92 protein-coding genes, 2 tRNA genes and 1 pseudogene (2 of these 95 cut by a window edge) are annotated in these 115,343 nt (G+C 66.6%); 39 read left to right on the top strand and 56 right to left on the bottom strand.

Going from position 1 to position 115,343, the window contains the following annotated elements; all coding sequences use genetic code 11:
* The 3 genes from parC to AC07XB_RS08685 form a co-directional block, all read right to left on the bottom strand.
* Positions 1 to 656: the 5' end (the start) of a DNA topoisomerase IV subunit A gene (gene parC / locus AC07XB_RS08695; RefSeq protein ID WP_043348134.1), read on the bottom strand. It extends 1,696 nt beyond the left edge of the window; 656 of the gene's 2,352 nt are visible here — the first part of the coding sequence; its start codon is at positions 654 to 656; the stop codon falls past the left edge of the window.
* A gap of 92 nt (positions 657 to 748) precedes the next feature.
* Positions 749 to 1,543: a lytic transglycosylase domain-containing protein gene (locus AC07XB_RS08690; protein ID WP_492376092.1), complete on the bottom strand. Its 795-nt coding sequence runs from the start codon at positions 1,541 to 1,543 to the stop codon at positions 749 to 751.
* 48 nt (positions 1,544 to 1,591) lie between these two features.
* Positions 1,592 to 3,583 carry a DNA topoisomerase IV subunit B gene (locus AC07XB_RS08685; RefSeq protein ID WP_492376091.1) on the bottom strand — a complete coding sequence of 664 codons (1,992 nt, stop codon included), beginning with the start codon at positions 3,581 to 3,583 and terminating at the stop codon, positions 1,592 to 1,594.
* A 305-nt stretch (positions 3,584 to 3,888) separates the two neighbouring features.
* Between AC07XB_RS08685 and AC07XB_RS08680 the strand changes: the two genes are divergently transcribed.
* Both AC07XB_RS08680 and AC07XB_RS08675 read left to right on the top strand, forming a co-directional pair.
* Complete coding sequence (locus AC07XB_RS08680; protein WP_492376090.1) at positions 3,889 to 5,121, top strand: MFS transporter; 1,233 nt, start codon at positions 3,889 to 3,891, stop codon at positions 5,119 to 5,121.
* Entirely contained in the window at positions 5,118 to 5,264 is a 147-nt protein-coding gene (locus AC07XB_RS08675) for a hypothetical protein (RefSeq protein ID WP_492831082.1), read from the top strand. Before AC07XB_RS08680 ends, AC07XB_RS08675 begins: the two co-directional genes overlap by 4 nt.
* 164 nt (positions 5,265 to 5,428) lie before the next feature.
* Here AC07XB_RS08675 and AC07XB_RS08670 read toward each other — a convergent pair whose 3' ends face one another.
* Positions 5,429 to 7,351 (bottom strand): ATP-binding cassette domain-containing protein, encoded by a 1,923-nt coding sequence (locus tag AC07XB_RS08670; protein WP_492376088.1) that lies wholly within the window; start codon positions 7,349 to 7,351, stop codon positions 5,429 to 5,431.
* A 533-nt stretch (positions 7,352 to 7,884) separates the two neighbouring features.
* Between AC07XB_RS08670 and AC07XB_RS08665 the strand changes: the two genes are divergently transcribed.
* Positions 7,885 to 8,811, top strand: a complete 927-nt coding sequence (locus tag AC07XB_RS08665; protein ID WP_492831081.1) for an amino acid ABC transporter substrate-binding protein — start codon at positions 7,885 to 7,887, stop codon at positions 8,809 to 8,811.
* Between the two features lie 94 nt (positions 8,812 to 8,905).
* Positions 8,906 to 10,096 (top strand): benzoate/H(+) symporter BenE family transporter, encoded by a 1,191-nt coding sequence (locus AC07XB_RS08660; protein ID WP_492813766.1) that lies wholly within the window; start codon positions 8,906 to 8,908, stop codon positions 10,094 to 10,096.
* A gap of 10 nt (positions 10,097 to 10,106) precedes the next feature.
* Here the strand turns inward: AC07XB_RS08660 and AC07XB_RS08655 are convergent, their stop codons facing one another.
* Positions 10,107 to 10,601: a hypothetical protein gene (locus AC07XB_RS08655; protein WP_492376086.1), complete on the bottom strand. Its 495-nt coding sequence runs from the start codon at positions 10,599 to 10,601 to the stop codon at positions 10,107 to 10,109.
* Positions 10,602 to 10,890: 289 nt separating this feature from the next.
* Here AC07XB_RS08655 and AC07XB_RS08650 point away from each other — a divergent pair, with 289 nt between their 5' ends.
* Positions 10,891 to 11,223, top strand: coding sequence for a DMT family transporter (locus AC07XB_RS08650; protein ID WP_441635072.1), 333 nt, complete (start codon positions 10,891 to 10,893; stop codon positions 11,221 to 11,223).
* Positions 11,224 to 11,299: 76 nt separating this feature from the next.
* Here AC07XB_RS08650 and AC07XB_RS08645 read toward each other — a convergent pair.
* Positions 11,300 to 11,374: transfer RNA gene (locus AC07XB_RS08645), tRNA-Arg, on the bottom strand.
* A 106-nt stretch (positions 11,375 to 11,480) separates the two neighbouring features.
* Positions 11,481 to 11,876: a YXWGXW repeat-containing protein gene (locus tag AC07XB_RS08640; protein WP_492376095.1), complete on the bottom strand. Its 396-nt coding sequence runs from the start codon at positions 11,874 to 11,876 to the stop codon at positions 11,481 to 11,483.
* A gap of 1,022 nt (positions 11,877 to 12,898) precedes the next feature.
* Between AC07XB_RS08640 and AC07XB_RS08635 the strand changes: the two genes are divergently transcribed.
* The gene (locus AC07XB_RS08635) at positions 12,899 to 14,854 is read left to right on the top strand and encodes a DEAD/DEAH box helicase (protein ID WP_492376085.1); all 1,956 of its coding nucleotides are present in this window, start codon (positions 12,899 to 12,901) and stop codon (positions 14,852 to 14,854) included.
* A 136-nt stretch (positions 14,855 to 14,990) separates the two neighbouring features.
* On the opposite strand, the gene AC07XB_RS08630 is transcribed toward AC07XB_RS08635, so the two are convergent.
* Positions 14,991 to 16,250: an SUMF1/EgtB/PvdO family nonheme iron enzyme gene (locus AC07XB_RS08630; RefSeq protein ID WP_492831080.1), complete on the bottom strand. Its 1,260-nt coding sequence runs from the start codon at positions 16,248 to 16,250 to the stop codon at positions 14,991 to 14,993.
* A 150-nt stretch (positions 16,251 to 16,400) separates the two neighbouring features.
* Positions 16,401 to 17,501 (bottom strand): L-histidine N(alpha)-methyltransferase, encoded by a 1,101-nt coding sequence (gene egtD, locus AC07XB_RS08625; RefSeq protein WP_492376083.1) that lies wholly within the window; start codon positions 17,499 to 17,501, stop codon positions 16,401 to 16,403.
* Between the two features lie 551 nt (positions 17,502 to 18,052).
* On the opposite strand from egtD, the gene AC07XB_RS08620 reads away from it, so the two are divergent.
* The 3 genes from AC07XB_RS08620 (at position 18,053) to AC07XB_RS08610 (ending at position 20,230) form a co-directional block, all read left to right on the top strand.
* Complete coding sequence (locus AC07XB_RS08620) at positions 18,053 to 18,751, top strand: TerC family protein (RefSeq protein ID WP_183036309.1); 699 nt, start codon at positions 18,053 to 18,055, stop codon at positions 18,749 to 18,751.
* A 187-nt stretch (positions 18,752 to 18,938) separates the two neighbouring features.
* Complete coding sequence (locus AC07XB_RS08615) at positions 18,939 to 19,733, top strand: thymidylate synthase (protein ID WP_492831079.1); 795 nt, start codon at positions 18,939 to 18,941, stop codon at positions 19,731 to 19,733.
* Positions 19,730 to 20,230, top strand: a complete 501-nt coding sequence (locus AC07XB_RS08610; RefSeq protein ID WP_492376081.1) for a dihydrofolate reductase — start codon at positions 19,730 to 19,732, stop codon at positions 20,228 to 20,230. The genes AC07XB_RS08615 and AC07XB_RS08610 overlap by 4 nt, the downstream gene beginning before the upstream one ends.
* 90 nt (positions 20,231 to 20,320) lie before the next feature.
* On the opposite strand, the gene pmbA is transcribed toward AC07XB_RS08610, so the two are convergent.
* Positions 20,321 to 21,691: a metalloprotease PmbA gene (pmbA, locus tag AC07XB_RS08605; RefSeq protein ID WP_477132472.1), complete on the bottom strand. Its 1,371-nt coding sequence runs from the start codon at positions 21,689 to 21,691 to the stop codon at positions 20,321 to 20,323.
* A 57-nt stretch (positions 21,692 to 21,748) separates the two neighbouring features.
* On the opposite strand from pmbA, the gene yjgA reads away from it, so the two are divergent.
* Positions 21,749 to 22,366, top strand: a complete 618-nt coding sequence (gene yjgA / locus AC07XB_RS08600; RefSeq protein ID WP_492813739.1) for a ribosome biogenesis factor YjgA — start codon at positions 21,749 to 21,751, stop codon at positions 22,364 to 22,366.
* A 51-nt stretch (positions 22,367 to 22,417) separates the two neighbouring features.
* Positions 22,418 to 23,071 (top strand): molybdopterin adenylyltransferase, encoded by a 654-nt coding sequence (gene mog, locus AC07XB_RS08595; protein ID WP_492375433.1) that lies wholly within the window; start codon positions 22,418 to 22,420, stop codon positions 23,069 to 23,071.
* Between the two features lie 19 nt (positions 23,072 to 23,090).
* On the opposite strand, the gene AC07XB_RS08590 is transcribed toward mog, so the two are convergent.
* A complete protein-coding gene (locus AC07XB_RS08590) occupies positions 23,091 to 23,972 on the bottom strand; it encodes an AEC family transporter (RefSeq protein ID WP_043348188.1) in 882 nt (293 codons plus the stop codon).
* A 67-nt stretch (positions 23,973 to 24,039) separates the two neighbouring features.
* Positions 24,040 to 24,696, bottom strand: coding sequence for an oligoribonuclease (gene orn, locus AC07XB_RS08585; RefSeq protein WP_492813742.1), 657 nt, complete (start codon positions 24,694 to 24,696; stop codon positions 24,040 to 24,042).
* A gap of 195 nt (positions 24,697 to 24,891) precedes the next feature.
* On the opposite strand from orn, the gene AC07XB_RS08580 reads away from it, so the two are divergent.
* The 3 genes from AC07XB_RS08580 to AC07XB_RS08570 are packed head-to-tail and all read left to right on the top strand — an operon-like array spanning position 24,892 to position 27,527.
* Positions 24,892 to 26,139 (top strand): M48 family metallopeptidase, encoded by a 1,248-nt coding sequence (locus AC07XB_RS08580; protein ID WP_492375435.1) that lies wholly within the window; start codon positions 24,892 to 24,894, stop codon positions 26,137 to 26,139.
* Positions 26,136 to 27,164, top strand: a complete 1,029-nt coding sequence (gene rsgA / locus AC07XB_RS08575; protein WP_043348197.1) for a ribosome small subunit-dependent GTPase A — start codon at positions 26,136 to 26,138, stop codon at positions 27,162 to 27,164. Before AC07XB_RS08580 ends, rsgA begins: the two co-directional genes overlap by 4 nt.
* A gap of 54 nt (positions 27,165 to 27,218) precedes the next feature.
* Positions 27,219 to 27,527: a putative signal transducing protein gene (locus tag AC07XB_RS08570; RefSeq protein WP_150990815.1), complete on the top strand. Its 309-nt coding sequence runs from the start codon at positions 27,219 to 27,221 to the stop codon at positions 27,525 to 27,527.
* A gap of 66 nt (positions 27,528 to 27,593) precedes the next feature.
* On the opposite strand, the gene AC07XB_RS08565 is transcribed toward AC07XB_RS08570, so the two are convergent.
* Both AC07XB_RS08565 and AC07XB_RS08560 read right to left on the bottom strand, forming a co-directional pair.
* Entirely contained in the window at positions 27,594 to 28,586 is a 993-nt protein-coding gene (locus AC07XB_RS08565; RefSeq protein ID WP_253931787.1) for a CobD/CbiB family protein, read from the bottom strand.
* 164 nt (positions 28,587 to 28,750) lie between these two features.
* A complete protein-coding gene (locus AC07XB_RS08560; RefSeq protein WP_492375436.1) occupies positions 28,751 to 29,449 on the bottom strand; it encodes a pirin family protein in 699 nt (232 codons plus the stop codon).
* A 150-nt stretch (positions 29,450 to 29,599) separates the two neighbouring features.
* Here AC07XB_RS08560 and AC07XB_RS08555 point away from each other — a divergent pair, with 150 nt between their 5' ends.
* Together AC07XB_RS08555 and gluQRS are read left to right on the top strand one after the other, a co-directional pair.
* Positions 29,600 to 30,523 (top strand): LysR family transcriptional regulator, encoded by a 924-nt coding sequence (locus tag AC07XB_RS08555; RefSeq protein WP_309403664.1) that lies wholly within the window; start codon positions 29,600 to 29,602, stop codon positions 30,521 to 30,523.
* Between the two features lie 49 nt (positions 30,524 to 30,572).
* Positions 30,573 to 31,505 (top strand): tRNA glutamyl-Q(34) synthetase GluQRS, encoded by a 933-nt coding sequence (gene gluQRS, locus AC07XB_RS08550; RefSeq protein ID WP_492813748.1) that lies wholly within the window; start codon positions 30,573 to 30,575, stop codon positions 31,503 to 31,505.
* A 97-nt stretch (positions 31,506 to 31,602) separates the two neighbouring features.
* Here gluQRS and AC07XB_RS08545 read toward each other — a convergent pair whose 3' ends face one another.
* Positions 31,603 to 33,093: a DEAD/DEAH box helicase gene (locus tag AC07XB_RS08545; protein ID WP_492831078.1), complete on the bottom strand. Its 1,491-nt coding sequence runs from the start codon at positions 33,091 to 33,093 to the stop codon at positions 31,603 to 31,605.
* A 482-nt stretch (positions 33,094 to 33,575) separates the two neighbouring features.
* On the opposite strand from AC07XB_RS08545, the gene AC07XB_RS08540 reads away from it, so the two are divergent.
* The 4 genes and pseudogenes from AC07XB_RS08540 (at position 33,576) to AC07XB_RS08525 (ending at position 36,843) form a co-directional block, all read left to right on the top strand.
* Positions 33,576 to 34,280, top strand: coding sequence for a PspA/IM30 family protein (locus AC07XB_RS08540; RefSeq protein WP_494752791.1), 705 nt, complete (start codon positions 33,576 to 33,578; stop codon positions 34,278 to 34,280).
* A gap of 63 nt (positions 34,281 to 34,343) precedes the next feature.
* Positions 34,344 to 34,657: pseudogene (locus tag AC07XB_RS08535) on the top strand (hypothetical protein); the annotation flags it as partial.
* A complete protein-coding gene (locus tag AC07XB_RS08530; protein WP_493688071.1) occupies positions 34,634 to 35,002 on the top strand; it encodes an OB-fold-containig protein in 369 nt (122 codons plus the stop codon). The pseudogene AC07XB_RS08535 and the gene AC07XB_RS08530, both read left to right, overlap by 24 nt.
* A 65-nt stretch (positions 35,003 to 35,067) precedes the next feature.
* Entirely contained in the window at positions 35,068 to 36,843 is a 1,776-nt protein-coding gene (locus AC07XB_RS08525; RefSeq protein WP_492827650.1) for a flotillin family protein, read from the top strand.
* Between the two features lie 149 nt (positions 36,844 to 36,992).
* On the opposite strand, the gene AC07XB_RS08520 is transcribed toward AC07XB_RS08525, so the two are convergent.
* A complete protein-coding gene (locus tag AC07XB_RS08520; protein ID WP_492375442.1) occupies positions 36,993 to 37,970 on the bottom strand; it encodes a Bug family tripartite tricarboxylate transporter substrate binding protein in 978 nt (325 codons plus the stop codon).
* 107 nt (positions 37,971 to 38,077) lie between these two features.
* Between AC07XB_RS08520 and AC07XB_RS08515 the strand changes: the two genes are divergently transcribed.
* Positions 38,078 to 39,040: a LysR family transcriptional regulator gene (locus AC07XB_RS08515; RefSeq protein ID WP_492375443.1), complete on the top strand. Its 963-nt coding sequence runs from the start codon at positions 38,078 to 38,080 to the stop codon at positions 39,038 to 39,040.
* Positions 39,041 to 39,149: 109 nt separating this feature from the next.
* On the opposite strand, the gene AC07XB_RS08510 is transcribed toward AC07XB_RS08515, so the two are convergent.
* Positions 39,150 to 40,148: a Bug family tripartite tricarboxylate transporter substrate binding protein gene (locus AC07XB_RS08510; protein ID WP_492827652.1), complete on the bottom strand. Its 999-nt coding sequence runs from the start codon at positions 40,146 to 40,148 to the stop codon at positions 39,150 to 39,152.
* Positions 40,149 to 40,322: 174 nt separating this feature from the next.
* Positions 40,323 to 41,969, bottom strand: a complete 1,647-nt coding sequence (locus AC07XB_RS08505) for an acyl CoA:acetate/3-ketoacid CoA transferase (protein WP_492813760.1) — start codon at positions 41,967 to 41,969, stop codon at positions 40,323 to 40,325.
* 196 nt (positions 41,970 to 42,165) lie between these two features.
* On the opposite strand from AC07XB_RS08505, the gene AC07XB_RS08500 reads away from it, so the two are divergent.
* Positions 42,166 to 42,960: an IclR family transcriptional regulator domain-containing protein gene (locus AC07XB_RS08500; RefSeq protein ID WP_492375446.1), complete on the top strand. Its 795-nt coding sequence runs from the start codon at positions 42,166 to 42,168 to the stop codon at positions 42,958 to 42,960.
* A 107-nt stretch (positions 42,961 to 43,067) separates the two neighbouring features.
* Positions 43,068 to 43,610, top strand: coding sequence for a GNAT family N-acetyltransferase (locus AC07XB_RS08495; RefSeq protein ID WP_492375447.1), 543 nt, complete (start codon positions 43,068 to 43,070; stop codon positions 43,608 to 43,610).
* Positions 43,611 to 43,617: 7 nt separating this feature from the next.
* On the opposite strand, the gene AC07XB_RS08490 is transcribed toward AC07XB_RS08495, so the two are convergent.
* The 15 genes from AC07XB_RS08490 to AC07XB_RS08420 form a co-directional block, all read right to left on the bottom strand.
* Positions 43,618 to 44,040 carry a hypothetical protein gene (locus AC07XB_RS08490; protein WP_492827654.1) on the bottom strand — a complete coding sequence of 141 codons (423 nt, stop codon included), beginning with the start codon at positions 44,038 to 44,040 and terminating at the stop codon, positions 43,618 to 43,620.
* 91 nt (positions 44,041 to 44,131) lie between these two features.
* The gene (locus tag AC07XB_RS08485) at positions 44,132 to 57,736 is read right to left on the bottom strand and encodes a filamentous hemagglutinin family protein (protein WP_494752790.1); all 13,605 of its coding nucleotides are present in this window, start codon (positions 57,734 to 57,736) and stop codon (positions 44,132 to 44,134) included.
* A 1,016-nt stretch (positions 57,737 to 58,752) separates the two neighbouring features.
* Entirely contained in the window at positions 58,753 to 59,745 is a 993-nt protein-coding gene (locus AC07XB_RS08480) for a FecR family protein (protein WP_492374021.1), read from the bottom strand.
* 90 nt (positions 59,746 to 59,835) lie between these two features.
* On the bottom strand, positions 59,836 to 60,351 hold the full coding sequence (locus AC07XB_RS08475; RefSeq protein WP_150984208.1) for an RNA polymerase sigma factor: 516 nt from the start codon (positions 60,349 to 60,351) through the stop codon (positions 59,836 to 59,838).
* A complete protein-coding gene (locus AC07XB_RS08470; RefSeq protein ID WP_492374020.1) occupies positions 60,352 to 61,068 on the bottom strand; it encodes an STN domain-containing protein in 717 nt (238 codons plus the stop codon).
* A gap of 133 nt (positions 61,069 to 61,201) precedes the next feature.
* Positions 61,202 to 62,623 (bottom strand): trypsin-like peptidase domain-containing protein, encoded by a 1,422-nt coding sequence (locus AC07XB_RS08465; RefSeq protein WP_492374019.1) that lies wholly within the window; start codon positions 62,621 to 62,623, stop codon positions 61,202 to 61,204.
* Complete coding sequence (locus AC07XB_RS08460) at positions 62,604 to 63,080, bottom strand: YbaB/EbfC family DNA-binding protein (protein ID WP_492814267.1); 477 nt, start codon at positions 63,078 to 63,080, stop codon at positions 62,604 to 62,606. Before AC07XB_RS08460 ends, AC07XB_RS08465 begins: the two co-directional genes overlap by 20 nt.
* Before the next feature lie 35 nt (positions 63,081 to 63,115).
* On the bottom strand, positions 63,116 to 63,625 hold the full coding sequence (locus AC07XB_RS08455) for a YbjN domain-containing protein (RefSeq protein WP_492827656.1): 510 nt from the start codon (positions 63,623 to 63,625) through the stop codon (positions 63,116 to 63,118).
* A gap of 112 nt (positions 63,626 to 63,737) precedes the next feature.
* A complete protein-coding gene (locus AC07XB_RS08450; RefSeq protein ID WP_492827658.1) occupies positions 63,738 to 64,874 on the bottom strand; it encodes a peptidylprolyl isomerase in 1,137 nt (378 codons plus the stop codon).
* The gene (locus AC07XB_RS08445) at positions 64,871 to 65,665 is read right to left on the bottom strand and encodes a hypothetical protein (RefSeq protein WP_492827660.1); all 795 of its coding nucleotides are present in this window, start codon (positions 65,663 to 65,665) and stop codon (positions 64,871 to 64,873) included. The genes AC07XB_RS08450 and AC07XB_RS08445 overlap by 4 nt, the downstream gene beginning before the upstream one ends.
* Positions 65,666 to 65,675: 10 nt before the next feature.
* The gene (locus tag AC07XB_RS08440; protein ID WP_492827662.1) at positions 65,676 to 67,442 is read right to left on the bottom strand and encodes a putative porin; all 1,767 of its coding nucleotides are present in this window, start codon (positions 67,440 to 67,442) and stop codon (positions 65,676 to 65,678) included.
* A gap of 74 nt (positions 67,443 to 67,516) precedes the next feature.
* Positions 67,517 to 68,227: an energy transducer TonB family protein gene (locus tag AC07XB_RS08435; RefSeq protein WP_492827664.1), complete on the bottom strand. Its 711-nt coding sequence runs from the start codon at positions 68,225 to 68,227 to the stop codon at positions 67,517 to 67,519.
* Between the two features lie 10 nt (positions 68,228 to 68,237).
* On the bottom strand, positions 68,238 to 68,648 hold the full coding sequence (locus AC07XB_RS08430; protein ID WP_006158977.1) for an ExbD/TolR family protein: 411 nt from the start codon (positions 68,646 to 68,648) through the stop codon (positions 68,238 to 68,240).
* A 15-nt stretch (positions 68,649 to 68,663) separates the two neighbouring features.
* A complete protein-coding gene (locus AC07XB_RS08425; RefSeq protein WP_492827666.1) occupies positions 68,664 to 70,454 on the bottom strand; it encodes a DUF2341 domain-containing protein in 1,791 nt (596 codons plus the stop codon).
* A 67-nt stretch (positions 70,455 to 70,521) separates the two neighbouring features.
* Entirely contained in the window at positions 70,522 to 72,159 is a 1,638-nt protein-coding gene (locus AC07XB_RS08420; RefSeq protein WP_492374011.1) for a ShlB/FhaC/HecB family hemolysin secretion/activation protein, read from the bottom strand.
* 326 nt (positions 72,160 to 72,485) lie between these two features.
* Between AC07XB_RS08420 and AC07XB_RS08415 the strand changes: the two genes are divergently transcribed.
* The gene (locus AC07XB_RS08415; RefSeq protein ID WP_492827668.1) at positions 72,486 to 72,818 is read left to right on the top strand and encodes a hypothetical protein; all 333 of its coding nucleotides are present in this window, start codon (positions 72,486 to 72,488) and stop codon (positions 72,816 to 72,818) included.
* A 53-nt stretch (positions 72,819 to 72,871) separates the two neighbouring features.
* The gene (locus AC07XB_RS08410) at positions 72,872 to 73,339 is read left to right on the top strand and encodes a hypothetical protein (RefSeq protein WP_492374009.1); all 468 of its coding nucleotides are present in this window, start codon (positions 72,872 to 72,874) and stop codon (positions 73,337 to 73,339) included.
* An 82-nt stretch (positions 73,340 to 73,421) separates the two neighbouring features.
* On the opposite strand, the gene AC07XB_RS08405 is transcribed toward AC07XB_RS08410, so the two are convergent.
* Positions 73,422 to 73,949 (bottom strand): DUF3455 domain-containing protein, encoded by a 528-nt coding sequence (locus AC07XB_RS08405; RefSeq protein WP_492374008.1) that lies wholly within the window; start codon positions 73,947 to 73,949, stop codon positions 73,422 to 73,424.
* A 287-nt stretch (positions 73,950 to 74,236) separates the two neighbouring features.
* Between AC07XB_RS08405 and AC07XB_RS08400 the strand changes: the two genes are divergently transcribed.
* A complete protein-coding gene (locus AC07XB_RS08400; protein ID WP_492374007.1) occupies positions 74,237 to 74,599 on the top strand; it encodes a hypothetical protein in 363 nt (120 codons plus the stop codon).
* 73 nt (positions 74,600 to 74,672) lie between these two features.
* Here AC07XB_RS08400 and AC07XB_RS08395 read toward each other — a convergent pair.
* The 6 genes from AC07XB_RS08395 to AC07XB_RS08370 all read right to left on the bottom strand — a co-directional run bounded on the left by AC07XB_RS08395 (position 74,673) and on the right by AC07XB_RS08370 (position 81,770).
* Positions 74,673 to 74,751 (bottom strand) — tRNA-Ile (locus tag AC07XB_RS08395).
* A 27-nt stretch (positions 74,752 to 74,778) separates the two neighbouring features.
* Positions 74,779 to 77,055 carry an RNA polymerase sigma factor RpoD gene (gene rpoD / locus AC07XB_RS08390; protein WP_492827670.1) on the bottom strand — a complete coding sequence of 759 codons (2,277 nt, stop codon included), beginning with the start codon at positions 77,053 to 77,055 and terminating at the stop codon, positions 74,779 to 74,781.
* A gap of 486 nt (positions 77,056 to 77,541) precedes the next feature.
* Positions 77,542 to 79,356, bottom strand: coding sequence for a DNA primase (gene dnaG, locus AC07XB_RS08385; protein WP_150984193.1), 1,815 nt, complete (start codon positions 79,354 to 79,356; stop codon positions 77,542 to 77,544).
* A 226-nt stretch (positions 79,357 to 79,582) separates the two neighbouring features.
* Positions 79,583 to 80,032: a GatB/YqeY domain-containing protein gene (locus tag AC07XB_RS08380; RefSeq protein ID WP_492374005.1), complete on the bottom strand. Its 450-nt coding sequence runs from the start codon at positions 80,030 to 80,032 to the stop codon at positions 79,583 to 79,585.
* Positions 80,033 to 80,172: 140 nt separating this feature from the next.
* Entirely contained in the window at positions 80,173 to 80,385 is a 213-nt protein-coding gene (gene rpsU / locus AC07XB_RS08375) for a 30S ribosomal protein S21 (protein WP_043348281.1), read from the bottom strand.
* A 110-nt stretch (positions 80,386 to 80,495) separates the two neighbouring features.
* Positions 80,496 to 81,770, bottom strand: a complete 1,275-nt coding sequence (locus AC07XB_RS08370; protein ID WP_492827672.1) for a BaiN/RdsA family NAD(P)/FAD-dependent oxidoreductase — start codon at positions 81,768 to 81,770, stop codon at positions 80,496 to 80,498.
* Between the two features lie 183 nt (positions 81,771 to 81,953).
* On the opposite strand from AC07XB_RS08370, the gene tsaD reads away from it, so the two are divergent.
* The gene (tsaD, locus tag AC07XB_RS08365; RefSeq protein ID WP_492374003.1) at positions 81,954 to 82,994 is read left to right on the top strand and encodes a tRNA (adenosine(37)-N6)-threonylcarbamoyltransferase complex transferase subunit TsaD; all 1,041 of its coding nucleotides are present in this window, start codon (positions 81,954 to 81,956) and stop codon (positions 82,992 to 82,994) included.
* Positions 82,995 to 83,061: 67 nt separating this feature from the next.
* On the opposite strand, the gene folE2 is transcribed toward tsaD, so the two are convergent.
* The 4 genes from folE2 to AC07XB_RS08345 all read right to left on the bottom strand — a co-directional run bounded on the left by folE2 (position 83,062) and on the right by AC07XB_RS08345 (position 87,291).
* A complete protein-coding gene (gene folE2 / locus AC07XB_RS08360) occupies positions 83,062 to 83,865 on the bottom strand; it encodes a GTP cyclohydrolase FolE2 (RefSeq protein WP_150984189.1) in 804 nt (267 codons plus the stop codon).
* Positions 83,866 to 84,113: 248 nt separating this feature from the next.
* Positions 84,114 to 86,024: a 1-deoxy-D-xylulose-5-phosphate synthase gene (gene dxs / locus AC07XB_RS08355; protein ID WP_492374002.1), complete on the bottom strand. Its 1,911-nt coding sequence runs from the start codon at positions 86,022 to 86,024 to the stop codon at positions 84,114 to 84,116.
* Positions 86,025 to 86,083: 59 nt separating this feature from the next.
* Complete coding sequence (locus AC07XB_RS08350; protein ID WP_492827675.1) at positions 86,084 to 87,004, bottom strand: polyprenyl synthetase family protein; 921 nt, start codon at positions 87,002 to 87,004, stop codon at positions 86,084 to 86,086.
* Entirely contained in the window at positions 87,001 to 87,291 is a 291-nt protein-coding gene (locus AC07XB_RS08345; RefSeq protein WP_492814292.1) for an exodeoxyribonuclease VII small subunit, read from the bottom strand. The genes AC07XB_RS08350 and AC07XB_RS08345 overlap by 4 nt, the downstream gene beginning before the upstream one ends.
* 359 nt (positions 87,292 to 87,650) lie before the next feature.
* On the opposite strand from AC07XB_RS08345, the gene AC07XB_RS08340 reads away from it, so the two are divergent.
* From AC07XB_RS08340 to AC07XB_RS08330, 3 genes are all read left to right on the top strand, one after another.
* Positions 87,651 to 88,754, top strand: a complete 1,104-nt coding sequence (locus AC07XB_RS08340) for an aromatic ring-hydroxylating oxygenase subunit alpha (RefSeq protein WP_174428233.1) — start codon at positions 87,651 to 87,653, stop codon at positions 88,752 to 88,754.
* 255 nt (positions 88,755 to 89,009) lie between these two features.
* Positions 89,010 to 89,930, top strand: a complete 921-nt coding sequence (locus AC07XB_RS08335; RefSeq protein WP_492827677.1) for a DMT family transporter — start codon at positions 89,010 to 89,012, stop codon at positions 89,928 to 89,930.
* Positions 89,931 to 90,020: 90 nt separating this feature from the next.
* Positions 90,021 to 90,878, top strand: coding sequence for a sulfurtransferase (locus AC07XB_RS08330; protein WP_492373999.1), 858 nt, complete (start codon positions 90,021 to 90,023; stop codon positions 90,876 to 90,878).
* A gap of 30 nt (positions 90,879 to 90,908) precedes the next feature.
* Here the strand turns inward: AC07XB_RS08330 and AC07XB_RS08325 are convergent, their stop codons facing one another.
* The 4 genes from AC07XB_RS08325 to polA form a co-directional block, all read right to left on the bottom strand.
* Entirely contained in the window at positions 90,909 to 91,742 is an 834-nt protein-coding gene (locus tag AC07XB_RS08325) for a ZIP family metal transporter (RefSeq protein WP_492827826.1), read from the bottom strand.
* 193 nt (positions 91,743 to 91,935) lie between these two features.
* The gene (locus AC07XB_RS08320) at positions 91,936 to 92,808 is read right to left on the bottom strand and encodes a dienelactone hydrolase family protein (protein ID WP_492373998.1); all 873 of its coding nucleotides are present in this window, start codon (positions 92,806 to 92,808) and stop codon (positions 91,936 to 91,938) included.
* 159 nt (positions 92,809 to 92,967) lie between these two features.
* Positions 92,968 to 94,296: an NAD(P)/FAD-dependent oxidoreductase gene (locus AC07XB_RS08315; RefSeq protein WP_492373997.1), complete on the bottom strand. Its 1,329-nt coding sequence runs from the start codon at positions 94,294 to 94,296 to the stop codon at positions 92,968 to 92,970.
* 199 nt (positions 94,297 to 94,495) lie between these two features.
* The gene (gene polA, locus AC07XB_RS08310) at positions 94,496 to 97,309 is read right to left on the bottom strand and encodes a DNA polymerase I (protein ID WP_492373996.1); all 2,814 of its coding nucleotides are present in this window, start codon (positions 97,307 to 97,309) and stop codon (positions 94,496 to 94,498) included.
* A gap of 4 nt (positions 97,310 to 97,313) precedes the next feature.
* On the opposite strand from polA, the gene AC07XB_RS08305 reads away from it, so the two are divergent.
* From AC07XB_RS08305 to AC07XB_RS08290, 4 genes are all read left to right on the top strand, one after another.
* Complete coding sequence (locus AC07XB_RS08305) at positions 97,314 to 98,252, top strand: LOG family protein (protein WP_254615357.1); 939 nt, start codon at positions 97,314 to 97,316, stop codon at positions 98,250 to 98,252.
* Positions 98,253 to 98,458: 206 nt separating this feature from the next.
* Positions 98,459 to 98,893, top strand: a complete 435-nt coding sequence (locus AC07XB_RS08300; protein WP_492373995.1) for a hypothetical protein — start codon at positions 98,459 to 98,461, stop codon at positions 98,891 to 98,893.
* A gap of 197 nt (positions 98,894 to 99,090) precedes the next feature.
* Complete coding sequence (locus AC07XB_RS08295; RefSeq protein ID WP_492827679.1) at positions 99,091 to 100,074, top strand: homoserine kinase; 984 nt, start codon at positions 99,091 to 99,093, stop codon at positions 100,072 to 100,074.
* A 5-nt stretch (positions 100,075 to 100,079) separates the two neighbouring features.
* A complete protein-coding gene (locus AC07XB_RS08290) occupies positions 100,080 to 100,880 on the top strand; it encodes a BPSS1780 family membrane protein (RefSeq protein WP_006159000.1) in 801 nt (266 codons plus the stop codon).
* A 45-nt stretch (positions 100,881 to 100,925) separates the two neighbouring features.
* Here AC07XB_RS08290 and AC07XB_RS08285 read toward each other — a convergent pair whose 3' ends face one another.
* Complete coding sequence (locus tag AC07XB_RS08285; RefSeq protein WP_492827680.1) at positions 100,926 to 101,726, bottom strand: amidohydrolase family protein; 801 nt, start codon at positions 101,724 to 101,726, stop codon at positions 100,926 to 100,928.
* A gap of 127 nt (positions 101,727 to 101,853) precedes the next feature.
* On the opposite strand from AC07XB_RS08285, the gene AC07XB_RS08280 reads away from it, so the two are divergent.
* The gene (locus tag AC07XB_RS08280; RefSeq protein WP_492373993.1) at positions 101,854 to 102,621 is read left to right on the top strand and encodes a GntR family transcriptional regulator; all 768 of its coding nucleotides are present in this window, start codon (positions 101,854 to 101,856) and stop codon (positions 102,619 to 102,621) included.
* Positions 102,622 to 102,690: 69 nt separating this feature from the next.
* On the top strand, positions 102,691 to 103,668 hold the full coding sequence (locus AC07XB_RS08275) for a tripartite tricarboxylate transporter substrate binding protein (protein ID WP_492373992.1): 978 nt from the start codon (positions 102,691 to 102,693) through the stop codon (positions 103,666 to 103,668).
* Positions 103,669 to 103,701: 33 nt separating this feature from the next.
* On the opposite strand, the gene AC07XB_RS08270 is transcribed toward AC07XB_RS08275, so the two are convergent.
* Positions 103,702 to 106,068: a UvrD-helicase domain-containing protein gene (locus AC07XB_RS08270; protein ID WP_492373991.1), complete on the bottom strand. Its 2,367-nt coding sequence runs from the start codon at positions 106,066 to 106,068 to the stop codon at positions 103,702 to 103,704.
* 322 nt (positions 106,069 to 106,390) lie between these two features.
* On the opposite strand from AC07XB_RS08270, the gene AC07XB_RS08265 reads away from it, so the two are divergent.
* A complete protein-coding gene (locus AC07XB_RS08265; protein ID WP_492814305.1) occupies positions 106,391 to 109,258 on the top strand; it encodes a valine--tRNA ligase in 2,868 nt (955 codons plus the stop codon).
* A 52-nt stretch (positions 109,259 to 109,310) separates the two neighbouring features.
* Positions 109,311 to 110,189 (top strand): UTP--glucose-1-phosphate uridylyltransferase GalU, encoded by an 879-nt coding sequence (galU, locus tag AC07XB_RS08260; RefSeq protein WP_459371554.1) that lies wholly within the window; start codon positions 109,311 to 109,313, stop codon positions 110,187 to 110,189.
* 89 nt (positions 110,190 to 110,278) lie between these two features.
* Here the strand turns inward: galU and AC07XB_RS08255 are convergent, their stop codons facing one another.
* The 6 genes from AC07XB_RS08255 to AC07XB_RS08230 form a co-directional block, all read right to left on the bottom strand.
* Positions 110,279 to 110,506, bottom strand: a complete 228-nt coding sequence (locus tag AC07XB_RS08255) for a sulfurtransferase TusA family protein (protein WP_043348346.1) — start codon at positions 110,504 to 110,506, stop codon at positions 110,279 to 110,281.
* Between the two features lie 110 nt (positions 110,507 to 110,616).
* Positions 110,617 to 111,204, bottom strand: a complete 588-nt coding sequence (locus AC07XB_RS08250) for an NUDIX hydrolase (protein ID WP_043348348.1) — start codon at positions 111,202 to 111,204, stop codon at positions 110,617 to 110,619.
* Between the two features lie 55 nt (positions 111,205 to 111,259).
* Positions 111,260 to 112,291, bottom strand: coding sequence for a threonine aldolase family protein (locus AC07XB_RS08245; protein ID WP_492376618.1), 1,032 nt, complete (start codon positions 112,289 to 112,291; stop codon positions 111,260 to 111,262).
* A gap of 110 nt (positions 112,292 to 112,401) precedes the next feature.
* On the bottom strand, positions 112,402 to 112,590 hold the full coding sequence (locus AC07XB_RS08240; protein WP_043348354.1) for a 4-oxalocrotonate tautomerase: 189 nt from the start codon (positions 112,588 to 112,590) through the stop codon (positions 112,402 to 112,404).
* Between the two features lie 96 nt (positions 112,591 to 112,686).
* On the bottom strand, positions 112,687 to 113,460 hold the full coding sequence (locus AC07XB_RS08235) for a class II aldolase/adducin family protein (protein WP_492827682.1): 774 nt from the start codon (positions 113,458 to 113,460) through the stop codon (positions 112,687 to 112,689).
* 131 nt (positions 113,461 to 113,591) lie between these two features.
* Positions 113,592 to 114,803, bottom strand: a complete 1,212-nt coding sequence (locus AC07XB_RS08230) for a YbfB/YjiJ family MFS transporter (protein ID WP_492814309.1) — start codon at positions 114,801 to 114,803, stop codon at positions 113,592 to 113,594.
* Positions 114,804 to 114,925: 122 nt separating this feature from the next.
* On the opposite strand from AC07XB_RS08230, the gene AC07XB_RS08225 reads away from it, so the two are divergent.
* Positions 114,926 to 115,343: the 5' end (the start) of a LysR family transcriptional regulator gene (locus tag AC07XB_RS08225; RefSeq protein ID WP_492376620.1), read on the top strand. The gene runs 461 nt beyond the window's last position; 418 of the gene's 879 nt are visible here — the first part of the coding sequence; it begins with the start codon at positions 114,926 to 114,928; the stop codon falls past the right edge of the window.

Raw genomic sequence — 115,343 nt, 5'->3', positions numbered from 1 at the left:
GCCAGCAGCTCGGCCAGCGTGATGTTGGGGTTGCGGATCATCGCCACCGTGGCTGCCGCCACTTCGCGCAGGTTGTGCGGCGGCACCTCGGTGGCCATGCCCACGGCAATGCCCGATGCGCCGTTGAGCAGCACAAAGGGCAGGCGCGCCGGCATCAGCCTGGGCTCTTCCATCGAGCCGTCGTAGTTGGGGATGAAGTCCACCGTGCCCTGGTCGATCTCGTCGAGCAGCAGGCGCGCGATCGGCGTGAGCCGGGCTTCGGTGTAGCGCATGGCCGCTGCGCCGTCGCCGTCGCGCGAGCCGAAGTTGCCCTGGCCGTCGATCAGCGGGTAGCGCAGCGAGAAGTCCTGCGCCAGGCGCACCAGCGCGTCATAGGCGGACTGGTCGCCGTGCGGGTGGAATTTACCCAGCACATCGCCCACCACGCGCGCCGACTTGACCGGCTTGGCGTCGGAGCGCAGCCCCATCTCGTGCATGGCGTACAGGATGCGGCGCTGCACCGGCTTCTGGCCATCGGCCACTTCCGGCAGCGCGCGGCCTTTGACCACGCTGATGGCGTAGTCGAGATAGGCGCGCTCGGCATAGTGCGCCAGGGTCAGCGAGTCCGCTCCGTTGTCGGGCGAACCTGGGTCAAGCGGAATGTCTTGTTGTTCCATGGATTGGCAAGAAGACGGCGCACCGCATCGTTGGCCGGTGCGCCGGTTGCATGTTGTTCGTTATGCGGTTCGTCTTAGGGTTCGGTATGGGATCAGGGCATGTTGCGGCGGCCGCCGATCACCATCTTGACGCGATTGACTCCCGCCCCGCCCAACCCCGCGGGCGCGCCGCCCGGACGGTAGAAGCGATAGAACTGCAGCACCGTGCTGACATATTGCTGGGTCTCGGGGAAAGGCGGAATCTTGTTGTTGTAGCGTTGCACCGCGCCCTCGCCCGCGTTGTACGCGGCCAGCACCAGCTCGAGGTCGTTGGGGAACAGCTCCATCAGCCAGCGCAGGTAGCGCACGCCGGCCGAGATATTGGTGCGCGGGTCGGCCAGTTTCTGCTCGACCGTGCGCCGGGCATCGGCGCTCACGCCAAAGCGCGCGCCGGTGTCGGGAATCACCTGCATCAGCCCGATCGCGCCCTTGGGCGAGACCGCGCCTGCGTTGAAGCCGGACTCTACCGCCATCACTGCCTTGACCAGCGCCGGGTCGACATTCTGCGCCGCCGCGATCTGGCGGATCATGGGCTCGACCGTGGCGATATTGGGATGGTTGACGACATAGCGGTAAAGCTTGTGCGTCTCCAGGTCGATCTGGCTGCCGGCACCGGCTCCGGCGCGGTACGGCAGCGGGCTCTTGAGCTCGCCACCATTCTTCATGAACAGCGTGTAGCGCTCGTCCAGCTTCTCGTCCGAGAAATGCGCCACGCCGTCGTCGTCGATATAGCCATACAGCGCAGCGTGGGCCGCTGGCATGAAGCCCAGGCCGGCCAAGCCGGCCAGCAGCATGCCGGCGGCAATCCATTGCCGCGCGCGGTTGCTGCCAGGTCTGGTCTTAGCCATCGGGACTCCTTGCGTCATGCGGGTATCGAACGGTTCGATTCGTGCCGCCTAGATATCGGCGATCACCTCGTTGCCGCGCTCCTCGAGCCAGGTGCGCCGCTGCGCGGCCTCGCCCTTGCCCATCAGCATATTCATCACGCCCACGGTCTGCGGCAGGTCGAAATGGCCGAGCGCCACCGGCAACAGGCGGCGCGTGTCGGGATTCATGGTGGTTTCCCACAGCTGCTCGGCATTCATCTCGCCCAGGCCCTTGAAGCGCGAGATCTGCCAGCCGCCTTCCTTGATGCCATCCTTCATCAGCTTGTCCTGGATGGCCACCAGCTCACCGTCGTCCAGCGCATAGAGCTTCTGGGCCGGCTTCTTGCCGCGCGCGGGCGCATCCACCCGGAAAAGCGGCGGGCGGGCCACGCACACGTTGCCGTTGTCGATCAGCCTGGGGAAATGCTTGAAGAACAAGGTCAGTAATAGCACCTGGATGTGCGCACCGTCCACGTCAGCGTCGGACAAGATACAGATCTTTCCGTAGCGCAGGTTGGACAGGTCAGGCTCATCGTTGGGGCCGTGCGGGTCCACGCCGATTGCCACCGCGATGTCGTGCACTTCGTTATTGGCGAACAGGCGGTCGCGCTCGGTCTCCCAGGTGTTGAGCACCTTGCCGCGCAGCGGCAGGATGGCCTGGAACTCCTTGTCGCGCCCCATCTTGGCCGAGCCGCCGGCGGAGTCGCCCTCGACCAGGAAGAGTTCATTGCGGGTGACGTCGGTGGATTCGCAGTCGGTCAGCTTGCCCGGCAGCACGGCTACGCCGGAACCCTTCTTCTTTTCCACCTTCTGCGCCGCGCGCGTGCGCGCCTGCGCCTGGCGGATCACCAGCTCGGCGAGCTTCTTGCCGTACTCGACGTGATGGTTGAGCCACAGCTCCAGCGCGGGACGGCTGAAGGTGGACACCAGCTTCACCGCGTCGCGGCTGTTCAGGCGCTCCTTGATCTGGCCCTGGAACTGCGGGTCCAGCACCTTGGCGGACAGCACGAACGAGGCACGGGCGAACACGTCCTCGCTCATCAGCTTCACGCCCTTGGGCTGCAGCGCGTGCATCTCGATAAAGCTCTTGACTGCCTGGAACAGGCCTTCGCGCAGGCCGGACTCGTGCGTGCCGCCAGCCGGCGTGGGAATCAGGTTGACATAGGACTCGCGCACCGGCGCGCCATCTTCGGTCCACGCCACCACCCAGGAAGCGCCCTCGCCCTCGGCGAAGCCATCTTCCGCCGCGTTGGCGTCCGGGTCGGCGAAGTGCTCGCCTTCGAACATCGGCACCACCAGCTCGGCGCCGCTGCCCTGCGCCAGCGCTTCCACCAGGTAGCCCTTGAGGCCCTGCTCGTACTGCCAAGTCTGGCGCTCGCCGTTTTTCTCTTGCAGCAGCGTGACCTTGACGCCGGGCAACAGCACCGCCTTGCTGCGCAGCAGCCGCTGCAGCTCGGCCATCGGGATCGCGGCCGAATCGAAGTACTTCGCATCGGGCCAGACCTGCACCCGCGTGCCGCCCTTCTTCTCGCCGCGCTCGAGCTTGCGCGTGGCCAGCGGCACGGTGACATCGCCGCCGGAGAAGGTCAGCGTGGAGCAGTTGCCGTCACGCCATACGGTCACGTCGAGGCGGGTCGACAGCGCATTGGTAACGGAGACGCCCACACCGTGCAGGCCACCCGAGAAGGCATAGGCACCGCCCTTGCCCTTGTCGAACTTGCCGCCCGCGTGCAGGCGCGTGAACACGATTTCCACCACCGGGACCTGCTCTTCGGGATGGATGCCGACCGGGATGCCGCGGCCATCGTCCTCGACGCTGATGCTGCCGTCGCGATGCAGGGTGACCATGATCTCGGAGCCGTGGCCGCCCAGGGCCTCGTCGGAGGCATTGTCGATCACCTCCTGCACGATGTGCAGGGGATTGTCGGTACGGGTGTACATGCCGGGTCGTTGCTTGACCGGCTCCAGGCCCTTCAGGACCCGGATGGAGGATTCGCTGTACTGACTGATTTTGCTCGCCATGGAGTCGCTTGCTTAGTGGGATTCTCGGCCAGCCTTGGCGGGGGCGCGGTTGCCGCACGCCAGCCAGGGGGGCCGGGCAGCCTGCATTGTAATGGAAGCGGGTAGCCGTCTTGATGCCAATCGTCACCAGCAATTGCCGTGCGCGATTCGGCACATCCGGTGTCGCGGGCGGCATCGGAGTGACGCCCGACGTCCTCCCGGGATGCGGGGTACACTCGCTCGCACCGGCGTGGCCAAGGCGGTTCCGGACCGCGCCGACAAAACTAAAACAGCACTACGCACACCGAGCCAGGATGCAGGACGCCATGCAGAACACGATTCAACACACACCAAGAAAACCACTCTCCCTCACAACCGTATTGATTTGCGGTGGCCTGCTCGTCACCTTGTCGATGGGCATCCGGCACGGCTTCGGCCTGTTCAACCTGCCGATCACGCAGACCCACGGCTGGAGCCGCGAGACCTTTGCCTTCGCGCTGGCGCTGCAAAACCTGATGTGGGGCGTGACCCAGCCGTTCACGGGCGCGCTGGCCGACAAGTTCGGCGGCTTGCGCATCATGCTGGTCGGCATTGCGCTATACGTGGCGGGCCTGGTCGTGATGGCCATGGCCACCTCCGGCACCGCCTTCGCCTCTGGCGCCGGCATCCTGATCGGCATTGCGCAGTCCGGCACCACCTACAGCGTGGTGTACGGCGTGATTGGCCGCGTGGCCAGCCCCGAGAAGCGCGTGTGGGCCATGGGCATCGCGGCGGCCGCGGGCTCGTTCGGGCAGTTCCTGATGATCCCGGTGGAGCAGACGCTGATCTCGACTGCCGGCTGGCAGAACGCGTTGTTCATCCTGGCGGTGCTGGCTTGCCTGATGCTGCCGCTGGCCTTCAGCCTGCGCGAGCCGCCGGGCGCGACGCACGCGCCCGGCTTCCAGCAGACCATCGGCCAGGCCGTGCGCGAAGCGTTCGGCAACCGCAACTTCCAGTTGCTCACGCTGGGCTACTTCGTCTGCGGCTTCCAGGTGGTGTTCATCGGCGTGCATCTGGCGCCCTATCTCAAGGACCGGGGCCTGACCGACCCGAAGATCGCGACCGTGGCGCTGGCGCTGATCGGGCTGTTCAATGTGTTCGGGACCTATAGCGCGGGCGCGCTGGGGCAGCGCGTGCCCAAGCGCTTCCTGCTTTCACTGATCTACATCACCCGGTCCGTGGTGATTGCCGGCTACCTGCTGCTGCCGCTCACGGCTACCAGCACCTGGGTGTTCGCCGCGATGATGGGTTTCCTGTGGCTGTCCACGGTGCCGCTGACCAACGGCATCATCGCGCAGGTGTTTGGCGTGCAGTACCTGTCGATGCTGTCGGGCGTGGTGTTTTTCTCGCACCAGATCGGCAGCTTCCTAGGTGCGTGGCTGGGTGGCTTCCTGTATGACCGGACCGGCACCTACAGCACGGTCTGGATGATCGCGATCGGGCTGGGCGTAGTGGCCGCCCTGGTCAACCTGCCGATCCGCGAGCATGCGATCGCGCGGCCGCAAGGGGCCGCGGCATGATCACGGCACGCCCCGCCGGCCTTGCGCTTCGGGCAGCAGGCTTCGCGGCGCTGGCCGGGGTGCTGACGCTGGCCTTCATGGCCTACCTGCGGCCGGCTTTCATGGTGGATCTGACGAACATGGTGCTCGCCTGGTGCGGGTGAAGGGACGCGAGGACTAACAATCGCCCGTTGTTCCTCCCCCCGCGTGCTGGAAAAAACCGTAGCTCCGCTTCTAGTGGCTCCTAGCTAAGCCACCCCACTGCCCGGCCCTCTCCCCCTGAGGGGAGAGGGAGAGACAGCCGTCGTCATGGCAAGCGGTGCTGGCCTTACGGCGCCTCGGCCTTGGTCTTGGCTTCCAGCACTTCCCAGCGCTCCAGCGCCTCCAGCAGTTCCAGGTCGATCTCATCGTGGCGGGCCGCCAGCTGCGCGGCCTTGCCCGCGTCGCTCACATACAGCGAGCCGTCCGCCAGCTGTGCGCCAACAGCCTTTTGCTCGCTTTCCAGCGAAGCGATACGCTCCGGCAGCGTGTCCAGCTCGCGCTGTTCCTTGTACGACAGCTTGACCAGGCGGTTGGCCGCGCGGGCTTCGCGCGGCTTCGTGCTTTCCGCGGCGGCCTTGCCCTCGCCACCGCGCGCGTCCTGCATGGCCGCGCTGCGCGCCGACTGGACCTGCCAGTCGGAGTAGCCGCCCACGTACTCGCGCCAGCGCCCGTCGCCTTCGGCGGCGATGGTGGAGGTCACCACGTTGTCCAGGAAGGCCCGGTCGTGGGACACCAGGAACACAGTGCCGCTGTAGTCCTGCAGCAGTTCTTCAAGCAGTTCCAGCGTGTCGATGTCGAGGTCGTTGGTCGGCTCGTCCAGCACCAGCACATTGGCCGGGCGCGCGAACAGGCGCGCCAGCAGCAGGCGGTTGCGCTCGCCGCCGGACAGCGACTTGACCGGCGAGCGCGCGCGTTCCGGCGCGAACAGGAAATCGCTGAGGTAGCTCATGACGTGCTTGCGCTGGCCGTTGATCTCGACCCAGTCGCTGCCAGGGCTGATGGTATCGGCCAGCGAGCGCTCCAGGTCCAGCTGCGTGCGCATCTGGTCGAAATACGCCACCTGCATGTTGCTGCCGTTCTTGACCGTACCGGCATCCGGCGCCAGCTCGCCCAGGATCAGGCGCAGCAGCGTGGTCTTGCCCGCGCCGTTGGCGCCGATCAGGCCGACCTTGTCGCCGCGCATGATGGTGCCGGTGAAGTCGCGCACCACCATCTTGTTGCCAAAGGCTTTGCTGACATCCGTCAACTCGGAAACGATCTTGCCGGAGCGCTCGCCTTGCGACACTTCCAGCTTGACGTTGCCCTGCACGTCGCGGCGCGCCGCGCGGTCCGTTCGCATCGTCTCCAGGCGCTGGATACGCGCCACGCTACGCGTGCGGCGCGCTTCCACGCCCTTGCGGATCCAGACTTCTTCCTGCGCCAGCAGCTTGTCGAACTTGGCCTGCTCGACCTGCTCGGCGGCCAGCAGCTCGGCCTTGCGCGCCTGATAGGCGGCGAAGTTGCCAGGAAAGGAAATCAGCCGGCCACGGTCGAGTTCGATGATGCGGGTGGCCACGCGGTCCAGGAAGGCGCGATCGTGGGTGATCAGCAGCACGCTGCCACGGAAGGCCAGCAGCAGGTCTTCCAGCCAGCGGATCGCTTCCACGTCCAGGTGGTTGGTCGGTTCGTCCAGCAGCAGGATGTCGGGCTCGGCCACCAGGGCCTGCGCCAGCGCCACGCGCTTTTGCATGCCGCCAGATAGCGCATCCACGCGCACATCGGCGCTCAGGCTGAGTTGCGCCAGCGTGGTCTCGACCCGCGTGCGCAAACCCCAGGCACCGGCGGCGTCGACTTCCGACTGCAGGCGGTGCAGCTCGGCCAGCGAATCCTCGTCGTGGTTGTCGTCCAGCCCCGCCAGTGCTGCCTCGTAGGCGACCAGCAGGTCGTGGATCTTGCCCAGGCCCTGGGACACGGCGTCGAACACGGTCACACCCGCCTCGAACTGCGGCTCTTGCGGCACATACGCCGAGGTCACGCCGCTCTGGCGCGCGATCAGGCCATCGTCCGGCGCGGACAGGCCGGCCACGATCTTGAGCAGCGACGACTTGCCGGTGCCGTTGCGGCCAATCAGGCCGACGCGCTCGCCGGCTTCCAGCGAGAAGTCGGCATGGTCGAGCAAGGCCACATGCCCGAAGGCAAGCTGGGCGTCGGAAATCGAAAACAGGGCCATGGGAGCAATACGAAAGGAGACAGCGAAAAGGAGGCAGTTCAAGCGGCTTGAACCTGCGGCCGCGCGCCGGCGTCGGACAGCAACCGGGCGGCGGGGTGCCAGGTAGCCGGCATTGTAGACCACCGGCGCCCGCCCTCGCCGGAGGCGGCGCAAACCCCTGGCCTGCGGCCGCCACAAAAAAAGAAGGGCCCGCGCTCGCGCGGGCCCAAGAGTCTCTCCTCGGTGCCCTGCTCGCAAGGCACGGAAAGGAGCATAGCAAGCGCCCCGGGCTGCCTCTAGTCGTACAAGTCCGTAAGGGAAAGCCCCGTCAACGCCCCCTGCGGCGCGGCTCTTGCACGTCTGCCACGCGCCTGTTGCGCGCCGCGCAACACCCCCCGGCGTGACGATTGCCGGACCGCTTTCCCCCATGGAACAATGGCCGGCGGCCGGCAGGCCGCAGCACAACGGCAGCAATACAAGAACCGGTCCGAACCGGTGAGAGGCGACCCAACGCCAATTCCGCTTGATGCCTTTTTCTTTGTACGGGGAACTCCATGATCCATCCGCGTGCGCAGCGCTTGCCGCTGCTGCTTGTGCTATCGACCCTGCTTTCGCTTTCACTCGCCGTTGTCGCCATGCCCGCCGCCGCGCAGTCCGGCAGCACGCCAGTGCTGCAGCGCATCGAACAGACCGGCGTGCTGCGCATCGCCCACCGCGAGAGCTCGGTGCCGTTCTCCTTCGTGGCCGACGGCAAGCCCTACGGCTATGCCATCGACCTGTGCCTGCGGGTGGCCGACGCCCTGCGCGGCGCGCTCCGGCTCCCAGGCCTCAAAGTGGAATTCGTTCCTGTCACGCCGGCCAGCCGCATCGCCGCCATCGTCGACGGCAAGGCCGATCTCGAATGCGGCTCCACCACCAACAACCGCGAGCGGCGCGCGCAGGTTGCTTTCACCATTCCACACTACATCGCCGGCAGCCGCATGCTGGTCAAGACCGACTCCGGCATCCGCAAGCTGGGCGACCTGCGCGGCAAGACGGTCGTCTCCACGGTGGGCACCACGTCGCTCGCGGTGGTGCGCCAGATCAACGGCTCCGGCGCCATGCAGATCCACGTGGTGGAAGCCAAGGACCACGCCGAGGCGTTCGCCATGGTCGAGCAAGGCAAGGCCGACGCCTTCGTGATGGACGACGTGCTGCTCTACGGCCTGCGCGCCAATGCGCGCGACCCGGCCCGCTACACCGTCACCAACGAGCTGCTGACGATCGAGCCCTACGCCATCATGCTGTCGAAACAGGACGCCGAGTTCAAGCGGCTGGTGGACAAGATCCTGGTCGCCTCCATCTATTCGCTCGATACCCAGAAGCTCTACAAGAAATGGTTCCAGTCGCCGATCCCGCCGCAAGGGGTCAACCTCGACATCCCGATGAGCTACCTGCTGCGCGATTCCTTCAAGTTCCCCAGCGACAAGGTCGCCGACTGAGCGCGCGTCCGCAACGGCGCAACTCGTGCGAAGATGGCGGCCCAGCCGCTTTTTCCGCACGCTTTGCGTCGGGTGCCGCACCATGTCCCGCCCCATGTCCATCACGCCCCTGAAGCTGACCGATCTCTCTGTCTCCGCCCTGGTCGCCGGGCTGATCGCCATGCTGACCGGCTACACCAGTTCGCTGGTGCTGATGATCCAGGCCGGCCAGGCCGCCCACTTGTCGGACGCGCAAGTCGCTTCGTGGATCTGGGCGTTGTCCATCGGCATGGGCGTGACCACCATCGGGCTGTCCCTGTTGACGCGGGCGCCCATCGTCGTTGCCTGGTCCACCCCTGGCGCCGCCCTGCTGATCGCCAGCCTTCCCGGCGTTCCCTACGCGCAAGCCATCGGCGCCTTCGTCATGGCGGCGGTGCTGATGACCGCCGCCGGCATGACCGGCTGGTTCGACAAACTGATGCGCGCGCTGCCGGCCAGCATTGCCTCAGCGCTGCTCGCCGGCATCCTGTTCCGCATCAGCGTCGACGTGTTCGTGCAAGCCCAGCATCAGACCCTGCTGCTGCTGGTGATGTTCGCGCTGTACCTGCTGGGCAAGCGCTTCTGGCCGCGCTACGCGGTGCCGGGCGTGCTGCTGGCGGGCGTGGCGCTGGCCGGCGCGCTTGGCCAGCTGCATTTCGAATCGTTCCATTTCGCGCTGGCCAAGCCGGTGTGGACCACGCCGGCGTTCTCGCTGCGAGCCTTCGTCAGCATCGCGGTACCGTTGTTCATCGTGGCGCTGGCGTCACAGAATATTCCCGGGCTGGCGGTGCTGCGCGCCGACGGCTATCACGTACAGGCCTCGCCGCTGATCACCGTCACTGGTGTCGCCTCCGCCCTGCTCGCCCCGTTCGGCTCGCACGGCATCAACCTGGCGGCCATTACCGCGGCCATCTGCACCGGCGCGCAAGCGGATCCCGACCGCAACCGGCGCTATACAGCAGCGGTGGTTTGTGGCATCGGCTATCTGGTTGCGGGCGCGCTGGCAGCCAGCATCGCCGCGCTGTTCGCGGCGTTCCCCAAAGCGCTGGTCGTTGCGGTGGCCGCGTTTGCCTTGCTCGGCTCCATCGCCAGCGGCCTGACCACGGCCATGCAAACGCCGGCCGAGCGCGAATCCGCCCTGCTGACATTCATGATCACCGCCTCAGGCATGACGCTGGCCGGCGTGGGGTCGGCCTTCTGGGGTGTGGTGGGCGGCATGCTGGCGCTGATCGTCTTGCGACCGCGTACTGCCGCCAAGGCTGGGTAAGCGCGAGCGCTTACAGCAGCAGGAAAGCAATGTCCGCGGCGCCGATCCCGGAGACCGGTGTGCCCTTGCGCCGCTGGAACAGGATGTGCTGCAGCACCCGGTCGCGGTGCTCGGCAAACGTGGCGGGATCAAAGCGCAGCGCGGTGAGCGCATAGTGCTCGGAGAGCAGCTTGTAGACCCGGTGGCGCACCATCAGCATCTCGCTCTCGGCGCGCAGGCGGCTAATCTCTCCAGCGTTACCCTCCTCCAGCTGCCGCATGCCGACCACCACGCGCGCATGCATGCCACGGTAGCGATCCAGCTCGCCGTGCGCCTTGCACAACTCCTCGCGCAGCGCCCTCACTTCCTGCTGGAGCTTCAGGTTGTGCTGCACGCCTCGCTGTATGCGCGACGCCTCTTCCAGTGCCACATCCGCTGCGGCAATCGTGTTCTGCCAGAGCCCCTGACCCGTCGTCTGGCCATCCACCTGCGGCCACACGGTCTGAACCTCATCCTCGCCTTTCATGACGCTCCCCTGCAAACCTGACTCACCCGCCGCTGGCTTTATCACGACTGCCAGCTGGTCGGGGCTACCGCGACCACCCCACGACACGACTCCGGACTGCCGGCGCCTGGACGGCGCGCTTCTACCTCGATTGAAGATGGCATCCCCGCAAGGAACAACCACCCGAAAGGAGGGATCACCAGCCCGCAAAGCGGCCTCGAGCATGCTTTGCACTGTACACCCGGAAAGGCCCGCCGGGCAGCTATGGGAAAATGTGGCCCCAGCGACAGCCAACGTGAAGAACCCATCCATGAATGCCTATGTACTACTGGCCCTCGCCATCGCGGCCGAAGTCATTGCCACCAGCAGCCTCAAGGCCGCCGAGAATTTCACGCGCCTATGGCCAAGCGTGCTGGTCGTGGCCGGCTATGTCAGCGCCTTCTTCCTGCTGATGCAGGTCATGAAGACCGTGCCCGTGGGCATCGCCTACGCGATCTGGTGCGGCGCGGGGATCGTGCTCGTGACGCTGATTGCCAGCGTGCTGTACCGGCAAGTGCCGGATCTGGCGGCCTGGGTGGGGATCGGGCTGATTATTGCGGGAGTGGCGGTGATTCAGCTGTTTTCGAAGATGGGGACGCATTGAGACGCATGCGCCGCGCGGCGGCAAGCCTCTGCATTTCAACCGGGGGAGCTTTGATGGACCGCTGAGACCTGTGGGGTGGTCCCGCCGGCAGGAATCGAACCTGCATTTCACGCTTAGGAGGCGCGTGTTCTATCCATTGAACTACGGCGAGACGATAGACACTCCCGGATCGGTGAGTGCGCCTTGGCGGCGCGGATCCCGGAGCAGGCCGGAGTATATCAAAATCCTCACCGCCCAAGAAACGCGCCACTCCCTATTCAGCACTCGCCTTTCTTGGCGTGCCCCGGGGGACAGTGATAGCCCTTGTCTTTCTTGCCATACCCACCGTCGCCGCGTCCGTCCCAGCGCTCGGGCATCAACACCCAGCCACCGCTGGCCTGCACCCAGCGCGGCGCCTCGTAGACGTAGCCGGCGCGCTCGCGCTCCCATTTGCCCTTTTTCCATTTGTGCTTGTGGCCGCGATCGTCCCAATCCCAGTAGCCGGGGGCCCAGACGTAGCCGGGACGCGCAACCGGGACGGCTTCATAGACGGGGGCGGGCGGCGGAACACCAATCGCCACATTGATTGACACCTGGGCCAGCGCCGCCGGCGCCACGCCCAACCCACCCGCAAAGCCCGCTACTGCTGCCGCACACAACAGAATCTTTCGCATATTGTTCTCTCGCTTGCCTGTGTTGTTCAGGAGCGAGAATAGCCTGACCCGGAACTTCTGGCTGTTAGCAAAGGTATCCATGGATGACTTTTGTCGCGCGAAGGAAACGCAGCGGCGTGGCGAGGCGAGGCGAGGCGCGGTTAGCAGAACCGCCAGCCCCACAAACGAGAAGCCCGCCAGGAAACTGGCGGGCTGGTTGCGGACGGTCCGGACCTTCCAGGTCAACGCCGGCGCTATCGCGGCAACAGTCGTTGCAAGCAGCGTTTCCCATGATTCCGCCCATGACGCGGACGTCCCTCCGGACCACCCGGAGAGTCGAAGGAAAGCTGGCACTGACGCCGACTGCCGCGATATCAGCGGCTAGCAGCACTTAAAGCAAAGCGCCGAGGAAGGTCAGCGGGTATTCCAGGTCCGCCACCTTGCCGGGCAACCGTGTGCCCGACGGCTTCAGTATAGGCAGGCAGCCTACGGATGCAACTTTGAATGCGGCAGGGGTAAATGCCTCGAAAAGTGCGCGATAGCACGCAAAATCTCGTGCTTCAGCCGCATATCGGCCTCAGAAAGGAATTCCTATCGCAGTGCAACAAACTTACTTTTGTTTCTGCTATAATTCGCGCCGTGAGTTCGCACTGTGAGTTGTGCAACACGCCAGCCGGGTTCTTCCGGCAGGCGATACCGCCCCCGCTCTCAAGCTCTGCTCCCCGGTCCCGCCGACTGGCCTGCTTTATGTTGCCGCGCTGTTTGCTGCATCAAGGCCAAGTGGTGATACCCGACAGAACGCATTTCTCACCGACGTCGCCTCGTCTCCGATCCTGTTGAATAGCTCTATAGAGCTGTTTGCCTGCCAGGGACTGCCGCCCGGCCTTGTGCCCGGTGTCACCCTGCCTGCCGCCGTACTGCCAGCTGTGTCTGTCGTAACGGCCTCACCGATTGGCGCCGAAGCCTTTTTAAGACTTTGCACTGCGCCCGCCCCTGTTCGCTAGTTCGGCATGGGGTGCCATGCATTTAAAGAAAATTACGACATGACCCAGCACGACATTCGTGCGGAGCAAGATTTTGCCTCCGCCGCCGACGCATCGATCGAAGCCGCAGCCATCGCCACCCCCGCTATCCAGGAACCGAGCCCGCTCGACAAGCTCGACGCCATCCTCAGCCCGGAAGCCGCCGTGGCGGCGCCTGCCGCTGTTGCCATCGATGCCGAAAACGGCTTCGCCAAGCTCGGCCTCGAAGAAGCCATTCTTCGCGCCCTGGTTGAACTGAACTACACCACCCCGACCCCGGTGCAGGCACAAGCGATCCCCGCCTTCCTGGCTGGCCGCGACCTGCTGGTGTCGAGCCAGACCGGCTCGGGCAAGACCGGCGCCTTTATCCTGCCGGCGATCCAGCGCATCAGCGAGAAGGCTTCGCCGAATCGCCCGCGTTCGGACGATCCGGTCAAGCGCATGAAGGGCAAGCGCCCCCGTCCGTCGCCGGCGCAACCCGCGCTGCTGGTGCTGACCCCGACCCGCGAACTGGCCCTGCAGGTTACCGAAGCCACCGCCAAGTACGGCCGCCACCTGCGCCGCATCGTCTGCGCCAGCATCCTGGGCGGCATGCCTTACCCGAAGCAGCTCGCCGCGCTGTCCAAGATGCCTGACATCCTGGTCGCTACCCCGGGCCGCCTGCTGGACCACGTTGAAGCCGGCCGTATCGACCTGTCGCAGCTGGACATGCTGGTGTTCGACGAGGCCGACCGCATGCTCGACATGGGCTTCGCCGACGACATCGACGCCATCGTTGCCGCTACCCCGGCCACCCGCCAGACGCTGATGTTCTCGGCCACGCTGGACGGCCGCATCGCCCAGCTGGCTTCGCGTCAGCTGCGCGATCCGCAACGCATCGAAATCGCCGCGACCCGCGCCGACCAAAGCAATATCGAACAGCGCCTGCACTTCACCGACGACATGTCGCACAAGGAAAAGCTGCTGGACCACCTGCTGCGCGACACCACGCTCAAGCAAGCCATCGTCTTCACCGCGACCAAGCGCGATGCCGATTCGCTGGCCGAGCGCCTGTCGGACACCGGCTTCGCAGCCGGCGCGCTGCACGGCGACATGACCCAGGGCGCGCGTAACCGCACCCTGACCTCGCTGCGCCGCGGCAACCTGCGCATCCTGGTGGCAACCGACGTGGCCGCACGCGGCATCGATGTGCCCGACATCACCCACGTGGTCAACTTCGACCTGCCCAAGCAAGCGGAAGACTACGTCCACCGTATCGGCCGTACCGGCCGTGCTGGCCGCTCGGGCGTCGCCATCAACCTGGTGAACCACGGCGACATGTTCCAGTGGAAGCGCATCGAGCGCTTCACCAACAACCGTGTCGACGCATCGGTGATCGAAGGCCTGGAGCCGCGTCGCTCGCCGAAGCCGCGTTCGGGCTTCGCCGGCAAGCCGGGTGGTGACCGCGGTGGCTACCGTGGCAACAGCAATGGCGGCGGCTATCGCGGTGGTGAAAACCGCAGCTTTGGCGACCGCAAGTTCGGCGGCGGCGAAAGCCGCGGCTTCGGCAGCCGTGACGGCGCCCCGCGTCCCGCAGGCGATCGCCCGTTCGGCGACCGTGACGGCAACCGTGGCTTCGGCGACCGTAGCGGCCTGGGCAACCCCAATGGCAACAGCACCGGCTATCGTGGCCAGGGCGGCCAGGGCGCAGCCGGCGGCCAGCGCAGCTTCAACAACGAAGGCGGCGGCTACCGTGGCGGCGACAATCGTGGCTTCGGCAATCGTGACGGCGCGGCTCCCCGCAGCTTCGGCGACGGCAATCGTGGCGGCTTTGGCGGCGGTGCAGCCGGCAATGGCGGCAACGGTGGCTACCGTGGCGGCGAAGGCCGCAGCTTCGGCAACCGCGATGGCAACCGTGATGGCGCCCCCCGCAGCTTCGGCGGCGGTCAGCGCAACGGCAACGGCAACACCGGCGGTCGCTCGCGTTTCGAGCGTTAATTCGCCAGGCTGAACAGGTTCACCGCTTAGGCGGTGATCTCTCGCAAAGCCAAAGAAAAAGGCACCTTCGGGTGCCTTTTTCTTTGGCTTTGGCCGCCTCAACCAACGGCGCTCGCCACGGGCAACCAGCGCCCCGCTACATCGAACAACTGCGAAAACCGACGAACGCGAAATCGTCCTCGGGCAGCAGTGCCATGCGCGCGCGCGCATGACGCTGGCGCGCCGGGCTGGCGAAAGACGTGCTCCGTACCGCCTGGTGGCTGGCAAAGCAGTACACGTATTCCATATCGGTGGGGTCCGCCTCGAATCCCGCGTAGGGCTCGTACGGCGTCGCCGTCCACTCGCGCACCATGCCCCAGCGCAGGCCGCCCCGATCCTGGACCGCCGCCAGTTCCCATTCCGTTTCCGTGGGCAGGCGCCGGCCTGCCCAGGCGCACCAGGCTTGCGCCTCGAACAGGCTGACGTGACGTACCGCCTCGTCAGGGTTCAACGTGCGCAGACTGCCGAAGCGCAAGGCCATCCAGGCCCGCGACTCAGAATGGCGGGCCCAGTAGCGTGGCGCCGAGCGATCCTGCATCATCAGCCACTGGCGCCCCGCCGCCGACCACCACGACGCGCGCTCGTAGCCGCCGTCCTCTACGAAATCGAGGAACTGCGCATTGCTGACCGGCGCGGCATCCATCTCGAAAGCTGGCACATAGGTAGGCTGCGGCGGCAACTCGTCGGGCAGCGCGAAACCATCCGGCGTGTTCCAGCCCTGGATGAAACGCCCGCCGGGAAACTGCAAGGTACCGCCGTGCGGCACCGATACCGACGGCAGGACGACCGCAGGCTCCACCGGGGCAACGCCCAGCGCCTGCAGCAGAGCGGCGATGGCCTCGCCCTGGCGGTCCTCGTGAAACAGCGCGCGGCACCAGGCATAGAGCGTGTTATCGCCATCGTCGGGTTGCGCCGCCAGCCGGCGCAGGACGGCATCGAGCACGTCGGCGGCGTAGCGCTTGACCACGGCCACGTCGGGCAGCGTGACCTCCCAGCGGGCATCGGGATCGATGCGATCGGGATCGAACCACTCGTCGGCGCCGGGCAGCAGCGACGGCACACTGGCCACCTGCAGCCAGGCGCCATCGCGCTCGAGCGTGCGCACGTCGCGCAGGCACCACCATTCGGCGTGCCAGGCCACATGCCCGAGCGTCCACAACGGCGGGTCGGCAAAATCCTGGCGAGGCACCTCCCAGCCACGCCGGGTCTGGCCAAAAGCGGCCAGCCAGGCCAGGGTGCGGTTGCGCGCTTCCACCAGCGCCTGCGCCAGGCCTTCGCGCGGCAGCCGCCGGGCATCGGCCCAGACGGCCTTGCCGCCGTTGAAATGAAGGTCGGGAAGCATGGAAAAGCCGCTCATCGAACACCCTGCCGGAGAATGGGATTGGCACCCGGTTGCGTGATCCGGCGAGCCGCGTGCGCCATGCGCCGCACCTTTCGCCGGATAGATGCGGGCATTATGACACCAGGCCCAGCCGCCCCCTCGCGGTGGGCCCCGTAGCCTCAGACTTCAGACCCGGGCGTGGAACACCGCGAACCATCCGCGCGGATCGCTCCACCAGACCGGATCGTCGAAGCCCGCAGCCTCGAGCAAGGCAGCGAAGTCGTCAGGGCGGTATTTATACGAATCCTCCGTATGAATCTGCTCGCCCGCGCGGAAGCCGCGGCTACCCTCCGCCCAGTGCACGGTGACCTCGCGCTCAGCTTGCAGGTGCATCTGGATGCGCGACCCCTCGCGGTCGAAGCTGGCCACATGACGCCAGTCCTCAAGCTGAAAGTCGCTGCCCACGATGCGATTCAGGTTGCGCAGCACATTGCGATTGAAGGCGGCGGTCACACCCAGCGGGTCATCATAGGCGGCCACCAGCGCCTGCTCGTCCTTGAGCAGGTCCACGCCAATCAGCACGCCATCCCCCCTGCCCGCCGCGGCCCGCAGCCGCTGCAGCAAGGCCTGCGCCTGAGCTGGTGCGAAATTGCCAATGCTGGATCCTGGATAAAAAAACAGGCGGCGCCCGTGCCTGACCTCGGGCGGCAGATCGAGCGGCACGCACAGGTCGGCGCCCAGGCCAAGCATGGGAATCTGCGGATGCTGCTGCTGCAGGCAGAACAGCGTGCCGCGCAGGAACTCCACCGAGATATCCAGCGCCACGTATTGCGCCGGCTGCAGGCTGCCGAAGAGCCGGGCCGCTTTCTGGCAGTTACCCGCGCCAAGGTCGATCAGCACGCAGCCACTGCCGGCGCGCGCGGCCATGGCGGGAGCAAATGCAGAAAAGACCGCGGCCTCGGTGCGCGTGGGGTAGTACTCGGGCAGGTCGGTAATGGCCTCGAACAGGCGCGAGCCGAGCACGTCGTAGAAGAACTTGGGGCTGATGCTGGCGGCGCCGGCCAGCAGGCCGCGCGTGATCTCGCCGCGTAGCGCGCCACTGTCCTCGTGGTACTGCTGGATGAAATCCAGCCGGGGCACCGGGTTCGGCTGCGCATGGCCGTTGCCGACGACGACGCTGCTGGCGGGGGGGCCGTTGGGTTTCAGGGCCGAGGTGCCGTTGTGATTGGCTTGGGTGTGATTGAGGCGTACGTTCAGTGGATTCAGCGGGGTCGGGACTGCCGGCATGACGTTTCCTTGATGGTCGATGGGCACTGCATAAAACCCCCAGGGGCCCGCACGTCACGGCATGCGCGGGAGTTGCAAGGGATCCGCCTCCGGTGACGTCTGGGGCGCATCAGCCGATGCAAGTCTTCTCAGGATAGCTGGCGAGCGCGGAGTGTGCTTACCGCATTGCACAAAATCCTCAGTGCAGTGAAAACCAGAAAGTGCGCCTTGTTCAACAACAGTTTGCCGCCGCAATGCCGCCACAGCGCCCCCACAAAAAATACGCAGCATCGTTTATAATCCGCCTCAGCGTATCTGCTTCGGGCTCGCCCGGATTGGATCGCCCCTCAAAGGGGAGTAGCTCCGGGGCCATGCCCTTAGCACAATCGTCATTCCGGGACTGACAGTCTCCGGTTGTGCTGACCGCGCCAAGTACCATCAGCGGTCGAGCAAGACCTTTGCAACCTGGTTTCATGGTTTGCAAAGGCGCCCCAAGCTCCCACACATCATGTCTCCAGGCCAAACCGGTGCGTACGCACGGCTCTTAGCTATTCGTTGTTCGAGGAGATTTCATGGAATGGTTTACCGATTTGTTCACGATGCAGTTCCTGACGGCACTGCTATCCATCGTCGTCATTGACCTTGTGCTGGCCGGCGACAATGCGATCGTGATCGCCCTGGCGGCGCGCAACCTGCCGCCCCACCTGCAGAAGAAGGCCATCATCTGGGGGACTGTCGGCGCGGTCGTGGTCCGTTCGGCCATGACGGTCGGCGTGGTGTGGCTGCTCAAGATCCCTGGCCTGCTGCTGATCGGCGGCGCGGCCCTGGTGTGGATCGCCTACAAGCTGCTGTCCGATGACGGCAATGGCGACGAGCATGGCGCGGGCGCAACCACCCTGGTGGGCGCGATGAAGACGATCATCATCGCCGATGCTGTGATGGGCGTGGACAACGTGCTGGCTGTGGCTGGCGCGGCGCACGGCAGCTTCCTGCTGGTGGTGCTGGGCCTGCTCATCAGCATCCCCATCGTGGTGTGGGGCTCGAGCCTGGTGCTCAAGCTGATGTCGCGCTTCCCCTCGATCATCTTCGTGGGTGCCGGCGTGCTGGCCTTCACGGCAGTCAAGATGATCGTCAGCGAGCCGCTGGTGAAGGAGTTCTTCAACAGCAACGCACTGGCCTACTACGGCTTGTTCGTGGTGGTCGTCGGCGGCGTGCTGGGCGGCGGCTACCTGGTGCAAAAGCGCCGGGCTCCGGCTACTGCCGCGCAGTAATGCGCGACGGCGCCAGCGCCGCCGAGCTAGCTGGAACCTGAAAACGGGTCGCCACGGGTCGCCGAAAGGCGGCCCGTTTTGCTTTGCGATAAAATGCTAACCCTTTAGCAATTTGCTATTCGGTTAGCAGATTGCCTGCCATACGCGCACACCGCTGTCGCGTCACTTTTCCCCAACACCCGCGCCGATGAAACAGTACCTCGACTTCATGCGCCATGTGCAAGAGCATGGCACCGAAAAGGCCGACCGCACCGGCACCGGCACGCGCTCGGTGTTTGGCTACCAGATGCGCTTCGACCTGCGCGAAGGCTTCCCGGTGGTGACCACCAAGAAGCTGCACATGAAGTCGATCATTCACGAACTGCTGTGGTTCCTGAAGGGCTCGACCAACATCCAGTACCTGAAGGACAACGGCGTCAGCATCTGGGACGAATGGGCCGACGCAAACGGCGAGCTCGGGCCGGTCTATGGCTCGCAGTGGCGCGCGTGGCCCACGCCGGACGGCCGCCACATCGACCAGATCACCGACCTGATGGCGCAGATCCGCAGCAATCCCGATTCGCGCCGGCTGATCGTATCGGCCTGGAACGTGGGCGAGATCGTGCAGATGAAGCTGCCGCCCTGCCATGCATTCTTCCAGTTCTACGTGGCCGACGGCCGCCTGTCCTGCCAGCTGTACCAGCGCAGCGCCGATATCTTCCTTGGCGTGCCGTTCAATATCGCCAGCTATGCGCTGCTGACGCACATGATCGCGCAGCAGACCGGGCTGGAGGTAGGCGACTTCATCTGGACCGGCGGCGACTGCCACATTTACAGCAACCATGCCGAGCAGGTGGCAACCCAGCTCGCGCGCGCACCGATGGCGTTGCCGCAACTGAAGATCCTGCGCAAGCCCGACAGCATCTTCGACTACAAATACGAGGACTTCGAACTGGTGGGCTACGAATCGCATCCGGCCATCAAGGCACCGGTGGCCGTATGACGTTGCTGACCCTGATCGTGGCGAAAGCCCGCAACGGCGTGATCGGCCGCGACAACACCCTGCCCTGGCGCCTGCCCGAGGACCTGGCGCACTTCAAGCGCACCACCATGGGCGCGCCCATCGTGATGGGCCGCAAGACGTGGGAGTCGATCGGCCGGCCGCTGCCGGGCCGGCGCAATATCGTGGTGAGCCGCAACCGCGACCTGCGCATCGAGGGCTGCGACGTGGCGAACTCGCTGGAAGAAGCGCAGCGGCTATGCGTGGGCGCCCCGCAGATCTTCCTGATCGGCGGCGCGCAGCTGTATGCCGAGGCCCTGCCCAGCGCTGACCGGCTGGTGGTGACGGAAATCGATGCGGATGTGGAGGGCGACGCGGTGTTTCCGGCCATCGACCCGCAGCAGTGGGTCGCGACGCAGCGCGAGCGGCATCATTCGGAGGCGAACGGTTTCGACTACGCGTTCGTGACGTACGAGCGCCCGCCGTCGGGCGAGGAATAACGGCCGCCTCAAACGGAAAGTTTCAAGCGTCGCTGACGTCGCTGACGTTTTACGCGCGCGGCGGCCTGTCTTCAGGCCGCCGCTGTCGTTTTAGTTGCCGCCGGCAATGGTCATCTGCTCGATCAGGACCGAGCCGGTTTCCTTGGTGCCGCGCACCAGCGCATCGGCGCCAATGGCCACGATCTGCTGGAACATCTCCTTCATGTTGCCGGCGATGGTGATCTCTTCCACCGGGTACTGGATCACGCCGTTCTCGACCCAATAGCCTGACGCGCCGCGCGAGTAATCGCCCGTCACGTAGTTCACGCCCTGCCCCATCAGCTCGGTCACCAGCAGGCCCGTGCCCAGCTTGCGCAGCATGCCGGCGAAGTCGTCTGCCGGCGTGGTCAGCTTGCTGGAGAGCGTCAGGTTGTGCGAGCCGCCGGCGTTGCCGGTGGTCGTCATGCCCAGCTTGCGCGCCGAGTACGTGGAGAGGAAATAGCCTTCCACCACGCCGCCGCGCACCACATCGCGCGCGTGGGTCTTCACGCCTTCTTCGTCAAAGGGTGCGCTGCCCATGGCGCCCGGCAGGTGGGGCTGCTCGTGGATATGAATATGCGGCGCGAACACCGCCTTGCCCAATGTGTCGTAGAGGAAGGTCGACTTGCGGTACAGCGCGCCGCCGGACACGGCCTGCACGAAGGCGCCGAGCAGGCCGGCGGCCAGAGGTGCCTCGAACAGCACCGGGCAGCGGCGCGTCGACAACTGGCGCGCATTCAGGCGGGCCAGCGAGCGTTCGGCGGCATAGCGGCCGATGTCCTCGGGCGCGGCCAGCGCGCCGGGCGCGCGCTTGGACGAGTACCAGTCGTCGCGCTGCATGCCGCTGCCGGTGCCGGCGATCGGCGCGCAGGAAATAAAGTGGCGGGAATACGGGTAGCCGCCCGTGAAGCCGCGCGAAGTGGCCAGCACGAACTGCGAATGCTGGGCCGAGACGCTGGCGCCGTCGCTATTGCGAATGCGCGGCGAGACCGCGAAGGCGGCCGCCTCGGCGCGCCGCGCGAGCTCGATGGCTTGCTCAGCGTCGATATTCCAGGGGTGGAACAGGTCGAGATCCTGCGGGTTGCGCTCGAGCAGCGCTTCTTCAGCCAGGCCGGCGCAATCGTCTTCCGCGGTGAAGCGAGCGATGTTGTAAGCCGCCTCGGCCGTGGCGCGCAGGGCCGCCGGCGAGAAATCCGAAGTGCTGGCGTTGCCGCGCCGCTGGCCGATCATGACCGTGACGCCCACTACCTTGTCGCGGTTTTGCTCGATGGTTTCCACCTGGCCCTTGCGCACCGACACCGACAGGCCGCTGCCCTCGGAGATCTCAGTAGCCGCGTCGGTGGCGCCCAGCTCGCGTGCCACCCGCAGCACATCGGCGGCCATCTCGCTGAGCTGGGCCTGGGTATAAGTGAAGTGGGTGGTCTGGTCTGCGGATTGATCCATTGTGGGCGCGGTCATCAAAAGTCCAAACAAGAATCATAGCAAGATAAAATGCCAACCATGACGCGAAACACCCGCCCCTCCCCCCGGAACGCCTCCGGCTTCCCCGACCCGTTCACCCCTGAGCCGGCCGACGACGACGACATGCTCAAGAGCAAGTCGCAGAAAAAGCGCGACATGCTCGCCCTGCAAGACCTGGGCGTGGAACTTGAGGCGCTGCCCAAGGACCGCCTGGCGCGCGTGCCCATGCCTGAAGCGCTGGCCGACGCCATCCGCGACGCGCGGCGCATCACCAACCACGAAGGCAAGCGCCGCCAGATGCAGTATGTCGGCAAGGTCATGCGCAGGCTGGACGATGACGAAGTGGCCGCCATCCAGCGCGTGCTGGAAGGCTTCAAGGGCACCAGCAAGGCCGAGACGGCTAAGCTGCACCTGGTCGAGCGCTGGCGCGAGCTGCTGCTGGCGGACGACGCCGCGCTGACGAAATTCCTGGCCGAGCACCCGGCCAGCGACGTCCAGGCACTGCGCAACATCATCCGCAACGCGCGCAAAGAGCACGAGATGAACAAGCCGCCGCGCTACTTCCGCGAGCTGTTCCAGGCCGTCAAGACCGCGCTGGAAAGCAAGCAGGCCGCAGCCACCGGCGAGCAGGAACCCGAGCCGGAAGCCGGCGAATAACCGGCATATAGCCGACATCCAAAACGCAGCAACCAAGGAAATGGGGACAAGATGACGCAAACCACAACGCCCGCGCTGGTCCATCCCGTTGCCCGCAGGCACCCGGACGAACTGCTGGTTGGCTTTGTCTCGATCTCCGACCGTGCCTCGACCGGCACCTACCAGGACGAGGGCATCCCGGCGCTGCGCGACTGGTTCGGGCGCGCCCTGAGCTCGCCCTGGCAGGCCGTGGAGCGGCTAATCCCTGACGAGCAGGCGCTGATCTCGCGCACGCTCATCGAGCTGGTCGACGTGGCCGGCTGCGATCTGGTGCTGACCACCGGCGGCACCGGCCCGGCCCGCCGCGACGTCACCCCCGAGGCCACGCTGGCGGTAGGCACCAAGGAAATGCCTGGCTTTGGCGAGCAGATGCGCCAGGTCAGCCTGCACTTCGTGCCCACGGCCATCCTCTCGCGGCAGGTGGCGGTGATTCGCGAAACCGCCAGCCGCGCCGCCCTCATCATCAATCTGCCGGGCCAGCCGCGCGCCATCCGTGAAACCTTGGAAGGACTGCGTGGCGAGGATGGCAAATCCATCGTGCAAGGCATCTTTGCCGCCGTGCCCTACTGCGTCGACCTGATCGGCGGGCCTTACATCGACACTGACGAAGCCGTGGCCAAGGTGTGGCGCCCCAAGCACGCGATCCGCGCCAAACCCGCCGCGTGAACCTCAGGGGGCAGCCACGCTATCGCAGCCCCAGATACAGTCCCACCGGCACGAACACCACGGCAGCCACATTGCCCAGCAGCACGATCGACGCCACCTGGTCCGGCTCCTGCCGGAAATGATCGGCCACCAGGAAGTTGAGCACGGCCGGCGGCAGCGACGCGAACACGAACAGCAGCCCGCGCTGGAGCTGGGTCAGCGGCACCACCTGCGCCAGCAGCAAGGCGCAGGCGATGCCGGTCAGCGGACAGACCACGGCGCCGATCGCGCCCATGCCCCAGTTGCGCAGGCTCACGTCCTTCATGCGCACGCCGAGCGCGAACAACATCAGGGGCACAGTGGCGTCGCCCAGCAGCTTGATCGACTGGAACACCGGCTCCGGCAGCGAGAACCATGGCCGCGCCAGCGACAATCCCACCCCCGCCACCGTTGCCAGCACCATCGGATTGCGCGCGATCTGCGTGATCGACGCGTGCCGGTTGACGATCTTCATGCCGATGGTGAAGTGCATCAGGTTGGACGCGGCGAACAGCGCCACCGCGGGCGCCAGCCCGACCGGCCCGAACGCGAACACCGATAGCGGCAAGCCCATGTTGCCGCAATTGTTGAACATCATCGGCGGCACGAAGGTGCGCGGATCCGCCCCCAGCAGCCGCGCGCCAAGCCACGCCAGCAACCCCGAGCCCAGCACCACGGCAACCGCGCAACCCAGCAGCACAAGCTGGTCGGCCAGCACGAATTCCTTGCTGACAAAAGCCGACACCACCAGCAGCGGCGCGATCACATCGAGCGTGGCGCGGTTGATCCCGGACATGTCGGGATGCGCGCGGCGCCCGTAGAGCCAGCCGACCAGGATGATCAGGATGACCGGCGTGATGATCGAGACGATGCGCGCAAGCATGGGCGGGCTGCCGTTAAGCCAAAGCGCCCCGCAGGGCGCCTTGGCAGTGACATGGGAGGAGAAAAAATCAGGCGGCCGGGGTATCCGGCGTCGCGCTCGCCTCGGCTGCGGTTGCGGGTGCTGCCGCTGCCGCCGGTGCCGACTGGCGGATGAAGTGGGTGCGGTAGTAGCGCAGCTCTTCCACGGACTCCAGGATATCGGCCAGCGCGGTGTGCAGCTGGCGCTTGATGAAGCCCTTGTGGATGGCCGGCTCCCAGCGCTTGCACAGCTCCTTGAGCGTGGAGACGTCGAGATTGCGATAGTGGAAGAACGCCTCCAGCTTGGGCATGTAGCGTGCCATGAAGCGGCGGTCCTGGCAGATCGAGTTGCCGCACATGGGCGACTTGCCGGCAGGCACCCAGCGCTTGAGGAAGGCCAGCAGCTCGACCTCGGCCTGGGCTTCGGTCAGGGTCGAGGCCTTGACCTTGTCGATCAGGCCCGAGCGGCCGTGGGTGCCCTTGTTCCAGTTGTCCATGCCATCGAGCACGGCGTCTTCCTGATGGATCACCAGCACCGGGCCTTCGGCCAGGATGTTGAGTTCGGAGTCCGTCACGACGATGGCGATCTCGATGATGCGGTCCGTGTCGGGCATCAGGCCGGTCATCTCCATGTCCAGCCAGATCAGGTTGTTTTCGCTCTTGACGGATTTGACGCCGCTGGGGACGTGGGTATTTTGGCTGGTCATCTGGACTGCAATCGAAAGAGAAGCAAAAGGGGGCGCGCCCGCGCTCCGGATCAGGAACACGGGGCAGCGGGCACGAACAACTTATAATTCTCGCATATCCGCCGCCGCCGCCGGTTCCAACGCGCTCGGAAACCCGCTTCGGCGGTCCGGCCGCCACCGCGTACGCCAAGGCTTCACACGACAAGGCTCTGCCCGATGTTCACGTTTCTGTTCCTAGCCGCCCTGATGCTGATGGTGCTGACCAAGCTCTGGCTGGCCGCCCGCCAGGTGCGCCATGTGGCGCAACACCGTCATGCGGTGCCTGCCCGCTTTGCCGACACCATTACGCTGTCGTCCCACCAGAAGGCGGCCGACTACACCATCGCCCGCACCCGGCTGTCGATGCTGGAAGTGCTGGCTGGCGCAGCGCTGCTGATCGTGCTGACCATGCTGGGCGGGCTGCAGTGGATCAACCAGTTCTGGATCGACACCTTCGGCCCGGGCTACGCCTACAGCGTGGCGCTGATCGCCAGCGTGGCCGTGATCGGGGGCCTGGTCGACCTGCCCTTCTCGCTCTACGGGCAGTTCGGCATCGAGCAGCGCTTTGGCTTTAACCGCATGGGCTGGAAGCTCTACCTGGCCGATATGCTCAAGATGACCGCCATTGGCTGCGTGCTAGGCCTGCCCTTGCTGCTCGCCGTGCTGTGGCTGATGGCACATATGGGCGAGTACTGGTGGGCCTGGACCTGGCTGACGTGGATCGCCTTCACCATCTTTGTGCAGATGATTGCCCCGTCGGTGATCATGCCGCTGTTCAACCGCTTCGAGCCGCTGGCCAATGCCTCGCTGGAAGCCCGCATCACGCGCCTGCTGCAGAAATGCGGCTTCCGCAGCCGCGGCCTGTTCGTGATGGACGGCAGCAAGCGCAGCGCGCACGGCAATGCCTACTTCACCGGGTTCGGCGCGGCCAAGCGCATCGTTTTCTTCGACACGCTGATGGAGCGCCTTGCCGATGACGAGATCGAAGCGGTGCTGGCGCATGAGCTTGGCCACTTCAAGCGGCGCCACATCCTCAAGGGCATGCTGGTCAGCTTTGCGCTGAGCCTGGTCTTCCTCGCCGCGCTGGGCTGGCTTTCCAGCCGCACGTGGTTCTACACCGGGCTGGGCGTGCTGCCCAACCTCGGCACCACCAATCACGCCCTTGCCCTCGTGCTGTTCTTCCTGACCTTGCCGGTATTCACCTTCCTGCTCGGCCCCCTGGCCAGCCAGACCTCGCGCCGCCATGAATTCGAGGCGGATGCGTTTGCGGCCGGCCAGACCGATGCCGGCCACCTGGTCTCTGCCCTCGTCAAGCTCTACAAGGACAATGCCTCTACCTTGACCCCCGACCCGATCTACAGCGCCTTCTACTACTCGCACCCACCGGCAGCACAGCGGATCGACCGCCTGCTGGCGCACGCATGAGCCGCGCCGCCAGCCGGGGAGGCCCGCAGCGCGCCCCAAGCCCTGCCAAAGCCAATGCCAATGGCGCCGCCGCCGAGGAGGCGCTGATCGTCGCCGCGCACGGGCGCCACTATGTGATCGAGCTGGACGACGGCAGCCGCCTGCACGGCTTCCCGCGCGGCAAGCGCAGCGAATGCGCGGTCGGCGACCGCGTCACCATCGAGCGCGCCGCGTCCGACCAGTGCGTGATCACCGGCTTCAAGCCGCGCAAAAACCTGCTGCATCGCTCGGACCAGTTCAAGTCCAAGCTGCTGGCCGCCAATATCGACCAGGTCGTGATCGTGCTGGCGACCGAGCCGGGCTTCTCGGAAGACCTGCTGGGCCGCGCGCTGGTGTCCGCCGAAGCACTGGGCATCCGCCCGCTGATCATCCTCAACAAGATCGACCTGACCGAGCGGCTGGAAGAAGCGCGCGGCCGCCTGGCGCTGTACCGCGGGCTTGGCTACGAGACGCTGTTCCTGTCGGTGCACGGATCGCCGGACGATACGCTGGCGCAGTTGCGCCCGCAGCTGGCGCACCGCGCCAGCATCCTGATCGGCCAGTCGGGCATGGGCAAGTCCTCCCTGCTGAACCTGCTGATCCCGGGCGTGGAAGCACAAACCCGGGAAATCTCCGCCAAGCTGGATTCGGGCAAGCACACCACCACCTTCACCCGCCTCTACCACCTGCCCGCCAGCGTGGATGGCGAGGCCGATGGCGTGGATAGCGCGGATGGCGCAGATCCTCAAGCGCGCCAGCGTGGCTGCCTGATCGATTCGCCGGGTTTCCAGGAGTTCGGCCTGCACCACCTGAGCGAAGGCATGCTGGAGCGCGCGTTCCCTGAATTCCGCCCACGCCTGACCGAGTGCCGCTTCTACAATTGCCACCACATCAACGAACCCGGCTGCGGTGTGCTGGCGTCGATGAAGGCCGGCGAGATCTCCGGCCGGCGCCACCAGCTCTACACGCAGCTGCTGCACGAATCCCGCCAGCAAAAGCCGTGGTAAGGTAATCGGGCGCGCCGCCTGCAGGCAAACGGGCATGCAGCGCACCCGATCCCGATGAAACTACTGCTATCGACCCCTTCCCTCGTCCATGCCGCGCACTGCCAGAACGTGCTGGAAGCCGCCGGCATCCGCGCCGACCTGCGCAATACGTGGCTGGCTGGCGCCATGGGCGACATCCCGTTTCGCGAAAGCGCGCCCCAGGTCTGGCTGATCGACGATGAACGGGAGGCCGAGGCCTGGGAGGTATTGCACGCCGCCGCCAATCCGGCGCCGGGGCCGCGGTGGGCCTGCGTGTCCTGCGGGGAATGGCACGATGCGCAGTTCGGCTCGTGCTGGCAATGCGGCGCGCCGCGGCAACCCTGAAAGTGAAACGCCCGCGGCAAGCGCGGGCGTCGATGGTCAACGGTCAACGGATACAGCGGGGTTGGCTCAGCCCACCCAGAGCGCCAGCGACAACATCGCCAGCAGCAGCATCCACAGCACGACGGCACGCCACACCAGGCCGATGGCCGATTGCAGCGTACGCACGTTGGGCTCCACCCCGAATTCCGGCGCGACCGCCTCGGGCTCGCTATCGTCTTCCATGCCCGGTGCATAGTCCACCGCCGGGCCGGCCAGGCTGGTGCGCAGCACCACGGCAGTACTCTCTTCGGCCAGAGGCACCCCCAGGCGCACGCCAAGCGCGCCGCCGCCGCTGGCAAGCAGGATGCCGTTGACGGCATCGTTCCACTTGCGCGCATGGTTGCGCCACGCATAGACCGCATCCTCGAAATTGCCAACGATGGCAAAGCCGACCGAGGTCAGCCGCGAGGGAATCCAGTCCAGCAGGTAGAAGGCACGCGCGGCAAAGCGGCCCAGCGCGGGGCTGCGCTCCGTGGAGGGGATATTCCAGTGGCGCGCGAGGTACTCGGCGATGCGGTACAAGACCACGCCGCCCGGGCCGATCGGCACCAGGAACCAGAAGAACACCCCGAACACATGCCGGTGCACTGCCACGATGGCGGCTTCCAGGGTATGCCGCACGATTTCCGTGACCGGCATTTCGATGGTTTCGAGACCGGTCCACTGGTGCAGCAGCGCGCGGGCGCGCGGCAGGTCATCGCGGTTGAGCGCCTCGTGGATATCGGTGAAGAAGTGACTGAACTGCCGGAAACCCAGGGTGAGGTAGAGCAGCAGGACATTCCACGCCAGCGTGAGCGCCACGCTGATGGAGGCCAGCAGGTAGTGCACCACCATGGCGGTCAGCGTGAGCGGCAGCACCACCGTGAACCAGGCCAGCGCGGTATCGCGCGGGCGCCCGGTGTCAAAGGCATGCTCGGCGCGCTCGGCAAGAACGCGCACGATGTCGTAGATCGGATTGTTGCGGCCCAGGGCGCGGAACTGCTCGGCGATCAGCGCGAGGAGAACGGATACAAATGTCATCTCTGGTCTGGGTGTCGATGGCCAGGGCGCATCAGGCGGCGCGTGTGCCGGGCTGATCGCTTATCTTATCTATAGCGAGACGATAGCATACGGCAAACCCGCCCAGACAAAGCGCCGCTGCCCGCCGGCAAAGCGGGCGGGCTGCGGGCTGCCGAAGCAACGCCTCAGGGCAGGTCAAACACCAGCACTTCGGCACCATCGCCGTGCGCCAGGGTCACGGCCTCGGCGCCTTCGAGCTGTGCGGCATCGCCCGCTTCCAGCGCCTTGCCATTGACGGTGACGCGGCCACGCGCCACATGCACATAGGCCTTGCGCTTGGGCGCCAGCGCCAGCGTGGCGGACTCGTCTGCGTCAAACAAGCCGGCATACAGGCGCATGTCCTGATGGATCACCACCGAGCCCTCGGCACCGTCGCGGCTGCCCACCAGGCGCAGCCGGCCGCGCTTGTCGGCCGCCGGAAAGTGCTTCTCCTCGTAGCCGGGCTCAAGGTCGGACTTCTCCGGCAGGATCCAGATCTGCAGGAAGTGCGTGGTGTCGTGTGCGGCGTGGTTGTACTCCGAGTGCCGCACGCCGGTGCCCGCGCTCATGCGCTGCACGTCGCCGGGGCGGATCACGCTGCCGTTGCCCATGCTGTCCTTGTGGGCCAGCTCGCCTTCCAGCACATAGCTGATGATTTCCATGTCGCGGTGGCCATGGGTGCCGAAACCCATGCCCGGCGCTACACGGTCTTCGTTGATGACGCGCAGCGGCCCGAACTGCACGTGCTTGGGATCGTAGTAGTCCGCGAAGGAAAACGTATGGTATGACTTGAGCCAGCCATGATCGGCATAACCACGTTCACCCGCCTTTCTGATTTCAATCATTTTGACGGCCCTCCTTCAGGCCACATCGGCGCAGGAGCTGGGTTTATCCTAGTCCTGGCCTTGCGCAACGTTTCGATGCTAGGCAGTTTAGGGTGGCAGGCGTATATTTGGCGGACCGATCTTAGAAGCATTCATTCAGAAATTCTGAACATGGCACTCTCTCTCGAATCCCTGGAAGTTCTTGACGCCATCGAGCGCAAGGGCAGCTTTGCCGCCGCCGCGCACGAGATGGGCAAAGTGCCCTCCGCGCTCACCTATGTGGTGCGCAAGCTGGAGGAAGACCTGGACGTGCTGCTATTCGACCGACGCCGCCACCGCGCCGAGCTCACGCCCGCCGGGCGCGCCTTGCTGGACGAAGGCCGCCACCTGCTGCACGCCGCCGACGACCTGGCCCGCCGCGTCAAGCGGCTGGCCACCGGCTGGGAAGCCACCCTGACCATCGTGGTCGACGACCTGATCAATTTCCGCGCCCTGCTGCCGGTCATCCAGGACTTCTATGCCGAGAACGATGCCACCCGGCTGCGCTTTGCCAAGGAAGTGCTGGGCGGCGCGTGGGATGCACTGGTCAGCAGCCGCGCCGACCTGGTGATCGGCGGCGCCTACGATGCGCCGAGCACCCAGGGCTTCCAGGTGCGCCCGCTGGGTTCCATGCCCTTTGTCTTCGCGGTGGCCGCGCATCATCCGCTGGCGACCGAGCCCGGCCCGCTGACCACCCTGCAGATTGCCAAGCACCGCATCGTGGCCGTGGGCGATACCTCGCGCAACCTGCCCGCCCGCACCCATGGCGTGCTCGCCGGGCAGGACGTGCTGGTGGTGCCCACCATGCGCGACAAGCTCGAAGCCCAGATCCGCGGCCTGGGCTGCGGCTGGCTGCCGGCGCCCATGGCGCAGCCCTTTATCGAAAGCGGCGTGCTGCAGGCACGCGAGACCCTGGAGGTACGCGCCCCCGGCAATTTCAAGGTAGCCTGGCGCACCAGCACGCGCGGCAAGGCGCTGCAATGGTGGGCCAACAAGCTGGACGACCCGCGCCTGGCGCAAGCCCTGCTCCAGCAGCAGCCGGGCCAGCCTGACTAAGCACCAGACCCATCGCCGGACCCATCACCGCCTAACACCTGCTTTCGTCATGCCTACCCGCCCTAGCCCGGCGCCCAGCTACCGGGGCCGCTTTGCGCCCTCCCCCACCGGCCCGTTGCACATGGGCTCGCTGGTCACCGCGCTGGCCAGCTGGCTCGACGCACGCGCCCATCTAGGCAGCTGGCTGGTGCGCATCGAGGACATCGACTATCCGCGCTGCGTGCGCGGCGCGGACCAGCAGATCCTGCGCGCCCTGGCGCGGCTCGGCCTGCATCCGGACGAGCCGCCGCAATGGCAGAGCCGGCGCGAAGCGCTGTACGCCGAAGCGCTGCGCCAGCTCGATGCCGACCATCGGACTTATCCCTGTGGATGCTCGCGCAAGGAAATCGCCGACTCGCTGCTGCATGCGCGTGAGCGCCACCAGACACTCGGGTATCCCGGCACCTGCCGCGACGGCCTGCATGGCAAGCTGCCCCGCGCCTGGCGGGTGCGGGTGCCAGACGGCGACGCTGCGCTGATCTGCTTCGAGGACCGCTGGCAAGGCCGGCAATGCCAGGACCTCGCGACCGAGCTCGGCGACTTCGTGCTGCGCCGCGCCGATGGCTTGTGGGCTTACCAGCTAGCGGTAGTGGTCGACGATGGCCACCAGGGCATCACGCATATCGTGCGCGGCGCCGACCTGCTCGACTCCACGCCGCGGCAGATCCACCTGCAGCATCTGCTGGGGCTGCCCACGCCGTCGTACCTGCACGTGCCGGTGGTGACCAACGCGCTGGGCGAGAAGCTCAGCAAGCAAAGCGGCGCGCAGGCCATCGACGACCTCGATCCGCTGGCGGCACTGCGCACGGCCGGCGCGCACCTGGGACTGGCGAGCGCGGCGCAATCGGTGGAGAGCTGGCTGAGCGATGCCACTGCCGGCTGGGCGGCCTTGCTGGAACGCCTGCCCGCCCAGGCGCACGGCGAAGCGACGACGCCCCCCTGAATGGCATGAGGCCCAAAACAAGACAGGCGCCCGAAGGCGCCTGTCTTGCTGGCTGCGGCGGCAGCGATCCGCTACGCGCGGTGCCGCTCCGTGGCGCTCAGGACTTGCGCGGCACGCCGCCCAGCAGCGCCGCCAGCTGCCGCTTGGGCGCCGGACGGCCGCGGCCAAAGGCGGCGGCATTGTTGTCCGTCACGTCGGGCTGCGCGGCAATCGCCGCGGCGCTCGGCTCGTAGGGACGCGAGAAGAAGGAATCGTCGGAGGGGCGGAACGTGTTGCGCGAGCTGGCCGGATCGTTGCGGCGCGCACGCGGCTCCTCGCCGTCGCCATTGGCGCGCGGGCGGCGCATTTCGGTGCGGGCACGGCGGCGGTCATTCTCGTCTGCGCGGGCGCCGGCGCCGGTGGGGTCGAACCCCACCAGCGCGGTACGCGGCAGGCTGCGCTTGAGCAGCTTCTCGATATCAACCAGCAGGCGCTCATCGGCCGGCACGTAGATCGACAGGGCATCGCCACTGGCGCCGGCACGGCCGGTACGGCCGATGCGGTGGATGTAGTCTTCGGCGCTGAACGGCAGGTCGAAGTTGATCACGCAGGGCATGTCGGGAATGTCGAGGCCGCGCGCCGCCACGTCGGTGGCGACCAGCGCATCGATATTGCCTTGCTTGAAGCCATCCAGCGTCTGCATGCGCTCGGTCTGGGTCTTGTCGCCGTGGATGGCGGCGGCGTTGATGCCTTCGCGCTCCAGGTGGCGCGCCAGGCGCGAGCAGCCGATCTTGCTGTTGACGAAGACGATGCACTGGCGCGACAGGCCTTCGGCAGCGCGCGTCTTCAGCAGGTGCACCACGGCGGCCTGCTTGTGGCCGTCTTCGACCTGGAACACGGTCTGGCGCACGTTCTCGTTGGCCGAGTTGCTGCGCGCCACTTCGATGGTGACCGGCTGGCGCAGGTAGCTGGCGGCCAGCCGCTTGATTTCGTTCGAGAAGGTGGCCGAGAACAGCAGCGTCTGGCGCTGTGCCGGCAGCAGGTTGATGATGCGCTGCAGGTCGGGCAGGAAACCCATGTCGAGCATGCGGTCGGCCTCGTCCAGCACCAGCATCTGCACTTGCGACAGGTTCACCGATTTTTGCTGCACGTGGTCGAGCAGCCGGCCCGGGGTTGCCACCAGGATTTCCACGCCGCGGCGCAGGGCCTCGGTCTGCGGGTTCATGTCCACGCCGCCGAACACCACCGTGCTGCGCAGGTCCGTGAAGCGCGCGTAGCGGGCCACGTTGTCGTAGACCTGGTCGGCCAGTTCGCGGGTGGGGGTGAGCATCAGGGCGCGCACCGGATGGCGGGCCGGCGAGGCGCTGGCGCTGGCCAGCGGCAAGAGGCGCTGGATGATCGGCAGCGCAAAGCCGGCGGTCTTGCCGGTGCCGGTCTGGGCCGCGCCCATCACGTCCTTGCCCAGCAGCACCACGGGAATCGCCTGCTCCTGGATGGGAGTGGGCTTGGTGTAGCCCTGCTCGGACAGCGCACGCTGGATGCGCGCATCCAGCCCGAAGCTGTCGAAGGTGATCTCGGGGGTGGTCTGGTCAGTGGTCGTAGTCGTCATGGTTTCCGTGTCTTGCAGGAGGCGAACCCGGCGCCAACGGACACGCGTCTTGAACCGAGCGGGGGAGATCTGCGCATGGATTTAGGGGCCGGCCGCGTGGGGCGCGCTGTGTTGCCGCACGCCACTGCAAGCCGTCGTCTGTCCGTGCCTCTGCGGGCAATTCCGCCGCGCGATCAATAGCTCATGTAAATCAAAGACTTAGATTGTAGCATTAGCGGCCCATTTAAGGGTAGTGCGGGTGTGGCGGCTACGCCAGTTTCGGCGCCGCGGATTTCAACTTTATGTCACCGGGCGCGTGCTCGCCGTGTTGCGGTCAAGTCGCGGCCGGCCTACGAGTCCGCCGAACTGGACGCCGGCGCCCCGTAAATGTTAAAAATAACAAAAACGATTAATAGCGCACGAAAAACCACCTAATATCCCAATTTTTCGTGTTGCCATCGCCGCCTGGGCGGCGTCTTATCGATTTGCCGAGGAAACACACCATGACGACAGAAGGCCTGGGTAACCGTGTGAAACGACTGCTGACCGCCAATGTGCACGCACTGGTCAGCTCGCTGGAGGCGCGCGCGCCGCAAGCCGTGCTCGAGCAGTACCTGCGCGAGTTTGACGAGGTGATCGCGCAGGCGCGGGTCGGGCTGGGCCAGCACGAGGCCGCCAAGCATCAGGCCGCCAAGGCCATCGCGCGGCTCAACAACGAGATCGAGCGGCTCGACGAACAAGTCACGGTGGCGCTCCACCACGGCGACGACGCCGCGGCGCGCGCGGGCACCGAGCGCCAGATCGACCTCGAGGACCAGCTCGGCACGCTCAACGGCAGCCTGCAGGAAGCCGTTGAAAAATCCGAGGCGGCCGAAGCCGACCTGCTTGGCCTGCGCGCCAAGCGCGCCGAGATGGAGCAGGCGCTGGCCGGCATGGTGGCCGCGCGCGCAGCCGCCGAGCGCGCGGGCGCGGGCGCGGGCGCCGGCGTTGGCGCCGCGCCAGGCACCAGCGCCGGCGCGCGTGCCGAACAACTCGAGCAAGGCTTCAACCGCGCCATGACCGGCGCCACCGGCGTGGCCGGGCTCGGCGCCGGCAGCTCCAGCGCCGATGCCTCCTTGCTCAAGCGGCTGGAGACACTGCACAAGGAACAGCGCATCAACGAGCGCCTCGAGCGCCTGAAGGCCGCACGCGGCGCGGCGCGCTCCTGAGCGCCGCACACCAAACACCGGCTCCGCCGATCCCGACCGCTTCAGCACAATAAGAAAGCCGAAATGAATCAGCTGTTATTGCCGGGCAATGCCCCGTTCGTGGTGGCGATTGGCTTGATGGTAGTCATCGGCGTGCTGGAGGCGCTGGCCCTGCTGCTTGGCCTCGCCCTGTCGCAGCAGGCCGACAGCTTCCTGGTCACGCATTTCGCGCTGGACCACACCGACGCCAGCGCGGCCGATGCTAGCGCCATCGGCCAGTTTCTCGGCTGGCTGCACGTGGCCGCGTGCCGCTGCTGATGCTGATTGTGCTGTTCCTGATGGGCTTTGCCATCGTCGGCCTGATCCTCCAATGGGTGATCGCTGCCGTGGCCGGCCACCTGCTGCCCGTGCCGCTCGCGGTGGTGCTCGCCACGCTGGGCGCCCTGCCCTTCGTGCGCGCCACCGGCGGCGTGGTGGGTCGCTATTTTCCGCAGGATGAATCCTCCGCCATCTCCGAACTCGACTTCGTCGGGCGCGTTGCCCAGGTCACGCTTGGCGAGGCCTCGGCCGGCAATCCGGCGCAAGCGCGCCTGGTGGATGAGTATGGCCAGGCCCACTACCTGCGCGTCGAGCCGGACGAGCCTGGCCAGCGTTTTCCGCGCGGCGAAACCGTACTGATCGTCGCGCGCACCTCCGGCACCTTGTATCGCGCCATCGTCAACCCGCGGCCCGATCTGCTGTAGGCCACACGCGGACGCAAGCCGTCCGCGGTATTTTTTCCAAGTTCCAAGGGAGCATCAGAACCAATATGGATTCCATCATCTTCTGGGGTGTCATCGGCCTGGCCGGCGTACTCGGCCTGTGCATCATCGGCTTGATCTTCTCGCGCCTGTACACGCGCGCATCGGCCGAGCGCGCCTTCGTGCGTACCGGGCTGGGCGGGCAAAAGGTGATCATGAGCGGCGGCGCCATCGTGCTGCCGGTGTTCCATGAAATCATCCCGATCAACATGAACACGCTCAAGCTGGAGGTCAGCCGTGCCTCACGCGACAGCCTGATCACCAAGGACCGCATGCGCGTGGATGTGGTGGTGGCGTTCTTCGTGCGCGTCAAACCCACCGTGGAAGGCGTGTCCACCGCCGCGCAAACGCTGGGCCAGCGCACGCTGGCGCCGGAGAGCCTGCGCGCGCTGGTGGACGACAAGTTCGTCGACGCGCTGCGCTCCACCGCGGCGCAGATGAGCATGCAGGACCTGCAGGATGCGCGCGAGCAGTTCGTGCAGGGCGTGCAGAACACCGTGGCCGAAGACCTGACCAAGAACGGGCTGGAACTGGAGAGCGTGTCGCTCACCAACTTCAACCAGACCTCGAAGGAGTTCTTCGACCCCAACAACGCCTTCGATGCCGAGGGCCTGACCAAGCTCACGCAGGAAACCGAGCGCCGCCGCAAGGAACGCAACGAAGTCGAGCAGGACACCGAGGTCTCCGTGCGCGAGAAGAACCGCGACGCGCTGGCCAAGAAGCTGGAGATCGAGCAGCAGGAATCGTTCATGAAGCTCGAGCAGGAACAGCAGGTGAAGACCCGCACCGCCGAGCAGAACGCGCGCATCGCGTCCTACGAGGCCGAGCGCAAGCAGGAGGCCGAGCAAAGCCGCATCACCGCCGAGCGCCAGGTGCAGGAGTCCGAGATCCAGCGCGAGCAGGCCGTGCGCACGCGCAAGGTGGAAGCCGAGCGCGACGTGCGGGTCAAGGAAATCGAGCAGCAGCGCGTCACCCAGATGGCGGCCATCGAGCAGGCCAAGGTGACGGAAATCGCCGAACAGGAAAAGGCCATCGTGATCGCCGCCAAATCGGAAGCGCAATCGCAGGCGCAGGGGCGCGCCAACGAGGCGCTGGCTGAAGCGGTCAAGGCCGAGCAGATGGTGGAGACCACACGGCGCACCGCTGAAGCCGACCGGGCCAAGCAGGTGGCCCTGATCGAGGCCGCGCAGGAGGCCGAGACCCAGGCGGTGCACGTCACCACGCAGGCGCGCGCCGAGCGCGAGGCAGCGCAGATGCAGGCCACCGCCATCGTCGAACTGGCCGAGGCCGCACGCAAGAAGGGCCTGGCCGAAGCCGAGGCGCAGCGCGCGCTCAACGACGCCATCAACGCGCTGTCGTCGGACCAGACCAGCCTGAAGTTCAAGCTGGCGCTGCTGCAGGCGCTGCCGGGCGTGATCCAGCAGAGCGTGGAGCCGATGAAGGCGATCGATGGCATCAAGATCATCCAGGTCGACGGCCTCAACCGCGGCGGCGCGGCGCCAGCCGGCGGCGCAGGCAACGGTGGCGGCAATGGAAATGGCAACGGCAATCTCGCGGAGCAGGCGATGTCCGCCGCGCTGTCCTACCGCGCACATGCGCCGCTGATCGATTCGTTGCTCAAGGAAGTGGGCTTGGCCGGCGGCTCGCTGCAGGGCCTGGTTCCCAGCCTCGCGGCCGCGCAAGCGGCATCGCACACGGACGACGCGCAGGTCTTGCCGCTGAAGCACGCCAGCCATGCCGCCAACGCGCCGGAGATCGAACCGGGAAGCAACGCCAGCAACTGACGGCTGGCCGACCGGCGAATAGGCTAATGGGCTAATGGGCTAATGGGCTAATGGACTAATGGGCTAATGGGCTAAGAGGTTAAGAGGCTTACCGGCCAAGCGAGAGGCCGCATGCATTCACTGCATGCGGCCCTTTTTTCCATTGCGGCTTAATCCAGTTTCGCGCCCGACTCCGCCACCAGCGTCTTCCACACCGGCCATTCCCGCGCAAAGATGGCTTGCGACTGGGCAGGCGTGCTGCCCACCGGGCGCAGGCCCAGCGCGGCGAAACGCGCCTGCATGTCCGGCGCCTGGATCAGCGCGCGCACCTCTTCATCCAGCTTCGCCACCACCGGCGCGGGCGTGCCGACCGGCGCCAGCAACCCAATCCAGCCCAACACCTTGAACGCGTTGTCGTCCATGCCCGCCTCGGCGAAGGTCGGCAGGTCCGGCAGCACCGGGCTGCGCTGCGTGCCCGTCACCGCGATGGCCTTGAGCTTGCCGCTCTGGATGTAAGGCTTGGCCGACAGCACGCTGGCCACGGCCCACTGCACCTGGCCGCCAAGCAGGTCCTGCAGCATGGGGGCCTCGCCCTTGTACGGCACGTGCACCATATCGCCATGCGTGACCTTGCTGAAATACGCGCCGGCGAGGTGCGGATACGAGCCGACACCCCAGGAGGCATAGCTGACCTTTCCCTTGTGAGCGCGGCCGTAGTCGGCCAACTCCTTGACTGACTTGACCGGCAGCGATGGCGTGGTGACCAGCACCAGCGGCGCATCGGCGATCACGTTGACCAGCGTCAGGTCCTTGCGCGGATCGTAGGGCAGCCGGTTGTAGAGGAACTGGTTGGTCAGCACGGACTGCGTGATCGTGACCAGCAGCGTGTAGCCGTCCGGCGCCGCCTTGGCCACCGCGTCCGTGCCGATGATGCCGGAGGCGCCGGCCTTGTTGTCCACGATGATGGGCTGGCCGAGCTTCTTGCTCAGCTTCTCGCCCAGCGCGCGCGCCACGATATCGCTGCCGCCGCCGGCTGCATAGGGCACCACCACGCGCACCGGCTTGGCCGGGTAAGCATCAGCCATGGCGTGGGAAGTCATCAGGGAAGTGCCGCCAAGGGCAAGCGCAAGCAAAGCGCGTCGAACCATGCCTAGTCTCCAGAAATCTTCTTTTATTGGTCGGGACATGCTTACCGACTTGAGAAAATACGTCCAATGCAATATTTTTCAGTTTTCCATGCATAAAAAACAAAATCATGGGCCTGCGCCGCCTGCATCATTTCGTCACCCTGATCGAGCAAGGCAGCTTTGCCCGCGCCGCCACCGCGCTGCACCTGTCGCAACCGGCGCTCTCGCGCAGCATCCAAGGCCTGGAAGACGAGTTCGGCAGCCAGCTGCTGGACCGCAGCTACGGCAAGGCGCGCCCCACGGCCTCCGGCAGCATCGTGCTGGAGCGGGCGCGCCGCATGCTGCGCGAAGGCCGCGAGCTGCGGCGCGACCTGGAACTGCTGCGCGACGTGGAGATGGGCGAAGTGAGCGTAGGCTTTGGCCCGTTTGCCGCGGCCATCCTGATGGAGCCCGTGCTGACGGCGCTGCTGGCGCGCTATCCCAAGCTGCGAATCGACATCGAGATCGCGGACACGCCTTCGATGGTGCAAAAGCTCAAGGCCGAGCAGCTGGATTTTTTTGTGGGCGAGAGCCAGAGCCTGAAGGATGAAGCGCAGTTGCGGATCGACCGCCTGCGCTCGCTGGAGACCAGCTTCTTCGTGCGCAGCGGCCATGCGCTGGCCGCGCGCGGGGCGGCCGCGCTGACCGGCCTGCTGGCGTTTCCCGTGGCCGGCCCGCGCATCCCGGCGCGGGTGGCGGACTTCTTTCGCGAGCGCATCCGCGCGGAGGCTGGCGAGGGCGCGCGCGAGTTGCTCACGGTGACCTGCGACGACATGCACACGCTGCGCACGCTGATCCTCAACACCGACGCCATCGGCCTGGTGCCCAGGGCCATGATGACCGCGGAGCAAGCCAGCGGCGCGCTCGTGGCCCTGCAGGTCACGCCGCCAATCGATCTCAAGGCCGCGTATGGGCTGGTCTCGCTCGCCGGGCGCTCGCTGTCGCCGGCGGCGCAGGCGCTGGTCGGCCTGGTTCACCAGATCCTGCCGGGGCCGCCCGCGATGCACGACAAGCTGCCTCTGCCCGGCCTGTCCGACTTGCCCGCCTCGTAGCCGCCCAAAGCGGAGCAAAAAAGAATAAGGGCCGGACACCCCGTGTGTCCGGCCCTTCTCCACTACCGATCCAATCCTGGCCGGCAACGTTCGATGGCACCCGCCAGACTCAGTCGCTCTTGATGCCGTTGTCCTGGATCACCTTGCCCCACTTCTTGTAGTCGTTGCGCATGCGCGATGCCAGTTGTTCCGGCGGCTGGTAGGCAGCGACCGTGCCCGCGCCGAGCATCTTTTCCTGCACCACGGGATCGGCCAGCGCCGCCTTCAGCTCGGCCGACAACCTGGCGATCACATCCTTGGGCGTGCCGGCGGGGGCCAGCAGGCCGCCCCAGGCGGTGGCCTCGAAACCGGGGAATCCCTGCTCCGCCACCGTCTTCACATCGGGCGTGAAGCTCACGCGCTTGGCCGAGCCCACGGCGATGGGACGCAGCTTGCCGGCCTTGATGTGCGGCAGCGCCGCGATCATGTCGGAGAACATCATCGGCACCTGGCCGGCCAGCAGATCGGAGATCGCCGGCGCGCTGCCTTTGTAGGGCACGTGCTGCACGTCGAAATGCCCAGTGCTCTTGAGTAGTTCGGTGGACAGATGGCCAAAGCTGCCATTGCCGGCGCTGGTGTAGTTGAGCGCGCCAGGCTTGGCCTTGGCGCGGGCGATGTATTGCTGCAGGTCGGTCACGTCGGGCATGGCCTGCGGGTTGACCACCATGACAATGGGCAGGTCGTAGGCGGAACCGATCGGCGTGAAATCCTTGAAGATGTCGTAGCCCTTGCGGCTGATCAGGTGCGGCGCCAGCAGCGTGGGCGTGGCCAGCACCATCAGCGTGTAGCCATCCGGCGCGCTCTTGGCGACGGCTTCCGCGCCGATCGTGCCGGAAGCGCCTGGCCGGTTGTCCACCACCACCGTCTGCTTGAGCGATTCGCCCATCTTCTGGCCGATGATGCGCGCGGCGGTATCGGTCGGGCCGCCCGGCGGGAACGGCACCACCAGGCGGATTGGCTTGGACGGATAGGCTTGCGCGAAGGCCTGCGGCGCGCACAGCGGCAGCGAAACGCCCAGGATGGCCGCACCCAGGCGGCGCGAGAAAATACGACGGCTTGTCTTCTGCATGATGAGTATGAAACGTAATCCAGCAATGACGCGTGCCGGCTTGACAGCCCGCGCGCGCGTCGGCGATCCAGCAACACTAACGGGAAAGACAGGACAAAGCTTCGATGGCCTCCTCCATGACCGGTCATGGCCGGTCGTTTGTTATCGGGCGGCGGCGCGGCGCGCCTCAGAGCTTCAGAGCTTCAATGGACCTGAGCGGAACAATCGCGCATCCATGGTGCGCAGGTCGGGCGCCACGGTGACCGCGGTGGCGCACTGGTCCAGCACATCGCGCTGCAGGTCGATGCCCGGCGCGATCTCGATCAGGGTCAGGTGCTCCGCGCCGATGGCGTCGGGGCGCATCTCAAAGACCGCACGCTCGGTGATGTAGAGCACGGGGATGCCGAGCGAAGCCACATAAGGGCCGTTGAAACTCAGGTGCGAGACCTGCGGCACGATCTTTTTCACGCGGCCTTCGCGCGCGATGCGCAGGGCGCCGTTCTCGGCGCGCACCTCCAGGCCACCGGCGGTGAGCGTGCCGACGAAGACCACGGCCTTGGCGCTCTGCGTGATGTTGATAAAGCCGCCGACGCCGGCGATCAGCGCTTCAGCGCCTTCGCCAAACTTGCTGACGTTGACGTTGCCGTGCCCGTCCAGCTCGGCCAGCCCGAGGATGGCGAGATCGATGCCGCCGCCCTCATAGAAATCGAACTGCGCCGGCTGGTCGACGATCGCTTCCGGATAGGCGGATGCGCCAAAGCTGAGGCCATCCGCGGGCGTGCCGCCGATCGGGCCGGCTTCCACCGTGAGCGTGAAGCCGTCAACGCCGGCCTCCACCGCCAGCATGCCGACGGCGGCGGGCATGCCAACCCCGAGGTTGACCACGCGCGGCTGCCTGCGCGCCAGCTCCAGCACCGCGCGCCGCTGCACGATGGTGCGGGCATCAAGCACCGGGGGCACTGCCGGCACCGCTGGCGCCGGTGCGCTGGTGACGTTGACAGTGCCGGCAGCTTCTCCTTGCCACGGCGTCACGTAGGCCGGATTGAACTGCTCCGCGAACGTCATCTGGTGATGCGCCGGGTTCTCGCTCACCACCACGTAGTCGACCAGGATGCCGGGCACGTGGATGGCCTGCAGGTTGTCGTGGTGATCCACCAGCGACTCCACCTGCGCGATCACGATACCGCCGGAGTTGTGCGCCGCCTGCGCCATCGCCAGCAGTTCGTGGTGAAAGGCCTCGCGGTGCGTGCTCAGGTTGCCGCGCGTATCGGCGGCGGTGCAGCGGATCAGCGCGCAGTGGATCGGGAAGCTCGGATAGAACAGGTATTCGTCACCGCGAAAATCGACCGCCTCGACCCAGTTCGCGCGGCCCTCGGCAATTGCCGCCTGCGCGCTGCGGTTGATGGCGCCACCGTGGTAGCGGCTGTCCTGCGCGGTGCGCGGATCCACGAACGTGTGCAGGCCGATCTTGGTCAGCACGCCGGGCTTGCCGCCGGCGATGGCACGGTACAGGTGGGTCAGCACGCCCTGCGGCAGGTTGTAGCCCTCGCACGCCTCGGCCATGGCAAGCGAGGCCAGGCGCGTGGCGGAGCGCCAGTGCCCGCCCACGATGCGCCCGGTCATGCCCGCGTTGCCGAAGTGGTTCACGCCGCGCGCGCCGCGGTCGCCCTGCCCCGCCGAATACACCAGCGTCAGGTCGCGCGGCATGCCGGCGTCCAGGAAACGGCGCTCGAGTGCGTCCGTTACCGCCTCGGCATGGCCGGCGCCCACGAAACCGGCGCTGGCCACGGTCCACCGGGATTGCACGAGCGCAGCCGCCTGCTGCGCGCTGATGACCTTCATGGCTGTCTCCATCGTGTTCTTCTCGGCGCGGCGTGCGGCGTGCTGCCTGCACGCATTGCGCCGGACCGCACTCCGCGCTGCACACCACATATTCCGCGAACATTTGTTCGCAAAACACCTATCATACGTAGTCATGCCGACATCGCGCAAGTGCGTTCAGCGCACTAAAATCACCCTGTTTCCGTCTCCTCACGCTATGAACAGCCCCGACACGCCCCTGGCCAACCCGCAGAAAAAGGAAGAACTGCTCGATTCGCTGACCAATGGCCTGGCGCTGCTGCGCCTGTTCGCCTCCGGCGCGGGGAGCCTCACCATGCAGGACGTGGCGGAACAGCTCGACGTGACCCGCGCCGCGGCGCGGCGGCTGCTGCTGACCCTGCAACACAATGGCTATGTCGCGCAGGACGGCCGGGACTTTTCCATCACCCCGCGCGTGATGGACCTGGGCTACGCGTACTTTGCATCGATGAACCTGCCGCAACTGGCCGCGCCCTACCTCAAGGCGCTCTCCGAGCAGACGGGGGAAACCTGCTCGCTGGGCGTGCTGGACGGTGAATCGGTGGCGCTGGTGGCGCGCGAAGAGCCACCGCAGATCCTGCGCGTCGACATGGGCGTGGGGCGGCGCATGCCGGCCTACGCCCACTCGCTCGGCCGCGTGCTGCTGGCCGGGCTGGACGACAAGGCGCTCGAGGCTTACCTTGCCACCGCGCAGCTACGCAAGCTCACCCCGTTCACGGTCAGCTCGCGCACGGCACTGGCGCGCACGCTCAAGCAAGTGCGCGGCGACGGCTACTGCACGCTGATCAGCGAACTGGTGGACGGCTTCGCCGGCATCTCGGTGCCGGTGCGCGCCGAGTCCGGCAAGGTGGTGGCGGGACTGGGCCTGAGCATGGTGCTGGGCAGCCGTGGCGCGGCGCACCTGGAGCAGCACTACCTGCCGGCGCTCAAGCACGCCGCGGGTGAGCTTGAGGCGCTGCTGCGCCGGCGTTGAGGGCATCGGCGCCCGGGCGGCGCATCAGCAATGCACAACCAGGGCGGGACGCCTAGAATGGGAAACGGGTCAAGGCCGGCACGCACCGCACTTGAAAGCATCACCGCATGACTATCAGACCGCTCGACTGGGCGCGTGACGGCGCCGGCATCCTCAAGCTCGACACCACCTACGAGACCGATCGCATCTACGCGGTCAAAAGCGGCCCGCTGGGCATCTGGCTCGTGGAGCAGGTGCTGGGCCAGCCCGTGCTCAACCACTACGACCCGTCCGGCTTCGAGCAGGATTGCGCCAAGGCCGACCACGCGCTGGTGTTCGAGAGCGCAAGCGGCGACATCGGCGGCTTTGCCGCCGTCAGGCTCGAAGCCTGGAACCGGTCCGCGCTGCTGAGCGCCATCATCGTCGCGCCCGCGTTCCGCGGCACCGGCATCGGCCGCGTGCTGCTGGGGGAAATCAACCGCCTGCTGCTAGCAACGCCGGCCCGCTGCCTGCGCGCCGAAACGCAAAACACCAACTACCCGGCCATCGGCTTTTACCGCGCGCTGGGATTCTCGCTGTGCGGGCTGGACTGGGACCTCTATGACCCTGACACCGCCGGCACCGAGACCGCGCTGATCTTCACGCGGCCGGTGGTGCGCAAGTCTGGCTAGCCATCCGCTAGCCGGCTCCCTCCTGCGCATGGCAAAAGCCGATCCATGCATGCAGCACGCCAGCATGCGCGAAGGAGCCAACGCCGAACAGCACGGCAATCGCCGCGCTCCACGGCGCCGTCGCCACCACGGGCGCGGCCGCGTCGACCGTGCCCGCCATCGGCGCCACCATCTCCGGCAGCACGCCCGTGCCCCAGCCCAGGACCAGGAACATGGCGCAGCCCGCCGACATGCCGGCGCACGAATACCGCAGCGCCAGTGCCACGCGTCCGGTGAAGGCGGCATGCCGGTGCAGGTGGTTGATGCGCAGGATCGCCACGGCATTGGCTGCCGCCACGATCCCCATCAGCGACGGCCAGAAGAACGGATGATCGCTGCGCGCGTCCCGCATCAGCAGCACGCCGATGGTGAGGAAGGTAGGCGCAGCCAAGGTCGCCACGCTCCATGACAACACTTGCCACGCCCACCACGGGTGGCGCCATTGCAGCCGGCGCGCGCGCGGGAACGCCCCCGCCAGGCGCTCAGCGCTGGAGATTGCGGCGCTCCGTGGCGCTCAGCTGGCTGAGCTGCGACTCGCTCAGCTCCATCTGGCCCAGCACCTGCACCACCCCGTTGGGGTCGTAGCTGGCCGGCGCCACCTTGACGCCTTCCCTCGCCTTGGGCGCTGCCTCATCCGCATCCGTGCCAAAGCCGAGCACGCGCACCGTGAAGATCGACGGCAAGCCCTGGCGCGCCGCCGTGCGCTCGCGCTGCAGCGCGTCCTGCGCCGCGCCCACCGCCTGCGAAGCCGCCGCGCTGGCGTTGGTCAGCGCGCCAACGTTCACCGCGGCCAGCACGGGGATGCCGGTGGCCTTGCCCTGCACCTGGATGTTCTCGGCGTTGACCACGTGCAGCGCGCCAATGTTGATGTTGCCAGACACGCGGATGCCGGCTTCGCCCGCGTCGATGGTGCCCAGCGGCGCGATCAGGTCGATGTCGCCCGGCGGTACCTCGGGAACCGGGTTGAGCGTGGCGATGCCCGCGCCGGTGTTCGGCGTGGTGGGCGACAGCGTGACCAGGCCGATGCCGTCGTACACACGCCGCTGCGGCGTGTAGACCACGGTGGACTTGGAGCCGCGCCCGGCGTTGATGTCGCCCTGCGCCGACCACGCCAGGATGTTGCCGCCAAAGGTGGTGAAAATGCGGCTCTGCCCCAGCAGGATGCTGTCCCTGGCGTAGATCTGGACCTCGCCGGCGCCCTGCGTCAGCACGCCCGAGCCCTCGCCCGGGACGAAACCGCCATCCACGCCGACCAGCGTGCGCCCGCCTGGCGTCATGATGTCGATGTCGCCGCCGAAGTCCGTATGGATGCCGGCGTCCAGCAGGTCGTACACACCCACGTTGTATGGGTTGCCGGCCGCCTTGTACTCGTCGCGCCGCAGGTAGGTGACGCCCTTGAGCGGCCGCTTGGTGGCTTGCGCCCCGGAGACCGGGGCGTAGTAGTTGGCGCTGCTGAACATGGTCAGGTCGCCCTCGTAGGCAAGCGCGTTGCCCTGCGCGTCATGCGTGGGGAACAGCGTGGCGATGGCCTCGCGGCCGCGCAGGTAGCTGCCTTCGCGCGGGCCACCCGCCTGGTTGTACTCGCGCCCGGCGGCCTTGAGCTCGGCGTAGTACACGTTGCGCAGGTAGGCCCGCTGCTGCTCGGCCGGCAACGCGGCGAAGAACTGCCGCGCGTCCATGCTGGCCGCGTCGAAGTGCAGGCCCAGGCCGTTATGCCCGCCAAAGCGGCCACTCAGCCAGTTGACCACGTGCAGCTGGCCGGCCAGCCCGTACTCGCGCCGCAGGTCGCGGTTGGGGGCGGCCGCGCCGGCCGCCAAGGCTTGCTGGCGCGTGCTGTCAAGCTCCGCCTGCTTGCTTTGCAGGTAGGCCGGCGCGCCGGCCTCGTCGCCCGCGTAGCCGAACTGGGCGCGCAGCCAGTCAGCCAGCTTCAGCTCGCCGCTGTAGATGGCCACCACCTTGCCCGGCTGGTCGGCAAGCGCGCGGCCCGCGTCTGCCTGGTTGGCGGGATCCAGGTAGCGCCTGGCGAAGGCGTTGAAGTCCAGCCCGTTGCGGCCCACACCCGCCGCCACCGCAATGCTGGCGCCGCTGCCGCGGTCGCCCGGGGTCACGTTGGCCACCGGCCCGATGCTCTTGAGCTCGGCCCGGTCGGCCATGTACAGGTCGCGCCCGGCGGTGACTTCCAGCAGGCCGGGACCGGCCACGTAGAAGTTGCTCATGCGGATATCGCGGCCCGCGGAGACCACGGACACATCGTCCGCGTTGTTATGCACGATCAGGTTGCCACGCGCGCTGGCATTCAGGACCGGGACGGGCTTCTCGGCAAAGGTGCCGTCGCCGCGGCGAGGAGGAAGGTACCAGCCGTGGCCATCGGCGGGCACGTCTTCGGCCTCGCCCAGCGCTGTGCCCGCGTTGACAAGGTCGCGCCCCGCGCGGATCGCCACCGGTCCGCTGCCTTCATACCAGTTACCGAACGTGAGGGCCGAACCGACGCCATTGGCACGGGAAATGATCGACCCCGTGCGCAGGCCGACGATATCGCCATCGACCGCATAGAAGCGCGCCGGCTGGCTGCCGGGGACCGCGTAGCCCGAGGCCGTGGGTGGCGTGAAACTGAACAACGGGTAGGCCTGGTATGTAACTGCGCCGCCGTTGTTCGCCAGGAACACGCTGGCTGCCAGCCCGTCCGGGCTGATATTGCTCAGCTTCAGCGTGCCGTAGATGATCTTCACCGTGCTGCCGCTGAAAGCGGCGTTGAACGGATTTGGCAGGGCAGTGGGATCGGCGCCCGACTGCGTGATCCCGTAGCCCCCGGCGTAGATCGAGTCGGCGGCCAGCAGCTCCAGCTGGCCCGCGCCCATGCGGGCGTATTGCGGCCCCACCGGCGACGGGGCCAGCATCAGCGTGGTGCTGGACTGGACCGGCCGGTTCGTTCCATCGATGGCGCCGGTGCTGGAATTGCCGTAGTAGAGACTGCCGCTGGCCGCCACCGCGCGCAGCACCGACGGCATCATGAAACGCCCGTCGGTCGCCGTATGGTTGCCGGAATAGCCATTGTCCGCCGCCGCGGTGGACGGCGTCAGATTACCGCCCGCGCTGAACAGGTCGATGGCGGTGCCCGGCGTCCACAGCGAGAACCAGGTCCAGCCGTCGCCGGTGTAGCTGGCGCCGTTGGCCCGGAACGGCGTGCCGTTGTTGACCAGCGCCACACGCCCCGGGTCGCCCACGCCGCCGAGCACCAGGTCGCCGCGCGCGTCGATGCGCACGCCGGCATCGCCGGGTACCAGCACCGGCCCGCCGCCGGCGATGGAGGACGTGGCCTTGTACACGTCGTAGGCACGCGATTCGGCGGGATCCGCGCGGTCGAAACGCAGCTCGATGCCGCCCACCGAACCGGCCTCCATGCGCAACGCCCCGCGCAGGTTGACGAAGGTGCTGTTGATATCGCTATATACCCCCGAGTAGCGGGTGGCCGGCGTGACGTCACCTGTCTGCGAGGAGAAGGCGCGCACTTCCGCCACGGGGTTGAGCCCTCCGCCGATGCGGATGTCGAGGTCGCCGCCGCCGGTCAGGGTGAGCTGCTTGCCATCGGCCGAAACGCGGCCCGTGCTGGCCACCGCCAGGTTCAAGCCCTGGCTGCGGGACACAAAGCTGCCGGATGCGGTCATGCGCGACGACAGCATGCCGGCGTCGCCGCCGGCCTCCAGCACCAGGTTGCCGCCGCCCAGCGTGCCGATGCCGGTGAACCCGACCAGGAACGGCGCGCTCGCGAACAAGTCGTAGCCTTCCGTCGGGCCGGCCACATAGCTGCCGAAGTTGACCCACCAGGCGGTGGGCACGCCTTCGCTGCCTGTCACGGCGCTGCCGGTGCCCTGGCGCCACAGCCAGTTGCCAACGGCGGTGGAGCCGACGTGGGCGCGTAGGGCGCCGATCGCGTCGGTCCGGGACTGGTTGCCTCTGACGCCGATCAGGTCACCCTTCACGTCGCCCTGGGCGCGTACCAGCACATTGCCGCCGTGCTCCGGGTACCAGGCGCGGTACAGGCTCTGGCTGCCGCCATCGATATACGGCGCAAACGTCGTGCCATCCGGGCCCAGCAGCGTGCCGTCGAAGGCAGTGGCGCGTGGCAGGTTGTACGCCGCGCCCACGCCGGCGGACTGCGTACCGGCGGTGTAGACGCCGAACGGCGAGGTCATGGTGAAGTCACCGCCCGAGATCAGGTCCAGGTCACCGGTGCCGGTGCGCAGCACGCTGAAGAGCTGCTGCCGGGCTGGCTGCAGCTGCGTCCTGTACACCGGGGGCGTGCCGTCCTTGACCTTGACGACCAGCAAGCCATACCCCAGGTCGTTGAGGTTCTTGACCTCTTGCTCGCCGCCCCATTGGTCCAGGTCGATCGGCGTGCCGGGCTCGATGCCGATAACTTCCAGCGAATCCCCCGCCCACACGTATTCGCCCGGCAAGCCGGTGCCCGGCAACAAGACGTTCGTCGAGACCAGGCCGTAGTGGGTGTCGGCCAGCAGCATGGACGTCTGCTTGCCGTGCGTCTGCAAGGCGCGCGTGTCCGCGGCCTGCGTGTCGGCGCCACTCACCAGCCGCACCGACCACGATTGCGAGCCCTCGGGCAGCATCGGCGCCAGCGCCCAGTTGCGGCCCTGGTTGCCGCTGGCGTCCCCTGGGCGCAGCGACACCATGACCGCGTCGTCCGGCAGCTTGACCACCGTTTCGCTCGGGATCACCGCGCCCTTGCGCAAGGCAAGTGCGTTCGCCAGGTAGACCCCTGGCGCGGTCTCCACGCTCGTGCCGGTCTGCGGCAGCGGCACGCCGGCAGGCCAGGTCATGGCCGCTACGCTGGCTCCGCCGGCAAGCCGGTTGCCGGCATCGAGCTGCATGCCGCTGGCCAGCGTCAGCGGCTGCGACAGCACCGTACCCGCCGCTTGCACGACATTGCCTTGCGCATCGCGCACCGCGCCGCCCAGTATCGTACCGGCTGGCAGCACCAGGTCCGCCGCCAGCGTGGCGCGCGCGGGCAGCACCGTGCCGGGACGCAGGCTCACCGCCTTGATCGGCAGGTCGTAGTTGAGCGTGCGGCCGGACAGGAAGAAGGTGTCTTCCGCCAGCGTGACCAGCTGGCCCTGCGGGATGACGACATCGCCGCCCCAGGGCACCCTGCCCTTGACCAGCACCCAGCCCTGATCGTCGGGGGTGACCGGCAGCGCCGAGGCGTCGAAGCCATCGGTCAGGCTGCCGTAGACATTCAGGTTGCCGCCCGCGCGCAGCACCAGCGCGCCGGCTTCGCCGGAGCCATAGACGCCGGTCTGCTGCGTGCGCGGGTTGACGCTGGCATAGCGGTAGCGCGACAGATCGATGTCGCCGTCGATGTGCAGGTCGCCATCCGGCGTGGCGCTGACGATCTCCACGCCCGGGCGCAGGTGGAAAGCATCCGCATAGGCGCGCAGGCCGGCGAGCTTGCGGTTCATCAGGTCGCCGTTGGCCAGTGCATTGCCCATGAACACCAGGCTATCTGCGTGCTTGGCGTCCAGGTAGGCCTGGTTGATGACCTGGTAGGGACGGCCGTCGGCCATCGGATCGGTGCCCCAGGCCGCGTCCTTGTAAGACCAGAAGCCGTTGACCGCGATGGAGCGCGCGCCGTCGATGCGCAGCGCGCCGCTGGCGTCGATATCGATATCGTTGCCGGTGGCGCCGCCCAGGCGCGGGGCATTGAGCTCGACCGTGCCGAGCGACTGTGCACCTGCGCCGGTGCCGGCGCGCAGGTCCATGCGCGCGCCGCGCTCCAGCGTGAGCCGGCCCGTGCCGGCGTTGATCTCGATGGTGGCGCGGTTGGGCGCTTCGATGACCTGGCCGTAGCTGTCCACGCGCAGCACCGTGCCGTGCGCGTCGAGCAGTGCGCCGCCGCCGATGGTGACGCCGTTGCGCGCGGCCAGGCGGATGCTGCCGACCTGCTCGCCGCTGGCGTCGATGGCGCCGGTCACGGTGAGCTTGCCGCCGTCCACCGACACGCTGACCTCGCGTGCCTTGAGCTCGTCGCCGATGGCCAGGTCGCCCTGCTTGAGCTGGAAGCTGCGGATGCCGGATAGCTTGCCGTCGTTGAGGCGCTGGTTCAGTCCCGTGAAATCGGCGATATGCTGCGCGCGGATGTCCGCGCCGCCGGCAGCAAACGGCACCAGTGTGCCGCCGGCATCGTAGTGGCCGCTGCTGCCGCCCAGCACGCTGCCGCGCAGGTCGATGGTGCCCGCGCCCGCGCCCAGCGCGAGCACGGTGAGCTTGCCCGCGCGGTTCTCCTTGGCGGAAACGTCGATCAGCGCGCCTGCCGCCTGGCGCACGTCGCCGGCGCGGCTTTCCAGCACCACGTCGCCGCCCCAGCTGTACTTGCTGACGTCATAGAAATCGAGCTTGCGCCCGGCCAGGTCGAGCCGCGCGCCGTCGCGCAACACCACGTCGCGCTCGGCGGACACGGTGAGCTTGCCACTGGGCAGCACTACCGTGCTATCCAGCGCCACGCTGTTGCCGTTGAGCGAAATCTCCGCGCCCAGGGCCTCGGCCAGGGCCTTGCCGGACAAGGCCGGCGTGGCGGCACCGGCAGGCGCGGTCAAGCGGATGTCACCGCCGGCGGTGATCTTGTTGACCGAGCCCGCCTGGCCGGTCAGCAGCGGCGTGTTGAGATTCAGGTTGCCGCCGCTGTAGGCATAGCCCTTGGTGGCGTCGTCCCAGGCGCCTTGCGACTGGTAGACCGCGAGCGAGCCCTTCTGGTTGGCGGTGATGCGCTCGCTGGCGTTTAGGTCGACCTGAGCGAAGCCCAGCACCATCCGGTCCATGGCGTGGATGGTATCGGGGCGGCTGTTGGGGCCATAGCCGAACTCGATCTGCTTCGCGTCGACCTGCAGGCGGCCGCTGCCCGTGCCGGCGCCGCCGGTTGCCACCAGCCCCGGCGCATTGGTCGCGCCGTTCCACACCAGGATGTCGGTGTGGATGCGGGCCAGCGCATCGGCACTGCCATAGCCCTGGATGGCCGGCGTGCCCAGCACCAGGCGCGCGAGCGAGGACTTGCCGGTGGCCGGGTCGATGGTGGACAGCTCCACCGAATCATAGAAACGCAGCGCGTCGCGCGCGGTCAGCGCCAGGTTCTCCAGCGCCGGCGCGCCGGTGCTGGTGTCGCCCTTCAGGAGCCGGTCCAGCACCTCCTGGTTCAGCGTCAGGCCTGGCGGCAGCGCATTGCGCGCGGCTAGGTCCGCCAGCGTCGCCTGGTTGCCCGCGTTGATTGCGCCGACCGACAACACCAGGTTGCGGGTGCCATAGCGTGCCGCGTCGCGCAGGTTGAAGCTCTGGTCGGTCGAGGCAGCGATGGTGCCTTCGGAATACAGCGGCGTGGTGCCGTGGCAGACAGCCCCCGGGCTGCAGGCCCCGATGTCGATGCGGCCCGCGCCCCGGAGGGGATCCGCGCTGTAGCCGGGAGCCAGCATGTCCAGCCAGCCGTTGGAGACCGCCAGCACGCTGCTGGAGCCCGGGTCGTAGACATAGCCGTTGGTGGAATCCCAGGCCGCCTTGCCCTGCCCCAGCGTATTGATGCCGCCGCCCTGCTCCACGAAGATGCCGCCCGATTTGGTACTGGTCACCAGGTACACCTCGGCGGCCTTCAGCACCGCGCCTTCGCGCAGGAAGATGCTCCACGCCCCGCTATCGAACGTGGCGATGTTGGCGCGTTGCCTGCTGCCGGTGTAGTCGACATAGCGCACTGACGGCAGCCCGCCGATGCCGATGCGCGAGGCGCCGATGGCATTGATATCCGCCGCGTACAGCGAGGTGCCGCTAAAACCCGGCGTCGGCGCCGCGCCGGCGGCCAGGATTTCGTAGCTGGTTTCGCCCATCATCAGCGCACTGCCGCCAAAGCCGCCTGCGGCGGGCGCATACAAGGTGCGCCCCGCAAAGTGCAGGACAGGTTCATCGCCAGGGGCGCGCGGCGCACTCGGCGCGAAGGACAAGCGCAGTGTCTTGGCGTCCCGCTCCAGCTGGACGCGTGGCACGCCCTCGCGTGCGGCCTGGGCCAGCGCGAAATCCGCGTAGCTCATCTCGTTGTATTGCGAATAGCTGCGCAATACGTCGGCAGGCGTCAGGAAGACCTGGGTAGGCACGGCACTGCGGATGCCGGTGTTGGCCACGCCCAGCTGCGCCGAGGCCGCGTACGAGCCATTGCGCATGGCCATGGCGCCACCGGCCGCCAACGTGCCATGGCCAAGCCCGTTGAGCTCGACGCGGAACGCGCCGGGCAACAAGGCGAAGGTGGAAGGCAACAGCGTGTAGGTGCCAGCGGGCAGGCCCGGCACGCCGGCGCCGATGGTGATCTGGCGGCCAATGGCCGGATCGCTGGCCCCTTTCTCGGCCACCACCGGCGCATAGCCGGGCTGCACGCCCGGCACGATCGCATAGACCGGGTTGGTCGACAGGCCCGGCAAGGTGAAGCCGCCGCGGGCGCCGACCTGCACCAGCGGATTCATGCGCGCGTCCACCGAGCCACCGCGCCCGGCGAGGAAGGCCGCGCCGGTGAGCGTGCCGCCACCGCTGAGGTCCAGCACCGCGTCCTGCCGCACGTCGATCGTCTTGCCGGCCAGGGTGATGGCCGGGCCATTACCCACGCCGTTGAACGCCACGTCCTTGCCGTCGTGCAGGTAGCTGAGCCCGTCGAGCGAGCCGCCATAGGGCATGACCAGGCCGTTGGCGCTGATCGAGCTCACGCTGCCCGGCAGCAGGTTCAGGTGCTCCGTCACAGCGCCATAGCCCACCGATCCCAGCTCGAGGTTGCCCAGCGGCGCCCGCACCACGCCACCCTGGTTGATGGTCGGGGCGCGCAAGGTCAGGCGGCCGAAGACGGAATAGGGCATGGCGGGCAGTTCATCGCCCACGCGCTCGATGTTGAGGTGGCGCGCCGGGTCGAATTCGCGCTGGACGTTGCCGTAGTTGTCGAGAAAACTGCGCTGTCCGACCGTCACCGAACCACTGTCGCCCATGCCCGGGTAGATCTGCGCGGCCGCCAGCGTGAGGTTGCCGGGTACGCTCAGCGAGGCGGCGCGGTACATGCGCATGTCGCCGCGGCTGCGCAGGGTCGTTTCGTCGAAGGCACCTCGCTCCACCGTCAGCGATGTGTCAGCGTTGCGTTTAATGACGCCGCGCACGCCGAGCTGCGTGGCTGCCACCAGGTCCAGCAGATCCGCCTCGACTTGCAGCCGGGTGCCTTGCGACACCAGCGGCACGCCCACGGTGTTCACAGTGGGGTTGGGCATGTAGTAGAAGTCGGGCGGAACACGGGTCGTGCCGGCCAGGCGAACATAGGGCGCGGCCAGGCTGACCTGGGTGCCGGCAGCGGCATGCTCCGCCAGCGCGATCGCGCCGGTCGTCAGGCGCAAGCTCTGCCCTACGGCCAGGTTGACGTTGCCATCGAAACTGATCAAGCCGTTGGCCAATAGTGCAACGTTGTCGAACCCACCCGCCCCGATGCGGTCCACGCCAATGCGCCCGGCGCCGTAAGCCAGGGCGGCATCGCGCTCGCCGGGCCGCAGTCCGGCCGCCAGCGCGGTGGTGCCCTGCGTTTGCGCCACCACCAGCTCGCGCGCGGCCCGCACCGCGTCCTCGACGCTGGGGCTCTTCTGGGTATAGTTGTCCACCGGGCCGTAGGCCGGTGTCTCCAGGTTCAGCGCCAGCGTGCCGCCGGCGGCGCCCTGGCCGCCGGCGGCCGCGCGCAGGCTGCCGTCCAGGAACAGGCCGCGCAAGGAACTCAGCGCGATGACGCCACCGTCGCTCGCCACCTGCGTGGCGCCCAGCCCGGGCAGGTCCAGCCGCGCGGAAGCGCCAGAGGCATCGATGCGCGCGCCCGGCCGAACCACGACGAAGGCGTCCGCGGCGTCGATCTGGGTAGCGTCCAGGTTATGGCGCGCACCGATCTCGATCGTGCCACCCTGGCCCACCTTGCCATATACGTTCCCGCGCGCGTCGACAGCGGTGACCGCGCGCCCGGCGGCATCGAGCACGGCGCCGTTGCCGATCCAGATCGACATGGCATCGGCGATGCCGTTGGGCCGGTCCGCCTGGTTGCCGGTGCCAAGCTTGCCCGGCAGCAATGCGATATTGCCGCCCCAGGCGTTCAGCGTGCCCTCGACGGTGATCTGGCCATTGCCCTGCAGGGTCAGCGCACGGCCCGGATCGACGCTCACGGTGGCGCCCTGCCCGATGACCAGCGGCGCCTGGGTGTAGACAGAACCGGCCGACAATGCCAGGTCGGCGCCGCCGCGCTGGGCCAGCGTGGCCTTGAGCAGGTCTTCCTGCCACAGGGGCGGCAGCCAGCGCTCCAGGACTTGCGCCGGATCGGCGCCGCTTGCCACCGCGTGGCCCGCAGAGGCGTCAAAGCGCAGCACCGGCATCGCTACCGCCACGTTGGCATCCCGGGCGACCTGCACGCCTTGCTGGGCGGCCACGGCGTAGCGCGAGAAGCCGCTCTGGAACACCTCGTTGCCGATCACCAGCAGCGGCTTGACCGCCACCGCGCCCGGCAGCTTCGTGCCGGCCAGCAGCCTGGCGCCCTCGGCGAGCACCACGTCCTTGGGCAACGGCGTGCCGGCCTGCAGGGTGCTATTGAACTCGGGCACGGGGATGCCGTTGGGAAAGACGTCCGCAGGCACCACGTAGCCCGGTGCCAGGTCGCCCGATGAGCCTACCAGCACGGTACCGGCGGGGGCGATGTTGCCGTTGGAATAAAAGCGGCCCTTGTCGTCGATGACCGCGAAGTTCCAGGTCGTGCCGCGCGGCACCAGCCACGGCGCTTGCAGCGTGACCTTGCGCGTCGCGCTGAACAGCGGGTTGCCTTGCATCGCCTGGCCCGGCGCCACGGTGTCCGCCGCGTAGGTGAAATCGCTGGGCAGCACCGTGCCGGCCGGCAGCGTGACCGACTGCGCCAGCGTCAGGTTGACCGATACCGACTGGCCCGCCGGCAACAGGCCGCTGTCGGCCAGCAAGCCGCCGCCGATGGCAATGCCCACGCCGGTATCGATGGTGAGCGTACCCCCGCCCTTGACGCCATAGCCGCGTAGTTCGCCGTTCATCCGCAACGCGCCGGAACCTTTGCCAGCGACGTCGTTCTGGTTGGACAACAGCGTGATATTGCCGCCCCGCCCGCCTTGCACCTTGTTGCCGGCGAGCAGCGCCGCGCCCGACGACACATCCAGCACGCTGCCCGTGCCAAGGGTGACGTCGCCAGTGCTGCTGATGGTGATCGCACCACCGTTGACGTAGGGCAGCCCGCCGATCCGGGTGAAGTCCAGTTCGAGGTTGGACCACAGCCCACGCCCATCCAATGTGACACCTTGCCCCACCGAAACGCCGGGCGTATAGCCCTTGGCCGGTAACGCCGCCACCGGCACATCCAGCCAGGCGCCACCGGCGCTGCTGGTGTACTGATTGATCATGTTGCCCAGCGCGATGCGGCCGCCGCGCGCCGCGAGGTCCGCCCGCACATCCACCTGCGTGGCATGCAGCGCGAGGTCGCCGCCCGCGGCCACTTGCACGGGGGCGCCAACGTCGATGCCGTCCCTGGCGTAGACCTTCAAGGCGCCCAGGCCTAGCCCGTTGATCCACCCGGCATCCAGGCGCAACTTGCCCTTGCGCTCGTCGGGCAGCGCGTCCGTCATGGCCAGGCCATCCGCGATGCCTTGCACGACGTCGATATCCACCTGTTTCACCAGTGCCTGCGGGCTGTCGCGCAGCATGCCGGTCTTGCTGTCGTAGATCGGCGTGAGCTGCCCGACGATCAACTGGCCGGCACGTGGCGCGGCGATCTGCGATTGCTTGTAGCCGTCCAGGCTGCCATCCCGCGCGTCTCGCTGGCGATCGCCCTGGAATACCGTGGTGTCGATATGGCCTTCGAGCACCGCGGACTGCGTGCCAACAACCACGCGCCCGGCATCGCGCCCGACCGTGTAGCCGTTCTCCAGCCGCTCGCCCGGCGCGATCAGCGGGCTGAGGAAGTATTCCGTGGTGTTCTTGCCCCAGCGCGCGTGCGTGTTCTCGAAGCCGCGATACAGCCCGGTGTAGAGGTTGTCCGCAGGCGCGGTAGCCAGGTTATACAAGCGAGCGTCAGCTCCCCTGAGCCAGGTCTGCTTGATGATGCCGCTCTGCACGTTCAGCGAACCGCCGGAGACGTTGATGCCGGACCCGGCCTGCGTGACCAGCTCGCCGCCGCTGAAGGCCACGGTGCCGCCCTGCGCCGCCCATTCGCCGATGCTGTGGCCGCCGGTGCTCAGGTAGCCGCTGACTTCCAGCAGGCCGCCGCCCGTGTACATGCGCTCGGTGGCATAGCCGTTGGTGCCCGCGGCGACGCGCACCAGGGTGCGGCGGTCGATCCAGATGTTGGCGTTGTTGAGCAGCTTGCTGTCGCGGTTTAGCGGCGCGTCGCGTTGCTCGTTGCCCTGCACGTTGATCATGACGTTGTTGGATTCCATCGCCACGCTGACGCCCACGGCGCCGGCCACGTCGATCGCGGCGCGGTCCGCCACGCGCGTGCGGCGCACGGCGCCCACCATTACCTGGCCGCCGGTGGCGAGCGTCATGGAGTCGGACTGGAAGTCGACGTCGCCGCTGGAATCGATCTTCACCAAAGACTGGTCGCGCCGGTTGTAGGCGCCATCGCTCGGCCGCGCGGAATCCTTGATCAGCGCATCGCGCTGCGCATCCAGGGCGGTTGCGTTGCTGTCGTCGAGCAGGATCGCGCTGACGCTGCCGGGCGCCAGGATCACCCGGCTCTCGGCGTCGCCTACGGCTGTGAGGTGCAGCGTGCCGCGCGTGTTGACCGAGGTGCTGGCAAGCGCCACGCCGGACTGCTCCACGCTGCGGCCAACCAGCGTGATGTCGCCGGTCGCCGCCTGGAGAAAGCCGCTATTGCTCACGCGGCCTGCCAGGCTGCCGGCGTTGCGCTGCACGCTGACCTCGTTGCCGCGCGTGCTCGAATCCTGGTTGGCGTCGGTGCCAACGCCCTTGCGGATGATGAAGCTGTCGCCGGCGGCCAGCGTGACCTGCCCGCCAGGCGTGGAGATGGAACCGTGGTTGTGCGCTTCGCGCCCGGCCAGGAGTACATAGCCGCCACCTTCGGTCACCGACTGCGGCTTGCGCGTTGCGATGCGCGCGCCGGCCTGGACGATCACGTCGCCCGTGGCATTGCCGTTCGATGACGTGCTCGGGGTGCTGACCAGGTCGTTGGCAAAGGTCGGCACATAGCCGACACCCAGCGCATCGCTGTAAAGACCCTTGCGGAATTGCGAATCCGTCATGCCCGCTGCTGCCGCCACCAGGTTGCGCGTGTCGACCTGGCTGCTGCCCGAGAACAGGATGCCGTTGCGGTTGACGATCATCACCGTGCCGTCTGCCTTGATCTGCCCCTGGATCTGGCTGGGCCGCGCCTGCGGATCGTTGACGCGGTTGAGCACCGACCAGCTCGGCTGCTGGTCGAACTGCACCGTCGTGTTGCGGCCGACGTTGAAGGTCTCCCAGTTCAGGATGGCCTTGTCCGCGGTCTGCCGGACGGTAACCTGCGTCCTGCCATCGACGACCTTCTGCCCGGTTTCCTTGTCCAGCGGCCTCGCATTGATCCAGCCCGCGGTGAGGCTGTTGGTATCGACCTTCAGGCCGCCTTCGGCCAGGCCATCGGGCACCGACGCATCGTTCATCGCAGCCTGCCGCGCAGCGGCCTGCGCGGCCTGCATGGCAGCGATGCCGCGCGCCGCCACGTTGAGGTTGTCGATGGAGCGTTGCAGTTGTTCGTTAGCGCGTTGCTGCTGCGCCTGCGGGTTGGTCAGCGATGCTGCGGGCTGGCCATTGGGCAGGCGGCCGGTTGCAGCCGCCGTGTCCTGCATCAGGTTCTTTTGCGCCATCCAGGCGCGGCTGAAGGCTTGTTGCGCATGCGCGCTGTGCATGCTGCCACCGGCTGCCACGAGCAACGCGATGGCGTGGGCCAGGGGTCGGATCGTGAGTACCGTTCTGCTGAATCGCGTTGTCTGTCGCGAGGGCATCTTCTTGTAGTGAACGCGCATGTTCATTCTGGCTTCCATTCCCGTCTAGCTCATTCGGCGTGGCCCGCTCGCCCGGCATTGCCTGGCATTGCTTGGCGAACAGGCACTGCGATCATGTCCATCGATGGCAAGCGCCGTCGATGCTCCTGGGATCTAGACCGTTGGGCGCGGGGGAATCGGCAAGGTTTTATTTGAAGATTTCGTGACAGGGGGATAGGGGGGGTTATTGGGGGGGTATTGGGCGGCTTCTGGTTGCTGTTGGCGTTTGGGGGCGGGGTTTTATTGCTTCTAGCTGCTGGCGCGGCTGTACGGTATTGGCTGTTTTAGAACGTGTGAGATGTCACTTTTCTTTACTCGTAAAGAAAAGTAACCAAAAGAAAGCGATCCTTGCAGGAGGCTGGCTTGTCGGGGTTGCGCAGCCCGGTGGATTCGTCGTCAGGCCCCGGGTTTTAATGGACTCGTGCCGTTACCGGTTTAAAGGACCACGACCCAGCAAATGACGCTGGTTTCGTGGTGAGGCTGCTCGGTAGAGGCATCCCTGCTCATTCACGCATCTGCCGGTACCGGTCCGAAGCGCCACGATATATCACGCTATGATGGTTTCGTGGTGGGGTGGGCGCGGTGAAGAGATTCTTCGGGCCTATCAAATCGGTGCCACCGCGCCCACGACGGAAACGGGACGCCTGCAACTTCGTGGCCGCCCACACCGCGAGCGACAGACGGCTTCAAATTCGTGGTGGAATCTACCGGTGGGGGCCACCACGAATCCTTGGGCATTGGCTGGGTCGTGATGATCTAAACTGGTAACGGCACGAGTCCATTAGCACCCAGGGCCGTACGACGAAACCATTGGGATTCCCAATGACGCCACGCCAGCCTCCTGCAAGGATCGCTTTCTTTTGGTTACTTTTCTTTACGAGTAAAGAAAAGTGACATCTCACACGTTCTAAAACAGCCAATACCGTACAGCCGCGCCAGCAGCTAGAAGCATTAAAACACCGCCCACCCACGTCAGCAGCAACCAAAAGCCCCCTAAGAAACACCTAACTAAGCAACACAATCCCCCCCGGCAACGACCGCACCTCCAACCCAAGTGAGCGCTGTATCTGCGCAATCGCCTTATCCAGCGACCGAATCTGAAACCGCCCCGTCACATGCCTGCCTGCCGCCCGCTTATCCAACAGCACCACCCTGCCCGGCCGGTAGCGATTGATCTCCTCAACCACCTCATGCAATGGTGTATCGGCAAACCGCAGGTAGCCATCGCGCCACGCCGGCATCCATGTCGGATCGACATGCACGATGCGCCCGAGCGCGGCACTATCGTAGGTGAGTTGCTGCTTGCCGCTCAGCGTCGCGATGCCTGCGCCGTGCGCCACCTGCACGGTCCCCTCGACGCAAGTCACGCATACACCGGCAGGCGTGACCCGCACTTCAAACCGCGCGCTCTGCGCAAACGCGCGCCCCGGCCCGGCGACAACCGCGAACGGCCGCGGCGCGTTCAAGGTATCGACAGCGGCTTCGCCGGCGATCAGGTCGATGCCCTGCACACGCCCCGCGCCGGAGCGCACGGCAATACTGGTGCGCGTATTCAGCTCGACGGTGACATCCTCGGCCAGCGCCAGCCGGCGTTGCTCGCCGGTCGCGGTGCGGTAATCCGCGCGCATCTCCTCCACGGAAGGCCACAGGCCCAGCGGCGGCCGGATGACGGCCACCGTCGCCGCGGCTGCCGCCGCGCTCATGGCGCCGCCGAGAAATGCACGCCGCTGCCAGTTCGGCGCGCGCGGCGTCCCGGCAAAACGCAGGCTGGCCGGGTTGCGGGCCACCACCAGCTGGCTGGCCTCGCCCAGCTGCGCCCATCGCTGCCGTGCCACGGACAAAGCAGCCCGGTTGGCGGGATCGGCCATGCACCAGCGCCGCAGCGCGGCGCCGTCGGCCTGCGTCATCTCGCCCGCCGCCACGCGGCGCACCCAGGCGAGCGCCTGCCGCTCGATCGCGTCGAGCGTGCGTTCCGGTTGTCGCGCAGGAATCATCATTCGTATCATGGCATCAAGCAAGCCGCCACCGTGGTTTGCCCATGGACATAGACAAGACGGTTGGGAAGCAACAGATCGGCATGCTTTTTTTCATCCATGCTTGGGGCTATGGGCCATGCAGTACTCATGGGCCCGCTTGAGCTCCAGGCCGATCAGCCGCGGCGACACGCCGAAGCGCACCGCGGCCTCCTGGTTCGAGAGTTCATCGACCCGCACCGCGAGGAAGATCGCCCGCCGGCGTGGCGGCATGCTTTCGATAAGGCGTGCAACGGCCTCGACCTCGTCACGCGCCGCGACCGTTTGCGCGGGGCCGGGCGCGGGATCGACGATCTCGGCCATGAGCGTCTCCATTTCTTCTGCGCTCATGTAGCGGCGGTCGCGCTGCAGCCGGTCCAGCGCCAGGTTGGTGGCCATGCGCATCAGGTAGGCGGCCGGGCTCTTGACCGGCTCGCCCTCCTCCTTGCGGTCTTCCAGGTGCACCCAGGTATCGTGCAGCGCATCGCTGGCGAGCTCGGCCGAGCCCAGGCGCCATGTCAGGCGGCGCTTGAGGTCGTCGTAGCGTTGCGCAAGCAGCTCGCGCAAGCTGGAGCGGCTGGAGTCGCTCATCTATCGGCTCGCCTGCCGGCCGCAGGGCGGCTGGCACGAGCCGGAGCGGGCCGCCGCGGCGTCACAGCGCACCGGCTTGACCAGCAGCACGAATGCCTTGGCCGGATCCCCGGGCGGCTGGCCCACATCGACGTGCTCCACGGTCTCGATGATGGCCGCATCGCGTGCCTTGTCGCCGGTGGTGTCCAGCAGGCGCACGTGCGCAACGTGGCCGGCCGCGTTGAGCTGCACATAGAGCGCGAGGCGATAGTCCCCGAGCGCGAGTGCGGGCCGCGCGCATAGCGCCTGATAGACCTGCGACTGCACGGCGCCGTCATATTGCCGCGCGGCGCTGGCCGGGGGCTGCGCGACGGCCGTGTCCGCGTAGCGCGGCGCGGGCACCAGCACGAAGGCATCGGCCGCGGCTGCCTGCACGCTCAGCCCCGTGCCCTCGAGCATCTTGCGCAAGGCGTTTTCCGGGCTGAAGGTGCCGTGGACAGCAGTCGAGGTTCGCCCCGCTGCCAGCTCGGAGGAAAAGAAGACGGACAGGCTGGTCTGCGCGTCGTATTGCGCCAACGCTTGCTTGAGCGGCTGGGCCGGCAGGTCGAATGCCATCTCCACCGCGCCGCGGTTGGCGGGCTGCTGGGCGCGGGTCTGCTGGCAGGCGAGGCAGAGGGCCAGGACCGCCATATAGACGACCAGTGCGCGCGCACCGGGGGCTGCGACCAAGCTTGCCATCACTATCCAATGCCATGTGCGTTGAGGAGTCCTTGCCGCATCGAGCGCGTGGCCCAAGTGCATACCCGTGCGCATCGTAGGGATCCAATGTGACGCCGCCGTGAAGGCGTGCCAGCCACTGCCGTGACATGGCTCACTCCTCCTGGCCGGGACCCGCCGGCTGCTGCGTCTCGATCGCGATAAACAACCGCGCGTTGCCACGCTGGACCAGCAGCGCCACCGCGCCGTCCGCCGCGCTGGCCTCGTCGGCCAGCGCCTCGATGCTGTCGACCGGCTGGCCGTTGACGGCGAGAATCACGTCGCCGGCGTTCATGCCGGCGCGCGACGCAGCCGCGTTCACGCGCTGCACCAGCAGGCCACCGTCGATACGCAGCACCTGCCGCTCTTGCGCCCACAGCGGCCTGACCATCATGCCCAGCGGCGCGTGCCCGGGCGCCGCCGTGCGCGCCACCCGTGGCGCGTCGAAGCGATCGGGCCGCACCTCCAGCACGAGCGCGGCGCGGTCCCGCCAGATGCGCAGCGGGACGACAACGCCGGGGGCCAGGTCCGCGATGCAGATCAGCGCATCGGCGGACTGCACGACGTCGCGCGCGCCCACCTGCAGGATCACATCGCCCGGCTTCATGCCGGCCCGGCTGGCGGCCCCGCCGGGCTGCACATAGCTCACCAGCGCGCCCGCAGGCCGGGGCAGGCGGAACGAATCGGCCAGTGCCTGCGAGACCTCCTGCACCGCCACGCCGATACGCCCGCGTGTCACCGCGCCCTGGCGCAGCAACTGGTCCTTGATGCGCATGGCCACATCGATGGGAATGGCGAACGACAAACCCTGATAGCCGCCGCTGCGGCTGTAGATGCGCGAATTGATGCCGATCACCTCACCCTTGAGGTTGAACAGCGGGCCGCCGGAGTTGCCGGGATTGACCGGCACGTCGGTCTGCAGGAAGGGCATGTACTCGGCGCCAGGCAGCACCCTGCCCTTGGCGCTGACGATACCGGCCGTGACCGAGTTACTGAAACCATAGGGTGAGCCGATGGCCAGGGCCCAGCTGCCCACCTCCACGCTCGCGGCGTCGCCGATCTTCACCGTCGGCAAGCCGGTGGCGTCGATCTTGAGCAGGGCGACGTCGGCAACGGCATCCAGCCCGATCAGCCTGGCCTTGAACTCGCGCCGGTCGGTCAGCTTCACGCTGACCAGGGACCCGCGCGCGACCACGTGCGCGTTGGTGAGGATATAGCCGTCGCCGCTAAGGATAAAGCCCGAGCCCAGGCTGGTCTCGTCGACATTGTCCTGGCCCTGCGCACGCCCGCGCAGCGGATCGGGCAACGCCTCGCGGGCCACACCGATGTTGACCACGGCCGGGCCGTTCTCGCGGACCAGCCGCGAGAAATCGGGCGCGGCTCGCCACGCCGCCGCCTGCAGCGGCGCGCATCCGGCCGTGCCTGCCGCCAGCGCGAAAAGCAGCGCCATGGTGGCAAAAGCCAGCGAGCGCCGCGCAAGACCGCCGCGGCGGCCCGGGTCCAAAGCCATCGCCACGTCAGCTCGCTTGCGCGCCATCCAGCCCCAGCTCCAGCACCATGGGCTGGCGCATATCCGGCGGCGGCGGCTCGGGCAACGCCTTCGTCATCAGCACCGCGCGCAGGTCCGCGTCGGCCTGCGGATTGCCCAGCGAGTCGAACTCCATGCGCTCCACACGGCCATTGGGAGCAAGCCACACACGCATCACCAACGACGCGGACGGCTGCGCGCGGGCCTGCATCCAATCCTGCAAACGCAGGGCGCTCGCGTCGGCCGGGTCCCCCAGCCGCGCCTGGAACTCCGTGCTGGCCAGTTGCGCATAGCGCATCCAGTGCTGCGGGAACGGCTGCGCCGGGGCGGCGGCGGAAGACGCCGCGCCCAGGCCCAGGCCCACCAGCCCCAGCGTACGGAGCAAACGCCCCCACATTTTCCGGGGCGCAGCCAGCTTGCGCGCGGCAGGACTGGCCTGCCGGCTTGGCTCAATCGGGGAATGCATCGAAGTTCCTGTCTTTCGTCATGGTGCGTTGGCCACTACGCGGCGGCTGCCTCTTCCTGCGCAGGAGCATCCGCAGTTGCATCCGATGCCGCCGGCTGGAAGTTGCGCAGATGCAGGAAAAACTGGCCCATCATCTGCGTCCACAGCTGCAGCGCCACGGTGAGATAGTCGGGGCCCACGCCGCCGGAGATCACCACGTCCATCTCAAGCACCAGGAATTCGCCGTGCTGCGCGACGCGCGCGAAGCGCTTGGCGCGATGCCAGTCGCCCAGCACACCCTCGGGCAACGCGCCGCCTTGCACCCGCAGCGGACAGCTCAGCGTGAAATCCAGGTACGCATCCGGCGCAGCCGAGTTGCCCCAGAGGACCTGGAAGCCAACGCCGTGGCTGGCGCTGTGCAGGCGCAGCACGCCGTCCTGCTCGATGGCCGTCACGGCGCAGCCGGCGGCCTTGATGGCATCGCAGACCTGCTCCGAAGTCACTGCCATCAGCAGTGCGGGTTGGCTGTCTGCCGAGGTTTCGATCTGGGTTGCGGTGGTGTTCATGGGTATCCTGGTGTTGAAATGATTGGAACTTGGATTGAAACTTGGATTGAAATTTGGATAGGGATTGAGGCTTGCGTGACCGGGCGCCGTGATCCGTGCCTGCATCGTTTTTCTAGTTCGCTTTCTGCAGCCCGGCATCCAGCGCGGCGGTGTCGATGCTGGCCGCGCCTGGCGCCACCAGCTTCTCCATATAGGCCTGCACGAGCTGCTGCTGGCGTTGCTGGCGCATCGCCGCCACCAACTGCGGCTTGATCTCGTCGAGCGTTGCGGTGCGGCCAGCCTGCGTGTCCAGCAGCTTCACCACATGAAAGCCCGCGGCCGATTGCACCGGGTCGCTCACCTGGCCAACCTTGAGCCTGGCAACGGTATCGCGCACTTCCGGCAGCATCTGCGCCAGCGGCAGCGTGCCGACCTCCCCGCCGCGTTCGGCACCGCGGGGATCCTGCGAGCGGCTCTTGGCGAGCGCCGCGAAATCGCCCTGGCGTGCCTGCGTGGCCAGCTTGCGGGCTTCGTCGCGCACCTTGGCCGTGGCCGCGGCATCGCTGCCCTGGGTGGCCAGGAAGATCTGCGCGACGCGGTAAGTGGCGGGCACCTGGAAGTTCGCCTTGCCGTCTTCATAGGCCGCCTTCACCTCGAGCTCGGACGGATAGCCCGCCGGCAACTGCGTGACCGACTCCAGGTAGGTAGAGGCAACGATCCGCGCGGAGATCTCGCGCACGGCGGCATCGACGCGCGCCTTCACCTCGGGTCGTTCCGCCCAGCCCTTGCCCTGTGCCTCGCGCAGCAGCGCTTCACTGGCCAGGCGCTGGCGCAGCCAGCTCTCGATGCCCGCGCGGTTGCTCCTGGCCGCGGCGCGGTCCGCTTCCGGCAGGCCTTGCAGCAGCCGCTCCACGTCATCCTGGCCAACGGTGACCGAGCCGGCGCGCGCCACCACCGGGCCGCTTGCCGGTGCGGGCTCCGCCGCCTGCACCGGCGCTGCGCTCAGCCACGAGGCCAGCAGGACGCCGATGGCCGTGCGCACGGGCGGCAGCATGGACTGGACGTGCGATTTCATTCGAATCATCTGTGTCTTACCTTTTTTCTCTGTGAGCGCGGGCGAACGCTTGCGCGGGCCGGCGGCATCGCCTTGCCCGCGCGCTGGCCCGCGCGCCTCATGACATCGCAGCAACATGACAAAACACTCACGCCCCAGCAACAGCAGGCTCGGCGCCACCGCCATGCACGGTCCGTTGCCGGCTTTGCGCGTCATGGGCGTGGCGCCTCTGCCGCGCCCGTGGCGCTCGTGGTGCTTGTGGCACTTGCGGTGCTCGTGGTGCTCGTGGTGCTCGCCGCAGCCTTGACCTCGGCGGCCGCCTGCGCGGGTGCGTCGGCGGCTGCCGCAGCGCCGGCCGCGAAGCGCCCTTCGTACAGCTTGTCGCCATACTCCTGCGCGATCTGCTCGAACTTCACCCGGCTCTGCGCCGCGAAGGGCTGGCGCGCGATCATCACCGTACCCAGGTCCACCGTCTCGTAGGCGCGCAGGATCTCCTGGCCCACTGCGTAGAGCTTCGCGTTCTTGGCCTCGCACTGTGCCAAGGTGGCGTGCTGCGTCTTGGCCTCCAGGGCCAGGCGCTGGCGGTCCGCCTCGGCCGCGCGTGCGAGCTTGAGCAGTTCGTCATAAGCGTTGCGGTACTGTGCAATCTGCGTGCTGGCCTTCTCGGCAACCGCCTGTGCCTGCTGTTGCGCCTGCTGGTTCCTGTCGCTCAGCCGCTCGCGCTCCTGGCGCTCGGCAGCGAGTTGCGCGCGGGCACGCTCCAGTTCCTTCTTCGCGTCGGCGTCCGCGCCGGATGGCGCGGCGCCGGCATGTGGCGCGCCGGCCTTGAGCGCGGCCAGTTCGTTCTGCGCCTGTTGCAGCTGCGTGGTGGTGATGCGCAACTTGGCGCGCAGGCGCTCTTCCATGGTCTGGGCCGGCTGGGCGTGAGCCGCTGCGCCGGCCATCATGAAGCTGGCGGCGAGCGCCAGCGGACGCCAGGCGCCGCGCAAGCGTGATGTGGATGACACGGTATCCCTCCTAGAAGCGCGTGTTGATCTCGACCTGCAAGATATCGATCGCCAGCGGCGGGCCATAGACCTCCTTGGTCGACGTCCAGCGGCCGGTCACCCACGTGTTCTTGTCGAGCGCGTACGAGCCGCCCACGTAGTAGCCGCGTGCGTTGGTGCCGCCCAGGTGGAAGGTCGAATCGTTGTAGCCGTCCGGCATGGCATCCGGCTCGATGCGCTTGTAGCCAAGCAGCATGTTCCAGTCGCCCTTGGCCAGCGTCACGGGCTTGCCCAGCGTGGCCTGGAACATATAGGCGTTGCCGCCGCTCTTGAAGTCCGCGCGGCTGGTACCGCCGCTGCCGCCGAAGTTATTGACGATGCCGCCGTTTGCGCGCGAGAACATGCCGCCCTCGTCATAGGCCAGGTTGCGGATGTAGTTCGCATCCATGCGCAGGCCGAGGCTGCCCGCCACCTTGGTTTCCCAGCGGAAGTTCAGGTCCAGCAGCTGGAACTTGGACGCCAGGCCCACGTATTGCGGCTGCGGCGTGCCGGCCGGATCCAGCGGATTAAGCGCGATATTGCGCAACAGCATCAGCGTGTTGCCCTTCTGCATGAAGGCCGGGCGTGACCAGTCGGTGCTGCAGCCGTCGGCGCCGGCGTACAACGCGCAAGGCTGCGACACCTGCCCGCTGACGTTGCGGAAGTCGTAGTACGCCAGCGCACCGCGCAGGCGATTGTCGTTGTTGAGCTTCCAGCTCGCGCCGATCTGCGCACCCAGCAGCCATTTCTTCTCGCTGCTCGCCTTGTTCTGGCTGCGGCTGGGGAAGCTGTCGGAGGAATACTCGAGCGGCACCAGGCCGAGTGTGCCGAACAGCGCGACGTCCCGGTTGGGCAACGCCTTGTCGAACTGCGCGGCCAGGCCGTCGAAGTTCAGGTCGTTCGAGAACAGCAGGTCGGACGACACGAACGGGTTGCCGAAGCGCCCGGCCGTGAGGTTGACCCATTCCGCCGGCTTGTACGACAGCCAGCCCTGGTCGAGCCACACGTTCTTCTTGGCCAGGCCGCCGCCCAGGGTCTGGTTGGTGGACACCGGGCTGTCGTCGTTGCCGGTGGCAATGCGGATGCCCGCATGCGTGCTGTCGGAAATATCGGCCAGCACGCCGAACCTGGCGCGGGCACGCAGCAGGCTCACGCGGTTCTGCCGCGTGTTGACCAGCGGCGGCAGCGAGAGATTGGTGTTCGGGTTGACGTCAAAGCCGCTGCCCTGGTTGATGGCCGCCCAGTCGATGGCGATATCGCTGTTGTTGCTGGAGTAGAAGCGCGACTCGTCGCGCACGCGCACGTCCCCTTCGATGCGGATACGCTTGGTCCACTCCGGCGTTTCGTTCGGTGCCGCCCAGCCTTCGGCCTGGGCCTGGGCCATGACCTGACCCTTGACCTCATCGCGGATCTGGTCGCGCACAGTGTCGGAAATATAGGGCACGCGCACGTCGCCCGGCTCCACGCGCAACCCGCCGGCAGCGGCGGCCGGCGCTGCCGACGCCACGCGCGGCGCCTGCTGCTGCGCCATGGCTTCGGTCTGGGCCTGGGCAAGCAAGGCTTCACCGGCATCTTTTTTCAGGGCACCGCTTTGCATCAGGCCACGGATCAGCTTGACCATGGTGCTATCGGCGGGTGCCGCGCCTTGCGCGTAGCCCGCGCCGCTTGCGCCGAGCAGCGCGATCGCCATGGCGGCGGCCAGCGCGTGGGTCTTGCGGGCCGGCTCCGCATGGCGGCGGGAGTGTGCTGGATGGTTCATCGGTTCGTTCACGAGAATGAGGTGGAATAGGTTGGGCATGCGGTGAGACTTGCGGCGGCGGCCTGCTGGCCACGTCACGGCCGACGCCCCTTGATCGACATGCGCATCGGAAAGCGCAGCGATGCCGGCGGCCGTTCGTCGGCCCGGAAATCGCGCACCATGGCCAGCACGGCTTCATCGGTCTGCGCGTTGCCGGTGCTGCGCACCAGTTGCGCACGCGTGGCGCGGCCGTCGGCGTCCAGCCACAGCTCGATGCGGATGTCCTCGAACGCCAGCTGCCGGGTGCGCTGGTCGCGCGCAAAGGCCTGCTGCAAGGCACCCGAGACGTAGCTCGAATAGGACCGGCTGCCCAGCCCGCCGCCACCGCCGGTCATGCCGCCGCCGCGCCCGGCCTGGATGCCAAATGCATCCGTGCCGGCTTGCGCCGCGCCGTCGATCGTGACCGGGTCGCCGAGATCCTTCGACGGGCTTGGGGGTGCGTCGTCCTTCGGCGCTTCCTGCGGGTCCGCCGGCTTGGGCTCGGGCTCGACCACTTCCGGCTTGACCTTCTCCGGCACCGGTTCGGGCGGCTTCTCGGGCTCGGGAGGCGGCGGCGGTGGCGGTGGCAGCACCAGCATCGGCGTGGCCGCCACCTCGCGCTTGGTGCTGGCGGTGTCGGACAGCAAGCGCCAGACCAGCACGGCCAGCCCGATGATGACCAGCGCGCCGATGATCAGCCCGCCCCAGCGGCGCCACAAGGCGATGGCACGCTGCCGGGGCGGAAGAGTTGGATCACGATGTTTCACCCGACTCTCCTCACGCCGGCTTGCCGGTGACGAGGCCGATCTGGTTCAGGTCGATGCGCCTGAGCAGGTCCAGCACCTCCACCACCTTCGCGTACTGCACGGCGGCGTCGCCCCGCACGATCACGGGGAAATCCGGCGTGAGCGCCTTCTCCGTGCGCAAGCGCTCCTCCAGCTCCGGCAGCGTCACCGGATAGGCGTCGAGGAAGACCTGGCCCGCGTTGTCGATCGTGATGGCCTTGGTCTTGGGCTTCTCCAGCGCGACCGACGAACTCGCCTTGGGCAGGTCCACCTTGATGCCCGGGATGCTGGCATTGCTGGTCAGGATGAAAATCACCAGCACCACCAGCAGCACGTCGACGAAGGGCGTGATGTTGATGCCGCCCGTGCGCTTCTTGGTGCCGAACTTGGCTGCGTATGCCATGGCCGCGCGCTCCCCTTAAGCCCGGTGCAGGGCAGCGGGGACGCGACGTCCCTCGCCCTGCTCTTCGGCCAGGCGCGTGGCGAACTCGTCCACGAACACCGCCATGTCGGCGCCGATCGAATCCGAGCGCGAGGCAAGCCAGTTGTAGCCGAACAGCGCGGGAATCGCGACGCCCAACCCGGCGGCGGTACACAGCAAGGCCGCGGCCATGCCCGGCGCCACCGAGTTGATATCCACCGCGCCGGCCATGGCCGCCACGACAAACACCAGCATGATCCCGATCACGGTGCCGAACAGGCCCACATATGGCGCGCCTTCGATGGTGGTCGACAGCCAGTTCATGCGCTTGGCCATGCGCTCGCTCTCGCGCACCATCACGCCATCCATGGCCGCGCGGATCGCGCTGATGGTCGCGTCGGAGACCGCGTTGAGGTCGTAGCCCATCTGATGGCGGCGGTGCAGTTCCTCGACCGCCATTTCATACAAGCGCCACAGCGACGAATCCGCCTTGACGGCCTCGGGTACGCGGTTGCTCTTGGCCAGCTGGTCCAGCGGCGCGCCGGCCGCTTCGCGGAAATGCACCATGAAGGCAGCGTTGGCGCGCGAGGTGGCGCCGTAGCTGCGGCCCTTGCTGATCATGATGGCCCACGACAGCGCCATCATGATGCCGAGCAGGCCCACCACGATCCAGGCGTCCAGCGGCATGGCGGCGAGGATGAAGCCGAAATGGCTCTTTCCGGCCTGTTGCTCGTCCGCGCCGAACACGGCCAGGCGCGATTCGGCACCTTGCGATACGGCGTCGGCGAGGATCAGCGCATCCGGGCGCGCCACCTTGGACAAGCGCACTTCATCGATGGCACCGGTGAACGGGCTCAGCGCGGTCGCTGCGGCCGGCGTGTTGGCCGCCGCCGCGTCGGCACCGAGCGTGGCCGGCGTGTTCAGCGCCGGCAAGGCGGTTGCCAGCGACGCGGCAGGACGTCCGCCGACATACAGCGACACGCTCTTGCCATCGGACTTGACTGCCAGGTGCGACCACTGCCCCGCCTGCACGGGCTGGCCGGGATTGCTGCGCTGGCCATTGACCTGCACGAACGGCACGCCCTGGTCGATCCCGATGACGAGTTCGCCCGCGCCATCTCGGCGCGCATAGACGGCTTGCTGCGGGCCGAGCTTCTCGGGGCGCACCCAGGCGGAGAAGCCGAACGGCGCGCCCGCGGCCAGCGCCAGCGACGGCGACGACGGCAGCACCAGCGGGGCGGCGCCGAGCTGCGCGCCCTTGCCGATGACAGTGCCATCGACGCTCACCACTGCGGTCTGGCTGTGGTTGCCGTAGGCCGTGGTGTCGCGTGCCGGCACGCTGCCTTCGGCAAAGTGGTAGACCAGCGTGTAGTCAGGGTCGAAGGTCCGCTGGCCATTGCCCGATGCCGGCGCCTTGGCGTTGCCGTAGTACATCCACAGCTGCTGCGGGCCCGCCGCCGAGACCGACGGAACGTCGATCCAGATCAGCGCGATGCCCAAGAGCGGATCGAACTGTTCGATCTGGTGGTTAAGCACGGTCTTGTCGTCGGCGGCAACAAAGCGCAGGTCGGCGCCAGTCTCGCTCACGCCTTCAAAGCTGAAGTTGCCGGTATGCAGGCGCAGCAGCACCGGGGTACGCCCGGCATCGCCGCCGATCGCGCCGGCCTTGGGGCCGGCGTCGATCGTGATCGGCTTGCGATAAGCCCAGTCGGGCTGCCACCAGGCATGGGCCAGGTCCGGCAGGAGTGTGCTCAGCAGCGTGAGCACGAGCAAAAGGATGCGTCGCATGACAGTGGTTCTCGGTTAGCTCGTCGGGAGTCGATGTTTCAGGTTGGAAGCGGCGCGCCGCACGCGCTCAGTAACTGGCGGTGACGCTGAAGTTCACGCGCGGGTCGCCACGCTGCGTGCGTGGCCCGTCCTTGAGCGGATAGCCCAGGTCCAGGCGCCCGGTGACTTTCTGGCCGAGGCGGAACGTAGTGCCCACCCCCACCGAGGCGAGCGAGACGTTGCTCTTCTGCTCGGGCAACGGATCGCGCAGACGGACCTGGCCGGCATCGGCAAACAGGTAAGCACGCCAGTTTTCAACCACGGAAGTGAAGAAGGCCAGCGGCGGCGTGCGCATTTCCACGGACCCGACCACGCCATAGTCTCCGGTGGTCTCGGCGGACAGGTAGCCGCGCACCGAGTTCATGCCGCCGGCCGCGATCTGCTCGTTCGAGACCAGCGGGGAATCCGTGATCTGGGCCGCCAGGCGCCAGCCCAGCTGCGCGTTGCCCGCGAAGGTGTAGGAGCCATTGGTATCGCCTTTGAGCACCATGAAGCTCGGCGACGCCTTGTAGCGCTTGTAGTCGAATTGCTGCGCGGTGCTGCCGTAGCCAAGGAAGCTGCGCGTGCCCGCGACCAGCGAGAGGTTCAGGCCATAGGTGCCGCGCTCCGTCTGGCCGAAGCCCGAGTAGCCAAGCGTGATCGGCGCGTACTTGAGCGGCACCGTATCGCCGGCGCTGCCAAGGCGCGTCACCTCGTCGTTGTCCTTGAAGTCCACGCCGGCGCTGAACGCGTGCCACCATGCGCCGGTGTTCGGCACGGTGTAGGTGGCCTTCACGCCAACCGCATAGCCCTTGCCCAATACATTGGTGCCGCCTAGCGTCGCGACGTTGCTGTCCGATTTGTAGCCGGAAGCCTCGAGGCCCCAGTTAGTGCCACGCAGCGGCGCCACATACGAGCCGGACCACACCTGGGTCTGGTTCAGGTCCTGCGGGGCGCCAAAGAAACTGACCGAGGCGCTGTGCCCCAGTTGCCAGAGGTTGTCGTGGCCCAGCGAAGCCGTGGCCCGCAGTTGCTTGGTATCCGCGCTGTAGTCGTTGTTCAGGCCCACGCTTGCCCGCCACGGGCTGCTGTCCTCGACCTTGAGATCAACGTCCATGGTGCCAGGCAGCGCGCCTTGCCTGACCAGCGGCATCACCTGCCGGTTCGCGGTCCGGTTCAAGGCAGTGAGCTCCGTCTGCGCCTGGTTGAAGTCCGGCACCGCGCCCTCCGCCAGCGCGGGCACCTGCTCACGCACCTCTACCGGCGAGTTGTACTGCGCTCCCACCACACGCACGCGGCCCACCTTGGTCTCGCTCACCTGCAGGAAGACCACGCCGCCAACCGCCTGCTGCTCAGGCAGGTCCACGTAGACCGACTGGTATCCCTTTGCCTGGTAGGCCGCCAGCAGCGCATCGCGCGCACCCTCGATATCCTTCAGCGTGCGCTTCGGCCCAAGGTAAGGCGTGACCGCGCGCTCGATCGCGCGCGCATCCAGCACCGTGTTCCCACGCACGATGTACTCGTTGATGTCGACGCGCCGTTGCGCATCGGCCTGCACGCCCGGCGTTGCCGCCTCGGTGGCAGCGGGGGCCTGCGCCATCGCGGTTCCCTGCGTCCCTAGTCCTAGCATCGCCAGACATAGCGCCCTCCAGCGCGCGGACGCATCGTTCTTGTTCTTGTCATGCATGTGTTTGCTCAATCCCTTGCGAAACAATTGCCGTCGTTCCCTTGCGCCGGCGCCTCGACCAGAGGCAAGTCGTAAGCGATCGCGTCCGATGAGGCCATGATGAGCGGTCATCATTTCAGCGCCGCGTACGATTGGTTAGACGAACAGCCCGCGCGCCGACTGTCGTTTGTCACGAAAGCTTCATGTGCGGGCGCGGGGCATGGCGATGCGCCTCAACGGCAGCGATATCGCAGAGCAATTGCATGCCGCGCTACTCGGAATGGAGCGCTACACTTCAGGCATATCGCCAATGGCGGGGTTGGCAATCAATGAAAATGGAGCACGAAATGCGCGGATGGCTGAACGCTGTAGTGATTGCCGCAGGTAGCCTTGGCGCGGCCTGCCCGCTACTCGCTGCGGAAGCATCCCCACCAACGGGGGACGGCACGGCGAGCTGTGTCGAGGTCGAAGTCAATGGCATGCGGGCCCCGTCGTTTCCTTGCCTGACGCAGAAGCTAAGCCCCAAGCCCACCCCCGGCCAGCCACCCTCGGAGCGCAAGCTGGCGTCCGAGGCTATCGTGGAGCGTCCCTCCAACGCGCTGGGGCTGTTCAACTACTCGGCGACCAGCCACCGCATGGGCAATACCTTCGGCACATCGGTCACGCCGCAGCGGCCATAGCCGCCTTAGCGGCAAGCCACTCCATTCACCACGGTTTCTTTAAGGGAAAAGACGTGCCATTCATCATCGCCGGCCTCGCCTTGATCGGTGCCCTCATCTATGGTGCGGTCCGCCTGTACGCCACGGTGGCCGCAGCCTATGGCGCGATCGCCGGGACCACCGCCGTCTTGTTCTGCGCGGCGCTGCTCGTGGCATTCGTCGCAAGCCTGGTCCGCCGCTACCGCGCGATCCACGGCGTCAAGATCAAGGGCGAGCGCATCCTGTCGCTGGAGGGCGCATGGGGGACGATGCACGTGGATCCGGAGCGCAAGCGTGGCGCACTGGATGTCGACGGACAGCAGGCGAAGTTTATTTTTGCCGATATAGCGAGTGCCACCGCGCTGGAGAACGGCAGCGCATGGATGCTTGCCTTACGTCTCGAACACCAGGCGCAAGACAGTTGGCAGATCCCGATGGCAAGCCGGAAGGAAGCGTTGCGCTGGGCGAAGATATTCGACCTGGCTGCGGTGCAGAAGCTTTGAAGGCCTGGTGCTGCGCGGCTCGCCCGAGCGGCGCGGACGGCAACGCCATCGGAACGAACGCGCCTGCCTCGACGAGACGCGTCTATTCGAGAAATACATAGTCCGCGCGATAAGGCACGCGGCTTTCCTGTCCTTCCTCGGTGCAGGCCTGAGCGGGCGCAATGCCGCCTTGCGTGTTCAAGCGCTGAACGTAATGCACTCCCGCTAGCAAGCCCGCCCCTCCGGAACTCGTCGCCTGCAACAGCAATAGCGCAATGCTGTCGGGCGCCCTGGCATTTGCGGCCTGCCGCAGTACTTTGCCGGTTATCTTGCTGCCGTCCGGCGCCTCCCAGGTCGGCCCGGCGTAGTGCCGGGCGATGAGCTTGCCGGAATCGTCGCGCAGATCCGCTTCGGGGGATTTGAATGCCCACGCCAATGAACTGCCCTGATCGCGCTTGCATACATAGATCTGCACGCCGGACGCATGCAGGGTCGCGATCGTACGATGGACGTCGGCGGGCTGGAGCTCAGGCGGCGCGGCCTCCTGGGCAACGGCGCAAGAAACCAACAAGCATGCTCCGGCGAGGGCAATGCGATGCGCTTTGCGACTGGTGTGGAAATCTTGCGGCATACACCCTCCTTGCCTGAGCCCGGTCAGAATAGTACCTCCGGCGCGATGGCAAGGAAACGGAGGAAGACACGGCAATCGCAGCAAACGCGGCAGGCCCGGCCGGCCGCGTTGCCACTGGATGCGGTTGAAGTAGCGAACTGCAGACATGGGCTCAGCCACAGGCGGGCAGCAAAATGATCACTGGAATTCTGCAAGCCTGACGGCTACGCTAATAGGCGGACCGTTGCGCCAGTTGAGCGCGCGAGGGTCATCGGCTTTGCATCGACTTTGATTGGAAGGAGTCATCCATGAAGATCGCTATCGCAATGGCAATTGCAGTTCTCCTGCCTGCTACCGTCTACGCCGCAGGCCCCGCAAATCCAGCGGATCGCTACGACTACAACATGCGTAGCACCAACAAGGACGGCTATGTGCCGGACCCTCAACGCACGACCAATAAAGACGGCTACGTACCCGATGCCGAACGCGCTACCAACAAGGACGGCTACGTGCCAGACACCGCAAAGGCCAACGACAAGTTTGACCCGTACACCCAGGGTGCCAACCAGAACACGGCCTCGGCGCTCACCGACTCAAAAGCGTCTACCAAGAAGCCAGCTGGCAAGGCGTCAAGCCAGAAAAAATCGCCCGCTGCCGGCATGGACAAATAGGGCGGCCTGCTCAGATTAAGTCCGACGCGGCAAAGAAAAAGCCCCGCAGGAATCTGCGGGGCTTTTTCAACTATGGTGGGCCTCCCGTGAGTCGAACACGGCACCAACGGATTATGAGTCCGCTGCTCTAACCAGGCATGAGCTAGAGGCCCTGGAAAGTCAGACCGGCATGATACCGATCAACTGCCTTCAAGGAAACTCTTTAGCTTATCCGAGCGGCTCGGGTGACGCAGCTTGCGCAATGCCTTGGCTTCTATTTGACGGATCCGCTCGCGTGTGACGTCGAACTGCTTGCCGACTTCTTCCAGCGTGTGGTCCGTGCTCATTTCGATGCCGAAACGCATGCGCAGCACCTTGGCTTCGCGCGGCGTGAGCGAATCCAGCACATCCTTGACGACGTCGCGCATGGAGCCGTGCAGCGCCGCTTCGGCCGGGGCCAGCGTGTTGGTGTCTTCGATGAAGTCGCCAAGATGGGAGTCGTCGTCGTCACCGATCGGCGTTTCCATGGAGATCGGTTCCTTCGCGATCTTCATGATCTTGCGGATCTTGTCTTCCGGCATCTCCATCTTCTCGGCCAGCGTTGCCGGATCCGGCTCGTTGCCGGTTTCCTGCAGGATCTGGCGCGAGATGCGGTTCATCTTGTTGATCGTTTCGATCATGTGCACCGGGATACGGATGGTGCGCGCCTGATCGGCGATCGAGCGGGTGATGGCCTGGCGGATCCACCACGTCGCGTAGGTCGAGAACTTGTAGCCGCGGCGGTATTCGAACTTGTCCACCGCCTTCATCAGGCCGATATTGCCTTCCTGGATCAGATCGAGGAACTGCAGGCCGCGGTTGGTGTACTTCTTGGCGATCGAGATCACCAGGCGCAGGTTGGCCTCGGTCATCTCGCGCTTGGCTTCGCGGGCGCGCTTCTCGCCCTCGCTCATCTTGCGGTTGACTTCCTTGAGCTCCTTGAGCGGCAGCACCACGCGCATCTGCAGGTCGATCAGCTTTTGCTGCAGCTCGCGCACGGCCGGCACATTACGTTCGACGATGGTGCTGTACGGCTTGCCGTCTTTGATAATCGTGTCGATCCACTCGAGGTTGGTCTCATTGCCCGGGAAACGGGCGACGAAATCCGCACGCGGCATGCCGCACTTGTCCACCACGATCTTCAGGATGGAGCGCTCGAGCTTGCGCACTTCGTCCACCTGGCCACGCAGCGTGTCGCACAGGCGTTCGACATTGCGGGCGGTGAAGCGGATGCTCATCAGCTCGTTCAGGATGGCTTCCTGGGCCTTGACGTAGGACTTGGACTTGTAGCCTTCCTTCTCGAACGAGCGGCGCATCTTGTCGAACTGCTCGGCGATCACGCGGAATTTTTCCAGCGCGGCCAGCTTCAGCTCTTCGAGCTGGCGTGCCGAGGCAGCCAGGCCGCCGGCATCGTCATCCTCGTCTTCGTCGGACTCTTCGCCGTCAGACTCCAGTTCGTCTTCCTCGGCAGCCGCCACCACGGCCGGAGCCGGCGGGGCCACGGGCACGTCCGCGGCGTTCGGGTCGATCAGGCCGTCGACGAACTCGTCGATCTTGATTTCATCGCTGGCAACGCGCTCGGCCAAGGCCAGGATCTCGGAGATCGTGACCGGGCAGGCGGAGATCGCCATCACCATGTCTTTCAGGCCGGCCTCGATGCGCTTGGCGATTTCGATTTCGCCTTCGCGCGTCAGCAGCTCCACCGTACCCATCTCGCGCATGTACATGCGCACGGGGTCCGTGGTGCGGCCGAACTCGGAGTCCACCGTGGAAAGCGCGGCCTCAGCTTCTTCCTCGGCTTCTTCCTCGCTGGTGGCGGACGGGGCATTGTCGTTGAGCAGCAGCGTTTCCGCGTCCGGCGCCTGCTCGTAGACGGCGATGCCGATGTCGTTGAGCGTGGCGACCAGCGTGTCGATCGTTTCCGAATCGACCATGTCGTCCGGCAGGTGATCGTTGATTTCCGCGTACGTCAGGTAGCCGCGCGACTTGCCGAGCTTGATCAGCGCCTTGAGCTTCTGGCGGCGTACTTCCAGTTCTTCCTCGGTACCCTGCTGCGTCGAGGCGAACTCCTTCAGCAGAGCCTTTTCCTTGGCCTTGCGGTCGCGAGCCTTTTGCTTTTCGCTCTTGGGCGCTGCAGTCGGCGTTGCCGCCGCGGGGATCTCGTCTTCGTAAAGCTCTTCAGTCACGTCGTCTGGTGTGCTGTCGTCGTGCTGCGCTCCGGCCTTGGGCTTGCGGCCACGCTTCTTCGGCTCCGGCTTGACTGCCGGAGCGGCGGGACGCTCGGATGCAACGGGGGCGGAAGTTGTGGCATTCGGCGTGGCCTCGGGCTCGGCGGCGCCTGGCTTGGCGTCTCCGGTCTTGGCGCTGGTCGCTGCCGCTTTCTTGCTCTCGACTTCGGTATTCTGCTGTTTCGCCACGGTAATACTCTTGCCTTTCACAGGTACAGATGCGGCGTGCTTGCCGCTTGTATTGGCGCTATCGCCGCTCTCGTGTGCCGAAGTCGAGGGCTTCAGGTTTTCGGACGGGCGGATCCCGGTGGAAGTGGACGCTGCGGGCGCCTTGGCGCTCCGAGCTGTCTTAGCTGGCACAGGCTGGGCTGGCGCCTTGACTGACGCGGCTGTCTTCGCAGCCGCCGTTGTTTTCACGGACGCCTTGCCGCTCCCCGATTGGGGAGTTTTAGTGGAAACCTTTTCGGTTGCTTTGGCCTTTGCCATTGGCACGCTCACTTTCACCAGAAGGGGAGAGAAAGATCTCGCTATCCAAACCGGCTATTGTAGCACTAGCAATTAGCCGGCTTCCCAACAGGTGAGGTTTTCACCTGAAAAATCAAGGCTTAAGCGTAGCCATGCCACGCCAAGCCCTCACTTATTTGTCACCACCCACCTTGCCCGACCTACCGGACGGTCAACCCGATTCAACCCAATTCAACCCAACTGCCGCCGGCGATTGATCTCGCTGACCAGCCATCGCATGCGGCTCTTGCCTTGCTCATCCGCAGTGCCCATGATCACCGACTGCTGGAGCATGTCGAGCTCGCGGCGCAACGGCCCCGCCAGCAGCTTGGCGATGGCGGTATCGAACTCCTGCTCGGCAGGTTCCTCATCGATCTCTTCACGCAGTACCGCGGCGCGCACATTGGCGTAGACCTCGGCGTACGGCGACTGTGCGAGATGCTCGCTAAAGGCCGCGAAGTTCACCTCGCCCTGCAACTCGTCGCACGCGGACACCAGGTGCGCCAGCACTTCGGCGTCGGCCTGCTCGTCTTCCAGCAGCAGTGCCCGGCTATCGGCGTCGAGCCGGCTCGACAGCTGCGGGTAGCGCATCAGCAACTGCAGCACCCGCTGCTCGAGCCCGGTGGGGGCCTGGCGCTTGGTGCGCGGCCGCGGCTGGGCAAAGCGTCCGACCCGCGCCGGGTCGCTCGCCAGCCCGCAGACGGCTTCGATTTCGGCCGGCGTGGTGCCGGTGGCATCGGCAAGCTCGCGCACGATCTGCAACCGCAGGCCGCCTGCAGGCATGGACTGCAGCAGCGGCTTGGCCTCGTACTGGGCGCGGGCGCGCCCCTCGGCCTGGCGCAGCTCCTGCCCCTCCGACACCACCTGCAGCAGGAAGCGCGACAGCGGCATGGCATCGCGCACCTGCGCGGCAAACGCGTCGGTGCCCTGCTCGCGCACATAGCTGTCCGGGTCGTGCTCGGCGGGCAGGAACAGGAAGCGGATGGTCTTGTTGTCCGCCACGTACGGCAGGCAGGCCTCCAGGGCCCGGCGCGCCGCGCGGCGCCCGGCCGCGTCGCCGTCAAACGAGAACACCACGGCATCGGTCTGGCGCAACAGCTTTTGCACATGCACTGCCGTGCAGGCCGTGCCCAGCGTGGCCACGGCGTTGGCAAAGCCCAGCTGAGCCAGGGCCACCACGTCCATATAACCTTCGACCACCAAAACATAGCCGGTTTCCCGGATCGCATGGCGGGCCTCGAACAGGCCATATAGCTCGGTGCCTTTGCTGAACAGGGGCGTTTCCGGTGAATTCAGGTACTTGGGCTCGCCCTGCCCCATCACCCGCCCGCCAAAGCCGATCACCTGGCCCTTGGTGCTGCGGATGGGAAACATGATGCGGTCCCGGAAGCGATCGTAGCGCCGCGGCTTGCCGTCGGCGTCGCGCTTCTCGGCGCTTTCGATCATCAGGCCGGCTTCCACCAGCGGCCCGGCGATCGCATCGTCGCGATAATTGCCGAACACCGACTCCAGCCCCTGCCAGTCGTCCGGGGCATAGCCCAGGCCAAACTGCGCCGCGATCTCGCCGGTCAGGCCGCGGCTCTTGAGGTACTGGATCGCCTGCGGCGCGCTGCGCAATTGCTTGCGGTAGAACTCGGTCGCGCGGGTCATGGCATCGGACAGCGCCAGCGAGCGCGCCTGCACTTCGGCGCGCTGGGCCGGCGGCAGCCGGTCGCGCTCCTCGGGCACGGACAGGCCGACCGATTGCGCCAACTCGCGCACAGCATCGGGGTAGGATTGCCCCGAGTATTCCATCAGGAAGCCGATGGCCGAGCCATGCGCTGCGCAACCAAAGCAGTGATAGAACTGCTTGGTCGGCGAGACCGTGAACGACGGCGACTTCTCGTTGTGAAAGGGGCAGAGCCCCATGAAGTTGGCGCCGCCCTTCTTCAACTGCACGTACTTGCCCACCACATCGACTATGTCGACACGGTTGAGCAGGTCCTGAATGAAGGATTGCGGAATCACCCGGCTTGTCGTCCTATGGCCGAACTGCCCGTGGTACCGGGCAGCGGCGATATCTGGTTCATGAAGTGCGTGACCGGCACTGCGCTTTCCGGCCTCTTAACACTACATTGTAGTGCAGACGCAACGGATTGCAGCCAGAGCCGGCGAGGGGTGCCGGGCAAAAAAGTGCCTTTAGCCGTACTCCGCGGCCTCCGGCCGCCAGGTGCCAGCTGGCGGCCCGCCCCGCTCAACGCGCCGCCAGCGCGGCCTTGACCAGACCGGAGACGGCGGTCATGTCGGCACGGCCGGCCAGTTTGGCCTTGAGCACGGCCATGACCTTGCCCATGTCCTGCGGGCCGGTGGCGCCGGTTTCCGTGACCGCGGCCTGCACTTCGGCGGCCACTTCCGCATCCGACAGGGCCGCCGGCATGTAGACCTTGAGCACTTCGATTTCCGCGCTCTCCTTGTCGGCCAGGTCGGTGCGGCCGGCCTGGGTGAACTGGGAGATGGAGTCCTTGCGCTGCTTGATCAGCTTTTCGATCACGGCCTGCACGGCGGTGTCGTCGAGCTCGATGCGCTCGTCCACTTCCCGTTGCTTGATGGCAGCCAGCAGCAAGCGGATGGTGCCGAGGCGCTCGGTCTCGCGGGCACGCATGGCGGCCTTCATGTCTTCGGTTACACGGGCTTTGAGGGACATCGCATTATTCCAGGAAAGTTTGGGCGGGATGGTGCCGGGATGGTGCCGGCAGGCGCAACGCCGGCCGTCGGGCCGCCAATGCAAAAACCCGCCGGAGCCTTGCCCACAGCGGGTTTTGATGCGGAACGCGAAGGGTACGCTCAGTACATCTTCTTCGGCAGCATCAGGCTGCGGATGCGCTTGTAGTGGCGCTTTTCGGCCGCGGCCTTCTTGCGCTTGCGCTCAGCCGTCGGCTTTTCGTAAAACTCGCGAGCCCGCAATTCAGTCAGCAAGCCGTTTTTCTCGATGGTGCGCTTGAAACGACGCATGGCAACTTCAAACGGCTCGTTTTCTTTAAGGTGGATCGTGGTCATTTTGCTGAAATAAGTAGCAGCTGTTAGCGGTTTTACGAAAGCTACAAGTGTAGCACAACCGCTGTCAAGCCCGTATGGCGGTTTTTTTGCCGCCATGCTGCTTACGACACTCAGGCTGTCCCCGCCGCCATGGCCCTTGCGCTCTCTGCCACGGCCTGCCCGGCGGCCACGCCGGATGCCCACGCCCACTGGAAGTTGTACCCGCCCAGCCACCCGGTGACGTCGACCACCTCGCCGATGAAATACAGGTTGGGCACGGTGCGCGCCATCATGGTCGCCGACGACAGCGCGCGCGTGTCCACGCCGCCAAGCGTGACCTCGGCCTTGCGGTAGCCCTCGGTGCCTGCCGGCACCAGTTGCCAGCTGTTGAGCGCCGCGCCCAGCCGACGCAGTGCCTTGTCCGGCATATCGTGCAGCGGCTGCGCGCCGTTCAGGCCCGCTGCCGCGCACCAGGCGTCGGCCAGACGCGCCGGCAGGCGCTCGGCGAGCAGGTTGGCCAGGTGCTTGCGGCTGCCACCCTTTTGCTCGAGCAGCCATTCACTGGCGTCGTTGCCGTCGAACAGGTCGATGGTGATCGGCGTGCCAGGGCGCCAGAAGCTGGAAATCTGCAGCACGGCCGGGCCGGACAGGCCGCGATGGGTCCACAGCAAGTCCTCGCGGAAGGCGCCGGCCGTCTTGCCGCTTCCCGTCGCAATGTCTACCTCCATCGACACGCCGGCCAGCGGCACGAATGGCGCCCAGCCCTGCCCGTCGAACGTCAGCGGCACCAGCGCCGGGCGCGTCTCGACAACGCCCAGCCCAAACTGGCGGGCAATGCGGTAGCCGATGTCGGTTGCGCCGATCTTCGGGATGGACAGGCCGCCCGTGGCCACCACCAGCGCGCCGGCACGCACCGGCCCGCTTGCCGTCATCAGCAGGAAATCGTCGCCCTCGCGCCTGACCTCTTCCACGCCGCAGCCGGTGCGCCAGTGCACGTTGCCCGCGCCGCATTCGGCACGCAGCATCTCGATCACCTGCTCGGCGCTGTCGTTGCAGAAGAGTTGGCCGCGGTGCTTCTCGTGCCAGTCGATCTCATGCTTGCGCATCAGCGCGAGGAAATCCTGCGGCGTGTAGCGGGCGAGCGCGGAACGGCAGAAGTGCGGATTAGCCGACAGGAAATTGGCCGGCCCCGCCTGCAGGTTGGTGAAATTGCAGCGCCCGCCACCGGAGATGCGGATTTTCTCCGCCACCTTGGTGGCGTGGTCGATCAGCACCACGCTGGCGCCACCCTGCCCCGCCACAGCGGCGCACATCATGCCGGCGGCCCCGGCGCCAAGCACCGCCACGTCGAAGCGCCCTGCGCGCGCGCCGGCCCGGCCGGTCTCTGTGGTCTGCTTGCTGCCCATGTCTGTCTTGCCCAATGAATGCCTGATTAGTGCCTGCGGAAGAAGCGGCGATTGTAGCGAAAAGCATGGCCAGCGCCGCTGTGCTACCCTGCTGGCCTCATGCCCGGCTGCCGGCCCGATGGTCGTCAGGCCGCTCCAACCCCTTGATTTGCCGGCCTCGCTGATGCCGGCCTTGCCTGCCCCATGCTTGTCCTCGGCATCGAATCCTCCTGCGACGAAACCGGCCTCGCGCTCTACGACACGCAATCCGGCCTGCTCGCCCACGCCCTGCATTCGCAGATCGCCATGCACCGCGACTACGGCGGCGTCGTGCCTGAGCTCGCCTCGCGCGACCATATCCGCCGCGTGCTGCCGCTGTTGCAGCAGGTGCTCGACGAAGCCGGCCGCACCCGCGCCGACATCGATGCGATTGCCTTCACCCAAGGCCCTGGCCTGGCCGGCGCGCTGCTGGTGGGTGCATCGGTGGCCAACGCCCTGGGCTTCGCACTGAACGTGCCGATGCTGGGCGTGCACCATCTCGAAGGCCACCTGCTGTCGCCGCTGCTGACACCCAATCCGCCGCCATTCCCGTTCGTTGCCTTGCTGGTTTCGGGCGGGCACACGCAGCTGATGGAAGTGCGCGGCATCGGCGATTACGCCTTGCTGGGCGAGACCCTGGACGATGCCGCCGGCGAAGCGTTCGACAAGACCGCCAAGCTGCTCGGCCTGAGCTACCCGGGCGGCCCCGAAGTCTCGCGGCTGGCCGAGTTCGGCGTGCCCGGCACGTACGCCCTGCCGCGTCCGATGCTGCATTCGGGCACCCTCGATTTCTCCTTCGCCGGCCTGAAAACCGCCGTGCTCACGCAAACCCGCAAGCTGGGCAATGTGTGCGAGCAGGACCGGGCCAACCTGGCACGCTCCTTTGTCGATGCCATCGTCGACGTGCTGGCCGCCAAGTCGATGGCCGCCCTCAAGCAGACCGGGCACCGGCGCCTGGTGGTGGCCGGCGGCGTGGGCGCCAACCGGCAGCTGCGCGAGCGGCTGAACCAGCTTGGCGCGCAGAAGAAGATCGAGGTCTACTATCCGGACCTGGCCTTCTGCACGGACAACGGCGCCATGATCGCCTTCGCTGGCGCCATGCGGCTGCAAGCCGCGCCGGAGCTGGCCAAGCGCGACTACGGCTACGGCGTGACGCCGCGCTGGGAGCTGTCGGACATCCGGCTGCCGGAGCGCCCCGCCGCCTGAAGCGAACGCTTCGATGCAGTAAAAAAAGCCACCTTACGGTGGCTTTTTTTACTGCGGCACGGCGGGCTTACTGCGCGCGCTTGTCGCGCTCGATCACGGCGTAGGCGCTGTGATTGTGGATGGACTCGAAGTTCTCGGCCTCCAGCACATAGGCCACGATGCGATCGTCCGCATTCAGGCGCATGGCGATATCGCGCACCAGGTCCTCGACGAACTTGGGGTTCTCGTAAGCGCGCTCGGTGACAAATTTCTCGTCCGGGCGCTTGAGCAGGCCCCACAACTCGCACGAGGCTTCTTCCTCGGCCATGCGCACCAGCGCCTCGACCGGCAGGTCGGCCGCCAGTTCGACGTTCATGGTGATGTGCGAGCGCTGGTTGTGCGCGCCGTACTGCGAGATCTTCTTCGAGCACGGGCACAGGCTGGTGACCGGAACCAGGGCTTTCAGGAAGACCTTGGTGGCGCCGTTGCGCACTTCGCCGATCAGCGTGACTTCATAGTCCATCAACGATTGCACGCCGGATACCGGCGCGGTCTTGTTGATGAAATACGGGAAGGTCACTTCGATGCGGCCAGCCTCGGCTTCCAGCTTGACCAGCATCTTGTCGAGCAGCGTGCGGAAGCTCGCCAGTTCCAGCGGCTCGCGCTCTTCTTCCAGCAACGCGACGAAACGCGACATGTGCGTGCCCTTCTGGTCGGCAGGCAGGTGCACATCGAGATTGAAGGTGCCGACGGTGGCCAGTACGCCAGCCGGCGTCTTCAGCGACAGGGGGTAACGCACGCCCTTCACGCCAACCCGCTGGATGGGGATCTGGCGGGTATCGAGGCTCGACTGCACGTCGGGCATCACAAAGGCGGGATTGATGTCATTCATATCGATCAGGTTTCCTCTACGGTCGCGGCATTTTTCGCAGTCAACCTTGCCGCGCAACGAGTGTGAAACCGCGGGGATGGCAAAGCCGATGGCTTCCCGCAGCTGCGAACACAGAACCTGGGATTCTAAGGGAATTTGCCTTTGACTGCCCACGAGCGGGGCGATACCCGTACGGGATGCACGGGTGATGGCATCAGGAAACCATCAGGAAAACCGGCGCGCCCGCAAGCTGCGGGCGCGCCGTTGGCTCAGGCCGCGCGGGTGGCGACGGCAGGCTGGGCGAGGTTGAAGCGCTCACGCACCGATTGCTCGATGCCCTTGGCGTCCAGCCCGCACTGCGACAACAGGAAGGCCGGGTCGCCATGATCGACGAAGCGGTCGGGCAGGCCGAGCTGCAGCACCGGCATGGCGATGCCGGCGGCGGCCAGCGCTTCGAGCACCGCGCTGCCAGCGCCGCCCATCACGCAGCCTTCTTCGACGGTGACGAGGTAGTCATGCTCGCTCGCGAGCTTCTTCACCAGCGCCTCGTCAAGCGGCTTGACGAAGCGCATGTTGGCCACCGAGGCGTCGAGCGCCTCGGCCGCGCCCAGCGCCGGATGCAGCATCGAGCCGAACGCCAGGAAAGCCACGCGCTGGCCGGCGCGCGCCCCGCCCGTGCGGCGCATCTCGCCCTTGCCCACCGGCAGCGCGGTGAGCGCGGCCTCGGTCGCCACGCCCGTGCCGGCGCCGCGCGGGTAACGCACGGCGGTCGGGCAATCCTGCTGGTACGCGGTGGTCAGCAGCTGGCGGCATTCGTTCTCGTCGGCCGGCGTCATCACCATCAAGTTGGGGATGCAACGCAGGAACGCGATATCGTAGGCACCCGCATGGGTAGCGCCGTCGGCGCCGACCAGGCCGGCGCGGTCGAGTGCGAACACCACCGGCAGATTCTGCAGCGCCACGTCGTGGATCAGCTGGTCATAGCCGCGCTGCAGGAACGTGGAGTAGATCGCCAGCACGGGCTTGAGGCCTTCACAGGCCAGCCCGCCGGCGAACGTCACGGCATGCTGCTCCGCGATGCCCACGTCGTAGTAGCGGCTGGGGAAGCGCTTCTCGAACTCGACCATGCCGGAGCCTTCGCGCATGGCCGGCGTCACCGCCACCAGCTTGGGATCGGCGGCGGCCATGTCGCACAGCCATTCGCCGAACACCTGCGTGTAGGTCTTGCGGGCCGGCTTGGTCGACGGGCGGATGCCTTCGGCCGGGTTGAACTTGCCGGGGCCGTGGTACAGGATCGGGTCGGCCTCGGCCAGCTTGTAGCCCTGGCCCTTCTTGGTGACCACGTGCAGGAACTGCGGGCCGCCGCCTTCGAGGGCGCGCTGGCGGATGTTCTGCAGCGTCGGCACCAGCGATTCGAGATCATGGCCGTCGATCGGGCCGATGTAGTTGAAGCCGAATTCCTCGAACAGCGTCGCCGGCACCATCATGCCCTTGGCATGTTCCTCGAAGCGCTTGGCGAACTCGAGCACCGGCGGGGCCACTGACAGCACGCGTTCAATGCCCTTCTTGGTGGCCGCGTAGAACTTGCCGCTCATCAACCGCGCGAGGTGGCTGTTGAGCGCGCCCACCGGCGGCGAGATCGACATGTCGTTGTCGTTGAGCACCACCAGCAGCGGCAGGTCCTTGTAGACACCGGCGTTGTTCATGGCCTCGAAGGCCATGCCGGCGGTCATCGCGCCGTCGCCGATCACGGCGATGGAAACGCGCTTCTCGCCCAGCGTGCGCGCACCCAGCGCCATGCCCAGCGCAGCCGAGATGGAGGTGGACGAATGCGCGGTGCCGAAGGTGTCGTACTCGCTTTCCGAGCGGCGCGGGAAGCCCGAGATGCCGCCCCACTGGCGCAGCGAATGCATGCGGTCGCGGCGACCGGTCAGGATCTTGTGCGGATAGCTTTGGTGCCCCACGTCCCAGACGACGCGGTCGTCCGGTGTATTGAACACATAGTGCAGGGCAATGGTCAGCTCGACCGTGCCCAGGTTGGACGACAGGTGGCCGCCGGTTTGCGACACCGATTCGAGCACGTAGGCGCGGAGTTCGTCGGCCAGCGTCTTGAGCTGGCGGCGGTCCAGCCTGCGAAGGGCTGCGGGGTCGTCAATAGTTTTGAGCAGTGCGTAGGTCATGATGTCCGTTCGGCGGCCGGATTCTTGTGCCCGGTTGTCAGTTTTTCCTGCGTATCCATTCAATTCGAGCGCAACACGATAAGATCGGCCAGTTCGCCCAGGCGTCGGGCGCGCGCGCCGAACACCGCCAACGCTTCATGCGCCGTGGCCCGAAGCTGCTCCGCCAGCTGGCGTGCAGGTTCGAGCCCCATCAGCGACACGTAGGTCGGCTTGTCGTTTGCCGCGTCCTTGCCGGCGGTCTTGCCCAGCGTGGCGGTATCCGCGGTCACGTCGAGGATATCGTCCACCACCTGGAACGCCAGGCCCACGGCTGCGGCGTAGCGGTCGAGCGCGGCCAGGCCGGCTTCGTCCACGGCACCGCAGTAAGCGCCCATGCGCACGCTGGCGCGCAGCAACGCACCGGTCTTCATGCGGTGCATGCCTTCCAGTTCTTCCAGCGACATGGCCAGGCCGACATGCTGCAGGTCGATCGCCTGCCCGCCTGCCATGCCCACCGAGCCGGATGCCCGGGCCAGTTCCGCTACCAGGCGCAGGCGCGCGGCGGCGTCGAGCGAGGTCAGCAAGGCCGATTCGGCCAGCACCACGAAGGCCTGGGTCTGCAGCGCGTCGCCTACCAGCAGCGCCGTCGCTTCATCATAGGCCTTGTGCACGGTGGGACGGCCACGACGCAAATCGTCATCGTCCATGCAGGGCATATCGTCATGCACCAGCGAGTACGCGTGGATCATCTCCACCGCGCTGGCTGCCGCGTCGCAGGCCTCGGGTGCGGCGCCCGCTACTTCACCGGCCGCGTGCACCAGCAAGGGGCGAACCCGCTTGCCACCGCCGAGCACAGCATACCGCATGGCTTCGTGCAGCGTGCAAGGCACTGTCTCCACAGCCGGCAGCCCGGCGTCGAGCGCGGCCTCGGTCCTGGCGCCCGTGGCGCGCATCCACGCGGCGAAATCGCCGGCTTCGGTAGCTTGTTGCGATTCACTCATTCCAGGTCTCCAGCATCGGCGGCCATGGGCTTGAGCACATCGCCGTCCAGCACTTTAACCTGTTGTTCCACGCGTTCGAGCATCTGCTGGCAGTACCTGACCAGTTCGGCCCCGCGCTTGTACGCGGCCAAAGAATCTTCCAGCGGCAAGGCGCCGCCCTCCATGCTGGCTACCAGCGCCTCCAGTTCGGCCATGGCGGCCTCGTAGGAGGCGGGCGGCGCGGAGGCGGACCGCTGGTCGGTCGCGGCCGGATCGGTCTGGGCCGGGGAGCTCGTAGTCTTTGGCATTGCGGACATTGAATCTGGGGAAGCTGGGATTTTACGCCAAAGCGGGGCATTGCCCGCATCCCATGCAACAGGGGGCATCGACATGCGTTGCCGGAAAGTGACTTGTGCGCTTGGGTCGTCTTTCCGAATGCGCCCCGAACGACACCTCCATGACGACCCGGGTCGACTTTTTCGCTAAAAAGGCTAAATAATCAGTCCCTTAACTTTTTCGCTCGGGTACAATCCGCGGTTCGTCAGCGCGATCTCCATCTTTCGACCCGGAAGCGGGCCACGGCGCGGCTGACTGTCTTTCCCAAATCGATTTCTTTTTCGATGGTTGGGTTGTTCACTGCTTTCGCCTGTCATAGGGAGTGGGGATAATGTCCAATCTCAGCACCGCGCTGAAACTGGTGCCGGCTGATACGCAGTTGCCCGTGAACGTCTACATCGACGAGGCACTGCATCAACAAGAACTGGAACTGCTGTTCAAGAAGGGCCCGGGCTATGTCGGCCACGAACTGATGATCCCCGAAACGGGCGATTTTCAGGCGCTGGCCGCCGAGGACGAGGGCCGCATCCTGGTACGGAATGCCGACGGGATCGAGCTCATGTCCAATGTCTGCCGCCATCGGCAGGCCATCATGCTCAATGGCCGCGGCAATGCGAAGAACATTGTCTGCCCCTTGCACCGCTGGACCTACGACCTGAAGGGCGAACTGCTCGGCGCGCCGCATTTCGCCGAGCGTCCGTGCGTCCACCTGAACCGCTCGCCGCTACAGAACTGGAACGGCCTGCTGTTCGAGGGGCAGCGCGACGTTCGCGCCGACCTGGCCCGCCTGGGCGTGGCCGAAGACCTGAACTTCGAAGGCTACCTGCTCGACCACGTCGAGATCCACGAGTGCAACTACAACTGGAAGACCTTTATCGAGGTCTATCTGGAGGACTACCACGTCGTGCCGTTCCACCCGGGCCTCGGGAGCTTTGTCTCCTGCGACGACCTGAGCTGGGAGTTCGGCGACTGGCACAGCGTCCAGACGGTCGGGTTGCACGCGGGCCTGAAGCGCCCGGGCAGCCCTACGTACCAGAAGTGGCATGAGGCCGTGCTGCGCTTCAACAACGGCGTGCTGCCCAAGTACGGCGCGATCTGGCTCACCTACTACCCCAACATCATGGTGGAGTGGTATCCGAACGTGCTGGTGGTCTCCACCCTGCACCCGCTCGGGCCGAACAAGACGCGCAACGTCGTGGAGTTCTACTACCCCGAGGAAATCGCGCTGTTCGAGCGCGAGTTCGTCGAGGCCGAGCGCGCCGCTTACATGGAAACCTGCGTCGAGGACGACGAGATCGCAGAGCGCATGGATGCCGGGCGCCGGGCGCTGGCCAAACGCGGCGTCAGTGAGACGGGTCCATACCAGTCGCCCATGGAAGACGGTATGCAGCACTTTCATGAATGGTATCGCCGCGCCATGTCCTTCACGGACTGACCCGCCAGCCAAGTCCCAGCGAGCCGCGGCATCGACAGCGCAGCGCAGACGCAAGCAAAACGGACCGCCCATGCGGTCCGTTTTGCCTTTGGTGCGGTGCACACTCGCTGATACAATCGCCGCTTCCGGTGTGCGTCCGGCGTCTCGCCGCCTGCCCTGCCGGCCATTCGCCCCATGCGGAGCCTTTCGCGATTCGGATCCCCGCCCCCGCCAGGACCCGCTTCGCGCGCTGTCCATTCTTCCTTTCGCCCCACCATGCAATCGCTCTGGATGCTGTTCGCCGCCTTCGCCTTCTCTTTAATGGGGGTGGGCGTCAAGCTGGCATCCGAGATCTATGCCACGGGCGAGATCGTGTTCTACCGCAGCCTGATCGGCGTGATCATCATGTGGACGGTGCTGGCTTCGTCGGGCACCTCGGTGCGTACGCCGCACATGGCCATGCATATCAAGCGCAGCTTGTTCGGCGTGACCGCCCTGCTGCTGTGGTTCACCTCGATCACCATGCTGCCGCTGGCCACGGCGATGACCCTGAATTACATGTCGCCGGTCTGGATCGCGCTGATCCTGGGCGCCGGCGCAGCCTTGACCGGCACCGGCGGCGCGGACCGCAAGCTGATCGGCGCCATCCTGATGTCGTTCGGCGGCGTGATCTGCCTGTTGCAGCCTTCTGTCGGCCATAACCAGCTCACCGGCGGCCTGATCGGCCTGATCTCCGGCATGTTCACCGCGCTGGCCTATGTCGAGGTGCGCCAGCTCGGCCAGCTGGGCGAGCCCGAAGGCCGCATCGTGTTCTATTTCTCGGCAGTCGGGATGGTGGTCGGCCTGGCCTGGATGCTGTACACCGGCCCGAGCACCCACACCTGGCGCGGCGCGGGCCTGCTGCTGGCGATCGGCATCCTGGCCACGCTCGGCCAGACCGCGATGACGCGCGCCTACAAACGCGGCAACACGCTGCTCACCGCCAACCTGCAATACGCCGGCATCGTGTTCTCCAGCCTATGGGGCATGATTGTCTGGCGCGACCAGCTCAACTGGCTGTCCTGGGTCGGCATGGGGCTGATCATCGCCAGCGGCATCGCCACCACGCTGACCCGGGCGCGCGAAGGCTCCAACCGGCAGCCAACCGCCGATACCCCGGTCAAGTCGGCCGAGGCGGAAGTGCACCCCGAGGTGTAGCATCGGGGGTGGCGGACCGTGCTCACCCCGCCCTCTCACCGCGCCTGCCCGTGCCGTTGCGGCGCAACGATCCCAACCCAAGGTTACGCCATGTTCACCACCCTGATCTCCAGCCAGGACCTGCGCGCGCTGCGCGAAGACGGCAGCCGCCACAGCGTCGTGATCGACTGCAGTTTCGACCTGGCCAACCCGGCCGCCGGACGCGAGGCCTATCACGTGGGCCACCTGCCCGGCGCCTTCTATCTGCACCTGGACAACGAACTGTCCGGCGAGAAAACCGGCACCAACGGCCGGCACCCGTTGCCGGACCCGAACACGCTGACCGCGCGCCTGCGCGTGCTGGGCGTTAGCGAAGACACCCAGCTCATTGCCTACGACGCGCAGGGCGGCATGTACGCGGCGCGCGCCTGGTGGCTGCTGCGCTGGCTGGGCCACGGCGCCGTGGCCGTGCTGGATGGCGGCAAGAATGCGTGGGTGGCGGCGGGCCTGCCGCTCGAGGCAGGCAACACGCCGGAGCCCGAAACCCCGGGCAACCTGACGCGCAAGGCGGCGCTGGTGGCCACGGTGGACGCCGACGCCGTGCTGGCGAACCTGGCAAACCCGGCCCGGCTGGTGGTGGACGCCCGTGCGGCAGACCGCTTCCGTGGCGAGAATGAAACGCTGGACCCCGTGGGTGGGCATATCCCGGGCGCGGCCAACCGCTTCTTCAAGGACAACCTGGGAGAAAACGGCAGCTTCAAGCCGGCTAGCGCGTTGCGCCAGGAGTTCGGGCAAGTGCTGGGCAGCAAGCCGGCCAGCGAGGCGATCATGCAGTGCGGCTCGGGCGTGACCGCCTGCCACAACCTGCTGGCACTGGAAGTAGCCGGCATGCCGGGCGCCGCGCTCTATCCGGGCTCGTGGAGCGAGTGGTGCGCCGACCCGGCGCGGCCAGTAGCAAGCGGGGCCTGATGGCGAGCGGCGCAAGCCGCCAGGGCCAGCTTACCTGGCGGCAGCCGCCACGCCATGTGCATGGCCATGACCATGGTCATGCGCTTCGTGCACGCCATTGGTGATGAAGAAGATGGCGCAGATCCCGGTGGCGACCAGCACGACCTGGATGATCGATTCGCGCCAGCGCGGCTTGCGCTGCATCTGCGGCATCAGGTCGCTTACGGCGATATAGACGAAGCTGCTTGAAGCAATCACCAGCACGTAGGGAATCCAGCCGCTCATCTGGTCGAGCAGGTAATACCCCACCACGCCGCCAGCGATCGCCGCCAGGCTGGACAGCAGGTTAAAGGCAAAGGCGCGCGCCTTCGAGAACCCGGCGTTGAGCAGCACGATGAAATCGCCCACCTCCTGCGGGATCTCGTGCGCGGCGATGGCCAGCGCGGTGACCAGGCCAATATGCGGATCCGCCAGGAAGGCCGCGGCGATCACGATGCCGTCGGCGAAATTGTGGAAGGTGTCGCCCACCAGGATGGTCATGCCGCTACGGCCGGCTTCCTCTCGGTCATGGCCGTGGTGATGGTGGTGCCCATCGCCCTCGTGATGATGCGAGTGGCGCAGCAGCGCGACTTTTTCCAGAAGGAAGAAGCCGAGCAGGCCGGCCAGCAAGGTACCGAACAAGGCACGCGGATCGCCGCCGGACTCGAATGCCTCGGGCAGGGAATGCAGCAGCGCCGTGGCCAGCAGCACCCCCACCGAGAAACTCACCATGCGCTCGACCACGCGGGAAGCCACTGTCAGCGACAACAGCGCCGCGCCAAAGATACTGCCCACCCCCGAGATGGTGGCTGCAAGCAGGATGTAGACAAGCGTGGAATCGATGATGGGCTCCCGGGATCGGCTTTTCCGTTCTTAGGGAGCAGCATCGATCTCAAACGCAACACGGTTGCAAGAAACGAAGCCCGCATTGTACGTAGGTTGCAGCCGGTTTTGCAAATCCCGTGGCACAAGCCGCTCCTGGCTACGGGCGCGGCAGCGCCGCACCCTGCTGCAAATGCGCACCAGGGCGTGCCGCGCCTCAAACCCCGTGCTGCTTGAACCAGGCCAGGCAACGCTGCCAGCCGTCCTTGGCATCCGCTTCCCGGTAACTCGGGCGGTAGTCCGCGTTGAAGGCATGGCCGGATTCCGGGTAGACCACGAACGTGGAAGCCTTGGCAAAGGGGTCGCTTGATGCCGCCAGCGCCGCCTTCATCTTCTCGACCTGTTCCTGCGTGATGCCGGTGTCCTTGCCGCCGTAGAGGCCCAGCACCGGCACCTTGAGCTGGCCGGCCAGGTCGATCGGGTTGCGCGGCTTGATCGGGGTCGGCTCGCCCACCAGCTGGCCATACCAGGCCACGCCTGCCTTCACCTGCTGGCTGTGCGCGGCGTACAGCCAGGTAATGCGCCCGCCCCAGCAGAAGCCGGTAATGGCCAGGCGGCTGGTGTTGCCGCCGTTGGCCTTGGCCCAGGCCGTCGCCGCGTCGAGGTCTCCCATCACTTGTTCATCAGGGACCTTGGAGATCAGCTTCGCCTGCAGTTCCTGGATGGTGCCGAAGCTGCTTGGGTCGCCCTGGCGCGCGAACAGCTCCGGCGCGATGGCGAGGTAGCCCAGCTTGGCAAAGCGCCGGCAGATGTCGGCGATGTGCTCATGTACGCCGAAGATCTCGCTCACCACCAGCACCACCGGCAGGTTGGTCTTGCCTTCCGGCTGGGCGCGGTACGCCGGCATGTTGAAGCCGCCCGAGGGAATCGTCACCTCGCCGGCGGCAAGGCCTGCGAAATCGGTCTTGATGGCCTGTGCCATCACAGGCAAGGCTGCTGCGGCAAAGGCCGAACCCAGCGCCGTCTTGACGAACGCGCGGCGGTCATAGGACTGGCTGGGTACGAGGCTGTCGACTTCTGGCTTCAGCATGCGGTCTCCTGTCTGACATGGATGGCGAATCTGGATGGACAACGCACGGCGCGGCATCGCCGCCGTGGCGAGATCCGATTCTAAGCAAACATGGAGTCCAGCGCACGCGGCCGGCAAGCGGGGCGATTCGCAGTGCGATTCGCCCTGCGCCGGCGCGTGTCAGTGCAGCTTGACGCGCGGGCTGGTCTTGCTGCGCAGCCAGTGGGTCACGGTATCCAGCCCCATGCCCACGGCGCCGTGCAACGCCATGACGTGCATGCGGTACAGGGAGCTGTACATCACGCGCGCCATCAACCCTTCGATAAACATGGAGCCGCCGATCAGGCCGCCCATCAGGCTGCCGACCGCGCTGAAATGCCCCAGCGACACCAGCGAGCCCAGGTCCTTGAACCCAAAAGACGGCAGCGGCTTGCCGTCCAGGCGCGCGCGCAGCGCGCCGTAGAGGAACGTGGCCTGCTGGTGCGCGGCCTGGGCGCGCGGCGGCACGGCGCCCTGCTTCTCGGGCCAGGGGCAGCTGGCGCAGTCGCCAAAGGCAAAGATATCGGGATCGATCTCGCTTTGCAGCGTGGGCTTGACGATGATCTGGCCCATGCGGCTGACCGGCAGGCCCAGGGTGGAAAGCACCGCCGGCGCGGTAATGCCGGCGGCCCACACCGTCAGGTCGGCGTCGATGCGCTTGCCGCTGGCGGTCAGCACCGCGTCCTCGGTGACTTCGGTCACGCGCTCGGCGGTGAGGACTTCGATATCGAGCTTGTGCAGCAGCTTGGTGGTTTCGGTGGACACGCGCTCGGACAGCGCGGGCAGGATGCGCGGGCCGGCCTCGACCACGTGGATGCGCACATCGCGGCGCGGATCAAGCTGATGCAGCCCATAGGCGCTGAGCACGTGCGCGGTATTGCGCAACTCGGCAGAGAGCTCGACACCGGTGGCGCCGGCACCGATGATGGCAACATCCACGCGCGGGCGGCCATCCTCGCCGATGCGCCCGCGCCCGTTCTGGGCGCGCACGCAGGCCGAGATCAGCTTGCGGCGGAAGCGCTCCGCCTGGTCCACGGTATCGAGCGCGATGGCGTTCTCGGCGGCGCCGGGCACGCCGAAGAAATGCGTGACGCAGCCAATCGCCAGCACCAGGGTGTCATAGGAAAGATCGCGTGCGGGCAAGAGCTCCGTGCCGTCGAGATCGACACAGGCCGCCACCGAGATCGTCTTGCGATCCCGGTCGATGCCGGTCAGCTCGCCTTGCTGGAATTCGAAATGATGCCAGCGGGCCTGCGCCACGTATTCAAGCTGATGGGTGTGGGGATCCATGCTGCCGGCGGCAACTTCATGCAGCAGTGGTTTCCAGATATGCGTGGGGGAGCGGTCCACCAGTACGACCTGCGCGGCCCCGCCCTTGCCGAGCTTGTCGCCCAGCCGCGTGACCAGCTCCAGCCCGCCTGCTCCTCCTCCGACTACGATGATGCGATGCGCCCTTCCCTCTGTGCTCATGATCTACCCAGTGTCGTCGATATTCTTTTGCGGGGCCTGACGCGAGCCAGTGACCTCGGCTTTTCATCAGTCTGCTGCACAGCAGCACAACTGGCAAGACGCCATTCACCGATTCAGCGGTCGCTTCAATCGAAACCAGGATGCAGGAATACCGGGACGGGTGCAATCCCGGGGCGGCCCCGAAGGCCGCCCCGCGCGCTTAGTGGGCCTCCTCCCAGTTGCTGCCGGCGCCAACCTCGGCCACCAGCGGCACACGCAGTTCAGCCACGTTGCACATCAGTTCCGGCAACTTCACCTTGACCAGTTCCAGCTCGGCCTGCGGCACTTCCAGCACCAGTTCATCGTGCACCTGCATGACCTGGCGCGTGCCCAGGCCATCGCGTTCCAGCCAGTCCTGCACCGCGATCATCGACAGCTTGATCAGGTCGGCGGCAGTACCCTGCATCGGCGCGTTGATGGCGGCGCGCTCGGCGCCCTGGCGGCGCGGGCCGTTACCGCCATTGATGTCCGGCAGCCACAGGCGGCGCCCGAACACGGTCTCGACGAAGCCCTGCTCGCGCGCGGTCTGGCGCGTTTCTTCCATGTACCGCGCCACGCCGGGATAGCGCATGAAATAGCGGTCGATGTAGTGCTTGGCAGCCTCGCGCTCGATGCCGAGGTTGCCGGCCAGGCCGAAGGCGCTCATGCCGTAGATCAGGCCGAAGTTGATGACCTTGGCATAGCGGCGCTGCTCGCTGCTGACGGCATCCGGCGCCACGCCGAAGATCTCCGCGGCGGTGGCGCGGTGCACGTCCTCGCCCTCGGCGAACGAGCGCATCAGGTTCTCGTCGCCAGAGATATGGGCCATGATGCGCAACTCGATCTGCGAGTAGTCAGCCGACACGATCACGTTGCCCGGCCCGGCGATAAAGGCCTCGCGGATGCGCCGGCCTTCCTCGGTGCGCACCGGGATGTTCTGCAGGTTGGGCTCGGTGGAAGCCAGCCGGCCGGTCACCGCTGTGGTCTGCCCGTAGCTGGTATGCACGCGGCCGGTGGCCGGGTTGACCATCTTCGGCAGCTTGTCGGTGTAGGTGGACTTGAGCTTGGACAGGCCGCGATAGTCCAGCAGCAGCTTGGGCAGCGGGTAATCCTCGGCCAGCTTCTGCAACACCTCTTCGTCGGTGGACGGCGCGCCGCTGGCGGTCTTCTTGACCACCGGCAGCTTCATCTGGCCGAACAGGATCTCGCCGATCTGCTTGGGCGAGCCCAGGTTGAAAGGCTGGCCCGCGGCCTCGTACGCGGCCTGCTCCAGCGTCAGCATGCGCTGGCCGAGCTGCGTGCTTTGCGCGCCCAGGCGCTCGGCGTCGATCAGCACGCCGTTGCGCTCGATCTTCTGCAGCACCACCGAGACCGGCATCTCGATCTTTTCGTAGACGTAATGCACCCCCGGCAACGCCTCGACCTGCGGGTACATGTTGCAATGCAGGCGCAGCGTGACGTCGGCATCCTCGGCCGCGTACTCGGTGGCGCGCGCGATGTCGATCTGGTCAAAGCCGATCTGGCTCGCGCCCTTGCCGCACACTTCCTCGTAGCTGATGGTCTTCAGGCCAAGCAGGCGCTCGGCCAGGCTGTCCATGCCATGGTTGCGATGGGACGCCAGCACGTAGCTCTGCAGCATGGTGTCGTGCACGATGCCGCGCAGGCTGACGCCGTGATTGGCAAAGACATGGGAATCGTACTTCAGGTTCTGGCCGACCTTGCCGCGCGACGGGTCTTCGAGCCAGGCGCGCATGCGTGCCAGCACGGCCTCGCGCGTGAGCTGGCCATTGGCTTCCAGGCCCACCACGTCCGGGCCGCGGTGCGCCACCGGGATATAGCAGGCTTCGCCTGGCTCGATCGACAGCGAGATGCCGACCAGCTGGGCCTGCAGCGGGTCCAGCGAAGTGGTCTCGGTATCGATGGACACCAGCGGCGCGGTTTCGATGCGCCGCATCCAGGCCTCCAGCGCCGCCTCGGTGGCCACGGTTTCATAGCGGATCTGGGCCGGGGCCGGGGCGCTGTCGAACAGGCCGCCCTGGGCCGGACCCGGGTCGGCTCCCGCCGCGGCGGCGCCGGCCGCAGGCGGCGCCGCGCTTGCGCGTGCCTGGGCGCGCGGGTTGGGCAGGCTTTCGCCGGTGGCCTCGCGCAGCCAGGTCTTGAATCCATAGCGCGCAAAGAAGTCAATCAGCTTGTCCTTGTCCTCGCTGCCACCCTCAAGCTGGTGGAAGTCGGCCAGCGAGCTCGTCAGGTCGCAATCGGTCTTGACCGTCACCAGCTCGCGCGCCTTGGGCAGCCACGCCAGTGTGTTGCGCAGGTTCTCGCCCACCACGCCCTTGATGCCGGGGGCATTGGCCATGACATCGTCGAGCGTGCCGTACTCGGTCAGCCATTTGACCGCGGTCTTGGGGCCCACCTTGGGCACGCCGGGCACGTTGTCCACGGCGTCGCCAATCAGCGAGAGATAGTCGACGATGCGCACCGGCGGCACGCCGAACTTGGCGGCCACGCCGGGCGGGTCGAGGATTTCCCCGCTCATGGTATTGACCAGCGTGACGTGGTCGTCGACCAGTTGCGCCAGGTCCTTGTCACCGGTGGAGACCACCGTGCGCATGCCTTCGGCGGTGGCCCGGCGCGCCAGCGTGCCGATCACGTCGTCCGCCTCCACGCCTTCCACCACCACGATGGGCCAGCCCAGCGCGCGCACCGCTTCGTGGATCGGCTCGATCTGCTTGGCCAGGTCCTCGGGCATCGACGGGCGATGCTCCTTGTAGGCCGGATACAGGTCGTCGCGGAAGGTCTTACCCTTGGCGTCGAACACGCAGGCGCTATACTCTGCCGGGAAATCGCTGCGCAGCTTGCGCAGCATATTGATCATGCCGTAGATTGCCCCTGTGGGCAGGCCCTCACCGTTCCTCAGGTCCGGCAGAGCGTGATACGCACGATACAGATAGCTCGACCCATCGACGAGCAAGAGTGTTTTTGGACTATCCGACATTCCCATGGACTCAAAATTGACTGGTGCCGCCGCAGGCGGTGCGAACGCCGCCCCCCCTTCCGACGCAGCCGGCGCCGATAACCCGGCGGCAGCCCTCAAGCAGGCCGCGCAAGGCAGTATTACCACCGCGGCCGATATGGATGTGAACGTGACGGTCAGCGCCGCTGCCGATGGCCCGGGAGATACGTCTCCCGCCGCCGGCATCCGCGCCAACCCACGCAAGATGATTCCCAGCCTGCGTGCGCTGGCCGACGAAGACCGCGCGACAGCAAAGAAGGCGCGCGCTTCGTGGCAAATGTTCACGATTATGGCAGAGTTCATCGAGGCGACCGAGTACCTTTCGGAGATCCGCCCGGCGGTATCGATCTACGGTAGCGCGCGCCTGCGCGAGGATTCACCTTACTACCAGCGCACCATCGAGATCGCCCGCCTGTTCTCCGACGCCGGCTTCGCGGTGATCTCGGGCGGCGGCCCGGGCATCATGGAGGCGGCCAACAAGGGCGCCCACGCGGGCAAGTCAGCCAGCGTGGGCCTGAACATCGAGCTTCCGCACGAGCAGCAAGGCAATCCCTACCAGGACATCGCCATGCGCTTTCGCCACTTCTTCACGCGCAAGGTCACCTTCGTCAAGAATTCGGACGCCTTTATCGTGATGCCGGGCGGTTTCGGCACGCTGGATGAGCTGGCCGAAGTGCTGACGCTGGTGCAGACCGGCAAGTCCCGCGCCGTGCCGGTGGTGCTGTTCGGCAGCCGCTTCTGGAAGGGCCTGCTTGACTGGTTCCGCTTCACCCTGCTGCCGATGGGCCTGATCGCCGAGCATGACCTCGACCTGATGAAGATCGTGGACGAGCCGCACGAAGTGCTCGAAGCGGTATATGAGTACTACGAGCAGCGCGGTGGCGACAACCCGATCCCGCCCAAGGAAGAGATGTTCTACCTGTAAGCCAGGTAGAACAGGCCCGCCAGGCTGCTTCCGCGCGCGCCACCCGCCCCGCAAAGGTGCCCGCAGGGTCACCGCAAGGGGCCCGGCGCGGGCAGGAATTGCTAGAATGGAAGCCTGACACACTGCCAAAGCCCGGCGCCGCCGGGCTGCAGCGCCATTTGTGGCGCAGCATGCCCCCGGCCTGCTGCGCCGCGCAGGAGCCTTCAATGACCTCCCCCTCACTCCTGGCCACCGCCCGCGCGCAAGCGCCGGAGCCGCTTGGAGCCCCTCGTCCGGCCGCCCTGCGCGCGCTGGCTTTTGCAGCATTGGTGGCGCTTGGCGCCCCGGCCGCGGTGATGGCGCAGCCGGCCGAGCAGGCAGGCGGCGCGCTGACCCAGCAAGAGCTGAACCAGATCAACAACCGGCCGATCACCTCGCCGGCCAAGACCCAGCTGAACCAGCCGCGCGAACCGAGCTTCCAGCTCAATGAGCGGGATGGCACCCAGATCCGGGAATACAAGAACAAAGGCCAGGCCACCGATATCGAGGTCAAGTCCGGCATGGGCACCAAATACCAGATGAGCAAGCCGGAAGACAGCTCGCCGAAGATCCGGGACCACGACACGAACCGCGTACCATCGGTCAAAGTGCTGCAATTCTGAGCGTCGGCGTGCCGGGTTTTAGCACCCCGGCTCCCGGGTCCTGGTTTTCGCTTCTGCTACTTGTTTTCTGTTTTCCGATTTCACACGACCCCGCCAGATGATCACGGCGGGGCCGCGCCGGCGCTTCCGGCATCCGTGCCGCGAAAGCCAAGCTCTGCTTGCGCCCGCCGCCATCCGTTTCGATTCACACAAAGAGTATGGCCGTATTCACCACGGTCTCGCCGGACGAGATCGCCAGTTGGCTCCTTGATTACAACCTGGGCGAAATGCGCGACTTGCGCGGCATTGCCTCAGGCATCGAGAACAGTAACTTCTTCCTGACCATGGAGCAGGACGGTGTCACACGCGAGTACGTGCTGACCATCTTCGAGCGCCTGACGTTCGAGCAACTGCCGTATTACCTGCACCTGATGGCCCACCTGGCCGCGCACGACATCCGCGTGCCGGCGCCCATCCCGGGGCGCGACGGCGAGATCCTGCGTGCCCTCAAGGGCAAGCCGGCGACCATCGTCACGCGCCTGCCGGGCGGCTCGCAGCTGACGCCAGGCGTGGGGCACTGCGCGCAAGTGGGTGACATGCTCGCCCGCATGCACCTTGCCGGCCAGAGCTATCCGCGCCAGCAGCCCAACCTGCGCAGCCTGCCGTGGTGGCAGCAAACGGAAGGCGAGATCCTGCCCTTCCTGGATGCCGGCCAGCAAGCGTTGTTGCGCGAGGAAATGGCCCACCAGACCGCTTTCTTCGGCGGCGCGGAGTACGCGGCGCTGCCCGGCGGCCCTTGCCATTGCGACCTGTTCCGTGACAACGCGCTGTTCGAGGCTGGCCCGGCGGGGCAGGAGAAACTGGGGGGCTTCTTCGATTTCTACTTCGCCGGCAACGACAAGTGGCTGTTCGACCTGGCCGTCACCGTCAACGACTGGTGCATCGACCTGGCCAGCGGCGCGCTCGACGCCGCCCGCGGCCAGGCCTTGCTGCGGGCTTATCATGCCGTGAGGCCGCTGGGCCCCATCGAGGCGCAGCACTGGCGCGACATGCTGCGCGCCGGCGCACTGCGCTTCTGGATTTCCCGCCTGTGGGACTTCTACCTGCCACGCGAGGCCGACATGCTGCAACCGCATGACCCGACCCACTTTGAACGCATCCTGCGCCGGCGCATCGAAGCCGCCGCGCTGCCCTGGACCTGACCGTCATGCAATTACTGGAAGTCTCCGCCAAGGAAGGTTATGTCTGGTTCCGCCAGGGTGTCTGGCTGTTCCGCAAGAATCCGCTCGCCTTCCTGATGCTGTTGTTTGTCTACCTGATCGCCGCGCAACTGGCCGTGTTCGTGCCGCTGATCGGCATCATCGCGCTGCTGGTGGTCACCCCGGGCCTGTCGGTCGGCATCATGACCGCCTGCCGCGAGGTGATCCTGAACAAGCGCGTGCTGCCGACCGTATTACTGGCGGGATTTCGCGGCAACGGCAAGCAGGCAAGCCGCAACCTGCTGGTGCTGGGTGGCATCTACGCAGGCCTGGTCTTCGTGCTGAGCCTCATCGCGGGCAGCCTGGTGGACATCAGCACGCTGGTGCCGATCCTGCTCAAGGAAGAAGCGCCGTCGGCGGAATCCGTGCGGCAGCTTTACTTCGCGCTGATGATCGGGGCCGCGTTGTACACGCCGATTGCCATGCTGTTCTGGTTTGCGCCGCTGCTCACCGCGTGGCACAACGTGCCGCCGGTCAAAGCACTGTTCTTCAGCTGGACCGCGTGCTGGCGCAACCGTGGCGCGTTCCTGGCCTATGGCGTGGTGTTCGCGGTCTTGCTGGTGGCGGTGCCGTTCTTCCTGGAGGCGTTGTTCGGCGCATTGGGGGCTGAGGCGGTGCTGTCCTTCCTGGTCACGCCGTACTCGCTGCTGATGCTGGCGATCATGTATTGCTCGTTCTACGCCACTTACCGCGGCTGCTTCAATGTCGTGCCGGAAGAAGCCGCCGGCAGGCCGGACCTGGCCGCCTGAAGGCAGGTCACGCCGCGGTCACCCGGGTCACCCGGGTCACCCGGCTCACAGGCCGAACAGCCGGGCCGCGTTTCGGTCCGGCGCCTCGCACAGCGGGCCCAGCCACTCCCACACCTTGCACTGCAGGCCGGCATAGCCGGCCTCGGCCTCGTGATTGGTCCAAGGCCAGTCCGATCCCCATAGCAAGCCTTGCTCGCCCAGGCAGTGGTGCCAGCCAGCCACCACGCCTGCCAGGTCCGCCGCCACGCGATACGGCGCGCTCAGCTTGACGTAGACCTCCCTCTGCCCACGCCAGTGCGCGGCGCAAGCCAGCATCGGCGCGTCGGCCTGCGCGCCCGGCGCGGGCTTGCCGAAATGATCCAGCACCAGCGCGATCGGCACCGCCGGCAGCCAGGCCCGCAGCTCGTTGAGCCGGCCCGGATCGGTGTGCAACTCCAGGTGCCAGCCCAGCGCGTGGGCCGCCTCCAGCAGCGCGGGCCAGCGCGCATCCCGCCATGATGCGTCGTCGTGCCGCCCCACCATATTCCAGCGCAGGCCGCGCACGCCCAGGCCATGCAGCCGCGCCAACTCGCCGGCGGATGCCTCCGGGCCCACCACGCAAACACCGCGCAGCGCGGGCGAAGCCGCCAGCGCTGCTTCCAGCTCGCTATTGTCGCAGCCGAAAAAACTTGGCTGCACTACCACGCCCGCGCGCACGCCATGGGCCCCGGAGATGGCTTGCCACTGCGCCAGGCTGGCGCCGTAGGCGGGCCGGTAGCGCGCCCCGCCCACGGCGGGAGCCTCGGCGGAAAACACGTGGAAATGGGAATCGATCTGGAACATGTTCAGGCCCAAGGAACGGCGCATGCCGCCATGAATGGTAGCGCCGGTTGACACCCGCGCCCCTCCATTCTATGCTCTAGTCCTATAGATGACTAGAGCCCACCTCTCTCCCCGAACAGGCACCGCTGCCGGGGCACGCATGGAGACACGAATGCCAGACCGTTCCGCCCTGCCCGACCCGACGGGAGCCGGCCTCGACGCCACGCCAGCCAGCCTGGCGGCGCCGCGCTGGGCCCGCATCGCGACCGCGCTCAAGGGCCGCATCCTGGCCGGCGAATGGGCTTCCGGTACCGCCATTGCGGCCGAGAGCGCACTGGCGGAGCACTACGGCGTGGCGCTGGGCACCATGCGCGCCGCCATCCAGGCACTGGTGGACGAAGGCTTGCTGGAACGCGTGCATGGCCGCGGCACCTTTGTGCGCGGCGCGCTGACCGGCGCCACCATGGCGCGGTTCTTCCGCTTTGGCGATGCCGGCTCGGAGATTCCCGAGTCGCGCATCGTGTCGCTGCGCACGCTGGCGGCGCCGGCGGATGTCGCCGTGCAGCTTGGCCTGGCTGCGGGAACGCCGGTGTTGCGCGTATTGCGCCAGCGCGGCTGGGAAGGCCAGGTCCGCCTGCTCGAGACCATCTGGCTGCCGGCGCTGCTGTTCGGCACGTTGGCCACGCTCAAGCCGGCCGAGTTCGCGCCCCTGCTCTACCCGATGTATGCCGAGCGTTGCGGCGTCACGGTCGGCCGCGCCGTCGACGACCTGCGCTTCACCCGGCTTGGCGCACGCGAGGCCGCCCAGCTGAGCTTGCCAGAAGGCCATCCCGCGCTGGCGGTCAGCCGCGTGGCGTTTGACCTGGCGGGCCGGCGCGTGGAGTTCCGCCAGACGCTGGGCAATGCCGACGATTTCCACTACCGCGCCGAGGTTCGCTGAGCCCCGCGCGACGCCACCGCAAGCGCGGGCCGGCGCAAGCACCCAGACCTACACATTCCGAGGAGACCCATGCGATTCCCGATCCGACTTTGCGCCACCGCCCTGTTCTGGCTCGCTGCCGGCACCAGCAGCCTTGCGCACGCACAGGCCTGGCCCGCGGCCAAGCCCATCCGGCTGGTAGTCACCTATGCGCCCGGCGGCGGTGCCGACACCATGGCCCGCTTGATCTCGCCGCGCCTGGGCCAGGAGCTGGGCCAGACCATCGTGGTGGACAACCGGCCCGGCGCGGGCGGCCAGATCGGCACGGACCTGGTCGCCAAGTCCGCCCCGGACGGCTATACGGTGCTGCTCGACGCCGCCTCGTTTGCCGCCAACCCCTCGCTCTACAAGCGGCTGCCCTACGACCCGGTCAAGTCCTTCATCCCGGTCTCGGTGCTGGCGCTGTATCCCAACATGCTGGTCGTGAACCCGCAGTTCCCGGCCAAGACCACGCAGGAGTTGATCGCGATGGCACGCGCCAAGCCGGGCAGCATTGCCTATGCGTCCTCGGGCAACGGTTCGGCCCAGCACCTGGCGGGCGCGCTGTTCGCGCAGCGCATGAAGCTGGACCTGCTGCACGTGCCGTACAAGGGCGGCGGCCCGGCCATGGCCGATGTGATTGCCGGGCAGGTGCCGGTGTTCTTCGCCAACACGGCGTCGGGCCTGCAGCATGTGCGCGCGGGCAAGCTGCGCGTGCTGGGCGTGACCGGCGCCAAGCGCACGGCCATCCTGCCGGACACGCCAACGCTGGCCGAGGCAGGCGTGCCGCACTACGAGGTCTACGAGTGGAATGGCGTGTTCTTGCCGGCGGGCACGCCGCCGGAAATCGTCAAGCGCCTGTCGGATGCGATCCGCAAGGTCATCAACCTGCCGGAGAATCGCGAGCGCGTAACCAGCCTGGGCGGGGAGATCGTGGCCGGCACGCCGGGCGAGGCGGCGAAGTTCATCCAGGCCCAGACCACCGAATGGGCCAAGGTGATCAAGGAGGGCAACATCCAGCTGGACTGATTCCTCTGCCTGGTCGACTGGGCGCCCGTCCGCTCAGTCGATCGGGTCCAGCTTGGCGACCGACAGCACCAGCCATTTGGCCCCGTGGCGCTTGAACTTGATATTTGCACGGGCGGCTTCGCCCTCGCCTTCGAGCCCGGCGATCACGCCTTCGCCAAACTTGTTGTGGAACACGCTCTGGCCGATACGCAAGCCGGAGCCGGCCTGGCGCTTGGCGTCGGCGTAGCCGTTGCCGGTGTCCATGCCGCCGGTAGGCTGGGTGCCCGAATAGGGAACGTCCTCCGCCTTCTTGAACCAGTCGCGGCCCCAGCCGCCCTCGTTCTGCTGGCGGCGCTGCGAACCACCGCCGCCGCCATAGGCCTGCGCAGGCGGCATCAGCCACTTGAGCGATTCCTCGGGCAGCTCCTCGAAGAAGCGCGAGCGCACGTGATAGCGCATCTGCCCATGCAGCACGCGGCTTTGCGCGAACGAGAGATAGAGCCGCTCGCGCGCACGCGTGATGGCCACGTACATCAGGCGACGCTCTTCCTCCAGCCCGTCGGCCTCCGTGGCGCTGTTCTCGTGCGGGAACAACCCCTCTTCCAGCCCGGTGATGAAGACCGCGTTGAACTCCAGCCCCTTGGCGGCGTGCACCGTCATCATCTGCACGGCGTCCTGGCCCGCCTGCGCCTGGTTGTCGCCGGCTTCCAGCGAGGCATGGGTGAGGAAGGCAACCAGCGGGGTCATCACCGCCGGCAGCGCCTCGGGGTCCAGCACCTGCTGGGCCTGGTCGCCCTCGGCCAGCGCGGGCAGCGGCTGCGCGCCATCGCGCCCGACCGGAATCGCGCTGGCCAGCGCATCCAGCCCAAAGCCTTCCTCCGTCACGAACGCCTGCGCCGCCGTCACCAGTTCCTGCAAGTTCTCGATGCGGTCCTGGCCTTCTTTTTCAGCGCGGTAGTGCGTGATCAGGCCGCTGGTATTGGTGACGTACTCGACTGTTTCCGGCAGCGTCATGCGGCGTGTCTCGGCGCGCATCTGCTCGATCAGCCGCACAAAGGCGCCCAGCGTGCTGCCGGCCTTGCCGGGCACGAAGGCCACGGCTTCGGCCAGCGAGCAGTTGTACTGGCGCGCCGCATCCTGCAGGGCTTCGAGCGAGCGCGCGCCGATGCCGCGCGTGGGGAAATTCACCACGCGGCCAAAGGCAGCGTCGTTGCGCGGGTTTTCCAGCAACTGCAGGTAAGCCAGCGCGTGCTTGACTTCGGCACGTTCGAAGAAGCGCAAGCCGCCGTACACGCGATAGGAAATGCTGGCCGAGAACAGCGCGTGCTCGATCACCCGCGACTGCGCATTGCTGCGGTAGAGGATGGCGATTTCCGAGCGGCTCATGCCCTGCGCGATCAGGTCACGGATTTCCTCCACGATCCAGCCGGCTTCCTGGCCGTCGGTGCCGGCCTGGTACACCCGCACCGGTTCGCCGTGGCCCGCATCGGTGCGCAGGTTCTTGCCCAGGCGGCGCGAATTGTGGGCAATCAGGTGGTTGGCCGAATCCAGGATGTGGCCATGGGAGCGGTAGTTCTGCTCCAGCTTGATCATGTGGCGCACGCGGAACTCGTGCTCGAAGTCGCGCATGTTGCCGACATTGGCGCCACGGAACGCGTAGATGCTCTGGTCGTCGTCGCCGACCGCGAACACCGCGGCCGGGTTCTGCGTGCCGAAGCCGGCCAGCATCTTGAGCCACTGGTACTGCAGCACGTTGGTGTCCTGGAACTCGTCCACCAGCACATGGCGGAAGCGGTGCTGGTAGTGCTGGCGGATCGCGTCGTTGTAGCGCAGCAGCTCGTAGCAGCGCAGCAGCAGCTCGGCGAAGTCGACCACGCCTTCGCGCTGGCACTGCACATCGTAGGCGGCGTAGAGATCGACGAAGCGGCGGTTGAAGTCGTCGTTGGCCTCCACGTCGGCCGGGCGCAGGCCTTGCTCCTTGGCGTTGTTGATGAAGTACTGCAGGTTCTTGGCCGGGTACTTCTCGTCATCCACGTTCAGCGACTTGAGCAGGCGCTTGAGGGCGGAGAGCTGGTCCTGGCTGTCGAGGATGGCAAAGGTCTGCGGCAGGCCGGCATCGCGGTAATGCGCGCGCAACATGCGGTTGCACAGCCCGTGGAAGGTGCCGATCCACATGCCGCGCGTGTTGATCGGCAGCATCGACGTCAGCCGCGTCATCATTTCCTTGGCGGCCTTGTTGGTAAAGGTCACCGCCAGCAGGCCGGCGGGCGACACCCGGCCGTTCTGGATCAGCCATGCGATCCGGGTGGTCAGCACACGCGTCTTGCCGCTGCCCGCGCCAGCCAGGATCAGCGCCGGCTCGTCGGGCAAAGTGACGGCGGCTAGTTGTTCAGCATTGAGATTGGCAAGCAGGTCGGACATCGGGAAGGCCTTGTGGAGTGCCCCGAATTATACCGGGGTGCCCCCCGTGCCCGCGCGGCCCCGGCCGCCGGACAGGGGGATCGTCCGGCGGCGGGCCGGGAACCACGCAAAATGGCGCAAAAAAGCGCGGCCGATCCCCTCGCGAGAGGTAAGCAGAGCACTTTCAGGCAGGGCAATGCACCGGCAAAATGACGCCGCGCGGCCGATCCCGGGCCGAAATCGCGCGCCCCCCACCCGCCTCCCCTATAATTTGATGTTTTCCCGGCGCGTTGCCCCTGCCCGCCTGGCCCGCAGAATCCGACGTAATCATCGACATCCGAGCATGACCGCCCAAGACCAGTCCCTTGCCAAGAGCTTCGAACCCGCCGCCATTGAGGCCAAGTGGGGCCCAGAGTGGGAGAAGCGCGGCATCGCGAAGCCGACCCTCGACCCGGACCGTCCGGACTTCTGCATCCAGCTGCCGCCGCCCAATGTGACCGGCACGCTGCACATGGGCCATGCCTTCAACCAGACCATCATGGACGGCCTGGCCCGCCATGCCCGCATGAGCGGCGCAAACACCCTGTGGGTGCCGGGCACCGACCACGCCGGCATCGCCACCCAGATCGTGGTGGAGCGCCAGCTGGAAGCGCAAGGCGTATCGCGCCATGAGCTAGGCCGCGAAAAGTTCGTCGAGAAGGTGTGGGAGTGGAAGGAAGAGTCCGGCTCGACGATTACGCGCCAGATCCGCCGCATGGGCGCCTCGATCGACTGGAGCCATGAGTACTTCACGATGTCGCCGGAGATGTCCAAGGCGGTCACCGAAGTCTTCGTGCGCCTGTTCGAGCAAGGCCTGATCTACCGCGGCAAGCGCCTGGTCAACTGGGACCCGGTGCTGGGCACCGCGGTGTCCGACCTGGAAGTGGACAACGTCGAGGAAGATGGCTCGATGTGGCACATCCGCTATCCGCTGGCCGAAGCCGATACCGTGCACGGCCTGACCCACCTGACGGTGGCCACCACCCGCCCCGAGACCATGCTGGGCGACGTGGCCGTGATGGTGCACCCGGAGGACGAGCGTTATGCGCACCTGATCGGCAAGTTCGTGCGCCTGCCGCTCACCGGCCGCGATATCCCGGTGATCGCCGACGACTACGTCGACCGCGAGTTCGGCACCGGCGTGGTCAAGGTGACGCCTGCCCATGATTTCAACGACTATGCGGTTGGCCAGCGCCACAAGCTGCCGCAGCTGTCCATCCTGACGCTCGACGCCAAGATCGTCGCCGACGCGCCCGCCGCCTATGCCGGCCTGGACCGCTTCGAGGCGCGCAAGCGCATCGTGGCGGACCTGGATGCCCAGGGCCTGCTGGCCGAGGTCAAGAAGCACAAGCTGATGACGCCGCGCAGCGAGCGCACTGGCAGTGCCATCGAGCCGATGCTGACCGACCAGTGGTTCGTGGCCATGAGCAAGCCGGCGCCGGAAGGCACCTTCCACCCGGGCCGCTCGATTGCCGAAGTGGCGCTGGACGCCGTGCAGAGCGGCGAGATCAAGCTGATCCCCGATAACTGGAACAGCACCTACAACCAGTGGCTGGAGAACATCCAGGACTGGTGCATCTCGCGCCAGCTGTGGTGGGGCCACCAGATCCCGGCCTGGTACGACGAGGCCGGCAAGTGCTTTGTCGCCCGTACCGAGGAAGAGGCGCAGGCCCAGGCGCGCGCAGCCGGCAGCACCGGTCCGCTGCGCCGCGAGGACGATGTGCTCGACACCTGGTTCTCCTCGGCCCTGGTGCCCTTCTCGTCGCTGGGCTGGCCCGCCGAGACGCCGGAGTTGCAACATTTTCTACCGTCGTCGGCACTTGTTACCGGTTACGACATCATCTTCTTCTGGGTGGCGCGCATGGTCATGATGACCAAGCACTTCACCGGCAAGGTGCCGTTCCATACCGTCTATGTGCACGGTCTGGTGCGGGATTCGGAAGGCAAGAAGATGAGCAAGTCCGAGGGCAACACCCTGGACCCGGTCGACCTGATCGATGGCATCGAGCTCGAGCCGCTGCTCAAGAAGCGCACCACCGGCCTGCGCCGTCCCAAGGACGCGCCCAAGATCGAGAAAAAGACCAAGAAGGAATTCCCCGAGGGCATTCCGGCGTTCGGTGCCGATGCCCTGCGTTTCACCTTCGCCTCGCTGGCCACGCTGGGCCGTAACATCAACTTCGACACCGGCCGTTGCGAAGGCTATCGCAACTTCTGCAACAAGCTGTGGAACGCCACGCGCTTCGTGCTGATGAACACCGAAGGGCACGACTGCGGCATGGGCCCGTGCAGCAACGACTGCGGCCCCGACGGCTACCTGCATTTCTCGCAGCCGGACCGCTGGATCGTGTCGCTGCTGCAGCGCGTGGAAGCCGAAGTGGAAAAGGGCTTTGCCGAGTATCGCTTCGACAACATCGCCAGCGCCATCTACAAGTTCGTCTGGGACGAGTACTGCGACTGGTACCTGGAGCTGGCCAAGGTCCAGATCCAGAACGGCACGCCCGCGCAGCAGCGCGCCACCCGCCGCACGCTGCTGCGCGTGCTGGAAACCGTGCTGCGCCTGGCCCACCCGATCATCCCCTTCATCACCGAAGAGCTGTGGCAGAAGGTAGCGCCGCTGGCCGGCCGCGCCAAGGGCGACGGCAGCGAGACGCTGGCGCTGCAGGCCTATCCCCTGCCCGCCATGGCAAAGATCGACGAGGCCGCCGAGCAATGGACCGCGCAGCTCAAGGCCGTGGTCGACGCCTGCCGCAACCTGCGCGGCGAAATGAACATCTCGCCGGCCCAGCGCATTCCGCTGTACGCTGAGGGCGACAGCGCGTTCCTGACGTCGGCCCAGGCTTATGTGCAGGCGCTGGCGAAACTTTCGGAGGTCAAGGTATTCGAAGATCAGAATGCCCTGATGGCGGAAGGTGCCGGCGCGCCGGTGGCCATCGTCGGCGGCAACCACCTGCTGCTGAAAATCGAAATCGACGTGGCCGCGGAACGCGTGCGCCTGTCCAAGGAAATAGAGCGCATCAGCGCCGAACTCGGCAAGTGCCGTGGCAAGCTGTCCAACGAGAGCTTCGTCGCCAAGGCACCGCCCGCCGTCGTCGCGCAAGAAACCCAGCGTTTGTCGGATTTCGAACAGACGCTGGTCAAGCTGCAGGATCAACTACAGCGTTTGCCGGCATGAGCTTTGCATCACCAGCAGGGTTGTCTACACCGAATTGATAAGGAAAACCGATATGGAAACCCGCGTCACCAAGGCTGTCTTCCCGGTAGCCGGTCTCGGCACTCGTTTTTTGCCGGCTACCAAGGCAAGCCCGAAGGAAATGCTGCCGGTGGTCGACAAACCCCTGATCCAGTACGCCGTGGAAGAAGCCATGGCTGCGGGCATCACCGAGATGATCTTCGTCACCGGCCGCTCCAAGCGCGCCATCGAAGATCACTTCGACAAGGCCTATGAGCTCGAAGCGGAGCTCGAGGCAAAGAACAAGCAGGCCCTGCTCAGCCTGGTGCGCTCGATCAAGCCGTCGCACGTGGAATGCTTCTATGTGCGCCAGCCCGAGGCGCTCGGCCTTGGTCATGCCGTGCTCTGCGCGGAAAAGCTGGTGGGCGACGCACCGTTCGCCGTGATGCTGGCCGATGACCTGCTGGATGGCGATCCGCCAGTCATGAAGCAGATGGTGGACATGTACGGCCACTACAACTGCTCGGTGCTGGGCGTGGAAGAGATCGCGCCGGAGCAGAGCCGCTCCTACGGCGTGGTGGATGGCCGCGAATGGGACGAAGGCGTGATCAAGGTGTCGGACATTGTCGAGAAACCGGCGCCCGAGAATGCGCCGTCCAACCTGGGCGTGGTTGGCCGCTACATCCTGACCCCGCGCATCTTCGACCATATCCGCAACCTCAAGCCGGGCGCGGGCGGCGAGTTCCAGCTCACCGATGCCATCCAGTCCCTGCTCAGCCAGGAACAGGTGCTGGCCTACCGCTACAAGGGCGTGCGCTACGACTGCGGCAGCAAGCTGGGCTACCTGAAGGCCACCGTGGAATTTGCGCTCAAGCACCCGGAGGTGATGGACGAATTCAGCACCTACCTGCGCGCGCGCGCCAATAGTATCTGAGTGCCAGAAGATCTGGAGCCATGAAAAAAGCCGCAAATGCGGCTTTTTTCATTTGGCGCGGGGCGCGCCCGCGTCAAGCTGTCGTTGATTTAACGCCGGCGCATGTAGAACACGAACACCTTGTCCACTTCCTGGTGCGACAGCAGTTCGTTGCCGGTCTGCTTGGCAAACGCCTGGAAATCCCGCGTGGCGCCGGGATCGGTGGCGAGAATCTTGAGAACGTCGCCGCTGGGCATGTCGGCCAGCGCCTTCTTGGTGCGCAGGATCGGCAGCGGGCAGTTCAGGCCGCGCGCATCTACTTCTTTCTGGAACTCCATTCCTCTCTTCCTTGGTTCTGTGCGCTCAGGGTCCGGCATGGCCCGTTGTGGCCGCTAGTCGCCATTAGGCCATGGGACCGTGCCTGCCGTGTCGCATCGATGACTGATGATTATGGCCGGTATTGTAGCGAAATGCCCGGCTGTCCCAGGCCTTCGCGCCGGCGCGGGTCGGGAATGTCCTCGCCAGTCTGGCGATCGAAGAACCGCACCGGATGGCCACGCGAGGCCAGCCAGTCGGCCACCGCGAAGCCCGTGCCCGCCGACCAGATCCGCATGTCCTCGGGCGCCACCAGCTTGTAGTCGGCCAATTCCTCGGACAACGCGATGGTGCCGCTCGCCTGCACATGGTAGGCGATGATCAGCTCGTTCTTGCGCATGAACTCGTACACGCCGATCAGCGATACCGAGTGCGCGTCCAGGTTGGTTTCTTCCTTGAGCTCCCGCGCCACGCCCTGCTCCGGCGTCTCGTCGCGCTCCATGAAGCCGGTCACCAGCGCGAACATTTTTTCAGGCCACGCGGCATTGCGCGCCAGCAGTAGCTTGCCTTCATATTCCACCACCGCGGCCAGCACGGGCAGCGGGTTGTTCCAGTGGACAAAGCCGCACTCTGGCTGGATGCAGGCATCACGTTCGCGCCCGGAATGCGGCAGCAATTCCAGCGGCGATCCACATTGCGGACAGTATCGGTAAACGGCCATGCGGGAGCTCCTGATTTTGTATTGTTATGTTGCCATTTTATAAGGGCGGCGGCATTCACGCGCCGCAGGCCGCGCGCATATCCGCGGCCAGCGCCTCGACGGTTTCCGGCTGCAGATCCCACGAGCACATGAAGCGGCAGCCGCCGGCGCCGATAAACGTATAGAAGCGCCAGCCCTTGGCACGCAGCGCCTCGATGGCCGCGAGCGGCAGCTCGGCAAAGACAGCATTGGACTCGGTCGGGAACATGATGCGCACGCCGGGGATGGTGGCGATGCGCTCATGCAGCAACTGCGCCATGGCATTGGCATGGCGGGCGTTGCCGAGCCACACATCGTTCTCGAGCAAGCCCAGCCATGGGGCCGAGATAAAACGCATCTTGGAAGCCAGTTGCCCGGCCTGCTTGACGCGGTAAGCAAAGTCCTCGGCCAGCTTGCGGTCGAAGAACACCACCGCCTCGCCCACCGGCAGGCCGTTCTTGGTGCCGCCGAAGCACAGCACGTCCACGCCTGCGCGCCAGGTGATCTCCGACGGATGCACGCCCAGCGATGCCACGGCATTGGCGAAACGCGCGCCGTCCATGTGCACGCGCAACTGGCGGCGCTTGGCGATGGCGGCAATGGCTCGCACTTCCTCCACCGTGTACACCGTGCCGACCTCGGTCGACTGCGTCAGCGACACCACCTTGGGCTTGGGATAGTGGATATCGGAGCGGCGCGTCACCAGCGCTTCCACCGCTTCGGGCGTGAGCTTGCCGTTGGCGCCAGGCGCGGTCAGCAGCTTGGAGCCGTTGGAGAAGAACTCCGGGCCGCCGCACTCATCGGTCTCGATATGTGCCAGCTCATGGCAGATCACCGAGTGGTAGGACTGGCACAGCGCGGACAGCGCCAGCGAGTTCGCCGCGGTACCGTTGAAGACGAAAAACACCTCGCAATCGGTCTGGAACAGCTCGCGGATCCGGTCACAGACTTTTTGCGTCCACGAATCGTCGCCATAGGCCTGCTCGTGGCCGCTGCCGTTGGCTTCGAGGAAATACTTGAGCGACTCCGGACAGAAGCCGGCGTAGTTGTCGGAGGCGAAATGCTGCATGGGGAGATCCGTGGCGGGTGGCGTGGCGCGTGCCATGGGCGTCGGGGCTTGTGGCCTTTGGCCCGGAGCGGTTTTTGTCTGGGGCGGTCTGCGGCGTAGCTGCGCGTGGCTTACTTCTTGTCAGCCCACAGCTGGCCGCCGGTGGACCAGTTCTCGCGCTTGATGTCGGTGATGATGATATCCACGGCCGAGGCCGAGCAGCCGAGGGTTTCGCAGGTGACGCGGGTGACTTCCTCGACCAGCTTGCGCTTTTGCTCGATGGTGCGGCCTTCGAAGAGTTCTACGTGGTAAGTCGGCATGGCTTGTTTCCTGTTTCCTGTTGTCGTTTTGTTTTTCGCTGTCCGTTGCGGATTGCCCTGGCGATGCGCGGAGGGATCTGCCAGCACCCGTCAAAGTCAGTCGCGGTACGAAGCATCGATTCTATCGAGTTTGCGCAACAGCGACGGCCATTCCAGTTCGCCCTCGACGGCGCCGCCGTCGTCAAGCTGCTCGGACGCCCGTTGTGCCAGCGCATGCGACGGCTGCACGACCTGTCCGCCAGCCTGCGCGCCAAGCTGGATCTCGCAGGCCTTGATGAGCGTCGCCATCAGCACGTACGCCTCGGCCACGGTCCGGCCAACCGTCAGCGTGCCATGGTTGCGCAGCAGCATGGCGGGATGCCGGCCGAGCGACGCGGTCAGCCGCGCGCTCTCGGCGGGCGTGAACGCCAGGCCTTCGTAGTCGTGATAGGCCAGCCGGCCATAGAAGCGCAAGGCGTGCTGCGAAAGGGCCAGCAGGCCGCAGGCCTGGGCCGATACCGACACGCCAGCGCTGTTGTGCAGGTGCATCACGCACACCGCATCGGGGCGTGCTGCATGCACCGCGCCATGCAGCGCGAAGCCGGTGACGTTGACCGCATGGGTGCTGTCGCCCACCACCTCGCCGCGGCCGTTGATCTTGACCAGGTCGCTGGCGCGGATTTCGTCAAAGGCAAAGCCGAACGGATTGATCAGGAAGTGATCGGGCTCATCCGGCACAGCTGCAGAGATATGGGTGTAGATGAGGTCGTCCCAACCCTGCCGGGCGCACAAGCGGTAAGCCGCCGCCAGGTCGACGCGCATGCGCGACTCGGCTTGCGTGACGGGTTGAGTGGCGCCCGCGGCACGGGCGGGCTGCAAGGCAAAGGACATGGTTCGGCTCCTGCGCCGCGCGGGTGCCGCGCGCCGGTTCAGCCAACCGGCGCCGGGGGCGGCAAAGGCGATACTGTAGCGCAAGGCAGGCGCTGCGTCAGGACGTGCCCCGGCACCTTGGCAGGGCCGGATTATCTGCGTTGTTGCCGGCTCATCCAGGCGAAGATCGCGCCACCCAGCAACAGGGCCGCCACTGCGCAACCAAGCGAGGCGGCGAAGCCGCCGGTGCGTGCCACCAGCGCCGTGGCCAGCGGCGGCCCGACGATCTGGCCAAGGCCGTAGCTGGCGGTCATCAGGCCCATCAGGCGCTGCGCCTGTGCGCCCCACAACCGGCGCGCCTCGCGCATGGCGAACGACACCAGCGCATTGAACGGCAACCCGGCCAGCATGCTGCTGAGCGCGAAACCAGCCACCGTTGGCCAGACCACCGCGATGGCCACGCCGATCGCCTGCATCACATAGGTAAAGGCCAGCAGCCGGCGATTGTCGCGCTCCGTGCTGACGCGCGAGGCCACGAAGGCGCCAATGGTCACCCCCACGCCGAAGATGGGCCAGAACAGGTCTGCCCACAGCGAGCCCGGCATGGCCTGGCGCGCGATCACCGGCAGGAACGTGGCCGTGATGATGTAGCCGAAGCCCGCCAGGCCGTAGGCAAAGGTCAGCAGCCAGGTCTCGCGGCCCAGCCGGGGCGCCGCTTGCGCCGACGCGGCCGGGCCGGCTGCGTGCGCGGTGCGCGGCGCGGGCGTGAAGACTTGCCAGACCGCGCTGACCAGCAGCACCGCCAGCACGCCGAAGGCCAGCCAGCCCCAACTGGCCCGCCAGCCGGCGCTCACCATGGCAAAGACGGAAACGCCCGTGATAACGATGCCAATGCCCGGCCCGCAAAAGATCACGCCACCCAGCGACGCCCGGCCCAGTTCGGCCAGCCGGTGCATGCACCAGGCCGAGCCGTAGACCATGACCATCGCGCTGGCCACGCCGGCCGCAGCGCGCCACAGGCCCCAGGCCGCCATGCCGCCGGGCGCGGCCATGCCAAGCGTCAGCACGACGGTGGCCACCATGCCGAGCCGGACCATGCGCGCCGGGTCGGGCCGGATGAACAGGCAAGCGGCGGCGCCGGCGAAGTAGCCCAGGTAGTTCAGCGTGGCCAGCCAGCCACCCTCGCCCAGCGTGACGCTGCCGTCGTGCAGCATCATGGGCAGCAGCGGCGTAAAGGCGAAGCGGCCAACGCCCATCGCCACGCCCAGCGCCACCAGCCCCGCCAAGGCCACGGCCCAGACGCCAGGCTGTGCCTGCGCCGGCGCGGCAGCGTTGCGGGGTGCCAGTGTGGATGTGGATTTCATAGGCGCATGCTACGCTCCGGTCAACGAACCGAAAAATGAATAATTGAGAACTCAATCATCTTTTTCAGAGATGATCGTTTGTTCGTCATCACTACATCATCACACCCGGCAAGGGGATCGCAATGGACCTGGCTTCCCTGGAAATCTTTCGCTGCGTCGTGGAGGAAGGCGGCATCACCCGCGCCGCCACCCGCCTGCACCGCGTGCAGTCCAACGTCACCACCCGCATCCGCCAGCTGGAGGCCTCGCTCGGCGTCGATCTATTCCTGCGTGACGGCAAGCGCATGGTGCTGACGCCGGCCGGACAGACTTTGTTCGACTACGCCCGCCGCGTGCTGGACCTGGCCGAAGAAGCCCGCCAGGCCGTGCTGCCGGCCAGGCCGCAAGGCCGCCTGCGCATCGCCTCGATGGAGAGCACGGCGGCCAGCCGCCTGCCCGCCGTGCTGGCCGCCTATCACCAGGCGTGGCCGGACGTGGAGCTTGAGCTGGTGACCTGCCCCACGCGCCAGGCCTTGCAGGCGCTGGCGCGCTTCGAGGTGG

The sequence above is a fragment of the Cupriavidus sp. GW821-FHT02F09 genome (genome assembly GCF_059421605.1).
This window is presented reverse-complemented; position numbering and strand designations above follow the sequence as displayed.

Coding starts and splice junctions, on each gene's coding strand:
- AC07XB_RS08690 (WP_492376092.1), bottom strand. CDS start 1,543: ATGGCTAAGACCAGACCTGGCAGCAACCGCGCGCGGCAATGGATTGCC.
- AC07XB_RS08685 (WP_492376091.1), bottom strand. CDS start 3,583: ATGGCGAGCAAAATCAGTCAGTACAGCGAATCCTCCATCCGGGTCCTG.
- AC07XB_RS08680 (WP_492376090.1), top strand. CDS start 3,889: ATGCAGAACACGATTCAACACACACCAAGAAAACCACTCTCCCTCACA.
- AC07XB_RS08675 (WP_492831082.1), top strand. CDS start 5,118: ATGATCACGGCACGCCCCGCCGGCCTTGCGCTTCGGGCAGCAGGCTTC.
- AC07XB_RS08670 (WP_492376088.1), bottom strand. CDS start 7,351: ATGGCCCTGTTTTCGATTTCCGACGCCCAGCTTGCCTTCGGGCATGTG.
- AC07XB_RS08665 (WP_492831081.1), top strand. CDS start 7,885: ATGATCCATCCGCGTGCGCAGCGCTTGCCGCTGCTGCTTGTGCTATCG.
- AC07XB_RS08660 (WP_492813766.1), top strand. CDS start 8,906: ATGTCCATCACGCCCCTGAAGCTGACCGATCTCTCTGTCTCCGCCCTG.
- AC07XB_RS08655 (WP_492376086.1), bottom strand. CDS start 10,601: ATGAAAGGCGAGGATGAGGTTCAGACCGTGTGGCCGCAGGTGGATGGC.
- AC07XB_RS08650 (WP_441635072.1), top strand. CDS start 10,891: ATGAATGCCTATGTACTACTGGCCCTCGCCATCGCGGCCGAAGTCATT.
- AC07XB_RS08640 (WP_492376095.1), bottom strand. CDS start 11,876: ATGCGAAAGATTCTGTTGTGTGCGGCAGCAGTAGCGGGCTTTGCGGGT.
- AC07XB_RS08635 (WP_492376085.1), top strand. CDS start 12,899: ATGACCCAGCACGACATTCGTGCGGAGCAAGATTTTGCCTCCGCCGCC.
- AC07XB_RS08630 (WP_492831080.1), bottom strand. CDS start 16,250: ATGAGCGGCTTTTCCATGCTTCCCGACCTTCATTTCAACGGCGGCAAG.
- egtD (WP_492376083.1), bottom strand. CDS start 17,501: ATGCCGGCAGTCCCGACCCCGCTGAATCCACTGAACGTACGCCTCAAT.
- AC07XB_RS08620 (WP_183036309.1), top strand. CDS start 18,053: ATGGAATGGTTTACCGATTTGTTCACGATGCAGTTCCTGACGGCACTG.
- AC07XB_RS08615 (WP_492831079.1), top strand. CDS start 18,939: ATGAAACAGTACCTCGACTTCATGCGCCATGTGCAAGAGCATGGCACC.
- AC07XB_RS08610 (WP_492376081.1), top strand. CDS start 19,730: ATGACGTTGCTGACCCTGATCGTGGCGAAAGCCCGCAACGGCGTGATC.
- pmbA (WP_477132472.1), bottom strand. CDS start 21,691: ATGGATCAATCCGCAGACCAGACCACCCACTTCACTTATACCCAGGCC.
- yjgA (WP_492813739.1), top strand. CDS start 21,749: ATGACGCGAAACACCCGCCCCTCCCCCCGGAACGCCTCCGGCTTCCCC.
- mog (WP_492375433.1), top strand. CDS start 22,418: ATGACGCAAACCACAACGCCCGCGCTGGTCCATCCCGTTGCCCGCAGG.
- AC07XB_RS08590 (WP_043348188.1), bottom strand. CDS start 23,972: ATGCTTGCGCGCATCGTCTCGATCATCACGCCGGTCATCCTGATCATC.
- orn (WP_492813742.1), bottom strand. CDS start 24,696: ATGACCAGCCAAAATACCCACGTCCCCAGCGGCGTCAAATCCGTCAAG.
- AC07XB_RS08580 (WP_492375435.1), top strand. CDS start 24,892: ATGTTCACGTTTCTGTTCCTAGCCGCCCTGATGCTGATGGTGCTGACC.
- rsgA (WP_043348197.1), top strand. CDS start 26,136: ATGAGCCGCGCCGCCAGCCGGGGAGGCCCGCAGCGCGCCCCAAGCCCT.
- AC07XB_RS08570 (WP_150990815.1), top strand. CDS start 27,219: ATGAAACTACTGCTATCGACCCCTTCCCTCGTCCATGCCGCGCACTGC.
- AC07XB_RS08565 (WP_253931787.1), bottom strand. CDS start 28,586: ATGACATTTGTATCCGTTCTCCTCGCGCTGATCGCCGAGCAGTTCCGC.
- AC07XB_RS08560 (WP_492375436.1), bottom strand. CDS start 29,449: ATGATTGAAATCAGAAAGGCGGGTGAACGTGGTTATGCCGATCATGGC.
- AC07XB_RS08555 (WP_309403664.1), top strand. CDS start 29,600: ATGGCACTCTCTCTCGAATCCCTGGAAGTTCTTGACGCCATCGAGCGC.
- gluQRS (WP_492813748.1), top strand. CDS start 30,573: ATGCCTACCCGCCCTAGCCCGGCGCCCAGCTACCGGGGCCGCTTTGCG.
- AC07XB_RS08545 (WP_492831078.1), bottom strand. CDS start 33,093: ATGACGACTACGACCACTGACCAGACCACCCCCGAGATCACCTTCGAC.
- AC07XB_RS08540 (WP_494752791.1), top strand. CDS start 33,576: ATGACGACAGAAGGCCTGGGTAACCGTGTGAAACGACTGCTGACCGCC.
- AC07XB_RS08525 (WP_492827650.1), top strand. CDS start 35,068: ATGGATTCCATCATCTTCTGGGGTGTCATCGGCCTGGCCGGCGTACTC.
- AC07XB_RS08520 (WP_492375442.1), bottom strand. CDS start 37,970: ATGGTTCGACGCGCTTTGCTTGCGCTTGCCCTTGGCGGCACTTCCCTG.
- AC07XB_RS08515 (WP_492375443.1), top strand. CDS start 38,078: ATGGGCCTGCGCCGCCTGCATCATTTCGTCACCCTGATCGAGCAAGGC.
- AC07XB_RS08510 (WP_492827652.1), bottom strand. CDS start 40,148: ATGCAGAAGACAAGCCGTCGTATTTTCTCGCGCCGCCTGGGTGCGGCC.
- AC07XB_RS08505 (WP_492813760.1), bottom strand. CDS start 41,969: ATGAAGGTCATCAGCGCGCAGCAGGCGGCTGCGCTCGTGCAATCCCGG.
- AC07XB_RS08500 (WP_492375446.1), top strand. CDS start 42,166: ATGAACAGCCCCGACACGCCCCTGGCCAACCCGCAGAAAAAGGAAGAA.
- AC07XB_RS08495 (WP_492375447.1), top strand. CDS start 43,068: ATGACTATCAGACCGCTCGACTGGGCGCGTGACGGCGCCGGCATCCTC.
- AC07XB_RS08485 (WP_494752790.1), bottom strand. CDS start 57,736: ATGAACATGCGCGTTCACTACAAGAAGATGCCCTCGCGACAGACAACG.
- AC07XB_RS08480 (WP_492374021.1), bottom strand. CDS start 59,745: ATGATGATTCCTGCGCGACAACCGGAACGCACGCTCGACGCGATCGAG.
- AC07XB_RS08475 (WP_150984208.1), bottom strand. CDS start 60,351: ATGAGCGACTCCAGCCGCTCCAGCTTGCGCGAGCTGCTTGCGCAACGC.
- AC07XB_RS08470 (WP_492374020.1), bottom strand. CDS start 61,068: ATGGCAAGCTTGGTCGCAGCCCCCGGTGCGCGCGCACTGGTCGTCTAT.
- AC07XB_RS08465 (WP_492374019.1), bottom strand. CDS start 62,623: ATGGCGCGCAAGCGAGCTGACGTGGCGATGGCTTTGGACCCGGGCCGC.
- AC07XB_RS08460 (WP_492814267.1), bottom strand. CDS start 63,080: ATGCATTCCCCGATTGAGCCAAGCCGGCAGGCCAGTCCTGCCGCGCGC.
- AC07XB_RS08455 (WP_492827656.1), bottom strand. CDS start 63,625: ATGAACACCACCGCAACCCAGATCGAAACCTCGGCAGACAGCCAACCC.
- AC07XB_RS08450 (WP_492827658.1), bottom strand. CDS start 64,874: ATGACGCGCAAAGCCGGCAACGGACCGTGCATGGCGGTGGCGCCGAGC.
- AC07XB_RS08440 (WP_492827662.1), bottom strand. CDS start 67,442: ATGAACCATCCAGCACACTCCCGCCGCCATGCGGAGCCGGCCCGCAAG.
- AC07XB_RS08430 (WP_006158977.1), bottom strand. CDS start 68,648: ATGGCATACGCAGCCAAGTTCGGCACCAAGAAGCGCACGGGCGGCATC.
- AC07XB_RS08425 (WP_492827666.1), bottom strand. CDS start 70,454: ATGCGACGCATCCTTTTGCTCGTGCTCACGCTGCTGAGCACACTCCTG.
- AC07XB_RS08420 (WP_492374011.1), bottom strand. CDS start 72,159: ATGCATGACAAGAACAAGAACGATGCGTCCGCGCGCTGGAGGGCGCTA.
- AC07XB_RS08415 (WP_492827668.1), top strand. CDS start 72,486: ATGCGCGGATGGCTGAACGCTGTAGTGATTGCCGCAGGTAGCCTTGGC.
- AC07XB_RS08405 (WP_492374008.1), bottom strand. CDS start 73,949: ATGCCGCAAGATTTCCACACCAGTCGCAAAGCGCATCGCATTGCCCTC.
- AC07XB_RS08400 (WP_492374007.1), top strand. CDS start 74,237: ATGAAGATCGCTATCGCAATGGCAATTGCAGTTCTCCTGCCTGCTACC.
- AC07XB_RS08380 (WP_492374005.1), bottom strand. CDS start 80,032: ATGTCCCTCAAAGCCCGTGTAACCGAAGACATGAAGGCCGCCATGCGT.
- rpsU (WP_043348281.1), bottom strand. CDS start 80,385: ATGACCACGATCCACCTTAAAGAAAACGAGCCGTTTGAAGTTGCCATG.
- AC07XB_RS08370 (WP_492827672.1), bottom strand. CDS start 81,770: ATGGGCAGCAAGCAGACCACAGAGACCGGCCGGGCCGGCGCGCGCGCA.
- tsaD (WP_492374003.1), top strand. CDS start 81,954: ATGCTTGTCCTCGGCATCGAATCCTCCTGCGACGAAACCGGCCTCGCG.
- folE2 (WP_150984189.1), bottom strand. CDS start 83,865: ATGAATGACATCAATCCCGCCTTTGTGATGCCCGACGTGCAGTCGAGC.
- dxs (WP_492374002.1), bottom strand. CDS start 86,024: ATGACCTACGCACTGCTCAAAACTATTGACGACCCCGCAGCCCTTCGC.
- AC07XB_RS08350 (WP_492827675.1), bottom strand. CDS start 87,004: ATGAGTGAATCGCAACAAGCTACCGAAGCCGGCGATTTCGCCGCGTGG.
- AC07XB_RS08345 (WP_492814292.1), bottom strand. CDS start 87,291: ATGCCAAAGACTACGAGCTCCCCGGCCCAGACCGATCCGGCCGCGACC.
- AC07XB_RS08340 (WP_174428233.1), top strand. CDS start 87,651: ATGTCCAATCTCAGCACCGCGCTGAAACTGGTGCCGGCTGATACGCAG.
- AC07XB_RS08335 (WP_492827677.1), top strand. CDS start 89,010: ATGCAATCGCTCTGGATGCTGTTCGCCGCCTTCGCCTTCTCTTTAATG.
- AC07XB_RS08330 (WP_492373999.1), top strand. CDS start 90,021: ATGTTCACCACCCTGATCTCCAGCCAGGACCTGCGCGCGCTGCGCGAA.
- AC07XB_RS08320 (WP_492373998.1), bottom strand. CDS start 92,808: ATGCTGAAGCCAGAAGTCGACAGCCTCGTACCCAGCCAGTCCTATGAC.
- AC07XB_RS08315 (WP_492373997.1), bottom strand. CDS start 94,296: ATGAGCACAGAGGGAAGGGCGCATCGCATCATCGTAGTCGGAGGAGGA.
- polA (WP_492373996.1), bottom strand. CDS start 97,309: ATGTCGGATAGTCCAAAAACACTCTTGCTCGTCGATGGGTCGAGCTAT.
- AC07XB_RS08305 (WP_254615357.1), top strand. CDS start 97,314: ATGGACTCAAAATTGACTGGTGCCGCCGCAGGCGGTGCGAACGCCGCC.
- AC07XB_RS08300 (WP_492373995.1), top strand. CDS start 98,459: ATGACCTCCCCCTCACTCCTGGCCACCGCCCGCGCGCAAGCGCCGGAG.
- AC07XB_RS08295 (WP_492827679.1), top strand. CDS start 99,091: ATGGCCGTATTCACCACGGTCTCGCCGGACGAGATCGCCAGTTGGCTC.
- AC07XB_RS08290 (WP_006159000.1), top strand. CDS start 100,080: ATGCAATTACTGGAAGTCTCCGCCAAGGAAGGTTATGTCTGGTTCCGC.
- AC07XB_RS08285 (WP_492827680.1), bottom strand. CDS start 101,726: ATGCGCCGTTCCTTGGGCCTGAACATGTTCCAGATCGATTCCCATTTC.
- AC07XB_RS08280 (WP_492373993.1), top strand. CDS start 101,854: ATGCCAGACCGTTCCGCCCTGCCCGACCCGACGGGAGCCGGCCTCGAC.
- AC07XB_RS08275 (WP_492373992.1), top strand. CDS start 102,691: ATGCGATTCCCGATCCGACTTTGCGCCACCGCCCTGTTCTGGCTCGCT.
- AC07XB_RS08270 (WP_492373991.1), bottom strand. CDS start 106,068: ATGTCCGACCTGCTTGCCAATCTCAATGCTGAACAACTAGCCGCCGTC.
- AC07XB_RS08265 (WP_492814305.1), top strand. CDS start 106,391: ATGACCGCCCAAGACCAGTCCCTTGCCAAGAGCTTCGAACCCGCCGCC.
- galU (WP_459371554.1), top strand. CDS start 109,311: ATGGAAACCCGCGTCACCAAGGCTGTCTTCCCGGTAGCCGGTCTCGGC.
- AC07XB_RS08255 (WP_043348346.1), bottom strand. CDS start 110,506: ATGGAGTTCCAGAAAGAAGTAGATGCGCGCGGCCTGAACTGCCCGCTG.
- AC07XB_RS08250 (WP_043348348.1), bottom strand. CDS start 111,204: ATGGCCGTTTACCGATACTGTCCGCAATGTGGATCGCCGCTGGAATTG.
- AC07XB_RS08245 (WP_492376618.1), bottom strand. CDS start 112,291: ATGCAGCATTTCGCCTCCGACAACTACGCCGGCTTCTGTCCGGAGTCG.
- AC07XB_RS08240 (WP_043348354.1), bottom strand. CDS start 112,590: ATGCCGACTTACCACGTAGAACTCTTCGAAGGCCGCACCATCGAGCAA.
- AC07XB_RS08235 (WP_492827682.1), bottom strand. CDS start 113,460: ATGTCCTTTGCCTTGCAGCCCGCCCGTGCCGCGGGCGCCACTCAACCC.
- AC07XB_RS08230 (WP_492814309.1), bottom strand. CDS start 114,803: ATGAAATCCACATCCACACTGGCACCCCGCAACGCTGCCGCGCCGGCG.